We start from the raw sequence: 82,380 nt of genomic DNA on the forward strand, positions 1-82,380 counted from the left end.
TCCAGATAAACCGGTTTATTTTCATTAAAATGGGTAGCCGGATCATCCGGGTCATAAGCGTCTACCGCCTTGCCGTTAAACAGCAGGTTTCCATCCGCGTCCAGCGTAAATGGCGCCTCCCCGTTTGCCGAACCGGAAAACAGGAATTTATCTCCATATCTGGCATTCATGGTCTGTAGAATCTCTTCCTTCAGTCCTCCCAGCTCCTCGGCAATCGCATCCAGACTGTCCTGGCTGCTGGCGCCTCCCGCCCTGGTTGCCTTCTCGAAAACGGTCTCCAGTATTGAATTAATTGTTGCAATATTGGAATCCGCCGTGTCCAGCTCTCCCACTGCATTTTTTACTGTATTGATATGTTCCTCGCTCCTGGCGATCTGATCACGCACGGTAAATGCCTTGGCTGCGGCGGCCGGGTCCTCGGAAACGTGATTATACTGCCTCTGAGAAGTCAGCTTCAGGTTTGAGGACGCCAGATTCGCTACATTTCTCTGGAGGTTCCTGTTATACATTGCCGTCATCATATTTTCTGTAATTCTCATATGCCCCTCTTTACCTTCCTACCAACCCCATCTGGTTGATAATCATATCCAGCTGTTCATCCATGGTTGTCATCAGTCTTCCCAGTGCCGAGTATGCCTTGTTATAGGTCATCATGTTAATACCTTCTTCGTTCAGTGACACTCCCGACACGCCCATGCGGTCCGATTCCACGCTCTCCGCAATTGCGAGAGACGCCTTGAGCCTGGAGTCATTGGTCTTTTTATCGGTTCCCAGTGTATTGGTGTATCCCGTGATAAACTCACTGAAGGTCCCTGTAAATTTGTCACTGCCTTCCCCAAACTCAAAATCCTTCTCCAGAGCCGCTTTCATGGCGAGAATATCCTCATTATCGAGATCTCCATCCGGATTCTTTTTTCGGATAATATAGGCGGAATCCTTTGTCCACATATCACTGATCCGGATATTGCCGGCGCTGACCTTTCCATTAAAATCTCCCTGGATAAGAGTCTTAAACGGTCCCGGCTTATTCGGATCATCCTCGTGAACCATGCTGTTAAATACATTTGCCATGGTCTGCGCAAAATCGTCCAGTTTGCGTTCATAGTAGGGAATTCCAGCGTTCAATGAATTATTGCCGGTCAGCATATCTTCGAATCCCTTGATCGCTCCGGCCCCCAGATTGGCCGTCGTCCCGTCTCCCCAGGAAAGCGTGGTTCCGTCCAGTCCAATTCTCACCGCATCGTTGCTGTAATTTCCGCCGTTGGCGTCGACCACCAGCTTCCCGCCCAGCTTCACCTGAATTCTTCCCTGATCCAGTGAAATGACTTCCAGCTTCCCGTATCGTGACAAATCGTCGAGAATGGTATTTCTCTGATCCAGAAGGTCATTCGGTCCGTAGTTCACGCCGTCGTAATCATCGTTGACAAATATCTCGTGGGCAATGGACTTATTCAAATCGCTGAGCTGTTTTAACTTCGTGTTAATATCATCCACAGCGATAGACAGATCATTCTTCGTCTGTTCCTCCAGACTCTTTAAGTTGGTATCGTATTCATTCAGCACCTGAGTAATGCCCTTAAATGCATTCAGCACAATATTGGCATTGGTCTCCTGGTACGGATGCTGGCTGAAATCCGCCAGTGCCTGAGAAAGCACGGTAAGCGCATCCTTGATACCGGTCCCTTCCACCTCGGGATCACTCAGGATACCTTCCATCTGCTCCATGATAGCTGCCTTCTGGTCGAAATAACCCACATCAGAATACTGCTCCCGGAATTTCGTATCCAGATAGGGATTTCTGATCTGGCTCACACCACTTGCGTCCACGCCCTGGCCAGCCAGCGGTATGGAGCTGTACTGGAACCTGTCGCTTCCGTAAACCTGTACGGAAACGGTATCGAGGCGCTGTCTCGTATAGCCCTTTGTATTGATATTGCTGATGTTGTTGCCGATGATATCGAGAGCCTTCTGGTTCACCATCAGCCCGCGTTTGGCCGTTTCCAGCCCCATAAATGTCGGTCTCAATTCTTCACTCTCCTATACCGGTCCCGCATCAGACCTTTTTCTCAAACCGCTGGCCTTTGGGTCCCACCGTCTTCCCGTAGATACCGGTTGGATTTCCCACCATCCGCGCGTCCAGTCCCATCTTTTCCAGTTCCGACTTTGCCAGGCTTTCCGCCTTTTCATTATAAAAACGGATATTACCAATCGCCCCATCCAAACGCCGGTATAAGTCTGTCAGCTGTTTCCGTTCCTCTCCGCCGCACGACTCCGCGACCTCCTGAAGCGTCTTTCCGGTAAGCCCCATTCTCCCAAACAGTTCCTGACGTCTCTGCTCCATATTCTGAAGCTGTTTATCCATGGCCTGCTGCATCATGATGGATTCCTCGATCTTGTCAAGTTCCTTTGTCATCAGAAGCCCCAGTTTTTCCACCTGCTTTTGTTCCATTTTTTCAAACATTTCTGTATATTCCGTCAGAAAACGAATTATCTCTTCCAATATTTTTCCCTCTCTATAAACCGCTCATCAGCCTTTTCGCAATCTGTTCCGCCGACACCTGGTACGTACCTTCAGACACCTGCTGTTTTAACGCCGCGATCTTATCCGCCGGGGCGCCCTCGTCCATGGACTTCCTAAGCGTCGCCGCAAATGACGATGCCTCGCTCTTTTTCGCGCCGTCACTGCTGATGCAGATGGCGTCACCACGCATTTTTTTATCGGCCGATGCCGGGACAGAAACGGATTTTTCTGCATGCCTGCCACTGTTTACCGCGTTTTGATAAACGGAATAATTCCTCGTAACCTTCACATCCATATCCCCGACTTCCTTTCTCTTACTGATTGTTCTGCTAACTCTATAATATTTATCGGACAGTATCCCGGAAACTTTATAGTTTGAGGGATATTTTTTTAGTTTTTTTGAATTTATTGGCGGGTTGACATACTTTTATGAATTAAAAAACGAACCTGCTGCTGCGGGAGGGCTCAGAGAATGAATTCTGAGGCCGGCGCCGCTTGACTGGTTCGTTTTTGAGATGGTTTGGTTTAGTAAGATTTTATCGGATAGTTTGCTTTAAAGTAGTTCAGTGGCGAGGTTCCTTTTTTACCATCAGGATCGCCTGAATCAGTGCGCTGGTCACCTCTGAGGCGAACATCTCCTCATTCTTTCTTCTGCGTTCGTCATCCTGTTCATTCATAACCACATAGTGCGGTTTCAGGCGGTTCAATGCCAGAGCAGCAATATCTTTTTTGCACTTATCGCATTTACAGCAGTTAAAGCGGTCGAGTGTCGCATCCAGCTTCGATATAACCAGTTCCTCCATCAGGTTGACCAGAACCATATTCTGTTCTTCCTTCACCGGCATGGAAACCGCCGGCCGGCGAATAGCCTTCACCATACTGGCGGCAGTCGGAACAGGAGATATATTTCCCATAAGTCCGGCAGCTCCCGCTTCCATGGTGACGGCACTTTCATCTGCCCCGGGAACGACATTTCCTCCCTTTTTCGCGGCAGAAGGCATAATCTTCCGGTACATCATCTCTTTATCTATTTCTGATCTGCTCTTAGCCATTTGCTTCAAGCCCCCTTTGGAAGAGTTCGTCCGCCAGTTTCTCATAGTCCTTTACTGCATTGCAGGCAGGAGCATATTCCAGCACTGATTTCTGCAGCGACTGGGCTTCACGAAGTGCCACGCTTTCCCGGATGTAGGCGTTCATGACCGGGAAATCCAAATCAGCAGCCACCATATTAAGCGTGCCTTCCACTTCTCTGCTGAACCGGGTTCTCGGGTTATGCTTCGTTAAAAAAGCCCCCAAAACCTTTATATCGGGATTACAGTAGCTTCTCACCCGTTCTATTGTCTCATTTAACTGCATAATTCCCTGCAGGCTGAAAATGTCCGACAGCATCGGCATCAGAATATAATCAGCCGCTGTAAATGCATTTACCGTCAGAATTCCCAATGCCGGAGGAGAATCAATAAATATGTAATCGTAATAGGGCTTCAGCGAATCCAGGGCCATTTTCAATAGGAACTCTCTTCTTGCCCCTGTAAATTCAAGTTCTATACTGCTGAGCAAAATATTAGAAGGAATCAAATCTACCAAAGACGATTTCTGAACCGCATACTTAGGCTTTAATTCTCCCTTCAAAACATCGTAAATCGTTGCACAGCCATCTGTTTCAGCGCCCATGCTGAAACTTAAATTCCCCTGTGGATCCATATCCATCGCCAGTACCCGGTAGCCTTTTGACTTAAATACCGAGGCCAGCACATATGCCGATGTCGTCTTTCCGACACCGCCCTTTTGATTTGACAACGCAATGGTAGCTGCCATGAGAATTCCCCCATAACTTACAATTTTCCACACAAAATGACATTATTGTTATTATAGCAAGAAACAGGAAAACATACAATTGGATTTTTCTTCCGGCTAAAGGCATTTACCTCTTGTTTTGGCACACTTATACTTCCTTCAGGTGTTTCTCCAGCATTTCGCACAGCCTCGGAATCTGAGACTCAAACTCCACGCCATACCATCTGGAGCTGCAGGAAGCAGAGGTTGCCTCAATACAGAGAACGACAAAATCCGCAGACAGTGCCAACGCGCTCGCAAGGCTCAATCCACGCATTACACCGCCCAATACCACCGAGGAGTAGAGATCACCAGTTCCATGGTAACTTTGAGGACAACGATGAGTAAAGTAGGAAAAGCTCTCTCCGTCACGATTCAGATAGGCCACTCCCAATTTTTCAGGTTCAAAGCTGACACCGGTCAGAACAGCAGTTTTACATCCCAGCTCCAACAGCCGCTCCAGCATTTCCCGAATATAAGCCTCATCATAATCCGTACGGTAAGGCATACCAGTAAGCAGACTGGCCTCCGTAATATTGGGCAGAATCACTTCCGCCTTCGCGCAAACCTTCGCCATAGCCGCTGGAAAATTTTCATCAAATGCAGGATATAGCTTCCCATTGTCCGCCATAGCCGGATCAACCAACACCAGATTATCCCCAATGGCAAACTGATCAAAGAAATCGCAAATCTGCCCGCACTGTTCCGCCGATGCAAGGTAGCCTGTATAAATACCATCAAATGAAATCTGTTCCGCCTTCCATGCCTCGGAGATCGGCGCAATCTGATCGGATAAGTCCTTACAGGTAAAATTCTTAAACATCGTATGTGTGGACAACACCGCCGTTGGAAGGATACCGCATTCCACTCCCATAGCAGAAATAACAGGAAGCGCAACGGTAATAGAACAGCAGCCAACACAGGATATATCCTGTAGAGTAACAATTCGTTTCATTTATCAAATCCTCCTTATATGTATTCTTATTACAGTGAAGTATAACAAATATTGGACTGGTCATAAATACCCAGAGTGTATGAAAATGACCAGTCCAGTTATAGCGGCGGCGGCCTGCAGGAATAGAAAAATTAAATGTTGAGAGGAGAGATGCGCAGATGGCAGATAGGCAGATGAGAAATGATAGATAATTCCGGAAATTTGAAATATAGCATGATAATTTTTTCACTCTAAATATAGGTAAAAAATAAAATGTCCTATAAAATTACGTTTAAAATAATAACAAAAGTTATTGCATTTTACTTTTATTTATAGTATAATCTACTTATATTTACATTATCTTTGGCATTTCATCTGCCAAATACGCAAATCATGATATTTCATATACCGGTAGTATCGCCGGGTATTTTCAAAAATGGTTACTGGGAAAAGGCCCGCTGACAGCTGCATTTTACGGTATTTTATAAAACAAAACCAGAAAATGTTCCTATTTTACCTGCCATGTGCCAGGAGTCTGCCGATCTTTTTCCCTGCCAAGCAGAAAAGGGGAATTCTATGGGGCAAAAGGATATTTCTCTGGTTCGTTACTTTGAAGACGAGGACCGCTATGCGGATTTAATTAATGGCTTTATATTTGACGGAGAACGGGTTGTTTCGGGCGATGATATCCAGGAGCTGGATTCCCGTATAACAGGATTTTTATCAAAAATCAAAGACGGATTTAAGATTCAGAAATACCGGGATTCTGTAAGAAAAGTAGTATTGGGTCTGGGATTCGCCATCATTGGCCTTGAAAATCAGGATCGAGTGCATCACGCCATGCCCATTCGGATTATGCTGGAAGACGCAGCCGGTTACGATAAACAGATGCGTCGAATCCAGAAGCATCACCGGAACAGAAAAGATTTACAGGGCGATGAATTTCTGGGCGGCTTCTCTATCCGCGATAAGGTTTACCCAGTCATTACCATCTGCATTTATTACGGTGATAAACCTTATAATGGAGCGAAAGAACTCTATCAAATACTGGAATACGAAACCTTACCGGATAAACTGAAAGTTTTCTTAAACAATTACAAAATACACGTCCTCGAAATCAGAAGTTTTCATGATATCGATCGTTTTAAAACCGATTTACGTGAAGTATTCGGATTTATTCAACGCTCCGGCAACCCTGCTGAAGAACAAAAATTTACATTTGAGAACAAAGAACGATTTCAGAAAATGGACGAGGATGCCTTTGACGTCATAACAACGGTAACCGGTTCGAAAGAACTGGAACTTATAAAGGACGATTATAGGGATGAAAGGGGGAAAATCAATATGTGTGAGGCAATACTGGGAATGATTGAGGCGGGAAGAGTGGAGGGACGGACTCACGGAGAAGCTAAGATTGTAGCTATAATCAGGAAAAAATATATTAAGAAGAAAAATTTACAAATTATCTCTGATGAACTGGAACTGGATTACTCCTATGTAAAAGAAGTGGTAGACTTGATTCATGAGCATCCGGACTGGACAGACTTGCAGATAGGGGAAACGCTGATAATGCGGGATAATTTTTAAATAGACTGGATAACCCAAATATATCATAGGAATATCAATTAACTTTGACATGTAATATTTAAACATATAGTATATCAGAAAAACAGCATTTATGTTTATCTCACTCTGATGCAAAAGTATTTAAACAATAATAATCCTCAAAACGGGAGCTGCCTGTTTTAAACAAACCACTCCCGTTTTAAGGATTATAATAACACGATTAAACTATAGTTCACATTCCTGTTACATTAGCAATTACAATATAGAATTTCATTTATTACTGTAATAACTGTAATACAGACTGTGGCTGCTGATTTGCCTGTGCAAGCATCGCCTGTGCAGACTGAACCAGCACGCTGTTCTTGGTATAATTCATCATTTCCTTTGCCATGTCTACGTCACGAATACGGGACTCTGCAGAAGTGATGTTCTCTGTGGTTACTCCTAAGTTGTTGATGGTATGCTCAAGACGGTTCTGAATAGCTCCAAGTTTACCACGGCTGGTAGATACAGTGTTGATGGCTGTTTTTATTTTGGCCATGGCATCTGAAGCACCATCTCTAGTACTAATATTTACTGATGTTAAATCTAAGGCATCAACATGCATGTCACCTATGCTAAGCTCCAACTGGTTATAAATTTCATTCGTGTCGCCAATTTGCAGAGTAAGTCCACCGCCTGCAGATAATCCCGTTCCTGCCGTTCCATTTTGACCAAGCTGTAATTGATGTGCTGTTCCAGAATCTACAGCAAATATATCTGCTCCAGTTTTATTACCATCAAAACTTATCCTCATTTCTGCGCCAGCATCTGATAACATCTTGTTAATTTCACTTGCAGAATATGATTTAGATGCATCAAGATTAAGTTTTACATTACCGTTTGCAGCAGCCGTAGCTCCCACTGGATCGCCTGCAGTATTCGTAACTGCCAAAACACTGTTATTAACTCCCGCTTTCGTAGCTGTAAGAACAATACCACTTCCGGCAGTTTTATCCACAGATGTTGCAAGTGATGCTTTTGCTGAAGTCTGGCTTGTAATACTTGCCTTCAATGCAGAGTTACCTGTCATAGTAATATCGTTATCAAGCGCAATTTTTAAATCTTTTCCGCTTTCTGGCGCCGCAACTTTTGCTAATGCCGCATTAATATCTTCCTGTGTAATTTTATCACCAGCAGCTGCATCAATAGTTAATGTTAAGTTTCCATCTGCCCCCCAACCTGCTACCACGCTCTTAGTACCAGTACTAGCTACAGACCCAATTGTAACTTTTACACCTTCTCCGCCAGAAATAGTCCAGCCAAAGTTACTTAAACTATCAGCAGCTGTAAAGTTCTGGTGAGCACCTGTGGTCCCAACACCCATCGTACCATCCAGCAACTTTATTCCATTAAAGTCGGTACCATCGGCAATACGATTAATCTCATCTTTTAATGCGGAAATCTCATCCTGTAAAGCTTTACGGTCAACATCATCAGTATATGTACCATTTGCGGACTTAGTAGCTAATTCAGTCATACGATTAAGCATAGAATGAACTTCCTGTAATCCACCTTCTGCTGTCTGAACTAAAGAAATAGCATCCTGAGAGTTATCGCTTGCTGCTTCCAGTCCCTTAATCTGCGCTCTCATCTTCTCCGAGATTGCCAGACCTGCTGCATCATCACCTGCACGGTTAATTCTGTAACCGGAAGATAATTTCTCCAGTGATCTTGCTACTGCGCTGTTGTTTACACCCAACTGTCTGTTGGAATTGAGTGCCATAATGTTGTGCTGAATCCTCATAATATTACCTCCATGTAATTTTATATTGGGACTTCCCTGTCCCTCATAATAAATAAGTATCTCCAATGTCGGACGGGCCCTGTCTGACACCGGACCGAGCTTCCAAAACATACCATCTTTTCCACTCTGTAATATATATCGGACGATTTCACCTTTTCCTTCATCGTAAAAGTGCACAAAAATCAATTTGATTTTTGTGCACTCTATCCATAAAGGCTCTCTTCAATATAAAATTCTTCCAGTGACAGATTATGCTCCTTCAAATAACGAGCCACATCAACTCCCACATAGCGGAAATGCCACGGTTCATATTCAATCCCTGTTATTTCTTCTTTTCCCTCATCATATCGCAGAGTAAACCCATAATCCTGTGCATGTTCCCGAAGCCATTTTCCTTCCGGAGTTTTCTCAAATGCCCGTTCCAACTGGTGATAGGACCGGGTATAGAAGTCAACTGCCAACCCGAGACAGTGTTCTCCAGATCCGGGTATTGACAGGGTCTGGCGTGCCAACGCATACGATTCTTCCTTCGAACGGCCCTTTTTCACATAAGCGGAAACTTTCCTGTTAAACAGCTTCTCCTGTTTATCCAGCGTCCGGTAACCAGAACATACCACGGGTGACAGGCCTTCTGCCTTCATGGCCTCTAACATATTTATCAGCGGTTCATAAATCCTTTCATCTACCTTCTGATCCGTTCCCGGCACATCTCTCAGTGTTACCGCATAATCCTCCGGAACCGGGTATTCAGCATTTGTCAGGATCAGACACCACATATCTTCCGGTTTAATTACCAATTCTTCCTGCTGTTCCATTTCATAATCTGCCGTTTTCTCAGATTCCTCTATCTCGTTAACTCTGGTACCATCTTCCCTGATATCATTTCTTACGGCATTATCTCCGGTAACAACCTCTTCAGGACGCGCCGCCAGCATTTTATCACCATTAACCACCGTTGCTTCAGCCACAATTTCTGTACTCTTTTTCGCCTCCGCTGCCTTCCGCTCCTGCAAAGTAAAATGAGCAGAAATATACAGAAGCATAAAAATCAGTAAAAATGTATATATCATAACCCGCCGGTTTCTAACCACCTTCCGGTCCTCCGGCTTCTTCTTTCCCATCTACTACGCTTCCTCCTGCCTGCCAGACTAACGCCCATTTATCATAGCCGCCACACCTTTTTAACAGGTCCGTAATCAGCCAGCCCTATCGTTCCCCGCACTGCGTCCTTTTTCTATCGAATCCGTCTCAGCTGATCACTCTGCCGTTTCAAAATATACCGGTAAAGCAAATCCTCCTGCTTCGTGGCCATCTCCATAAACTCACAGCCGTACCCAAATTCCCCATCCGGACGGTCCACGCTTCTGCGCACCTCGCAGGTAAAGAGCATAGAGTCACCCATGGCAGGTATCACAATATTAAAACGGTCATTCACCTTAAACGCCTCCCGGCTGCGGAACATGAGTCCGCCCAGGCTGATGTCTACCAGATGTACTTTTAAACCGTTATAGTCTGTGGATTCCTCTTCCAAATCGAGGATATCATCCCCTCGCATGCAGTTATAGATGACACCCGTGTCCCTGGTACTGATACGGAAATACTCCCGGCGCTCATCATTTGTCGCCTCGTTCAAATCGATCACACGGGCCAGCTTTGGAGATGATAAATAAACACGCCCAATCAGAACTTTAAAACCGATCTGTGTGTTATAAATCTCGATCTTGACCAGTAGATTATACGGTATGGAAGGAAGTTCATTTCTCGAACTGCCGATATCAATAAAATTCTTTCCAATCCGGTGCATGACCCCCATGGTGATTAAATCATTGTTTTTGGCCTTTATCACACAGGAAGATCCTACATATCCGTCTGACAAGTCAACCATGTCGCGTACCCCCGTTTTTCTGTCATTTCATTCTTATCGTTACCATTCTGTCTTACTATTGCACTATTTTGCGGGTTCCTCTTTTTTCTTTCCAGAGGCCAGATTTCTTCGGATCCTTCCGCCCGCTGCGTTCTCCTTGCCGCGAGCCGGCATAGCCGCCGCGGCTGCGGCCGCTTCCACACCCCGGATTGACGCCGAGGTTTCAATCAGCTTGCAGTAAATAGCCGCCACCACCTCGTACAGCTCCACCGGTATGTTGCTCCCAACCTCCAGCATGCAGAGAAGTGAAGCAGCGCTGTCGTCCTTAAATACCGGAATCCCCTTTTTCTCTGCAATATCTATGATATGCTCCGCCACGGTTCCATAGCCAGAGGCGATGACAACCGGGGAAGCGTCTTCTTCCGCGTTATATTTTAAGGCAACCGCCTTGTTTTTCTTATATTTTGACATCGACGCCTGTCCTCCTGTACGGAAGATTTTTAAATACATCCATCAGTGAACGCACATGGTCCAGTCCGCTGACTTCCACTTCCGCCGCATGGTATCCATACTCCTCCATAATCTTTCTGAAATCAGGCGTAAGCCGCCCAAACACAGCTGCGTATGATTCCGGACAGTACAGATAAAACTCCATTTCCCTGCCGGCCACCTGAAATTCCGCCTCCATCTGGCCGATTCCCGGAATATCGAAAGTAATCAGCACATGAACGTGGTCCTCTCCATCGCGTCCCTGCCCGCTGCCGCCTTCATCTTTTGGATCGATCCAAAGTTCTGAAAATGCCTTCATCCCCTGGTATTCCACTGGTATGACAAAATGAAGCAGCGGCGTATAGTTACATGGTGAAGACAGAAGGCTTGTGATAATTTTCTCGATCTTCTCACCGTTTAAGCTGTTCATGGGAGTCTCCCTGTCCTGCTTCCTGATGATCTCCGCCAACGTATCCATGATTCGGGAACGGTTCTCCCGGTATTCCGGACTGTCAAACTGGTTTACATAATCTTTCAGAAGGCTTTTCAGCTGGTCCTTGTCCTCCCGGCTGTTTACATGAATCAGGAGATTCAGTAACGCCTCCTGCAAATAGGACTCATTATCCTGATACCGTGACATATTATAGAGAAGATTCGGTATCATTCGTTCCGTCTGAGGGGAGAATAAAACGCTGTTCTCCAACTCCTTCAGTGCATCTAAAATATCCGCTTTGACTGCTTCCCATTCCGTCAGACTATTTTCTATCTCTGAACCACGTCCATACACGCCGCTGCTCTGCCACATTCCGCCGGCCGGCCGCGCCCCGGCCTCGCCAGTCTCACTGCCTTCCATATCCCGTTGTCCTCCGGCCCCCTCGATCATGGTGCGGACCCGGTCCGACAGCATTCCAAAAATTCCGGATAAATTCCGGCTTCCCGCCAGCTGACTGGATAAGTACTCCAAACTGTTGGCCACGGAATCGAGAACATCATTTCTCGACACACTTCCATTTACCGCCTTCAGGAAATCGGCCATCTCCAGCCGCAGTTCCGGCTTTTCATACAACAGGTTTCTCAGGAAATCGAACAGCGGTCCCTTAAACAGTGTGGACGCATATTCCTGATCCACCAGTTCTCCAACGATATCATCGGGGTTAATGAGCAGCGAATGAAACAGCTGCCTGATTTCCTGCGTCATAGTGTTGTTGTTCACTGGAAGGAGGCTGATAATCTCCTCCAGCATATAGATATTCTTTAAATAGTTGACAGTCACAGCCGGATCCTTCAAAAGGTTCATGAGCGTCGCCGCTCCAGCCTCCTTCTGGAACACGTTGTGCTGGCCCAGCAGTGCACTTCCCGACGGGTTCTTCGTGATATGCCGGATTTCCTGCATATCGAATGGCACGGATGGGTCTTTCTGCGCCCTGTCGGGCTGAATGATATTCTTGTTAATCACAGGGGACGTCACCCGTAAAATATCTGCCATTACCTGATTCCTTTCCTGATTTCTCCGTCAAGATAATAGAAGGAACAGCTCTCTTCCCGCTTTACAATGGTCATCTTACAGTCCCCGATATTGATCACGGTTCCCGGATGGACCTCGGCCGCTGTCAGCCGGCATTTGCCCACCTCACGGAGCTGGCGTGCCAGATCGGCAGCCTGCGTCTTTAAGCGTTTTTCCTTTAAATTATGGATCGGCGCCTCTAACTTGAGCTTTGCCAGGCGCTCCTTCTGTCTCGGTGTAATGCTGCCATCCTTCAGCTTTCCGTTCAGGTAGCTGATGTCCTTAGCCGTCTCCGCCTGTTTCCTGGAGACAGCCACCAGATCGACGCTGATCTTCTCCACTTCCTCCATCAGCTGCGGAGTTACGCCCAGCGTTACTATCGTGGATACATGGCTGGAAGCGCCCACAGTCTTCACATTCATGCAGTTATGAACCGCACAGCTTCCGGCTATAAATGCCCCCCGCTTTCCAATCAAAGTCAGATCATGGCCGCAGGATACTTCCGAGCTGATGATATACTCAGCCTGAATATTATGCTGCGCATAAATGGTACAATCCTCCAGGAACTTAGCAGTAATGTCCGCTCCGGCTTCCAGAACGCCGCTCTTCATTCCCCGCATCCCCTTATGGAGTAAGATACTTCCGCCCGCCTGCAGAACCGCGCCTTCCACGATTCCCATGACCGTGATGTCACCCTTAGCCTTAACGGTATATCCTTCAAAGACGTCACCGTGAATGGTGACACTCCCTGTAAAATCAATATTTCCTATGGAATTATCCACATTTCCCGACACAACGAAGACGTTTTCCACCTGAAACCTGCCGTTGCGAAAGGTTAAGTTGCCTTCACAGGCGGTCAGGAGCTTATCGCGCTCCGGGGAGTAGACAACATTTTTTCCCTGTGGAATCGGGGGCATGGTACCGTTCTTCCCCCTGACCGGCTGTCCGAAGACATCCATTCCATCCTGCGGCTCGGTGGGCATGGTCAGTTCGCAGACCAGTTCTCCCTTCTGCACATTATGGATCAGGTTCATGCTCTTAAAATCGATGCCGCCGTTTCCTTTTGAGGCATACTTTATTTTCGCTTCACGGGGAAAATAGTCTTTAATGCGGCCGTCATTTCCATCGATTGCCGGGGTTCCCCTGGCTATGAGAAACATCTGGCGGTACAATTTCTCCGCCGCTATGGTGTTTACCTTTTCTACGTCGATTCCATGTATGATTCGGTGTGCTTCCAGCTCCTGTTCGATCTGTTCCCGGGTAATATCGCTGCCGCCGCCTGAAGGTTCTATAAGCATCAGAGACACCGCCATACGGTCGTCTGACACCGTCAGCTCGACGCCGGCGTCGCGATATTCTTCCTCGCCGGAGGCTTTCCGGCTCTCAGCCGTACTCTCATTTTCCAGACTACTGCGGCTCATTCTGCTGCCCTGGCTGCCAGAGCTTCCATAGTCCGAACCGATGTAATCCGAACCGCCAGAATCCTTTACGCCCAAACCATCTGCTTCCGCCTCTGTGCCTGCCGTATACTCCGTCTCCTCAGAGCCGTTTTCGCCTGTCAGTTCTCTTTCCAGCCGTTCTCTGCGCGTTCGTTCGGCGTCATTCCAGTCTTCGACTGTCTCTATGCGCTGATCTCTGCCCTCCGTCATTTTACTGTCTTCGGTCTGGGGCCGGACTTCGCTCTCGTCCTGTTCATCTTCCCCTCCATTGTCGAGGAATTTCGAAAACATGCTAAAAATCAGGCTCTTATCGCTCATGGGATTCCCCCTTTTTATGTAGATACTTCAAGTTTCGATTAGCGAAGATTGTTGATCATTTCCTCCATCTGATCCGCCGCGCTGACAATCCGGCTGTTTAACTGGAATGCCCTCTGGGCCTGGAGCAGATTAATCATTTCCGTGGGGACATACGTACTAGAAAGCTCCAGTGTACCGCTTAACAGACGGCTTCCCGCCTCATTCTCGTCCATGTCATCTATCGGGACCCATTCTCCCGAAACGGCGCCTGTCCCGTATAAGTTCTTTCCCACTGGAATCAGTCCATCCGGATTCTCACACGTATATAAGCCGATCACCTCGCTGAGCCCGCTCAAATCCAGCTCATTGGTGGACTGCTTCTTTCCGTTGCTGCCCTCCACCGTCTTGTATTCCAGCTCGATACGGTCTCCATCACGGCTGAGCACGTAATGGCCGTCCCGTGTCGTGAGATAATTTCCTTCATCTGTGGCCGATATCTGAAACGACCCGTCTCTTGTATAATATGGCTCCTCCGCGTCTTCATCCTCGGATTCCACCGCGAAATACGCTTTTCCGAGAATGGCAAAATCCAGATCCCGCTCCGTTTTCTCGAAGATTCCCTGCTCAAACACGGTCTCCGCGCCGTTGGTTTTCACGCCGTGGCCCACCTTCTGGTCTGCGTTTCTCGTATCCATCTGCGTATAGAGCAGGTCGTCAAAGGAGCTTCGCAGCACCTTGTAGCCCGGGGTGCTGACATTTGCCATGTTATTGGCAGTCACATCAAGCTCCGACTGAAACGCGTTCATGGCCGAAATCGCTGTATAGTATGATATATTCATCCGTTATTTCCTCCTACAGCTTCCCGATCTCTGAAGCTGATTTCTGGTTCATCTGATCCACGATCGTCAGAGCCCTGCTGCACGACTGGAATGCACGCTGAACCTCCATGGCCCGCGTCATCTCGGAATTTAAATTCACGCCCGATTCTTCCAGCTTCCCCTGATAGACCTCCGGATACACCTGTGTCAGAACCACACCATTTTCGGCGCCGTACGTACCGTTGTCGTAAAATGCCAGGTTATCGTAATTATCCGGGACCATGATCTGGATCTGCTCCAGCTCACCGTCCTCGTTATCGTAGATGATTCCGTTTTCACCCACGCGGAAACCGCCCTCTTCCACCTGAATCGGACCGCCGTCTCCCATGACACGGCCGACTCCTTTTAGAACGAGATAACCGTCCTCATCCTGGGTAAAGTGGCCGTTGCGTGTCAGATACTGCCGGTCTTCGCCCTGAATAACGAAGAGACCGTCGCCGCTAATCGCCATGTCAAAGTTCTTACCTGTATCCACCAGCGCGCCCTGTCTGTGAGTCGTCATCTCGCGCTCCGCCACGGATATGGTGGAACCGCCGCCGATACCTGTGGTCTGTCCGTTCATCTGACGCACCAGCTGCTCGTCAAAGGTGGTCTTTACCAGACGTTTGCTCTGGTATCCGCTGGTCTTCACATTTGCAATATTGTTGGCCGAAATGTTAAGCGCCCTCTGGTTCATCAGCACGCCTGAGGCGGCTGTATAAAATCCTGAAAACATATGGTTTCCTATCCTCTCACATATTCTTCCAGACTGTTCTTTAGTTTTTTTATTGCCTTCGTGTGAATCTGGCACACCCGGGACTGGCCGATGCCCATGACCTCGGCAATCTCCGAATATTTCAGTTCCTCATAGTAGTACAGCGACACGACGAGCCGTTCCTTATCGCCCAGCGCCTCTACCGCCTCCGCCAGCGTTCTCTGAAGCTCTTTATAAAACAGGCTTTCCTCCGGCTTCGTATCGACGTCTGTCGCTTCCAGTTCCCCTTTTGCAATTACGCCTGTCATGTCCTGCAGCACCGCTTCAAAAGAAAGAATCGCTGCGTGGTTCATGTACTTTAAGTGGTTCTCCACCTTTTCCACCGGAATATCCAGAAAACCCGCGACTTCATCCGCGTCCGGTTCCCGCATCTTCTCATGGGACAGCATGGAATACGCCTCATCCACCTTTTTCTGGAAACTGCGGGCCCTGTGAGGCACCCAGTCCTGGCTCCTGATATAGTCGATCATGGCCCCCCGCACGCGGATAAATGCGTACGTTTCAAACTGGGCTCCTTTTGACGCATCATACCGGTCGAGACACTCCATCAGCGCCAGCACTCCCTGGTCAATCAAATCCTCTTCCTCCGTGGAACTGCCTGACATCCCGCGAAGCTGTGCCGCCGCGGAACGGACGATGGGGAGGAAGTGGACGATAAGCTTATTCCGCAGCTCCTGGCTTCCGTTCTTTAAGTATACCGAAAGCACCGCCTTCCCTTCTTCTCTGCTCATCTGTTCCATCTGCATAAACCGTTACCTCTGGCCCAGGGCGATATTCCCCAAAGCCTGTATCTGTATGTTATTATCAATCTCGCTGAACGACACCACCGTCACATTGGGATAAAACTGGTCGATCAGTTTCTTAAAATAAATCCGCACAACCGGAGACGTAAGCACGATCGGCACATTGACCAGATCCTTGATCTTATTGATCTCTCCGGTGGCCGACGCCACGATATTCTGAATAGCTGATGGCTCCAACGCCAGATAAGACCCCGTGTCCACCTTCTTTACGGATGACATGATCATGTTCTCGATCTTGTCGTCCAGGCTTAAGACCTTCATCTGCCCCGCTTCGGAGAAACGATGGGAAATGGTCCTCTTCAGAGCCTGACGCACATATTCCGTCAGCATATCCGTATCCTTTATCTGGGTTCCATAGTCTCCCAGCGTCTCCACGATCGTCTCCATGTCGCGGATCGGTATTCCTTCGCGCAGCAGATTGGAAAGCACCTTCTGAAGCTCTCCCACCGTAATCACAGCAGGAATCGTGTCCTCGATAATGCTGGCGTTTGTTTTTTTCAGTGTTTCCAGCAGATTGTTGACTTCCTGGCGGTTTAAAAGCTCATGTAAATGCTCCTTCACCACCTCGGATAAATGGGTGATAACCACCGAAGTGGGATCAATCAGCGTATAGCCCGCCAGTTCCGCCTGAATCTTCTTATCTTCGCTGATCCATTTGGCCGGAATGTGAAATGCGGGGTCAATAGTGTCGATGCCCGGAATGTCATCCGCATCCCCTCCCGGCGGCAGCGCCAGATAGTGATCCATCAGGATATCCCCTCTGGCCACCTCCTCGCCCTTCAGCAGGATGCTGTACTGGTTGGGATTGAGCTGCCCGCTGTCCTTAATCCGGACCGACGGGATTACGAAGCCCATATCCAGAGCCATCTGCTTACGGAACATGACGACACGGTCAATGAAGTTGCCGCCGTTGCTCTCATCCGCCAGCGGTATCAGGCTGTACCCGAATTCCATCTCAATCTGTTCCACGGTCAGAAGACCGTATACATTTTCAATATTCTTATAAAAAGAAGCTTCACTGGTAACTTCCGCTTCCACATATCCTTCCGCCGCTTCTGCCACGATGGTCTTCTGCCGTTTCAAAAGCACGTATCCGCCTCCGATCATCATTGCTGATATCATGAGAATCTGGGGCACCGGAAATCCCGGAATCAGACACAGGCAGGCTGCCGCGCCGCCGGCCGTCATAAGCACCTTGGGCTGTGCCAGAAACTGGCTCGTCAAGTCCTCGCTTAAGCTGTTCTCCGATGCGGATCGCGTCACCACCATACCGGTTGCCACAGAGATCAGAAGCGCCGGGATCTGGGATACCAGGCCGTCTCCGATTGTTGACGTGGTGTAGATCTGCATGATCTCGGAGATACTCCCCTGGCCGTTCATCATACCGACGACAATACCGCCCACGAAGTTGATCAGTGTGATGATGATGGATATGATCGCATCACCTTTTACGAATTTGGTAGCACCATCCATGGAACCGAAGAAATCGGCTTCCCTCTGGATTTTCGAGCGCCGCTCCCTGGCCTGCTGTTCATCAATCAGACCGCTGTTTAGATCGGCATCGATAGCCATCTGCTTGCCCGGCATGGCGTCCAGCGTGAATCTGGCCGCAACCTCGGCCACACGTTCCGAACCCTTGGTGATAACGATAAACTGTACCAGCACGATGATCAGGAATATGATAAAACCGATGACCGCATTCCCCCGGATTACGAACTGTCCGAAGGTTTTAACCACCTGTCCCGCATAGCCGTTATCAAACAGGATCTTTCTCGTCGAAGAGATGTTGAGCCCCAGCCGGAACAGCGTTGTGATCAGCAAAAGGGACGGGAACACAGAGAACTCCAGCGTTTCCCGGATATACATCGTCATAACAAGGATCAGCAGCGAAAACGTGATATTCAGTATAAATAAAAAATCCAGTATGGGCGTCGGCAGGGGGATCAGAATCAGAAAAATGATTCCGATGATTCCCGCTGTCACAAGGATATTAAACCGTTTCAAATTTATTCACCATTTCCAATAATACTTCTTGTATTTACGATTTCACTGATGCGGACCCCGAAATTATCGTCGATCACGACGACCTCCCCGCGGGCGATCAGCTGTCCATTTACGATGATATCCACCGGGGCATCCGCCTGCTTGTCAAGCTCCACCACCGTGCCGTTGTTAAAGTTCAGCACGTCCTTCAGTCTTCTTCTTGTCTTTCCGATCTCAACGGAGACGTTTAAGGGGACATCCATGATGAGGCCCAGATTACCGTTTATCGGCGGAGAAGCCTGGAAGACGGTCCGCCCGCCGTCCACCGCCGTAGAATTCACCTTGCGGCTCTCAGCCACGGATTGTAAGTGCTCTCTCCCGGCTGATGCTGGAACAGCGCCCGGCTGTACCGGCTTCACAAGAAGACTTTCCTCCATGGCTTTCGCCTCGGCCTCCGCCTTCTTATCCGCTTCCCTCCTGGCCTCTATCTCCTGATACATACAGTCTGCCGCCGTGGTGGATATGCATTCCATAAACTCAGATTCCACCATGTCCTTGATCTTCACACGGTAATGAATCACGATCGTCTTTGATTCGGGAGCTTCGCCGATGGCCGGGGACAGGTTCTGCCTGCCGTCCGATAAAATCAACTGGCAGTCCGATGACTCCATGGTATTGCCCAGGTATTCAGCCATGACCTCCACGGACGCGTGAACCATCTGGTTCATCAGCTCCGTGGCCGCGCTCATGGCGACCTCGTCGAACTCGAAATCCGGGTCGGGCAGATCATCGATTCCCATCAGCTCATTTAGGAACGCCTGCATATCCCGCTGGCGCAGGATAATGACCATATTGCCGGCAGCTCCGGAGGTCAGACAGCTCTTCACGAAAATGGCCGGTTCCAGAATCCCGTATTCCACTTCCTTCACCGTTATCTCCGTAATCTCCGGACCGCTGATCTCTATATCCGCCTTCAGAATCGATGACAGGGACTCCCCCGCCGCCTTCGCGTGCAGATTAATCAGTTCATCAAACACCTGCTGGTCCGTCATATTTATGATCCCCTGGTTTTCTACTTCCTTCGCCATCGCCATAAGCTCCTTTTATTCCTCATTCTTTCTGTTCTTCCGTCTGCTCTTTTTCTTCTGCTTTCCCTCTTCCTTCGCAGGATCCTTTTCCTCGTCCGTCTTCTTGCGGCTGGCCGGAAGCAGTTTATAAAGTTTTTCTTCTATGAATTTCGGATTTTCCCCTTCCTGGATTGCCAGAACGCCTTCCAGGACCAGTTGTTTACATAAAAACTCTTCATCATGTCTCGCCTTCAGCTTGCTCGCCACCGGCAGACACACAATATTGGCAAGAAGAGAGCCATAAAGGGTGGTGATCAGTGCAGTCGCCATGCCCTTTGCCAGGGCGTTGACGTCCTGCATGTTGCCCAGCATCAGGATTAAGCCGACCAGCGTACCGATCATACCGAACGCCGGCGCAAAGCTGGCCGCTTTCTCATAAAATCCCCGGTCCAGCGCATGGCGCTCATCTAACTGATCCAGCTCCGTCTCCATGACCTGGCGGACCTTTTCCGAATCCACGGAGTCCACCACCAGTAAGAGGCTGTTGTGCATAAATGGCTCGTCAATCTCATTTAATTTGTCCTCCAGGGAGAGGAGTCCCTTCATTCGGGCCTCTGTCGCCAGCTCCACGATCTGTTCAATGGACTGCTCCGGATCGAACTTATACGGTTTTATAATGATCTTTAAATGTTTCCCTATCTTTTTAAACGCCCCAGAGGGGAAGGACAGCATCATAACTCCGATGGTGCCTCCTAAGGTAATGGCCATACTTGGAATATCGATAAACGCCCTTAAATTGTGTAAGACCAGTTTCATGGCCTCCTGATCAAAGGTCATACCGAACAGTACCAGCACTACCGCCAAAATAAAACCCAGAATTGACATGATATCCATATCTGCTACATCCTTTTCTAAACTTTTCTTGTTGTATTTCCGCCGCGGCTATCCTTTTATCTGTTCAATCAGATCGCTGAACGTCTTTCTCCGGAATGCCGCTACCCGTTCGACTACCTCTTCCTTTGATTCCCGCACAATCAAGTGTTTGCCGTTAGTCAGAAGAATCGTGGTATCGGGGTTTTCCATAATCATCTCGATTAAATCACAGTTGAGGATGAACTCCTCTCCATTTAACTTACTTAAGGGAATCACCGATACCACCTCCTGTTATCGTTTCAGATTTACAAGTTCCTCCAGAATCGAGTCCGACACCGTAATGATACGCGAGTTGGCCTGGAAACCTCTCTGTGTTACGATCATATCGGAAAACTCTGTGGAGATGTCCACGTTGGACATCTCCAGTGAAGACGTCTTTAATGCTCCTGTTCCGTCCTCACCAGCCTGGCAGGCCTTGGCCTCGCCGGAGTTGGAGGTTGCCCGGAAATAAGAGTTGCCGTTCTCTTCCAGGCCGTACGGATTTTCAAAGGTAACGAGATCGATACGTCCGATCTGAATTTTTCCCTTGTCCGGATGGGTCGCTTCGATGATGCCGTTTCCAAGAATGGCGATCGATGCGCCGGAGAGGGAGATCGCGCCGCCTTCCGTACCGTTTTCCAGCGTAAAGGTACCGCTTCCGAGGCCTACATCGTTGGACTGTGTCGCCGCCGTGATGGTACCCGCATTGTCCTTGGGTATGAAAGAAGCGTATGTTTTATCCGCCTCATCCGCATTTAAAAATGCGGTATTAATGCCTGAATAGCCCTTGTGGTCGATTGTCAGGGTGGCGCCGCCCTCTTCCGTAAGCACCAGATCTCCGGCAGCGTCACCTTCGCTGATATCACCGGAGTACGTCTTGCCGCCGCTTACTGCGGTCACATGCCATTTTGCCTTGTTGCCTGCGCTGGCAGGAATCTTTACCGCGCTGTATTCGATGTTGTCGCCAGGGTTGATTCCCGAAGTACCATAGTCCTTGAGACTCATGCTCTTATTGAAGAATCCGGTTCCCGCTGCCGCAGGCATCGTCACATTGTGAAAGGACTGAGCCGTGTTTCCTGAACCGCCGTTAAAAGAAGATGTAATTGCGGTGTAACCCGGATGGCTCATCTCGATGTACTGTCCCGTACCGGATTCCTTCAGCCACATCTTGCCTGCGGTTGTGGTGTTCTCATTTATTTCGCCGACAAACTCCCGTCCGCCTACCGTCGCCGTCACTACCCAGGCCATCTTACCGCCGGTGCCCGGCTTCAATTCTGATTTAAAGTCCACCGGTCCCGCTGCGTCAAAGGCCGGGCTCGTGCTCATGCCGGAAAACTTCAGTCCGCCGAAGATACCATCCGCCGCATCCGTGGAGGTGGCAAATTCGAAGGTTCCTTCATTGATTCCAAAATGGTCGCCCAGCAGCTCCGCGCCGGTCAGCGGCTTCTGGAACACATTCTCCGCCGGTGTCGCGGTGATGGTAAAGTTTCCGCCCGGATGGGCCTTTCCGCCGCATCCACGGGTGATGGCGCTGTTCATCTTGCTGTTAAAGTCTGAAAGACTTGTAAATATGGCATTTTTATTCACATGCACGGTAATGCTGGAATCGTTGATATCGGAAGAATTTACGACGATATCGGAACCGGAAGGCAGATTATCCTCCGCCTTGAAGGTAATGGATACGTTAGCGTCCGTCGTCGCCTTCTCCGAAGTGATCGTAAACTGGGTTCCGTTGATATTCAGCGTCTTGGATGCCAGTCCGCTGGACTTGGTCGGAATGTTCAAATGGATCTTGTCGGAGGATGGCGCCTTTCCCAGCGGATCACCGGACACACCGAGAACCGTGTAACCGTTGGAGTCCACCAGGTTGCCGCTGTTGGAATCCAGCATTAAGTTTCCCGCTCTCGTGTAAAAGATATTTCCGTCCGCATCCATAACCTGGAAGAAGCCCTCGCCTGTGATCGCCACGTCCATAGGTCTGCCGGTGGACTGCAGCGCCGAACGGCTCATATCCAGATCGATGCCGCCTAACTGGGAACCGTAGCCAACCTGGCTGGCATTGGTTCCGCCTTTATTGTTGTCGCCGCCTGCGGCGCTCTGTAATGTCTGATAAAATACATCCTGGAAACGCGCACGGCTGGATTTAAATCCGTACGTGTTTACGTTGGCAATATTATTGCCGATAACATCCAGCTTCGTCTGGTGTGCTTTCATACCGGACACTGCGGAATATAATGATCTTAACATAGTTTATATCTCCTTTTCTAACCGCCTTACCCGTCCGTCAATCGGGGTAAGAATAGCCTCCAAAAGGACCGGCTATACCATAACGGTTCCGTCAATGTTTGTGAAGACAGTGCCTTTTAAGCTCTCCTCGTTCACAACTGTCACTACTCTGTTATTCTTTACATTTACAACAAATGCCGTGGAATCCATCAGGATTAACGGAGCCTTAAGCCCCTTTTCTCCGGCCAGTTTCACGCCCTCATTCAATCGTTCCAGCTTATCAGAAGACACATCCACGCTCCGCTCCATCACCCGCTCTACCGCGTGTCTGGAGAACGTCACCTGGCTTTCTTCCTTTAATTTCTGTTCCAGCAGTTCCTTGAATGCACTGCTTTCCTCCGTGCCCTCCGCCGGCCTGTTTCTCGCGGCTTCCCACGGTTTTCCTGTACATATGGGGGTATGAAGCATTTTGTTGTATATCATGGAATCCATTCTCTTACCTCCTTACTTCACAGTCTCTCATACCTTCGGATCCTTGTCTCCCGGATCGCTTCCGTCCTTGTCCCCGTCGCTGCCTGCATCCGGGTCCTTACCGTCATCCTTCTTTGCTTCCTCTGTCCTGATCTCCATAATCTCATCCATGCTGTAGGATTCTCCCTCCACATAGATCACGAATTTCCCGTCCAGAAGAGAAACCTTGTTTACGACGCCCTCCGTCTTCTTTAAGTCCCCGGCCACCGTGAATTTTGCAGCCGTAACCGTCTTGCCGACAAGCGAGGTCACATAGGTACTCTTGGCGTTATACGCCATCTCCTCCATCTGCTGCATGGTCGATATCTGGGCCAGCTGCGTTACATACTGGGTATCGTCCACCGGATTCATAAAATCCTGGTTTTTCAGCTGGGCTACCATCAGCGTCAGGAAATCGTCCATACTGACGGCCTTATCGGATGCGTCTCCAAACACTGCGTCTATGACATCATTGCTCCCAGAAGTACCATCGGTGCCTTCCGTGTCTTTATCGCTGTCATTCGATGCCTTTGCCGGTGTGTTGTCACCCAATGCTCCTGGTCCGCTGCTGCCGGAAGATGCAGTCCTTAAGTACGGATTCGTATAGTCTGGTATCTGTACTGACATGTCTCTCCTTTTCTTATCGTTCCTGTCCTTAGCATTTCTGCCCTTAGCATTTCTGTCCTTATCGTCCCTATCCTCATGGAGTATTTACACGTATGCATACAGTCTGCGTACCAGGCTTTCCGCCGCCATCCGCTCTGTCTCCTGTGCAAACACGCTGTCATCGGCCGTCAGTCCCCGATTCATACCGTGGTGGTAATGTCCCCGGGCCTGCTGCCCCTGATTCTGGTAAAGCTCCTGGCCAAATCCTGCAAAATCCATTCCGCCCTGGCTGTTGTGATATACCTCTTCCACCTCCGCGTGAAGCGGCTGCAGCATCTCTTTTAAGCTCATCATCTGGCTGTTCACCAGCTTCTCAGTCTCCGGGTTGGAGACTCCGATGCTGACTGACGTTCTGCCGTTTGCACTGGCCATATGTACGATGATCTCTCCCAACCCCTCGGGCTTCAGCTTGATGGTAAATTCCGACAGTTCCCGTTTCATGCCCTGCTCCACGCCTGCTTTCAGCTGTTCCGCCACAGGTGTGTGGATATCGGAAGCAGTATTGTCCACCGCCGGCACACCCCGGAATCCGCCCTGTCTCGGCGCGTTTATCTTATCCAGGTACGTCACGCCTTTTGCGTCTGAATTCTTCTTCAGCTCCTCCAGCATCTGGTTGTCCAGTGCCTCATCACCACCGGTCTCTTCTTCTGTCAGAACTCGTTTTCCAGCTCCCATGGTCTTCATCTGGTTCGACTGGTCCTTCAGCAGATCGGAAAATGTTCCCTCATCTCTGCCTGTGCCGTTCTTCTCCTGCACCGCCATATCATCGGCAGTAACCTGGGTTTCCGCTGCTGTGGGCTCCATAGCTTCTGTCTTTCGGCTGTTTCCTGTTTCTCCCGGTTTCTGGGCCGCTGTCCGGTAAATCGCCTGCTGATTCTTAAGCGCTTCCGATGTGTCCGCATTTACAGCTGCTGCCTGCTGAATCTCCGCATTTCCGGTGCGCTGTCCCGCTCCGGCCTCTGTTGTGGATGCTGTTTGATCCAGTATCCCTCCAGCCTCTGTTACCGCCAGCAGTCCGCCATCCTCTGCTTCCATGGCGTGCACCGTTGCCTCGGCCGGGTCTTCCGCCATAACTGCCGGCTGCTCTGCCATACCTTCCAGAACGGCTGCTGCTGCCGCGGCTTCAGCCTGCGCGGTTCTGTCATCGGCTTTTTCCGGCTCCTGCTTCTTTTCCGGCGTTTTCTTTACTGCCGTGTCATCCTGTCCGGAGTTTTCCGCCTTCACCGCATCATTTCCGGTGTCGGCCGCCTTCTGATCCGCCTGCGCATCTGTGATCTTCTGAGCGTCTGTGATCTTCTGCGCCTCCGCTGCCTTCTGCGTATTCTGTGTCTGTTTTCTGCTCTCTGACGCCTTTTTCCCCGCCTTTAACATCTCGGTGAAGGTATCGGCAAAATCGGCTTTCCCTGCATCTCTGCCTTTTCCATTGTCTGTAGTTCCAGACTGCTTCCAGCCAGTCCCCACAGCCTTCATGGCTGTTCCCATATTCATTCTCTTCTCACCGCCTTTCTCTCTGTGACATATTTATTGGGAAGCACCACGCCGCACGAAATTACCCGCAACATGTTCCGCTATGGTCTCCTGCTGCTCCTTCGCTTCGCCGCGGTGGTATTCCTCTAACTGTTTTTCCTTCAGCTTTTCCAGCTTCTTTACCTCTCTGGATGCCTCTGTCACGATCTGACGCTGCCGTTCCAGCCCTGCCTGTAAAAGCTTCAGTTCCTCCTCCATCTCCTCCAGTTGGTTCCTTGCACTTTCCAGTATAGAGAAACAGGCCTTCAGCATAAATATCGTCGTTCCCTCCGCCTCCCGCCTGGTTATATCCGCCTGCACGCCGGCGGCCTTATCGGCCATATCCCGTTTTTGGGCTTCCAGTGCATCCCGCTCTGCGGTCATCCTGCCTAAGATTCCCATCTCTTTTTCCAGATTCTGACTCTGGAAATTCAGCATACGCTCCAGTGAAAATGCAAACTTTTTCATAAGAACCTCACTATTCGGTCAGTTGGATCATACGGATGACGGCCTCATCAAGGGAGAAGCTCTCATCCGTCTTCTGCTGCAAAAACTCATATATTTTATCAATTCTCATAAGCGCGTCATCCAGTTCCTTATTGGTCCCCTTCTTATACGCTCCGATGGAAACGAGATCGATGTTGCTTTCATAGACCGAGAGAAGCTTTCGGATCTTTCCGGCCGCCGCTTTGTGCTCCGGCATCACAATGTCGCTCATCAGACGGCTGACGCTGGATAAGATGTCAATGGCCGGATACCGGTTCTGCGTCGCCACCTTTCTCGACAGCATGATATGGCCGTCGATAATGCCACGCACTGTATCGGACACCGGTTCATTGGCGTCGTCGCCTTCCACCAGAACCGTATAGATTCCAGTAATGGAGCCTGTCTCAAAATTACCTGAGCGCTCCAGCAGCTTCGGAAGCTCCGAGTAAATGGAAGGCGTGTAGCCCCTCGCTACCGGCGGTTCTCCGATACTTAGTCCTACTTCCCGCTGCGCCATGGCGAATCGGGTGAGGGAATCCATCATCAGAAGCACATCCATGCCCTGATCCTTGAAATACTCCGCGATTGTAGTAGCTGTCATGGTACATTTGGAACGCATCATCGCGGACTGGTTGGAGGTGGCCACTACCAGAACCGAGCGCTTTAAGCCTTCTTCTCCCAGATCCCGGTTGATGAATTCCACAACCTCGCGGCTTCTCTCACCAACCAGCGCGATGACATTGACATCCGCCTTCACATTCTTGGCGATCATGCCCATCAATGTACTCTTTCCCACGCCGCTTCCGGCGAAGATTCCCATTCTCTGCCCCTTGCCGATGGTTAAGAGGCCGTCGATGGCCTTGACTCCCATCTGGATCACGGTGTCGATTCTGGGCCGCTCCATGGGGTTGGAACGTTTTCCCGTTATGGGATAATAAGCGACTTCTCTCAAAGGCCCCTGCCCGTCGATGGGTATTCCCATGGCATCCACGGTACGGCCGATCAGCTCATTGGAGACCGGTATGAGAAGACGCTCCCCCGTATTGCGGACCGCGCTTCCGTATCCAATGCCTTCTGTCTCCTCGTAGGGCATCAGGAGTACCCTGTTTTCACGAAATCCCACGACCTCCGCCTTCACCGGAGGATTGTCTCCCGGGACATCGATGGTACAGACATCCCCGATCTTACAGGCAGGCCCCATGGCTTCCACCGTGGTTCCTACGATCTTGTCTATTTTCCCCAGATATGTATACAAATTGGCGTTCTGAACCGCCTGTCTCACATTCTCTATCATCTTATGCGCCGCCTGTCACACTATTTCAACAATTCCGCCAGCTGCCGCTTTAAATTCTCCAATTGCACAAACACGGAGGCGTCCACGATTCCTTCCTCCGTCTCAATCTGCACATAGCCAGGCTGCTGCTGCTCCGGTCTGATGCGGACGTATCCGCCGTTTCTGTCTCTTAATGGTTCCAGACGTCTCTCCAGTTCCTCCACCAGAGCGATGGAGTCGTCCGATAAATGCACGGTGATCTCATTCTTATCCCGCTCCGACATCACGGCCTGCTCCACTAAATCTGCCAGTCCCTCTGCACCGGCACCTACTTCTCTCTGCAGAATTTTTTCCGCGATTATAAGGGCCATCTCTGTAATTCTGGCTTTTATCTCCTCCGAGTACTCTTCCAGCTGGCGTCCCGCCTGTTCCACGGACCGTCCAATCTTTTTTAGCCCATCGGATATGTCCGCTTCGGCCCGGTTTATTCCGTCTTCATAGCCGTGTTCCTCTGCCTGCTGCTTCAGCCGCTCCGCTTCCGTCAGGGCCGTATTCACAATCTTATCCCGCTGGGCGTAAGCGTCCTCTAAAATCCGGGCGGCAGACTGTTCTGCCTGGTTTCTGGCATGTTCCAGAATCTTTCTCTTTTCTTCGGATATCAGTGCATAACGGGGCACCGCTCCATCCGCAGCTTCTCTGGCCGCGTTCCCCGGTTCCCCGCTTATCTCCTCCGCCTGGGCGGTCTCGGGGCCGGTCATCTGATAGGCCGGAACTCTTCCTTCCCCCAGCACCGTCTGTCCGGACTTGATTACCCTATACAATGATCTCATCCTTTCCATCCTTGGAGATTACGATCTCGCCCTCTTCCTCCAGACGGCGGATCACAGCCACGATTCTCTGCTGCGCCTCTTCCACGTCGCTCATACGAATATTATGCAGGTACTCCATATCGCTCTGTATGGATTCTCTCATACGGTTGGACATATTGGCAAAAATTGCACTCATTACATCCTTGTTGGACACCTTTAACGCAACCGCCAGATCCTTGGAATCTGTCTCTCTTAAGAAGCGCTGGATAGACAGCGGATCCAGGTATGCAATATCTTCAAATACAAACATCAGCTTGCGCACATCCTCGGCAAGCTGGGGATTCTTTAAGTTCAGTTCGTCAAAAATATCTCTCTCCGTGCTGCGGTCCACATGGTTCATAATGTCGGCGATGTAGTTGAGTCCGCCCACCTCCATGGTCTCCTCCGAAGATGAGGAGCCGATCTTCTTCTCCAGCACCTCTTCCGCGATCTTGATTGCCATCGGCAGAGCCCGGTCCATAGCTGCGATGCGCTCCACCACATCCACCCGTGTCTCCTGGGGCAGATTGGCGATAATCTTGGACGCCTGCTCCGGCGTGGCGTATGAAAGTATAAGCGCCAGCGTCTGCGGATGCTCGTTCTGTATAGCAGTCATCAGAGTCTTATAATCCACTTTTCTGATAAAACTGAATGCCTTGGTCTTAAGCGCCTTGCTGACCCGGTCCATCAAATTTCTGGCCTGCTGTTGGCCAAATGCCTTTTCCAGCACTTCCTTGGCGTAATCTTTTCCGCCCTCGGTAATCACCTTTTCCGTCACACAGCAATTATAAAAGTCCTTGGCTATGTCCTCCATCTCATCCGCTGCAAGGTGAGGGAGTCTCGTAATCTCCATGGACAGCTGCTCCACTTCATTCTCTGTCAGATACCGGAACACCTCGGAGGCCCGTTCCGTACCGAGCATGGATATGACGGCCGCAGCTTTTTCTGCTGGTCTTCTTTCTTCTGCCGGCATATTACTTCTTCTCCTCCTTCAGCCAGGTACTTATCATGGATGCGATAATCTCGGGATTGTCCTCTGCGAAGGAACGAACCTGATTCACCGGATCCTGGGGTTTTACCGGAACGTCGGCAATCTGATTCTCCACTGCGCGCTCTTCGGCACGTTCTGCAATGTCGCTGTCCAGATCAAAGGCATCTCCCTCAAACGGTCCGAAAAGCTCCTGGTCTTCTTTTCTCTGTTTCTTTCTTCTGTGGCGTAAAATGAGGAACAGAAGCACGAGGAATAAGAAAACACCGGCCGCGGCTCCCGCCACCAGCACGCGCGGATCGATTCCCCCGACGCCCGGAGCCGTCACCGGGATCACCGGCTTTTCCGGTTCCGAAGTTTTCTCCGACGCAATCTGCTGGAAGCTGGATACCACAATGTCTTCCTGTGCGATATTGGCAGCCTTCGACGCCGCGTCGATCAGCTGCTGCTTCTTCGACTCCGTCAGGTTATTGTCATTCACTGCGATGGCCACAGTGGCCTTCTGCAGCTTCACATTGTCTTTCTCGATCTGTTTCTTAATATAGCCAACCAGATAATCTACATCGCGGTAGTAATCGCCGTTAGCCCCATTGGCTCCGCCGGTTCCTGCCGCACCATACGTCGGAATATCTGTGTTATTCTCTTCCCCGGCCACACCGCCGGCGCCTCCGCCCTGGCCATTTACCGACTGGCCGGACTTATAGTGATCCACCACGCCCTGACCGTTGTCCTGTGGCTCATACTGCAGATCCTCGGTGATCATCTTATCGTAATCGATGACTACGGTAGCAGATACGCGGATCTGTCCCGGAGGATACGCCAGAGTCAGAACGTTCATAATCTTATCCTGAAGCCGCTTCTCCACCTTTGCCTCAAAATCCAGACGGCCCAGACCGTAGCTGGTCAGACCTCCCACATCGTCGGATACCATCTCCTGCATGGTCTCGGCGTTGACTACAGTCACGTTCTCCGGCAGAAGCCTGGGAACACTGTTGGCAATCAGGTTCTTGATCGCGCCCACCTTCTCCGGTGACAGCTCACAGGAGGGCATCAGCGTCAGGGAAACGGCGCCTGTACTGTCAGCCCCCTGATCGTCCCACACGTAGTTGCTGTCGTCGGATACATTTAATGTCACTATGGCGTTCTTAATGCCGTTCATGTCCTTCAGTGTCCGCTCAATTCTGTCCTGAAGGCTTAACAGAAGGTACTGGCGCTTTTCAAACTCTGTCGTTGTAAAGCCCATATTATCCGAAAAAATGTCAAAAGGAAGTGCCGTTTTCGGATATCCCAGTTCTGACATATCAAGCATAATGTCACCGACCTGGTTCTCCGGAACCGTCACTTCTCCTTCTGCATTTCTCTTCGCGCCGACTCCACGACCGTTCAGCACTGCGAGTATCTCGTTATTCTCTTCTCTTGAAATACCGGGGAAGAGCACCACGTATTCCCCATCTTTATTCGTATTTAACAGGATTGCCGCTGCCAGTGCGATAACAACCGCTGCCAGTATCCCAGCTGCCGCAGCTTTCTTTTTTTTGCTACCCAAAAGACGGCCGACCGTACCATTGCCGTCGACTGCCGTTTTTACTTTTTCTTTCATACCCATAGTTCCACCACTGCTATCTTTCTGTTATTTTAGATCTGCATTCCCATAATCTGAGTGTACGCACTGACTGCCTTACTGGTCAGCTGGGTCGTAAACTCAATTGCAGCAGCGAATTGTTCTGCCTGAATCAGGGCTGTATGTAAATTATCGATCTGTCCGGCAGCAAGCTTCACGTCCATTTCTCTGGTGTCTTTTACTGCCTGATCCGCTTCCTTTACCGCGTCCGTCAATATATTCTGAAAACTTTTATTCACCTGTTTCTGCGGGGTCTTGTCAAGTTTTTTCATCTCCTCCAAAGATGAAACTCCTTCCAGCCTCGTAATTGGTACTATAAACATATTTCCCCTCCAAGCCCCCCTCTTATTTTGCTTTTGGTTACAAAATTTGGTTATTTTTAGTATAACTTTTTAAAATCGTTACGTCAACTTAAAACTTAAGAAATTAGTCGGTTTTTGTAATAATTCTTACGTTTTTCCATAACTTTCCACCTGCTGACAAATTGAAAATGCAAATTTTTACCCCAAAAAAATATTGTCAGGCATCTATTGCAGCCATATAAACAAACAAAAATACCACCATATTTTATGGCTGTTTCCTGTTTCAGCCATAAAATACAGTGGTTTGTAATCATTTCTTAATGAACCCAGACTCCGTCAGAGTTCAGATAGTAGCCGCCGACGCTCGTCCCGCGCACCATCATTCCGGTATCCGGTGCAAAGTAATACCATTTTCCGTTATCCAGAAGCCACCCGGTGTGCATACTTCCGTCGCTGTCGAAGTAGTAAGTATTGCCGCCCAGCGTCATCCAGCCGGTCTGCATGCTTCCGTCCGCCGCCAGGTAATACCACTTCCGGTTATCCTGAAACCATCCGGTCTGCATCGCCCCGTTGCTGTCCAGGTAATAATATTTGCCGTTTTTCATCTGCCATCCGGTTAAAATGTAACCATCGTAATCAAACAGATACCATAAGCCGCCGATGTTCTGCCACGTATTAGCAGGATAGCTTCCGTCCGCGTTGCGGTACCACCAGCCATCGGAATTCTTCACCCATCCGATGTTAGCCGGTGTCAGATTTGCATTCTGCCTGCCCGCTCCCAGGCTGTATGTCTGGTCGTCATCGATATCCTGTTCATCAGAATATACCCAGTCACCGCTGGTTATGTACCCCTGTTCCTCCGTATCCTTCGGGATTGCACGGACACGGAACTGGTAGCGGCCCGCCTGGGTCATAAAGGGATAAAAATCATAGGTAGTGGCGTTAACCTTTGCCACGCCCTGAATCATCTGGCCATCGCGGTACAGCTTCAGTTCATACGCTCCTGCGTAGGGAACCTCTTCCCATGTGCCTTTTCCCAGCGGATAGCCTACCCACTCCGCGGAATTCGTAATATCCAGCGTGCCGGAGGCCGGTGTCAGTTTTACGGTCAGAAGGAGTGTCTCATTATTATTCTGGCGTTTTACCGAGCCATAGGTCGCTCCCGATATCTGGAACTTCCCCGCTCCTGTGGTCTTCTCGAAATAACAGCCGCTTCTGGCATGGATCTCGATCTGTACCTTTGGCACGTCGCCCGGTTCCCAGTATTCCTTATTGCCGCTGACCCACGTGTAAGCTCCGATGGTATAGAGATTGCTGTCAGTCGTCACATAGACCGTAGCCGCATCCAGATCGTAGTCGGCCTTCACATCGGAACGCACCTTGATCGACACGGAAGTGATCGGTGTTCTCGTCTCATTTTTCACCGCTGCCAGAGCTGTGCCTGAAGCGCCCGGCATCACTGCCGTCAGCAAGCCACACGCCAGAACAGCTGCGGCAGCCCGTCTTAACCTGCGTAACATATCTTGTCCTCCTGTCTGCTACGGTATCCAGATACCATCCGGATTAATGTAATACTTTTCAACGACTCTGTCCTTCACCATCCGTCCGCTGTCCGGATCCAGATAGTACCAGTTGTCCTTATAGCGGATCCAGCCAACTGCCATGCTGCCGTCCGGATTCATGTAATACCAGTCGTCGCCCTGCTGAAGCCATCCGCCGGACACTTTCCCCACCTGCGGGTCCAGATAATACCATACCCGGTTGTACTGGAACCATCCGGTCACCATGTCGCCGTTGGTCGTCAGGTAATATTCCCGGCCGTTCTTCGTCTGCCATCCGGTCAGCATGTAGCCGCCCATGTCAAATAAATACCATTTATCATTGATTAACTGCCAGCTGTTTACCGGGTACGTTCCGTCCGCATTCCGGTACCACCAGCCATTCCTGTCCTGTTCCCATCCGGGATTCTGTGAACCGGGACCGTCTCCCTGCCCGGGCCCCTGGCTGCCGCTGCCCGAGCTGCCGCCGGAACTGCCGTTTCCTGAGGACTTCCGTGTCTCCGCCGCCTCGGCATCCCGTTTTGTAATCTCCTGATTATCGGATTCTGTCCACTCTCCGGCTTTTAAATAATCCGCTTCCGACTCCGTCTTCGCCACGGCTCTCACTTTGAAATAGTAATCGCCACGCGTCGTCATATGAGAGAAGAAATCATAATTGGTGGAGGACGTCTTTTCCACCCGGTACACCATGCGGTCTCCGCAGTAAAGCTTTACTTCATAGGCCGGGGCGTTTTCCACCTTACTCCATCTCGCCTTACCCAGTGGTGTCGACTCCCAGTAAGCGCTCTCCACGGTTCCCAGCGTCCCTTTCACGCCCTTCAGTTTTACGGACAGTATCAGGGAATGGTTGTCCGTCCCCTTCTTTGCTGAAGAATAGACAGCCCCCTTTACGGTGGCCTTTCCGGCGTTAATGGAGTTGAAATAGTATCCTTCCTCTGCCTCCAGCATGATGTTTACCTTCGGAGTCTCCCCTGCCTTCCAACTTCCCCTGGAATTTGCGAAATCACACGATACCACCCGGTATTTTGAGCTGTTTGATGTGGCCGAGACTGTTCCCTCATCGGCTTCCGCTTCCACCGAAGAAGTGACTGTGACCGACACGGTCCTGATTGCCTCTTCTGCGTATGTAACCATGGAAAAACCGGCTGCCATGATTGTTATAGCGGCAAGAAGCAGCCACAGTCTGCCGGATTTGTTCTTGTATCTCATCTTGTCTTCCCCCTGCTCATTTCATTTGTTTAAATCTTCTCTTTTTTATGCTCTCCGTTAATCCGCTCTCCGCGGGCCGCCTACCATGGCCTCCGTATCGACACGATCGTGCGGTACGCCGGATTGTCATCCACCCGGATTCCCGCTTTTGCCGAGCGCGCGTGGACAATTCTGCCGCCTCCGATATACATGGCTACATGGCCCGGATAACAGACCAGATCTCCCGGTTCCATCTCTTCATATGCAATTTCCCTGCCAAAACTGGCCTGCTCGGCGGACGTTCTCGGAATCGATACACCGAAGTGGCGGTAGACCGACTGAACGAACCCGGAGCAGTCCGCTCCTGAGGTCAGGCTGGTGCCGCCCCACACATAGGGGTTCCCGATAAACTGCAGTGCGTAGTCCGCGACATTCCGTCCGAATTCCGAACCACCCGTGCTCTTGATCCTTCCAGGGCCGCTGTTCTGCTCTTTTGCCCCGCGTTCCTCTTCCGCCCTGCGTTTCTCTTCCGCCCTGCGTTCCTCTTCCCGCTTTCTTTCCTCTTCCTTCTGAAGAAGCCGGATCTCCTCCGTCCTCTTCCTTATAATCTCGGCCTGGCTGCCGGCTTCCGCCTTTGCCGCCCTGAGTCTGCGGTCGAAATCAGACTCTTCCGCCCTTTTTTTCGTAATCATGTTCCGAAGCGTCTTTTCCCGGACTCCATATTCCTGTTTTAAGCTCTGAAGCTCCGACTGCCGCTCCTCCAGAACTTCCTTCCGGCCCAGCGCATCGTCCTTCGTCTTCTCATACTCTGAAATCAGCTTCCTGTCATACTCATAGAGCTGCTGAAAATACTCATTCCCATTGATTACATCGCCGATAGTTTTCGCCTTCAGAAGGATGTCCAGATAGGTGACATCGCCTTCTTCATAAATATACTGGATCCGCTTCTTCAGTATCTCGTACTGACGCTTCCGCTTTTCCTCCGCCTTCTGGTATTCCTCTTCCTCTTTCTCAATCTGCCGCGTCATATCGGACATATCTGTCTCCAGCAGGTCCATATCAGTCAGCAAATCTGTCAGTTCCTGATCCAGCTGGCCCGCCTGCACCGCGGCTTCCCCTTTTTTCTTCTCCAGTTCCTCCGCTTCCCCGTTTACCGCCTCGTACCTCTCCTCCGCTTCCTTTTTCTGACGCTCCGCTTCGGATATGGGAGAGGCCGCCGAAGCAAACGAAAGCATCTGCCCCAGGCAGACCACTGCGGCTGCATAAAAAAGAAAACGGCAGTACTGAACCGGTTTCTGATACCCCATCATTTGTAATCCCCTGACTCATATCATAATTATAAACGGTGTAACCGTTTGCTGATATCAGTGTACCATAGCTGGGGAATAATTTCAAATTAAGAATAAATTACTAAAATATTCCAAATTCTGTAACCTGCAGCAGTAAAATAAAAAGACCGGCATCCGACACATCACGTATCGGACACCAGTCCATTCGCATCAATCCTATTTTCTGAGCGAAAGCCTTACAAGCGCTCTTCTCAGCGCCAGTTCCGCCCTCATGGTATCAATTTCGCCGCTCTCTTCTTTCAGGCGGCGCTCCGCACGGATTCTCGCTTCCTCCGCACGGTTACCATCGATCTCGTCCGGCCACTCGGCCACTTCGGCCATAATGGTGATTCTCTCCGGGAGAATCTCAATAAATCCGGACATCAGAGCCGCCTCCTTAACCTCGCCCTCCTCATGAATCTTTAAGACTCCGGGAGCCACGATAGCTGTCAGCGGGATATGATTTCTGTATACACCGATGTCCCCCTCCGTTGTCGTAAGTTCCACCATGGAAGCTTCTCCATCGTAAAATCTCCGCTCGGGAGTAATCACATGCAGTTTGAATAAATCAGCCATATTCCCACCCCCTATTTCACACGGGCAAGAACATCATCCATACTACCTGCATTTAAGAAATAGCTTTCAGGAATATCGTCATGTTTGCCTTCCAGAATCTCCTTGAAGCCCTGAATCGTATCAGCAAGCGGAACGTAACGGCCTTCCAGACCGGTAAACTGTCCTGCCACGAAGAACGGCTGGGATAAGAATCTCTGAATCTTTCTCGCACGGGAAACGGTAAGCTTATCCTCTTCTGAAAGCTCATCCATACCCAGCATGGCGATGATATCCTGTAACTCTTTATACTTCTGAAGTACTTCCTGCACGCCGCGGGCTACCTTGTAGTGTTCTTCACCCACGATACGCGGGTCTAAGATACGGGAGGTGGACTCCAGCGGATCTACAGCCGGATAGATACCAAGCTCTACGATCGCACGGCTTAAAACGGTGGTCGCATCCAGATGGGCAAATGTGTTTGCCGGAGCCGGGTCAGTCAAGTCATCGGCCGGCACGTAAACAGCCTGTACGGATGTGATGGAACCGTTCTTTGTCGATGTAATACGCTCCTGGAGAGCGCCCATCTCCGTCTGCAGGGTCGGCTGGTATCCAACCGCGGATGGCATACGGCCAAGCAGAGCGGAAACCTCGGAACCTGCCTGTGTGAAACGGAAGATGTTGTCGATGAACAGAAGGACGTCCTTTCCTGCCTGGTCACGGAAATACTCTGCCATGGTCAGTCCGGTCAGTCCGACTCTCATTCGGGCTCCCGGCGGCTCGTTCATCTGTCCGAACACCATGGTCGTCTTATTGATAACGCCTGATTCCTGCATCTCATAGTATAAGTCGTTGCCCTCACGGGTACGCTCACCAACGCCGGTGAATACGGAATATCCGCCGTGCTCTGTAGCGATGTTACGAATCAGCTCCTGAATTAATACGGTTTTACCTACACCGGCGCCGCCGAACAGACCGATCTTACCGCCCTTCTGATAGGGGCAGAGAAGGTCGACTACCTTGATACCTGTCTCCAGGATCTCGGTCTCTGTGGACTGCTCTTCAAATGTAGGAGCCGGTCTGTGGATCGGTAAGTACTCTTTCACTACCGGCTTTGGTTTATTATCGATGGGATCACCCAGTACGTTAAAGATACGTCCCAGGGTCTCTTCACCGACCGGTATCGTGATCGGCGCACCCGTTGCGACGGCTTCCATACCACGCACCAGTCCATCGGTCGAACCCATGGCGATACATCTTACGGTATCATCGCCAAGGTGCTGGGATACTTCCACAACCAGGCGGTTTCCGTTTTTCATCGTGATGTCGATCGCATCATTGATGCTCGGAAGCCTGCCCTGGCTGAACTTGATATCCAGTACGGCACCGATGATCTGGGTGATCTTACCAATATTTTGTTCTGCCATCTTGTTTCTCCTTTATTTTATAATGAAATTCGATTCAGCTGCATGCCTATGATATCGCATTGGCACCTGCAATGATCTCGGTAAGCTCCTGAGTAATGGAGCCCTGTCTTGCACGGTTGTACGCCAAACCAAGTTCTTCAATCATCTCTTCCGCGTTATTCGTCGCAGAATCCATGGCTGTCATTCGAGCGCCGTTCTCACTTGCCACAGCCTCTAAAAGCGCGCCATAAATCAAGCTGCTCATATATTTCGGAATGATGGAATCCAGCACCTGATCTTCATTCGGTTCGTAGTTCATGAGCACCAGGTCCGTCTTTTCGCTGTCTTTGCCGGCTTCCACGGGAAGCAGCTTTTTCAGCGTCGGAATATGGGTCACCGTATTTTTGAATGAAGTGTAAGCCAGATAGATTTCACCGATCTGGTTCTGACCAAACGAATCCAGAAGTTCCGCAGTCACATCCGCCGCGTCGCGGTAGATCGGCTCATTGATAACCTCGGAATAGTCCTCGGCGATCGCATAGCCTTTTCTCACAAAGGAATCCTTTCCCTTACGGCCGATTGCATAGATGACGGTGTTCTCCGGAGTAAGTCCCTCCGTGCCCGTTACCAGCTTGACGATGTTGTTGTTATAACCGCCCGCCAGTCCACGGTTGGAAGTGATGGCGATTACCGCCTTCTTCTTCGAGTCTCCCGCCTTTAAATACTTGTGCTCAATACTGCCGGATTTGCGCAGCATGGAACAGATGGTATCGTACATCAGGTCGTAATACGGTTTTGATTCTTCCGCCTTCGCTCTGGACTTCTGCAGCTTCACGGTGGATACAAGCTTCATGGCTTTCGTAATCTGCTCGGTGCTTTGAATACTTTCTTTTCTATGTTTGATATCCCTCATGGATGCCATGATTCTTCACCTGCCTTTAATAAGCCTCCGCTTTACACTCGTTAATCGCCTTCGTCAGCAGTGCATCCGTCTCCTCGGTAATCTGCTTCGTCTCACGGATGGATGCCGGAATCTGCGGATATTTGCTGTCGATAAAGCTGAATAATGCCCTTTCAAAATCAAGAATGCGGTGAGTTGGAATGTCAAGCAGCAGTTTTCTGGTTGCCGCGAAAATAATCATGACCTGATATTCTACCGGCATCGGCTGATACTGGCCCTGCTTTAACACTTCCTTGATTCTCTCGCCCTGTGCCAGCTGTTCCGTGGTCTCCTTGTCAAGCTCTGAGCCGAACTGGGCAAAGCTTGCAAGCTCGCGGTACTGAGCCAGCTCCACACGGATGGGAGCGGCAATCTTCTTCATCGCCTTGATCTGAGCCGCACCGCCTACACGGGATACGGACAGACCTGCGTTGATAGCCGGACGGAAGCCGGAGTTGAACATCTCTGTCTCCAGATAAATCTGGCCGTCAGTAATAGAGATAACGTTTGTCGGAATATAGGCCGAAACGTCACCTGCCTGAGTCTCAATAATCGGAAGAGCCGTTAAGGAGCCGCCGCCTAAAGCGTCGGATAACTTACTTGCTCTCTCTAAAAGTCTTGAATGGAGATAGAATACATCGCCCGGATATGCCTCACGTCCCGGTGGTCTCTTGAGCAGTAAGGACAGGGTACGGTAAGCCGCGGCATGTTTACTTAAGTCATCGTAAACAACCAGCACGTCCTCGCCGTTCTCCATCCACTCCTCGCCGATGGCGCATCCGGAGTATGGAGCAATATACTGAAGAGGAGCCAGGTCGGAAGCCGTGGATACCACGATGGTGGTGTAATCCATAGCGCCGTACTCCTCAAGAGTCTTAACAATGGTAGCAACCGTAGAAGCCTTCTGGCCGATGGCCACATAGATACAGTGAACGCCCTGGCCCCTCTGGTTGATGATGGTATCGATGGCAATCGCCGTCTTACCTGTCTGACGGTCGCCGATAATTAATTCACGCTGTCCTCTTCCGATGGGGATCATGGCGTCGATCGCCTTGATACCGGTCTGAAGCGGCGTGTCCACTGATTTTCTGTCAATTACGCCGTGAGCAACTCGCTCGATCTGACGGAATTTATCTGTCTGGACCGGTCCCTTGCCATCTACCGGCTGTCCCAGCGCGTTCACCACGCGGCCGGTCATCGCATCGCCGACAGGAACTTCCACCACGCGGCCGGTCGTCTTAACGGTATCGCCCTCGCTGATGTCTCCGGCACCGAGTAAAACGGCGCCCACGTTATCCTCTTCCAGGTTGAGTACCATGCCGTAGATCTCTCCCGGGAACTCTAAAAGTTCACCCTGCATGGCGTTCTCAAGACCGTGGATACGTGCAATTCCGTCCGCTACCTGAATGACTGTACCAACATCAGAGACTTCCAGCTTTGTAGAATATCTTTCAATCTGTTCCTTGATGACAGAACTGATCTCTTCTGGTCTTAAATTCATTAAGGTTTGCACCTTCCTTCTATCTTTCTATTTGTTACGATAACTGCAGTTTTGACAAGCTGCGGTGCAGCTCGTTAATCTGCGTTTTAATGCTGGAGTCCACGACGCGGTCTCCAATCCGGATAACCAGACCGCCGATTAAGGACGGGTCCACCGAATACTCCATCTCAAACTCCACGTACTCCGTGGTTTCTAAAAGCCTCTGTTCGATCATGGCTTTCTGTTCACTCTTTAATTCCACGGCGCTTGCCACATGGGCCACGCCGATTTTCTTATATTCTTTGACCGTATCGATAAAATACGTGCAGATTGCAGGAATGTCCTTCTGTCTGCCCTTGTCGACAATGACTGCCAGAAAACCCATCAGATCGTCTGACACCCGGCCGGCGAAGATATTCGTTATGATACCGATCTTCTCTTCCTTCACAATCTTTGGATTATCCAGAAGTTCCGCCAGTTCCCGGTTCTCCCGCCAAATGGCAAGCAGCGCCTTCACCTCATGAAACAGGGTGTCGACACTCTGCTTTTCGATGGACTCTTCAAACAATGCATCGCCGTATACTTTTGATACTAGCTTTGCCATGTGCTCTCACCCATCTCTTTCAAAGTTTCCTCAATCAGGGCATCCGATACCGTTGTATCAATGGACGCAGCCACAACCTTGCCGGCCATGACAGAAGCGATGGATATGATCTGTTCCTTCATATCGTCAAGCGCTTTCTTTCTCTCCAGCTCTACTTCGCGGTTACCCCTCTCAATAATGCGGTTCGCTTCTTCCCTGGCTTCTGTAAGTATTTCTGCTTCGCGCTGTTTTGCTCTCTTTCTCGCATCCTCTAATATCTGTTCCGCCTCTTTATTGACGCTGGTAAGCCGTGTCTGGTACTCTTCCTTCATGGCTCTTGCAGCTTCTTTGTCATCAGCAGCGGACTTCAGTTCTCCGGCGATCTTCTGTCTTCTTCTCTCCAGGACGTCACGCACGGTGTTGAACAGCAGATAGGATAACGCGAAAAACAGGATAAAGACGTTAATGCCCGTCACAAACGCATCGAAAAGCAGCTGTGGGTCAAATCCCAATAATCGTTCCAAGGTTTCGCCTCCTCTCGCTCTCTATTCTTATCCGTTCTTCTCTTTAGCTGAATGGCTTTAAGAACATAAGGATAGCAGCGACAGCGAAACCGTAAAGACCTGTTGTCTCGGCAACGGCCTGGCCTAAAAGCATGGTAGATGTGATATCAGACTTCGCGCCCGGATTGCGGCCTACTGCTGCTGCTGCGTGTCCTGCTGCGATACCCTGTCCAATACCAGGTCCGATACCTGCGATCATCGCAAGGCCCGCACCGATTGCTGAACAACCTAAGATAAAATCCTGTCCTGAAATTCCGTTCATAGATAACTTCCTCCTGAAATCAATTTTGTATTACGCGCTCCTGCGCTTTTTGATTGTGAAAACAATCCTTGTTAATCCATCTTATCATTGACATATACCATGGTCAGCATACAGAATACATATGTCTGTATACATCCCGAGAACAGGTCACAATATACATGTAAAAATGACGGGATACCAATTTTTACAAAGATTGGCATCATGCCGTACCACAATCCCATGATTACAACGCCTGACATCATATTACCGAACAGACGAAGCGCCTGAGACAGTGGATTTGTAATCTCTCCGATCAAGTTAATCGGGAATAGGATCGGAAACGGTTTGAACATGCTCGTCAAATGACCGATTCCGTGGTTTTTAATACCCTGATACTGTGTAATGCAGAATGTGAAGATACCCAGCATAAACGTTACACCAAAGTCTCCTGTTGGTGTTCTGAGTCCAAATAAGCCGCCAATATTGCAGAACAATATGAAAATAAATATAGTTCCGATATAGTTAACGAACTTTTTCGCATTATGACCCATTGTGCCGTTTACCATGTTATCAAGCGTCTCTACTGCGAATTCCATGATATTCTGGAATGTGCCCGGTACTTCCGTCGCTTTTTTCATCTTAACATTGGTTACAATTGCGATCAGCAATATGACAATGGTCACGATACTTAAACCGATCTCAGTCGTTGTTACCCAGAGTTCCTGGCCGAATGCCTGAAACTTGAAAACGCCCTTGATCATAAAGTCCACATTATTGGCACTAGCTATGCCCATACGCTTAAGCCTCCTTTCTTACTTGATCACACCGGCTCCTGTCCACGAAAATTACTCCTCTTTTTTCCCACGTGACACGATCCTGTGTATAACCGGCTGCAGATATGCACCAGCCTTGAGTCCAAGGACTCCGATTACTAGGGCAACCGCATTGACCTGATCCGGAAACCAGACCACGACGATAACCAGAACAGCAAAAAGCACGACATAGCGGATGACCGAACTGATCACCGTCCTTTTCTGGACAGTCTTCGAATCTTCCGTCTTCATGGAGCGGTCCAGCACCTCCGCCATGGAAAAAAACATGGCAAGAGCCAGGACCATCCCCAGCAGGAGCCCGGCAAAAACCGACGGCTTCGGATACACAATAAGCGCAACCAGCATGGCTGCCACGGTAAAAATCACGATTCCGGATGAAACCTCAAGCACCAGATTCTTTGTTTCCTTCCCCAATTCACAAATCCTCCTGTTTTCTAAAGCTTTTCATCATCCTCATGTCTCCTTACGCGGCTCTTCTGCTTCGGCTTATGCACCGGCGGACGCGGCTCTCCCATTTGCTCCCGACGTGCCTCCTGATCCTCTTTTTTCTCTTCCTGTTCATTCATCCGAAGCGTTGTCATGGCTACCTTGTAGCCGTTCCATCCGCCTGCCAGAAATCCCAGAAACATCAGAAAAATCGTCAGGTTCGTCCCGGCATGCCGGTCAATCCAGCTGCCGGCAAGAATACAGACAAACACAGGCACCATGACGCTGAGACCCAGTTGGGTAACCATCATCATATTCCTCATTACGCTCTTTTTATGGCGCATGAATCCACCTGCTTTCTGCATTTTGCACATATACATGGTATTATACCTAAAAATTTTGATTTTGTCTATTATGTACGTAAATTTTACTGGATAATATTGGATGGTATACAAATTGCGGGGTTTTGTACATTTTTTAGTACAAAAAAAGGGGAGCCGGTTTGCTATATCTTACCCCGATTCCCACTTTTTTATTCAAATTCTAAAAAATTTTTAGGCTTTTTCCGCTATTTCTCTTCTTTTTTATCTGCCGTATGATAGAAATCCTTCTTACTGCATCCGGCTCTTCCGCCTCCCGCGCAGGCGCAGGCACACGCGCAGCCCGCACAGGCACAGGCGCACGCACAGCCGCCTCCGCTTCGTGGCCCGTGATAGCCGTGATAGCCGCGGCCTCCGTTGTAATGGCTCTGGTCGGAATCCCCCAGGAAGCCGAATACAGCGCACAACACACCGAAAACCAGGACGATGGTAATGGCTCCGACGATGGGGCTGTCCCCCTCCACGCCATTGCGGTACTCCCTCCAGACAACCAGCTCCGGCCGCCGGAAGCCCTCCAGGGCGCAGGTCAGCTTCATCTGTCTGCTCTCCCCTTTTTTCAGGGCCCCCTCCCACACCAGATCTCCGTCTTCCGTCCGGTCTGCGTTATGAGTCAGGATATTCCGCCTCTGCTCCCAGGTAAACTCGTAATGCTTTACACGCATTTCATCAAACCAGCCCGGTGTGAAATCGTAAAATGGCTCTTCCGGGTCGGCGCTGTTCTCACACAGCATGTTTCTCTGATGTACCGTAAACCAGAAGCGGGCCGTCTCCCCCTTGTAATAGGACCGGTCCAGATTCAGCTCCAGCATGGGATTCTCAGAAGATTCTGACGGCTGGTAACGGATTCCACCGGCCGCTCCGCCAAACTCCTTTACCACATAGTTGGGATTCGCCATGCCCAGCTTCACCCAGCTGAGAGGTCCCTCCCTTGAATCATTTAAGACCTTCCACTCATAGCTGTATGTAATCTCCAGGCTTCCATCGTCCTGGGGCGTCACGTGAACGCGGTAGTCCGTCATCTCATCTAACGGCATACAGGCGATAATCAGATACACGATCAGTACGGCCAGACCGATGGCCGCCAGAATCAGGGCCTTCCGGATTCTCTCTTTTTTCAGTTTTTTCTTTTCCTCTTCCTTGGCTTTTGCCCTGGATTTGCCCATTACGTATCACCACCCTTTTCGGATTTCCCGGTTCTGAGCGGGCAGAACAGGCTTTCCTCTTCTCCCATGGCCCGGATTTTCTTGCACATCGCATGGTTCCAGATGCTTTTCCAGGAATCCTTTTTCATATCCCCCAGAACCACACCGCCCAGCCAGCTCTGACACGGAACCGCCAGCCCGTCGGGCGTCACGGCCATGTTGGACAGACAGGCGCCGCACATGGGCACCGGTATTCCCAGCCGCTTTAAGAGCTTCACCTCCGCCCGGCCGGGTGACGTAAAACCGATCTCCATCCCCGTTTCCCGGCAGATGTCCGCCGCCGCTGTCAGGATTTCTCCCATCTCCCTGACGGACAGCTGGCTGGAGACTGAGCCGCCGGAGGAGGCGTTGCCCGTCTCGATCAGTCCGGAGCAGGTGACATACCGGACCCCCAGTCCGTTTAAAAATGCCAGAGTCTTCCCATAATCCTGGTTGTCCCTGCACAGCGGCGTATTCACGCTGACATTAAGCCCTGCGTTTAATGCGTTCCGGATGCCTTCTGTGGTTCCGTGAAAGCCGCCTTTCCGGCCGACAAGGGAATCGTGAATCCCGCTGTCCCAGGAATAAAGCGTGATCTGTACGCTGTCCAGGCTGGCCTCGTAAAGCTCCCGGCATAAATCCGGCGTAAGCAGGATTCCATTGGTATTGAGGCGCGTCACAAACCACCGGGAGTACTCCACCAGCTCCACTAAGTCCCTGCGCAGCGTCGGTTCCCCACCCGTAAAGGTAACCTGCGGCACACCGGCACTTTTCAGCCTGTCGATAATTTTCTTCCATTGCTCCGTATTAAGCTCTTTTCCCTCTGCCTCCGGCTGTCCGGCGGCGTAACAGTGGCGGCACTGCAAATTACAGTTCCAGCCTCCGTCCGCCTTCGTCATGGCGCTCACCATCAGATCCATCCGGTGGGGCGCCGTCATATGGGGCGCATACTCCCGCAGGGACAGCGGTTCGATCTCCCCGGAGGGTTCCTCTCCGCAGGCGACGCCGTAGAGCATGACCAGCATTTCCTCCAGATCGCCGCGCAGCTGTTCCTCAGGCACCCGGTACGACTTACCCGTCCTATCCACGGCCGCCGTCACGACCTTTTCCATATCTTTTTCGTCCATGGGACGGCCGTCAAACCGGTTCACCTCACGGATAAAATTCCCCAGGAGAACCGCCCAGGAGTATCCCAGAGGAAGAATGTAATATCCATTTAGAATCATCGCATAAGGATTTTTTCCAAAGGGGCGATATTTCGGGGGAATCAGATGAATCCGCACCGCGCCCGGCCCTTTCGGGTTCAGAGTCGTGTGTACCACGCCCTCCTTCCAGGCCCTGTATGCTGCCGCCTCCCGTTTTAACACCATGACGCCTCCTCCTTTCCTGCAGCTGCCTCACTTCGGCTTTCTGTATGTATACTGAAAATTTTACCACAGTGTCTGCCGGAAATCCATATGTTTAAAAGTACAAAAAACCGCCGGATAAGCGCCCGGCCCGGAATCTCTTCCGAACCGGACACTCAACCGGCGGTCCATAATCCATATTCTTAACGCAGTCCATTTTCGGCTATCTGGCCTTTTCCACCATATCCAGAACGGCCTTCTTGCTCTGCACGCCAACGCTGGTCGCTACAACCTTGCCGCCCTTGAATACAAGCAGGGTCGGGATACTCATAACGCGGTACTGTCCGGCTAAATCCGGCTGCTCATCGACATTTACCTTGCCAACCTTCAGTCCCGGATGATTCTCCTCCGCGATCTCATCAATAATCGGTGAAAACATCTTGCACGGTCCGCACCAGGTCGCCCAGAAATCGACGATCGCGATGTCACTGCTCTTTAATACTTCCTGATCAAAATTTTCCTGTGTAAATGTTACTACTGCCATAATATGGTTCCTCCTTATTCTGCGCTTTCTGAAAGCGCCTGTGTAATTATATTTTTCATAATGTCTTTTGTCAGCGCGCCGCTTGCATAGCCGATGACGCGTCCTTCACGGTCAATCATGAACGTGGTTGGAAATGCTGTTATATAGTATTGTAACAGAACATCACCCGTTGTGTCCATAAGTGCAGGATAAGAATATCCGTTATCCTCCATAAACTTTGTCACTTCTTCTATAGTTTTGTCATTATTGTTCGGATTATCCTTCGTTTTTGGATTTGCCACGCTTAAAATGACAAGATCCTCTGAATTCTCTCCGTATTCCTTATAAAGAGCCTCGATATCAGGCATCTCCTCGCGGCATGGCGGACACCAGGTCGCCCAGAAATTTAAAAATACGACTTTTCCCTTATAATCCGAGAGCTTATGTTCTTCTCCGTACTGATCCACCAGAGTGAAATCAGGCGCTTCCACACGGTCCGATGTATCCGGAAGACTGCTCTCTGTCTCGCCGGCAGCCGCGCTTTCAGTATTCTGTCCGTTATCCCCGCTCTGTCCCGCGCTCTGATCCGGATTCTGTCCGTTATCAGCCGGATTCTGCGTCTCGGTCTGCGGCGCCGTCTCTCTGCTATCAGGAGTACCGTCTCCGCTGCCGGAAGGCGCCTGGGACTCGGTCACGGTCTGGCCGCCCACGCCAAAGCTTGATAAGTATCCGGTAATTCCGTTCATCCAGCCGGTAAACATCATAACGCCCATGGCGATCATCAGCACGCCGCCGGCCTTTGTCGTGTACTTCACCACATTCTGATGCTTCTTAAAGAAATCGAGCACCGATCCGGTAAACAGTCCCACGGCCAGAAACGGAATGACGAAGCCCAACGTATAGACGCCGATCAGCAAAAATCCGGTCCCCTGGGAGGTTGCCGAGGAAGCCATCAAAAGAACGCTTGCAAGCGCAGGTCCCACACAGGGAGTCCATGCGAAGCTGAAGGTAAAGCCGAGCACTAATGCCAGGAGCGGGTTCATCGCCAGCTGATTCAGCCGGAAAGGAAGCCGGTGTTCCTGCCCCAGCACGGAGCTTCCGAACACACCCAGCTGGAATAATCCGAACAGGACGACGATAATGCCGCCGATCCGTGCGAACAGGGTTCTGTTGCTGCCAAAGAACCGGCCCGCTGCCGTAAATCCAAAGCCCAGCAGGAAAAATGCAAAGCTGACGCCGATTACGAAAAACAGCGTATTGATCATAACTTTTTTTCTCGAATACCGGACGCGTCCCTCTTCATCGACGGTCCTCGTTCCTCCTGCCAGATATCCGATGTAAAGCGGTACAAGTGGCAGCACGCAGGGTGAGAAAAAGCTTAAAAGTCCCTGAATAAATACTGTAATTGCCGGTATTCCGACTTCAACTGAAAATCCCATATCGCCTCCTGAAAGTGTTATTAACTGTAATTTTATTTGTTTCAGTTTGTACTGTTATTATAAAAGTTACAGTTAATATTGTCAAGTACTTTCGGAAACTTTTTTAATTATTTTTATATTTTTACAACGGCTCCCTAAGTCATGAGCGGCAGTGATTTACTCGGCCGGATCATCCGGAACGTATTCCAGAATGTCTCCCGGCTGGCAGTCCAGCGCCCTGCAGATCGCCTCCAGCGTGGTAAAACGGACGGCTTTCGCCTTATTATTCTTCAGAATGGATAAGTTGGCCATGGTGATATCCACTTCGCCCGCAAGCTCCGTCAATCCCTTTTTCCTCTTTGCCATCATGACATCAAGATTTACTACAATCGCCATTCTATCCCTCCTATATTGTCAAGTCGTTTTCCAGCTTGTACTGCACCGCCTTCTCAAACACCTGGCAGAGCACGATGGAAAAGAGTCCGGCAATGGCAAACACGATAATGATGACAGCCGTCGCCGGAGTGAGCGATACCGGCAGGCGGATGATGGAGAGAAGCGCAATCATGAAACTGCATTTGCCCATCTTTTTAAGCGAACCGGCATTTTCCATGACAAACGGATTATCCGTCAGGACAGTGAGAAACATCCTCCGCAGCTCCTTTATGATGAACAACGCCATCACGCCGGAAGCCATATAGATCACGCATTGAAACACATAGTATTTCCGGAAGCTCTCGATGTAATTCCCGAAAAAATAAAACAGCACCGGGATGGCCGCAGTCAGCACAATCCCGATATAAAACATGGCATCCAGCATATATTTTGTAAAACGAACCAGTTTCGTATTCATAACAGGCACTCCTTCTTTCCGTTTCCGCTGCCGCTTTGGCGACGGCTGTTTATGAGGAAAGTTTATCACAGGGCAGAGGGGAATTGCAACAGGAAATGCGGCAGGGAGTGTTTCATAGGACAAGCTTTCTTCGTAGAAATCAGAAATCAAAAAAATCAGGAAGAAATCCGTCAAACAAGATTTCTTCCTGATTCTCATCACTGTCCGTCAGCCGGGCAGAGATAAAATCCCATCCCTTCCCTGATATACGGTAGGTATTTTCTGTCCTTTACGGCCACCTGTCCGATCACATTCACGCGCGGATCGGAAGGCATGTCAACCCTGCAAATTTCAAGCTCTCCCATGTACCGCAAATACGCTTCATTGGCAATACATATCTTTCCCGCCAGCCTCTGGCCGGAAGGCTCTCCCGCTGTGTCTCCCGCAATGACCCGGTCCCTGCAGTTAAAACGGGATTCCTGGGATCGGATCACATATTCGCTGGAATCCGGCCGGTCATGATGGATTACCGCTCTCTCGAATTCATAACCAGGCAGTATATCCGCATGCAGGGCCACGTATCCTTTGCTCAGCGCAGCCAGCTGCGTCCATACCTCCTCCGTCACATCGTTGTCGCCCACCAGAACAATATCGGAATCCGCCTGGTACAGCTCCAGCATATGGAGAAGCACCTCATCCCTGGAAAACCGGTGTTCCTCCACCGTGGGAAGCCCTTCACAGAGAGGGCCGCGCAGCTCGGAATTCCCCGGAACAAATGCCATCGTGGTAAAGCCAAGGATTTTGAGCCTTTGATTCATCTCCTTTACACGGTCAAGTGACAAACCGGTATATGGTTTCGGGTAGTAATTGTGGCAGGCGGCAAAGCGGGTAAAATCTGCCCCTGCCGCCGCCCAGTTCTGAATATCTTCCTGTGAAATCGTAGAGGCGTTGAAAACGATATGAAATTTTTCCGAAAGCGCAACCGTTTCCTCTGCTGTAAATCCGAAGTCGAGACGGATATAGGTAATCCCCAGTGACAGCAGTTCATCGAAGGAGGCGCAGCCCAGCTTTTCTAAAGTAACCGGGCTGACATCGACAATCAGATTGATGCCTGCATCTCTGCACTGCTCCAAAAGCTTTCTGGCATCTCCTCTATAATCGATGCCCGTCTCCTCCGGGATGTGCATGGAGGTAAACGCGTATCTGATGCCGGCTTTCCGGGCTTTCCTGATTATCGCCTCGTTCTTTTCCACGCCATTGCTGAAATAGAGCGATATTCCTGTTTTCATAAATTTATTCCCCATAGACTTCGTTGATCCGCTTCTCATCCACACCAAAGAACCAGGTCAAAATGAAACCGCCGGCGTAAGCCGCAGCCATAGCGATAATATATGGAATCTGCTGTCCCGGCTTTACGATCAGCAGGCCGAACAGCCCCGATACCCCCTGGGATACGGTTCCCAAATGAAACAGCGCAGAGAGAACACCGCCGACACCGGCGCCTAAACAGGCGGTAATAAAGGACTTACCAAGCGGAAGCGTTACTGCATACATGAGCGGCTCGCCCACGCCCAGAATACCTACCGGGATCGAATCGCGGATATAGCCTTTCAGCTTTTTGTTCTTTGTCTTAAAGTAGAGAGCCAGACCTGCGCCTACCTGTCCGCCGCCCGCCATCATCAGGATAGGAAGAAGATAGTTGATGCCCTGCGTTGCGCCGGCCGGGTCATTTAACATGGCATGGATGGGCGTCAGCGCCTGATGAAGCCCGACTGCAACCAGCGGAAGGAAGCCTGCCGAAAGGATATATCCGCCCACAACACCGAGTTTTTCATATACAAATGTCAGCACAGTATAAATACCAGATGTCAGAGCCGCGCCGACCGGCTGTATGATCAGAAGGATCACAAGGCCGCCGATAATTAATACGAGCAGAGGACTGATAAACGTATCGATCAGATCAGGCATAATCTTACGGATGTGCTTCTCTAAGAATGCGAAAAATACGCCTGCGATCAGAGCGGCCAGCATACCGCCTGCTGCCGGGTTGAACACATTACCGGTGATCGGCAGAAGAATCTGCGCGTCGTTATATTTGGCTAAAAGCGGCATCGCAGTATTGGCGATACACATAGCGCCCGCAATTCCTCCCAGAGATGCGGAACCGCCGAATTCTCTTGCGGCGTTGTAGCCGACCAGGATTGGCAAATAGGCAAACAGAGCCCATCCCATGGTGCGGATGCATTCGTACCACCAAATTCCGCTGAGCGCGCCGCCTGTGGAAACATTAACAACATTGCTGATTCCGTTAATTAAACCTGCTGCGATGATGCCCGGAAGAAGCGCTACGAAAATATTGGCAATCTTCTTCAAAAAATTCTGGAGCGGTTTATCGTATTTGGCCTTCTGCGCGGCTTTATTTTCCTTAGCCAGATCCTCCACATTTCCGCCGGCGGAAGCCGGGGCGTCTGAGACTGCACCCTTGGGCAGCCCTGTCAGCTTGGAGAACTCCTCCAGCGCCTTATTAACCTTTCCCGGCCCCAGGATAATCTGAAGCGTTTCCGATTCCACGACGCCGAGCACGCCTTCCACTTTTTTAATTGCTTCGATATCTACAATGCTTAAATCTCTCACGCTGATGCGCAGACGGGTCATGCACGCGGCATTGCCCAGAATATTGTCTTTTCCGCCAAGCAGCGAGAGGAGCTTTTCACTCAATTCCCTGTAGTTCATATGGTCCCTCCTGTTTTAAAGATCAGACGTTCTGTCCGATCGTCAATTATGTGTTATAAAGCATTCCTTACATGACCGCCGGCCGCCTCCAGATGCGTCTTCGCTTCCTTTGCACCGCAGCCCAGCAGGATCATGACTATGGCCGTTTTAACATGACCGTCAGCCTCTGAAAGAGCGGCTTTCGCCTCTTCTCTCGTACAACCGGTGGCAGTCATGGTGATATTTTGAGCCCTTACAACCAGCTTCTCGTTAGTCTGCTGAACGTCCACCATGAGATTCTGATATACCTTTCCGAATCCCACCATACTGCCGGTTGATATCATATTCAGAATCATTTTCTGGGCGGTACCGGCCTTCAGTCTTGTAGAACCGGTCAGGACTTCCGGGCCTGTTACCGGCTCGATAGCAAGCTTCGCGGCCTTTCCTACTTCTGACTGCCGGTTGCATGCGATTGCGACCGTTTTGCATCCAACGGAATCAGCGTATGCGAGACCATGGATCACATAGGGGGTCCTTCCGCTTGCGGCGAGACCGATCACGATGTCATTTTTGTTGAGAGCCAAATCCCTTAACTCCTGTACACCCAGGGTCTCACTGTCCTCCGCGCCTTCCACCGCCTTTACGAACGCCCCTTCACCGCCGGCAATCAGACCAACTACCAGATCGGGAGACACTCCAAAGGTGGGCGGGCACTCAACGGCATCCAGAACTCCCAGCCTGCCGCTGGTTCCTGCTCCCATGTAAATGATTCTTCCGCCGCGATTTAAGCTTTCGGTCGCCCATTCGATCGCTGTGGCAATCTCCGGGATAACCTCTTTTACAGCTTTGACGACATTGCCGTCTTCCTCATTCATCACGGCCGCCAGTTCAGCAGGAGTCATCTGATCTAAATTCATGGTTCTATCATTTCTTGTCTCTGTTGTCAGCTTTGTCAAATCAAGCATTCTAATATTCCTCCAATGGTTTTTGAATGTGTGTTTTCGGAAAACTCCTCATGCAGCTCTCATAATGTTTATTTACATAGGCAACATAGAGGATATCTACCATGTTTAATTGTGAAATTCTGGACGACATGGCTCCGCTGCGCAGAATCAGTTCCGTAGCGGCCACGGCCAGCACGCAGTCCGCCTCGGCTGCCAGCTTGGAATCAGCGGCCCTCGTGAGCACGATAACTCTGGCGCCATTGGCTTTTGCAGCCTTGGCACAGGTGATCATCTCCTCCGTCAGTCCGGAATAGCTGATCACGATACCGAGATCGCCCCTTTTCATGGTTCTTGCGGCCAGCAGCTGAGCGTGCCAGTCGTCGCAGATATTACACAGTTTCTCCACACGTATCAATTTTAAATACAGGTCTCGTGCAACAAGTAAGGAGGAACCGAGTCCAAACAGCTGGATAATCCTGCTCTCTTCGATCATTTTGACGCAGGTGTCAATAATCTCCGGTTCTACCAGCTTTCTTGACGTCTCAAGAGACTCGATGTTTTTTCGTGTAACCTTTTGAATAATGTCCTCTGTCGACGGCGTGGGGATGATCTCCTGAACAGATATCTCCCTGCTGTCCTTAAACAGAGCATTTTCGTATACAAGCGCATGCTGGAAATCGCGGTATCCCGCGCAGCCCAGCTTTCTGCAGAGTCTGATAATGGTCGCCGGCGACGCATAGGCCAAATCTGCAAACTCGTGTATACTCTTTCCAATCACCATATCCGGATGATTTAAGATGATTGTTACTGCATTCTTTTCCGCTGCGCTTGCCTTGACCTGATAGTCTTTCAGACGCAGCAGCAATCCTTTTGCTGCCATATTTCCTACCTCTCCTTCATCATAGCATATGAAATAATTGTGTCAATTATACGGGGTTGTTATGAAATTTTATTGCATATTATGATTGGTTTTATGTGAGATTTCAATGGAAAGTTTCGGATTTTTAAGAAATGTAAAAGAGAATCCTGCTGGCAGACCACGCCTGCCGGGAGGACTTTTCGATATCACAGGAGGACTTTTTGATATCACAGACGACTTACTTATAAAACAAAAAGACCGGACTCCTGCAAAACTGCAGGCCTCCGGCCACCAAATAAAAAGAGCGCGAGACGGGGATCGAACCCGCGACCCCAACCTTGGCAAGGTTGTACTCCACCACTGAGCCACTCGCGCATAAACAATGAAACAAAGTATGAACTTTTTCGTAAAAGCATTATAACATACATCTCATGAAAATGCAACAGAAATTTTCTAAAGCGGGTGATGGGAATCGAACCCACGTATCTAGCTTGGAAGGCTAGTGTTCTACCATTGAACTACACCCGCAAAGGAAATTCCAAAAGCATTTCAAATGTACTCTCGCGAGCACAATGCCCAAAGTCGGAATCGAACCAACGACACGAGGATTTTCAGTCCTCTGCTCTACCAACTGAGCTATCTGGGCAGACATGCGATGTCCTGTGCGTAATCGGAATCAGTTTGAAGCAGCTGCTCCTCTCACTCACAACACGAATAAGTTTACAAGATTTCCCTGCATTTGTCAATATAAATTTCATTTATTTTCTCGAAATCATTTTCACGAAACCGCATATCACTGTTCTCCGTCGAGCACCTTTTCAAACTGATCCATCGGCATCGGCCTATAGAATGCGAAGCCCTGAATCAGATCACAGCCTACGGATTTTAAGAATTCGATCTGCTCCTGACGCTCCACGCCCTCGGCTACGGTGCTGATATTCAGCTCTTTCACCATGTCGATAATATATTTCAGGATCGTATGTTCCCGGTTCACATCCACGCTTACACGGAAAAATACTCCATCCAGCTTCAGCACATCGATAGGAAGATCTTTTAGAAGCCCCAGAGACGAGTAGCCGGTGCCAAAATCGTCGAGGGAGCACAGAAATCCGTAGTCGTGCAGCTCTCTCACCACCTGCAGCAGATACTCCTCGTGCTCAAAAGCGGCCGACTCCGTCAGTTCAATCTCCAGCAGCCCGTCAGGAATCCCGTACTGCTTCTTGATGCTGGCGTAGACCGGGATGAAATCCGGGTTATAAAACTGTATTTTAGACACATTGACGGAGACCGGCACCACAGCCAGCCCTTTCTCCATGCGTTCATGCAGCCATATACACACCTTTTCGAAGACGAAACGGTCCACTTTTCCAATAAAATGATTCTTTTCGAGCACCGGAATAAAGAGCCCAGGGGAGAGCAGGCCATTGCCCGGAACCGCCCATCTCACCAGCGCCTCCGCGCCTCTCACGGCACCATCCTCCACGCCCACCTTGGGCTGCATATAGACGACGAACTCCTCATTATCCAGACCTTCCTGCATGCGGTCCTTCACCTTCATCTCCGCGATCAGCTTCTGCCGGATCTCATCGCCGTAGAACGCATAGTGCTTTCCCGGTTTGTTCTTGACTTCCTTCTGGGCGAAATTGGCCCGGTTGACCATCATCACCGCCTCCGGCTCCTCAACCAGATCCTCCACGCAGCAGATTCCGCATGCAATGGTCATCATGTGGCGGTTCGACATGACAAGGGCAGAATTTAAGAACTCTTCATCCACCTGTTTCTGTGTCTCGAGCAGCTCCTCCCGGCTCTCATAGCGGCGCAGGAGTACAAACCGGTCCGCCACGTCGCGGCCCAGCAGTTCCTCTTCCTTCAGACGGCTCATGATGAGCCGCGCGTAGTCTTTCAGCAGCTCGTCCCCGTACGAGTAGCCGAATACGTCGTTTACATACTTGAAATTTTCGAAATCAATATAGAGAACCGCGAATCTGGCATCGGTTTTCCGTTCCAGTATACGGTTTACCTCGGAGTAAAACTTCTCCGTATGGTACGCCCCGGTCAGCTCATCTCTGGACGCCAAATCCTCCAGCTTTTCGTTTGTATCCTTTAATTGAAAGAATTTTCTTATGTAAAAATACATGGCAAAAGCAAAAGCGATGGCGCTGACCAGCGCAGTTGCCGAAATCATGCGCACTGTCCTTCCCGCCATATCGCTGGAATACTGCTCTATGGCAAAAACCGTGTTGTTAGCTATCTCAAACAGCCTCTCGCTGGAATCGATCAAAAGATCTGCACTCTCCCCCTGCCTCACAGCGTCGATCTCTTCCCTCACGGTCTCCCACTGCCCCTTCAGCAGATTTAAATTCACCTGGTACAGCTTGCAGTCGGTGGAGACCAGGCCATACACACCGCGGCCGGTCACCAGCTCGTCTAAGATATCATCCACATACCCGATCAGTTCATCGTCGGGGCGGCCGTTCGTCTCCAGCTTCACCACCCGCTGGGAAGCTCCCCTCACGATTCCCACATAATTTATCAGCTTCCCGTAGTCCCGAATATCCGAAATCCGCTCGATCGAGACCGCGCTGATCGCCACAAGCAGACCTAAAAGCAGCGGAAACAGTATTCTTAAATGTTTTTTCATTGGTATCCCCCTGATCAGGTTTTATTCTCCGGTCAGAATCCGGCTCGTCCTGCGCACCGTGATCCGGTCCCCTTCTTCCACCCTGCCGCAGAGCAGCGGTGAATCCACATCATACTCTTCCCTCCGCCTCATGACAGCGCCCTCACTGTCATTGGCGTAGCAGTATTTGCAGCCGCAAAGGCAGGTATCATACGCCCCCGTTTCCACGCTCTCCACACACCCGCATTCCGGCCTCTGGTTTTTATCTTTCTTCATACGAACCGGAACGCCCAGAATGCGTTCAATCATCGCCGGATCGACACAGCTTCCATGGCGGACTCCCACTTCGCTTAAATCCACGGTCTCCGCACAGCTTTCCACCGTCATGCCGTACTTCTCCGCCGTCTTTACGAACCTCTCACCCGTTCGTTTCATGGTCTCTTCATCCGGCAGCTCCAAAGGGATGCCCCTCATGTTGCGTTTCGTCTTCCCATAGCAGTCCAGGAAGCTGATGACCACCTTATCCGTACAGCCGCAGATTCCTTCTGCAATCGCTTCAAACGCACGGAAATGGTACTCCGCCGGGTATCTTTCATTAAAAAGCACCGGATCGTACCGCCACACCATGCGGTCCCGTCCGGCCGTTTCCGCAGTTTCGCGGAAGATACGGATCAGCTCGTGTTTGTCCGGAAGCCCCGGTTCTATGTCACGGCCGTATCCGGTCAGTGTAAACTGTATGTAATACGGGATTTCTCCCAATTCTCCGATCCTTCTCATCATAGGAGCAGGATTCTTCGTCCAGAACACCACTAAATCCACCAGGTCGGGAGAAAGCATGATCTTACTGACCTGGTGGCTGTTCATCGGATTCTTCACATAGAGAAATCCCTCTTTCATTCTATTGAAAAACCAGTCGGAATAATACTGTGGAATATCCGTCCTTCTGCTCACACTCAGTATCATGGCTGCACTCCGTTTCTCACAGGATAAAGCCATTATACCCCATCAGAGAGCCTCCTTCAACCGTTCCACATTATTCTCCTCAAATTTAAGAAGCCGCTTCATCAGAGCCGTCACTTCCTTTTCCGCCTCTTTCTCATACTGATTGATCCGTTTGACCGCATCAATAATCCCCATATTACTGCCCTGAATCAGCATTTCCGCAATGTGGGAGGAAGACTTATCCATCAGGGTCTTCATATCGATCATCAGGTAGGCCATAATTTTTTCCAGGGCGCCGATTCCCTTCTCATCATAGCCATGGCGGTTCAAAAGCTTTTTCGCTTCCTCATGAATCTGCTCGTACTCCTTAAGCTGCGCCTCAATCCGTTTCTTAAACGCCTCATTGTCAATCATAGGAATCAGCTGATTTAAGGTTTCGACACCCATCTGGGAATTTTGATAAATAAAATTAAGCATTTCCGCGTCTGCGCTCATATCCAATACCTCTTTTCATATTATTATAGATTTCCATCATAGTATTGGGTAAAATGCGGCAATTCATTCTCCGGACAGCGCCATAGAACAGAAAAAGCTTTTCAGCTTCATGTATAAAAGGAAGGCAAATCAGGGAAAATAATGGAGTATCCGCAGCAGACAACCTTATGAAATCATCATTATGACAGGAGGATTCTATGAATAAACAGCCTGTATTTTTAACGGACAGAGACCGCCTCGTGGTACTGGAGGCCATCGCGGGAATGCCTAACGCGGCAGTCCCGGACAGCTTAAAACCATTTGAGGTACTGGAGCCCAACACCTCGGAAGGCGCTTCCGAAAAGCACCTCCCCATCATTGAAACCGACGGAAACCACGTGACCGTAAAGGTCGGAAGCATCTTCCATCCCATGAGCGAGGAACACAACATCGGATGGGTCTGCTTACAGACGAAGGCCGGGGTCACCATGCGGGTGCCCTTAGATTCCGCTTGTGAGCCGGTCGCCCACTTTACGCTGGAGGACGGCGATACACCGAAGGCGGCCTACGCCTGGTGCAACCTTCACGGTTTCTGGAAGACCGAGGCATAAAACCCAAGGTTCTCACCTGTACAGAGAAGCATCCCAAACCATTTTCAGGTCGCGGGATGCTTCTTTTCTTTCTTCCATTCAAGTAATTTCTCTGTAAGCTCCGGATCGAACTGGCGGCCCTTGCACCGCTCAAATTCTTCCAGGATCATCATCTCATCTTTGTACCTCGTCCCTCTTCCATTCAAACCGTACTTCATACGGTCATAGGCGTCTGCGATTGCCAGGACGCGCGCTTCAAACGGGATCAGTTCACCGGCCAAGCCGCGTGGATAGCCCGTACCATCCCAGTTTTCATGGTGGTAGAGCACTGCCTCCGCGTACATGGCGGTATCTCCGTTAGCATGGAGTATGCGGCCGCCCACCTCCGGATGGCGCAGAACTTCTCTCTGTTCTGTCTCCGTCAGCATGCTGTTTTTATTGAGTATTTCGTCGGAAATGGAGGCCATCCCAATATCATGCAGAAGTCCGGCGCTGCATAAGCAGGCCACCTCCTCTTCACCGAGTCCCATCCAAGTCCCAAAGTCATTGATAAACTGCCTGATTCTCAGGCTGTGGTCTCTCACCTGACGGTTGCGTTCAAACAGCGATTCCAGAATCATATGTACGGCCCCGTTAAACCGGCTGCCGCCTCTGACCTGTTTCCGGCTGTACATCATATCCTCGGCCGCGGCCACGATGAAGGACAGCTGCTCCTCCGGCGTATTTTTTGTGGCGGCGCCCCAGGAGAAGCTGAGAGGAATTCCTGAGATGGACTTCTCTTCCATGGCCATTTTCGCTGACTGCATATAGCGGCGCACCGTTTCCAGGTTCGTCCTCGGAAACAGGATTACAATCTCGTCGCCGCCGACCCGCATCAGCGTATACTCCGGTCTGGCGTTTCGTTTCAGCTCATCCACAATGACCTTGATCGCCTGGTCGCCAAACTCGTGGCCCAGCGTATCATTGATAATTTTCAGGCCGTCGATATCCACCATGGACACGGACAGCGGAAGATTCTCCAGCACGTCCATGTCATGCATCTCTTCTTTATAAAACTGGCGGTTGTAGATTCCGGTCAGCGGATCATGCACACTTCGGTTCCAGAAGTCTCTCTGTCTCTTCTTCAGTTCCGTAATATCCGTGATCACACTCCGGAGCAGATCGCTGCTCACCAGTTCCTCTAAGCCCGGGATCTCCACCTCTTCCCGATAACAGTTGGTGGTTACCATGACATCCCGGACCTCATCCGCACCCCGGATCTGGACTTCAATGGATTCCGGCGTTTTCTTCTTCAGCACCCTTTGGATCATTAAGTACAATTCATCCTGAAATTCAGGCAAAACATACCGGGGAAAGCGGTGCAGCTGGCATTCCTGCAGAGGAAAGCCCAGAAGACGGCAGAGCGTATTGTTGGCCGCTATGATCTGGCCGTTGTGGTTGTATACTACGTATCCTGCAGGCGCATCCTCATAGAGCCGCTGGTATCTCTGCTTCAGCAGCTCATTTTCCTGCATAATCCGTTTCATCTCTTCATTCTGGAACAGGAGTTCCTGGTAATAGATACTTAAGTCGCTGATGTCGACTTTTTCCTTTTCTTCCATTTCTACACCTCTTAATACTCATTTTCCTCTCCTTACGGAGCAGAGTTTTTACAGCCCCCCAGCCTTACTCTGCCTGTTCTTCACGCTTATGAAAACCGGTTATCTCCACAAAGGTCATAATCACGCCTTCCACCGCCCGGTACGCGGTGCGGTATGGACGAACTCTGACGATCCAGTATCTGCCGCTGTCATCTCCAATTTCCCGTTCCACCGGATAAAGGGTTTCCCTGACATAGCTGATATCTTCATACCATTCCGGATACCCTTCCATCAATGCCAGATGGCTGATCGGCCTGCCGACATCCACCTCGCGTATATTCGTAATTTCACTGACACGCGGTGTCACCTTTCTGATCTTTAGATCATTATCCAGGTACAGCGCGCCCACATCCGTGTTCTTAAGTAAATTATCAAGATCACTGTTCAGACTGACGAGTTCATTGATCTTCGTCTGGTATTCGGAGTTGACCGTGTACAGTTCCTCGTTCACGGACTGCAGCTCTTCATTCGTACTCTGAAGCTCTTCGTTGGCCGCCACCAGTTCCTCATTGGAGGACTGCAGCTCCTCGTTTGAGGTCTCCAGTTCCTCCACGGTGGCCTGAAGGCTCTCCTTTGCCAGCTGGAGCTCCTGTTCCAGCTCACGGCACCGTCTGCTCAACTCACTCTGGCCGTCCAGCACCGTGCTGACGATGGCTTCTCCCTCTTCTGTTCTCTCCTCTGCCAGAAATGACAGCAGATAGAAATGGGACTGTCTCACATTAAAATGGTAGCCTTTGATCAGAACTTCCCGGTTTTGAAAGCCTTCCAGTCCGGTCGCCCTGATAGATGAGAAATCGCTCCCGTTCCGCAGCCTGCGCAGAAGCCCATTGACCACCAGTCCCACATCATTGGGGAGATTGGAAAACAGGTTGTTCGTAAACCGGCCTGCGTGAAACACCAGAATCTGATTAATCTCGTTGGCCATATGTAAAATATTATCCATCTCGTCCACGATGACAGAGGGCGGCATGGCTACCGAAAACGCCTGCTCGATGATTCGCTCCAGACGCATGGTATCTCCTCCAATTCCTCTGGTATTCTTATAAGAAGTGCTGCTTCTCACCCGTCCGCCCACAATGACGCCGTTTTGCAGCAAAGGGGTGTAGCTCTCACTGCGCTGATAGATCTTCCAGCGGTTGTTTACCACCTGAAATGCCCCACTCATCTCTCCCACCGATTCACTGGTTCCCATGAATAGATATCCGCCCGGATTGAGCGCATAGTAATACAGCTGGAGAAGATCCTGCTGAGTCTCCGGTTTCAGATAGATAAATAAATTCCGGCATGTGATTAAGTCCAGCCTGGAAAAAGGCGGGTTGCACAGCACGTTGTGCTCGGAAAAGATCAGCATCTTGCGCAGCTCCGCATTGACCCGGTATCCCCCGTCGCCTTTGATAAAATACCGGGAGAGAAGCTCCTGATCCACATCCGATACCACACTGTCCGGATAGTATCCCTGAGCAGCCACGGAAAGCGCGTTCTTATCGATATCCGTGGCAAATATCTTCACTTCCCAGGTCAGTTTTTTCTCCCTTATATACTCGGCGACCAGCATGGCCAGGGAATAGGCTTCCTCGCCGGTAGAACAGGCCGCCGACCAGACCCGCAGAACGCCTTCCCTGGGGTTCAGCTCCGGCAGGACATTCTTCCTGATATACTCAAACGCCTCTTCATCCCGGAAGAAGCTGGTAACGCCAATCAAAAGTTCTTTGTACAGGGTATTCTGCTCCTCTTCCGAATCAAGGAAGCAGTGCAGATACTCTTCCAGGGAAGCAAGGTGCTTTACACTGATTCTCCGCTCCAGCCGCCTTAAAATCGTATTTTCCTTATAGGAAGAAAAATCGATGCCCGAGGTAGTGCGCAGGGTCGCCAGAATCTTCGAAAGCGCCTTTCCCTCTCCGATCTCGGGATTGATTCGCGCCTGGTTGGTAATATAAGGATGCTTTAAAAATTCCACCAGCGCCTCCGCCATCTTCGCCGGCGGCAGTACGAAATCGACAAGTCCGGTTGCAATGGAGCTCTGAGGCATGCTGTCAAACTTAGCAGTCTCCACATCCTGGACCATCACCATGCCCCCGGCCTCCTTCACAGCCCGGATTCCAAGCGTTCCGTCGCTGCCCGCTCCCGATAGAACCACGGCAATCGCGTGTTTCCGCTTATCAGCCGCCAGAGAACGGAAGAACGAGTCAATGGCCAGGTTGATGTGATTCTTGCTGTTCTGTCCCTGTAAATACAGTTTCCCCTGATAAATGCTTAAGTCTTTTCCCGGCGGAATCAAGTAGACGTGGTCGGGTAATACCGCCTGTCCGTCCTGGGCCGCCTTCACTGTCATGGTGGTGCAGCGGCTCAACAGTTCCGCCATCAGGCTCTTATGATCCGGTGAAAGGTGCTGTACTACTACAAACGCAGCCCCTGTATCAGCGGGCATTGCTTTAAAGAAATCCTGGAGAGCCTCAAGGCCCCCCGCGGAGGCGCCAATGCCCACGACGCAGCACGGTTCTTCGGTCCCTTCTGTCTCTCTGGTAATTTCTTCCTCCGTATGACTCATAGACATCTCCCTTCACGCGGCACATTTGCCTTAAATACTCAAAATGTACCATTTGATAAAGTATAGTATAGCATATCATATTTCCAAAAAGAAGATATTTTTGAAATTTTCATTTATTGTCATTCCACATGGTCTGTGATAAAATATGTTCAGTATTTTACCAGCAGAAAGGATGCCCTATGGACAGAGATTCCCGGCTGTACCGTTACATCTACGAATTCTATGTTGCCCGGATTCAATCGGGCTACTATATAAAAGGAGACGCCATCCCTTCGATTCATGAAATATCCGAGACATTTGGCGTGTCCGACAAAACCACTCGGCGGATGCTCCGCCAGCTGAAGGAGGATGGATTTATCTCTTCCGGAAGCGGACGCTCCTCTGTCGTGATTAAGGACTTCAGCAACGAGGATCACGCCGATTTCTGCCGGACCTATTATCTGGCCCACAAGGATGCGGCCCTGGAGCTGCAGTGTCTGAGGCGCTCGTTTCTCTCTTCCATACTGTTCCCCGCGTTCTGCCGCCTGCCGGCCGACCGCAGAGAGCAGCTGTCACAGTACCTTTCCAAAGTGCGGCGCTGGGAATTCCGGGCCTTTATCGACTTTTTCTGCATTGTGCTGGACAGCCTGGGGAATCCTCTTCTTCCCAGCCTCTTTGCAGAAAGCACCATGTTCGGCCATCTCTCAGACTTATACATGATGACTGACGCCAGCTATTCTGATTTCTATTTTGACCGTCTGGCGAATTATATGGAAAATCTTCTGACAAGCCATGCCGCGGAAGATTTCGACGGGATCAAACGGCAGCTGGATCAGATCAGCCAGCTCCGGGCGGAGAAGCTGCGAAAGAACCTGGAAGCTTCCTACGCAGGATCCGGTCAGTCGGATCTGGTTCCAGTTCCGTTCCGATGGTACATCACCAAGGGCAGAATCGAGCACCGATCCTTTACCGCACAGATTCTCCTTCACCGAATCCTATGCCGTCAGTACCAGCCTGGGGAGTTCCTGCCGTCTGTCTCGCAGCTGGCGGAGGAATTTTCCGTGGCGGAGATCACCATACGCCGGAGTCTTACGCTGCTGGTCAGTTTTAACGCGGTCAAAACACTGAACGGCAAGGGCACGATGGTCCTGGATATCGTGAACCAGCAGGCCATGCAGTTTCCTCAGTCCGAGGAGTGCCAGAAAGAGCTGCTTCTCTCCCTGGAGGCCTTTCAGGTGCTGGCACTGACAGCAGGGAGCATCTCCAGCGTATTTTTTCCCGATATTCCCGCTGACACTCTGACATTTTACGCGGAGCAGATGAAGGAATGTGTACGCCGGGAGGACTGCTACAGGTACTATAAGACGTGTTTTGACCTGTTCTATGCCATGGGCAACAGCGCGCTCTCGGAAGTATGCAGCCAGCTCATGTGGCAGACACTCTGGCCCATCTCCTGCCGCAGTCTATGGCTCACTCCCGGGGAAACGGCATCCATCATGAAGGTCCTGTTACGCTCTCTGGAAGAGCGGGACGCGAAGCTGTTTTCCCGGGCATCCGGCCGGTTGTTTCTCCGAACCTTTCAGACCGTTCGCAAAGGATTGATCGAAGGCGGCGTAAAGGAAGCCGCTCATGTGGCCTGGATCGAGGAGGCGGAGGAATGGCCGCCGGAATGACGCGGTTCGTGTGATATGGAGGAAGGCCCTGAAAGTTTGCATTTGCAGCTTCCAGAGCCTTCTTTTATGTTCTTATTCGTTTTATATACTTATTTGTTTTATATTCTTATTCCTTCAATATTTTTATAACCTCTGGCGGATGCTTTTCACATCTCCGTTCTTTGACAGCTTCTTTACTTCCAGCACGTTTCCGTCCAGCCCGGTAATCACCTTGATGCCCGGTCCGGCTTCAAATACCTTTCTTCCATTCATAAAGCCTTCCGCCCCATTTCCATTCTGAACCAGTTTAAAGGAACGGTCTCCCCAGACCTGTTCATAAACACTCTCATGGCCGCCCACGGTTCCCCAGAAGACCGTATCATGCTCGATATGGACGCCGTACATGCGCGCCGCATACTCCAGAACCGACAGAAGGGCCGGCCCGTAACAATCCTGTTCTCCATCCAGGCAGACAAGGGACGGCTCCGCCGTAAACGGGTCATACTGCTGGACAAAGACGCAGTCCCTGCCGATAGCCTGAAACAGCTTTTCGCCCAGTTCCGGGATCAGACTGTCGTACCCGTAATTTTCCAGCGCCCGGATGGCCCGCTGGTACGTCAGCGCCTCCGCCTGGCCGCTCCAGTCGTTGGTCGTCACATTCCGAAACAGCGGATCGTTTACCGCGACCGATGGAAGCGGCATATGCGTCCAGAATTCCTTCGGATTCAGCAGATGTTCCTTTACGAAACGGTCGGCCATCGGCTGGGTAAAGCTGTTCCAGTACATGGCCCGCAGATTGTTATGGGTCAACGTGCGCAGCACCCGGTGATTCTTGTCCCGGTCGAAGCAGGCGCCCGCGGCGTCATCCCACAGATAGGACCGGATTTTATCCTGTACACAGGCTGCCTTCTCCTTCCAGATCTCTTCCCGCCTGATGTCTTTTTGTATTCTGCTGATCTTCGCCAGAGTTTCCCTCGATGCGTAGGAAAAACTCATAATATCCATGGAAGCCATGGGTACCACGCTGCAGCCTTCCGGGGGCACTTCCTCGCTCCAGTCGTTGGGGGCGTCCCCGTACCGGAGTGCGTGATCTTCTCCCGTGTCGTACTTGCACCAGGTCTCCAGACAGCCGTCACCGTCGGAATCCCGCACGCGCCATAAGTAGCTGTCAAAGCGTTCCAGCGTGGTGTAAAGCAGATCGAGATATCCCGGATCCTTTCCCATTAAGTAGTATACATTCAGTGCAGCGGAGGGGAAACAGAAGCCCTGAAACTTGTTGAACTGCGGAGTAATTCTGCCGTTTTCACAGGCTACGCTTCCGGGAATTCTGCCGTCCTCCCTCTGATTTTCCATAAAGAGCAGCTGATTGTTGATTCCCGCCTCCAGATTGCGTTTGGCGTACATCTCACCGCCCATGGGCTGCGTTTCCAGCCATATTTTCTCGTAACCGCCGCCTTCGATCAGCACCAGTCTGTTTTCAAACCGTTTCAGATTCTCTCTGGACTTTTCTTCAGCCGTGTCCACCAGCTTTTGAAGCAGGTCGTCGGAGGTCTGAAAGGATACACTCGTTTGATTTTTCACACTCATTTCCTCTCTGTGTCATAGTATCGCTGTGGCAGTGTTTTTGTTTGGCAGTATTGCTGTGATCAGCCCTTGATACCGCTCGTGCTGATTCCCTCTACCAGATACCGGTTGAAAAACAGGAAAATCAGGAATACCGGAATCAGGGACAGGGTGGACATGGCGAACATGGCGCCGTAGTCGGTCGTGGAAGTGGAATCCGCAAAATTCTTGATCGCCACGGAGGCGGTATACATCTTCGGCTTGCTCAAGTAGATCATCGGTGACATGAAATCGTCCCATTTCCAGTAAAACTGAATGATAATCGTGGTTACGATGGATGGCTTTAAAAGCGGCAGAAATATCTTTGTGAATATCGTATATTTACTGCATCCGTCTATGATGGCTGCTTCGTCTAAATCTCTCGGAATACCGGATCCGAACTGCATCATCTGGTAGATGAAGAAGGCCTGGCCGAAAAAATGCGGCAGGATTAACGGAAGATACGTTCCGACGAAGCCGAGTTTGTTGTAGATGATGTACTGCGGCACCAGAATGATCTGTGTCGGAATCATCATGGTACAGATCATGGCCGTGAACCAGATATTTCTTCCTTTATATTTTACCCTCGAAAATGCATAAGCCACGCAGGCCGATGACAGTACCGTTGCAATGGTCGAAACAGAGGCTACGAAAAATGAGTTGGAAAAGAAGGTGGCAAAACTGATTCCGCCGAATCCCTTCCATCCGTTGGCAAAGTTCTCCACTCTCCAGGCCGGGGGAATCAAATTCATTCCTCCGTTTAATATCTCTGTGTTATTTTTGAGTGAGCCGCTGATCATCCAGAGCACCGGATATATCATGAGGAGTCCGAACAGGCACACAAACAAATGGTAAAGGACTGCTTCGATTTTGTGTTTTTTCGTCATAATCTTTTTCCCCCTCCTTATTGATCCGCCTCAGAAAATACCCAGAACTTCGAGGATTTAAACAGGATCAGTGTAATTACGCTGATTAAAACCAGCATGAGCCAGCTCATCGCACTCGCATATCCCATGTTGGACCACTTGAATGCGTGGTTGTAAACATAGAGGGCATAGAAGTTGGTCGCGTCGTTGGGGCCTCCCTGTGTGATGACAAACGCCTGCGTAAATGCCATAAATGCCGTGATGGTCTGCATCACCAGGTTATAGAGAATGATGGGGGAAAGGCATGGAAGCGTGATGCTTAAGAAACGCTGCCATTTGTTCGCGCCGTCAATCTCCGCCGCCTCGTAATAGCTTCCCGGTATCTCCTTCAGACCTGCTGCAAAAATAATCATGGAGGAGCCGAACTGCCATGCCGACATTAAGACCAGGATTCCCATGGACAGCTTCGGATCACCAAGCCATGACAGCTTTTGGAGTCCCAAAGAAGCCAGAATCGTGTTGGCAAGGCCCTTTCTGGAAAAGATGGTCTTCCACACGAGGGCTACCGCGATACTTCCGCCGATCAAGGACGGTACGTAATACAGGGAACGATAAAATGTCACGCCGCGCCTTCCCTGTGTCAGCAAATACGCCACAAACAGCGCGAAGATCAGCTTTGTCGGCACGGATGTAACGACGTAAATCAGGGTTACTTTTACGGAATTTATAAATCGCTCATCTTTTAAGAGTTCCAGATAGTTTTTAATTCCGATAAATGCCGGTGTCTGGCCCAGTTTATAGTCGGTTACCGAATAGTACATGGAAACCGCAATTGGTATCAGGGTGAATGCCAGAAAACCGATTATAAACGGGAGCGAAAATATATAGCCCACCGTATTGTCGTTATACCAGAACTTTTTTCTGCTGGTTTTCCTTTCTTCCATTGGTCATTTCCTCCATTTTTTTGCGCAGAAAAGGCAGGTGAGGTGATTTTTATATAGGGGCTGGTCCCACCTGCCTTTAGTATTGGATTTGAATTGGGATTGCATCCCGTTAGTCCGCCATGCACCTCGATTCCGCTTCGCTTCATACCCGGTAAAGCGGGGCACGCTGTCTCGGTCACGGGCTTCGCCCTATGAAAAAGGACAAACCCAGATATGCTTATGTGCGAGCACAACGCATATCTGCATTTGCCCTTTTTCGCATGGCTCATTGCTGGCGTGAAAATTTACTCTCCGCAAATTCGACTAATTGTTTTGCCGCATCCTCTGGGGTTACATCTCCGTATTGTACTTTTTCAATCAGAAGCTTATACTGATCTTCTATCTCTGTCTTGGGGTCCGGGCTGATGACGTTGCAGTCTTCTTTGGGGAAGTTGCCGATTTTGTCTACGAAATCGTAGATCATCTTGCTGCTGTCGTCTGCCTGCTCCATGACTACATCTCTTACTTTTGACATAATCGGTACACCGCGTTCACCGTTTAATACCTTGTTGGCTTCTATGTCGTTGACAAAGTAATTGATGAACTTAGCTGCTTCTTCTTTGTTTTTGGAACTCTTGGCCATGCATAACTGCTGGGAGGACTGTACGCCCATTCCATAGGAGCCGTCCTTCGTGATACGCGGTACAGGCGCAATCTTGATTTCTCTGCCGGCTGCGTTGACGATGGAGGCGATCTGGTTGGAGGATACCCAGGTCATGGCTGCATCTTCTGTTACCAGATAGTCGCCTTCAATGTCCTTGATCTCCTTAACCGCACCTGCATCAGGATACGATCCAGCGTCCGTTAAATCCTTGATCATCTGCATATACGATGCAAAGGTTGCAGTATCCGTAAATTCCAGGCCGTCGTTGGTCTTTTTGAAGAAGTTGCCGTCTTTCTCTGCCTGTGAGGCTCTCTGCGTTACACCGGCGATGAAGTTGTCCATCTTTGAGCTTCCGTAGATTCCCAGTTTCCCGGTGATCGCCAGGCAGTCAGCCTTCCACTCATCCCATGTCCAGTTGTCGGACGGTTCTTCCAGTCCTGCTTCAGCAAACATGGCCGGATCATAAGCGATTCCGTAGGTGTTGGTCCCGATGGAGATTCCCACCTGGGTACCGTCGTTGTCTCTTGTGGTCGCCAGGAAGTTTTCTGTAGTGTCGCTAACATCAATGGTTCCCGCTTCGATGTAGGCGTCCATCGGTTCAATGCTGTTTATATATTTCGGGAAGTTTCCGCCCATCTGGAAAATATCCCATACATCATCTGCTGCCACCAGGGTGTCCAGCTTTGTGAAGTAGCTGTCAAAATCATAAAACTCCGCCTCAATATGTACGTTTGGATTCTGTTCCTCATACATTTCGATTACTTTGTTGGTGGCGTCATGTCTCGTCTGTGATCCCCACCACGCCATGCGAAGTGTGACCTGCTCTCCGGCCGCCGCTGATTCTTTTCCGCTCTCCGCTGCCTGTGTATTTGTCTCAGCTTTCTGCCCGCCGCATGCGGTCAGTGACGCTGCCATAATAGCTGCTGTTGTCAGTGCCATAAGTCTTCTTAATTTCATAATTGATCCCCTTTTACACCTTTCGCTGTCTTTGTTCTCACGGGTTACCTGCTTAAGCTTTTCCGGATCCGATACGTTTCTGTAAACACATCTTACTATTTAAGACTTATTTTTTCAACCAATTTGGGCACTTTCACCAATCCATCAAAAAATCAACGGTTTTTGCACTATATTGACTGGTTTTCTTCATCTTCATTCCTTTTTCGCTTGGATTTACGGTACTGCAGCGGAGACATCCCCACATATTTCTTAAAAACACGGTCAAAATAGGATAATCTTTCATAGCCCAGCTTTTGAGAAATTTCCTCCATGGACAGCGACTCATCCAGCAGCATATCCCTGGCATGGCCGATTCTCTGGCAGTTAATAAATTCATTTACGGTAAAATTCGTCACCTCTTTGAAGATCCGGCTTAAATAGCTTTTGTCCATGTAAAAGATTCCAGCCAGATCCTCCAGTCCGTAGACCTCCGAGTAATGCTCCATGATATACTGGATTATCTCCCTTGCCTTGGCGTAACGGAGCATCTTTCCGTTTGGCATGTTGTACTCCTCACACCTCGTGCCCGCTCCATACAGCATGGATATTATAACGGAAATCAGAAGATTTTTCACCTCCGCGGGCGCACAGGGTCTCTTCTGTGCCATCACCTCTTCCATCTTTTTGAGCTTTTTCTCCACTGCTGCCAGATGCTTTCCCTCCAGCCGGTAAACGCCGTGATAATTTGTGAAAAAACCGATCAGGTCCAGCTCCATGGCCTTTCCCATACTGACCAGCCATTTCTCATCCACCTCAATCAATATTCTCTCGTGGTATTTTCCCCCGATCACATTGGTAAAAGGGATCTGCCGTTTGTCGATGAAGGTCAGCGTTCCCCTGTCCATCCGGTAGCTTTTGCTCCCCTGATAGAAAAAACGTTCCCCATCCAGAATATAATAAATCTGGTATTCATTTTTATAAAATCCGATCGTCTCCGTTAAATCACAGTCCCTGGCGACGTGGCTGATTCCGATTCCGTCGCATTTTCCCGTGAAAAATACTTCTTTCATGATAATTCCGCTACGCGCAGCGTGTCCTCCTCCTCAATCAGACGGTAAAATACCGGATGCTCCTTCAGATGCTCGTTCGGCGTATGCAGGGTCAGATACAGTTCCCCGGAAATGCTCTCAAATATCATGCCGTGGCCGCCGTCCTTTAAAAACAGCAGGCGGTCATCCTGTGTCCATTTCCCCGTAATATCCCCGTTATCCGAGTAAGCCAGCGCTTCTGTATACCCCTCTTTTCCAAAGCTGGACCAGAGCATAATCAGGCGCCCACCGCCTGTCCGGTAAAGATACGGGCCGTCTGTCACGTAATGAAGTCCCGGCCGGTTTTTATTGGTAATCGTCTGCACCCAGCCCACTGCCTCCGAAGCATGGAACAGGGTCACCGGTTCGGACACGGCTTCCTTTAAGTCGCGGCTCAGCTCCACGGCGCAGATACTGCCATCCGATATCTGCACCCACTCATGGACAAACACCATATACGGCGTCCCGTCGGGCGACACATAGAATGTGCCGTCGATACACTCCCAGTCCTTCGGCGTGATCTGGCGGTCACTGTACATGACGAACGGCCCCAGCGGACTCTCCGACGTCAAGATCGCAGTTCCCCCATGAACGCTGCTGTCCTTAAAGGTTGCAAACATATAATAAAATCCCCGGTACTTGTGCACTTCCGGAGCCCAGCAGTTCCGGTCTGCCCAGAAGTCCTCCGGTTTATGGAACACTTCGAAAGGTCCGTCCCAATCCTCCATGTCTTTACTGACATAACAGTCGAAGCCGTCTGCCGCCCCCCAGCAGGTAGCGGCCCTCGTTCCGTACATATAATACGTTCCGTCCTCCACAAGTACAAATGGATCCCTGATGTTAATTTCTGTGTTTTTCATGATGTTCTTCTCCTTCCGGCAGAGCCGTTATCCTTATTTTTTTTCATCATATCACAAAACTTCAGGAATGAACATACCCGGTATTTTAAGAAAAGATATTGGAAAATTAACAACAAAAAGGTGCGGCTATAACAGCCGCACCCCAGACTGTAGACAAAATGGTTCCTGGTGCGATGCACCCGGAACCATTTTGAATTTTATATAGAGATATATTGGTTCGAATATACAGACAAAAGAACAGGGTTTCCTTAGCCCGCCCTTTCTCCATTTCCAGATTGCCAGTTTCTTTAGATTCATACATGCAAATAAAAGGGTCAGCTCCATTGTCACTTTTGCCAATCCTCTGTACTGTGTATATCTCATTCCATGTTTTTCTTTTCCGTCTGCAAAGACTCGTTCGATGGTTTCTTTCCGTTTCTGATAGATTTCTTTCATCCCTGTCTGATGACGGATTTCCTCCACCTTTTCCATGTACCCCTCCCATACATGGCGGCTTACCACCTTTACATGGTCTTTGCTTCCTGTACATTGGTTTTGGTACGGACAATCCTTACACTTTTTTCCATCGCTTTTGTATTCTCGGTATCCATCACGGTTTGTTGTGCTGTATTTTAGGATCTGATTATTCGGGCATAAATAACAGTCAAAGTATTCATCATATACATAATCGCTTTTTCGAAAATACCCTTTCTTTGTCATTGGACGTTTATAGGGCATAACCGGAACCTTTCCTTCCTCGATTAGCGTTCTTGCGATTGCTGGTATCTTATAGCCTGCATCCATTACATAGTATTTAGGATATTTTACCCGTTCGCTTACTTTCCGGTACAGTTCCCAAAAGGATACGCTGTCGTGGACATTCCCTGCTGTCACTTCAAAATCTATGACATAATTATTTTTATCACAGCAGGTATTGGCTGCATAAGCAAACACCTGCTTGTGTTCCCCTTTGTGGAACCAGCCACTGTCGGGATCGGTAGTGCTGACCTTTTTGTTTATGGTCTCTGGCGTGGACTCTTTTTCTTTCAATGGCTTTTTCCCGTGTTCCAGCCTGTCCTTCTCTATTTCCTCCTGCAGCTCCTTTTCGTAACATCGGGCTTCTTTTTCCATGGTTTCATTCTGATATTTATGAGGGTTTGCACTGGCTTTGATGTGGGTACCATCAATAAAAAGACTTTCCGTATCCAGGAAACCACAGGCATCCACCTCCATTAGAATCCGGGAGAATATCTTTTGAAAAAGATCCGTATCCTTAAAGCGTCTGGTATAGTTCTTCCCAAAGGTAGAGAAATGAGGGATATCCTCATACAGGCCGTATCCCAGATACCAGCGGTAAGCAAGATTCACTTCAATCTCTTTGATTGTTTTGCGCATGGAAGGGATGCCAAACACGTATTGGAGGATCACGATTTTCATTAATACAACGGGATCAATGCTTTCCCTGCCATAAGGTTTGTAGAGATCTTTAACCTCGTCATAAATAAAGCTTAAATCAATGGCTTCCTCCAGCTTTCGAACCAGATGACCGGAAGGGACGAGGTCATCCAGGCTTGCAATCTGTACCTGAGAACGTTCTGAATAATCTTTTTTCCCCATCATAAGAAAAAACCTCACTTTCGTATAGTACTATTATACTACATCGAAATCCTGAGTGAAAGAAAAAAGACAACCGCCTCCTATTAGGAGGCTAGTTGTCTACAGTCTGAGGTGCGGCTATAACAGCCGCACCCAGTATTACACCTGGTTACATACATTTCCATCCAAATATGATTTTAAGTTATTGACCGCAATATCCATAAGCTTCTGCCTGGACTGTTTAGAGGCCCATGCAATATGCGGTGTAATAATTATATTAGGTGCTGTCAGCAGCGGATTATCTGCCTTAATCGGTTCTGTGGAAACCACATCCACGGCAGCGGCTGATACTTTGCCGGCTATTAATGCATCACGCAGGTCTTCTTCAACAATGAGCGGGCCTCTGGAGTCATTTAATATCATAACTCCATCCTTCATTTTTGCTATATTTTCCCGGTTAATAATGCCTTTTGTGGACTCAAAAAGCGGACAGTGAAGCGAAATAATATCCGCCTGGCTAAATAAATCGTCTAAAGCGACCTGCCGGCACCCATTTTGCAGGCTTTCCCGACCAAAGGGAAAAGCGTCATAGAAAACCACATGCATTCCAAATGCCAGCGCCAGACCAGCCACAGCCTGACCTATTTTTCCAAATCCGATAATTCCCATAGTCTTACCTGCAAGCTCCATCAGCGGATAGTTCCAAAAACACCAGTCCTCGCAGGAAGTCCACGCGCCCTTTTTTACACAATCTGAGTGATCTCCCACATGATGGCACAGTTCAAGCAAAAGAGCCATTGTATACTGTGCTACAGCATTTGTCCCATAAGACGGAACATTTGTAACCGTTATTCCTCTTTTAGCGGCTTCAGAAACGTCAATTACATTATAGCCGGTAGCCAATACTCCAATGTACTTAAGGGATGGACACTGCTCCATAATTTCTTTTGAAATGACTGTTTTATTACTAAATACAGCTTCCGCATCTCCAATTCTTTCAGCGCACAGTTCTTGCGGAGTCCTGTCGTAAACCTTCAAGTCTCCCAGATCCTCCAGCCCTTTCCAACTCAAATCACCGGGATTTTCCGTATATCCATCTAAGACAACAATTTTCACGTATGCTTCCTCTCCTTACTCTTTAACATCGTTACCAGATACTGTTTCCCTATTTCCAGCTGTTGTTCATACGACAGTCCCGAGGCTGTCATATAAAACTGTTTGCACACACCAAACGCACTGATATTACAGTCAGAAAGACGCTTGGCATATTCTGCTGCTTCCTCCATGACATCATTTTCTGCAATCCGGTTAATAATTCCCGCTCCCATGGCCTGATCTGCATGAAGTCTCGTTCCCAATCCGGCCATCTCCATGCATATTTTTCTGCTAAATGAATTTTGCACACTCATCAGAGAGATCATGGGGGCAAGATCGTTCTGCCGTTCAGGAAGCGAAAATTCAGCCCAGGGAACAGATACCGCCATATCAAAGGTTTCCAGAAAACTTAATCCCCCTCCTCCGGTATGCCCATTTACTGCAGCTACCGTAGGCTTTGGGAAACGGCTCATCTGCTTATGAAGCTCTGTCAGCATATCAGCAAATTGAATAATCTTCTCCGCCCCCTGATTTTTATAATCCCCAAGGTATCCGCCCATGCAAAAGCAATCATCCCAGCCGGTAAAAAGAAGAGCTCTGCAATCTTCATCATATCTGCATTCTTCAATTGCCCACAGTATTTCCTGCATTCCCTGAATGGTCAGAAGATTCTGCTCTTTATCAGAATGATAGGTTATACTTCTTATGGCACCCTTTTTTTCAAGTTTAACATATTGACAATCCATTGGAACTCTCCCTACAGAAGCGACCGGATATAATCCATTATTTCAAAAGTATCCAGTTCTTTCTGCATCTGTTTTAATTTGCCCTCGTCAATTTTTTCTGCCACATCGAAAATATAATCCATCCACTCAAATGTTTTCTCCATTATCCTTATGGGGTCGTGACGCTGGGGGAAGACATCGGCTGTAATCCAGCCTTCATAACCCACCTGTTTTAAGGCCAGAGCGAATTCAATATAGTCCCAAAGATTAACTGTACCAGGAACCATATCCCAGTCCCAGTTGCGGAAGTTATCATTTACATGGACATAGAATAATTTACCAGTCTGCCCCAGAAAACTGGCGGAGTCAGCCGGAACCTCCAGTGCCTGAAGTGCATGGCCAAAATCAAGTGTAACACCTACATTCTCCTGTTCCGTCATTTGAGCAAAATATGCCATCTTCCCGGCATTATTAAGCAGGCAGTGGACTCTTGGTTCAGACTGTTTATATTCCAGACTGATTTTTACATCCTTTCTGTATTCTGCCGCTTCTCTGATTCCCTCAAGCGCATGGGAAAATGCATCCATATAGTTAATTTCAAAAGGATAATCAACACCGTCGTTTAAAAGGGCGCAGGTTACGATTGGGCATTCCAGCTGTGCCGCTCTGTCCATGGCTTCTTTCATAGCATCCACCGCTTTTCTCCGCACAGAGGCTTCCGGATGGGTAAAGGAACCATAGCGCCAGATTTCGTCCCCCTTAACGTTTAAGTTTACAGTGGAAACACCCAGTCCATAAGCATCAAGCATTTTTTTGAGTTCTGCAGCATTGGTAAAATTTTGTGGATAGACAACCTCTAATCCTGAACAGCCCTTCACTTTTGATGCCATCTTTACCATTTCTTCCATGGATCGGGCAGGCTGATAATCAATAAATCTGTCTTTAACCGTCCCCATGAACCCTGTAATAATTGAATACTTTCTCTCCATTTTTTCTCCTCACTCAGTTTAACCGACAGATTTATATATGTAGATCCATAAGTTTTACTGTCTCCTGTCTCACATTTCCATCGTGCAAATAAATTCGTGCTGTAAACTCGCAGGCCTCTTCCGGTATCACATATGGATCCTGGTTCCATGTTGTTAAAGAATAAAGCATAAATGGCTCCGCAAATGAAGTGTACAACAGCTTATCATCTTGGTAAAACTCCACATAATCAATCTGTTCAGGGTAAAGGCTGGAAAGCCTCACATACCTCTTTCCCTCAATATGGTAATCTTTTTCAAAACCTTGCAGATAAAATTCATTTTCACCCATCTTTACACCTGAAATCATATTTTTCAGCCTTCTGGCGAAAAATGCATCCTCTCCTGAAGTAATTCCCCAGTCAGAAGGCGGCTCCTGCTTTGTAAAATCATTGTAGTATCCCCAGGAAGTATGTGTTGCATAGGAAACCTTAAGCTGGCCAAACATCTGTGAATCTTCATTACATACGATTGGCTTATCCGGTGCCTTTTCATGAACACTCATAATAAAATCATACATCTCCTGCCTTCGCAGCCCATTACCATGAATCAGTATCACATCACTGTTCTCAATCACTTCCTGTTTGCAGATTCCGCCTCCGCCACTGGACCCTACTGCAAATTTATTGCCGGACCATTCCCTTGCCAGCTTAATCAGGCTGGCGATTCCCTCTCCGCTGCTAATCATCGGATGCTTATTAAAATTTCCCACATCATGTTCGTTTGCAACCTCTATGATGACATTCTCATATCCGGAATCCCTTAAAAATACGCTGGCAGTGCGCACTGCTTCCATAATCGCCGTACCATCATGGAACAGATGCTCCTGAGCCTGATACAAAAAGCTGACAATCACCAGCATTCCCAGTTCATCACAAGCCTGCAGCACTTTTAACAGCCTGTTTTTATATGCTTCATTCAACTGTTTTCCATCTCTGGAAAAACTGCCTGTATCTATGACGCTCCAGTCATCGTAGGTATAAATAGGACCTCCGCCCTGCAGGCCGATTGTGATTGCCCTGACTCCGGCCTCATACCAGTCCTTCAGAGCCGCTATCATTCTTTCTGTATTCTCTTCAGCATTAAATTTAATGCCAAACCGGTCATATTTTCCTGAATTTTCAGGGTTTACATCATCAAAGATTCCCTGGATAAATCTTGTATTAAACAGAAGCCCATGAATCTTCTCATCACTTCCTTCAATATCTGTATATGTTTTAATTCCATTAATGTAGAAATCGCCGCCCAGGATTTTATAATTTGTCTTTCTCATATGTCCTCCAAACTCATTTTTCACGTATTATCTGCGTCTTTCTCACTACTGACGGATCGGTAAATGGGTCACTGCCGTCTTTAGCTGTTGTGGATATGGTATAAAAGACACAGCCTTCCTCCCCCGCTTGAAACCAGTGTTTCATCCCCGGATAAAGAGTCAGATTTTCGCATGGCTCCAACACAATCTGATGTCTGCATGTATAATATGCCTCTTTTCCCTCCGGGATTACGGATTCGCTGGTGTTTGGCTCGCCTTCAATGAAAACCCGAAGTGTTCCCGTTATGACCCGAAGCGTTTCTTCTTTCCCCGGTATCACACCAGGCTTCCCAATTTCTTTACTTTCCTCATGCCAGTGTTCCGGTTCTGTCTGCCCAGGAAACAGTGCGATAATTCTGCACGCCACCTTTTCCGTTTCTGCCAGCGGCAAAATTTCTGCCCCTTCTACATACAGGTTGGACAGGCCAAAATCAGCCACCTCCATACTGTCCAGCTCCTGATCTGAGCACCTGATTCCGGCTTTTCTTATCATATCTCCTGCTCTTCTTTTTGCCTGCCACATACTGGATTCTGTTATCATTTCATACTCCCCGTCCCATCATACAACGCGCCTCACTGCAAATCATCTCCCACGTTATTCCATTTTTTCTAAGCAGCTCCTCATAGGGTGCAGATTCTCCGAAATGGTCCCTGACCCCAATTCGTTTTACCATGCCTCTTCCCATCTCAGCTGCGACCTCGCAGACTGCAGATCCAAGGCCATTGATAATATTATGATCTTCTACAGTTATAATTCGCCCTGTTTCCCGGACTGCCCGCCTTACAGTCTCTGTATCCAGTGGTTTTATTGTATGCATATCGTACAAGCCGGCGTTGATTCCCTCTTCTTCCAAAGCTTTTATAGCCTTCATGGCAATAGAAACAGTGTCTCCATTTGCAAACACAGTAATATCTTTTCCAGTTTTCAGGCATTTGGCTTTACCTATCTCAAATGCCTCTTCTTCCCCATATATATTGTCTACCGCATCACGAGTAAATCTTAAATATACTGCGCCTTTATAATCTGCAGCCGCGCGAATCAGACGTCTCGCGGAATGGTAATCGGCAGGCATAATAACAGTCATCCCTGGTATAGTACGGAGAATCCCCATATCCTCTACACACTGATGAGAGGCGCCATCGTTAGCAGGTGTCAGACCGCCGTGGGAACAGAGTATTTTTACATTGAGTTCAGGATAACAGATTTCCTGTCGAATTTGCTCCAAAGCTCTCATGCTTCCGAACACAGCATAGGTAACCACCATAGGAATCTTCCCCGTAGTTGCCAATCCAGCCGCCATACCGACCGCATTCTGTTCTGATATCCCTGCATTGACATGGCGATCTGGAAATGCCGCTGCAAATGACTGGGTCTTACAGGATTTTGATACATCACAGTCAATCACATAGATCTTATCGCATTCTCCTCCAAGGCTTAAGACCTCATCCCCTAACGCCTCTCTGGTAGCCCTTTTACTCACAAAAACCGCCTCCCAACTCTTTCATTGCCTGTTTATACTGATTCGTATCCGGTGCCGTACCATGCCAGGATGCAATATTTTCCATAAATGACACACCTTTTCCCTTCACGGTATCGCATACGATGCATTTGGGTTTTCCATTTTTGCTGTCAAGCATTGACCTGGTGCCTGTCAGAATTTCCGACATGTCATGGCCATTTATCCGGATAGCTTCGAATCCAAATGCCTCAAATTTTACTCTTAAATCCATGGAAGGCATAATATCAGCCACAAATCCATCATTTTGAAGCCTGTTATTGTCTACAAATACTACAAGGTTATCCAAGTGATATTTATTGGCCGCCTGCGCCGCCTCCCAGACCTGTCCCTCGTCACATTCTCCATCGCCAAGCAGTACATAGGTCATATAACTTTTACCGTCTCGTTTAGCAGCGAGAGCCATACCAACAGCGCAGGATATTCCCTGTCCCAAAGAACCGGTGGATATATCAATTCCCGGACATTTTTTCATATCCGGATGTCCCTGCAGTCTTGAACCCTGCTTCCTTAATTGATAGATTTCTTCCTGTCCAATATAGCCCTTTAAAATTAATGCCGAGTATAGAACCGGGCAGACGTGCCCCTTCGAAAGGACAAACCGATCCCGATTCTCCCAGCCGGGGTTTTCAGGGTCTACATTCATCACATCAAAATAGAGCGCTGTAACAATATCTGCCGCGGACAAGGAACCTCCCGGATGGCCGGATTGCGCATGATAAATCATGGTAAGTGCCGTCTTTCTTATTTCATTTGCTTTTTTTTGTAAATAATCCGTTTTCTCTTCTCTCATCTCTTTTACCTGTATGTATATTATCAATAGTCAAAACAAATTAGTAGAACGTCCTACCTTTTTTTGAGAACAGGGATACCTGTTCTCAGTATGTTACTTAATTATACACTAGACCCTGTTTCTCCATGTTTTAAGAGAATCTTCTACTGCCGCATGAATATCATCATAATTCTTATCTTTAATACAGTTTAAAATTCTTTGGTGATAGACTGCCGCCAGAGAGTCGATTTTCTCAGTACGGACATTTTCACCGATGGAATTTTCAAATATACTATAGACCCCTTTCATAATTCTGATAAAAAAAACATTTTTACAGCTTTCTATCAGTGTCATATGAAATTCCATGTCATATTTTTGCATGCGTTCAATATCCTGAGCCTGAATCGCAGCCTTCATCTGATCAATATTCTCCTGAAGTTTTTCCATCTCAGAATAGGTTATCTTCTGTACTGCCAGCTGAACTGTTGCTTCATCCAGGATCTGCCTCAATTCCAAAAGCTCAGTACTTGTGCTGACATCATAAATCATACTGTAGACCACTCTGTCAAATACGGAAGGATTGACCTGAGAGCACACATAGGTTCCATCTCCCCGCTTAATTTCCACAATTCCCATGGTAGACAGTATTTTCATAGCCTCTCTTAGTGAATTCCGGCTCACCTGCATTTCTTCTATCAGCTCGTATTCACTGGGCAGTTTTGTACCAGCTTTGTAGTTCCCCTTAATAATAGAGTCGATGATTGTGTTGATAATCTGATCCACAATTGTTTTCTGCCCGATTGGTTTTAACTTTCTTTTATCGTATTCCGCCATAAATGGTACCATCCTCTTCATCAACTTATTTTTAATATAACACAATTTTATACAAATAGGGGCAACAAACTGGACTAATTGGATTTTTTTACCACATTTACTGTTTCAGTCCGGAAAAAGCAATACTCTGTACAATATACTTTTGTACAAATATAAAAACAATTGCCAGAGGAATTACACTTAAAATTGACAGCGCCAGGGCAATTCCGGCATGAACCTGGCCATTGGCACTTGCATTATACAATACCAGTCCAATCTGGATAGTATAGTTCTGACTCTTATTTAACACGATCATTGGCCACAATAGGTCGTTCCATACATTGACCACATCAAGAATAACGATAGTTGCTATAATGGGCTGCATCAACGGCAGAAACAGCTGCGCATATATTCTGAACTTGCTGGCTCCGTCAATTACTCCCGCCTCATATAAATCATCCGGAAGATCATCGCAGAATTTCTTAACAAAGAACATAAACATGGCATTTGTCATAACTCCCGGAAGAATGACCCCCATAAACTGATTAGAAAGCCCTAATCTTTTGATGATCTGATACATGGGCATCAGCTTAGTCTCAAATGGCACCATCATATTAGACAGTATAAATATCATAATTAAGTTTTTACCTGGGAATTTTCCTTTTGAAATACAAAATCCCGTAAGAGTGGCAATAAACACATTAAATATGACATCCAAAACAGCAATTATGACGGTATTAAATAAATATCTTACAATTGGCACATTGGTCAGGGCCATCTCGTAATTAAATGTACTTAGTTTTTTCGGCAGCATTCTGGGCGGATATGGCAAAGTATATGATTTAAAATAATCAAAACTTGTAGAGACCAGCCATATGAATGGCAGTAAAATGACCAGCGCCATAATGGAAAGTACGCTATAATAAATAATATCTGCAATTCCTAATTTCTTTTTCACCTGCCTGCCCTCCTTCTGCTTCTTCTCTTTTTCCCGGTCCCGTCATCATTATCATTGGTAACCAGATAGTTAATCAAGGTTACACCAAGAATAATAACAAACAGCATGATGGAGGCGGCAGCGGCCTGCCCTTCATCTTTATAATTCAGTGTTGAAAAAGAATTTTTATAGATAAAAAGCATAATAGTTCCAAGTGCTCCCGCTGGATTTCCTGTCTCACCACTTACCGCATATACTTCTGTAAAACGTTTGAGCGCGGAAATAGAGGAAGTAATCAGCACAAAAACGAATGTATTTTTTATACATGGAATTGTAATATAAATCCATTTATTCCACTCATTGGCCCCATCAATCTCTGATGCTTCATAAAGTTCTCTTGATACACTTTGCAGACCGGCAAAAAACAGTATAATATTATAACCGATTCCTTTCCATATCGCCATAGCAACAAGCGATTCCCTTGCCGTAGCCGCACCATTGAGCCAAAGTTTTGGACTGATTCCTAAAAATCCTAATAAGTAATTGACAATACCTGATTCATTCGGCATAAGAAGATATTTAAATAATGTGGCTACTGTCACCATTGACATGATCATTGGCAATAAGAAAATTACCTTAAAAACATTTTTTCCCCTTCGTACATGGTTAAGCATATTAGCAATAATAAATGCGATAGGCACATTGAAACCGACGCCGAGCACTGCCATATACAGTGTGTTTACTACATCTTTCTTGAATTCGTCATTTCCAAACAGTATTTTATAATTTGTAAATCCGATAAAAGTACCTTTTATGTTTTCAAGGCTTGTTCCAAGCGTGCGAAGCAATGGGTACACGTTAAAAACTACCGTTCCTGTCAGCGGAATTAACAATAATAGGTACCAGCTCAGTATTTTTTTAGTCTTTGACCATCTCACACCGTTTCCTCCTAACGACATTTCACGGGATACTGCACCCGCAGTATCCCGTGGATACAGGTGCTATTGCCCTAACTGTGCTTTTGTATTATTAACCCAGTCAGATACTCCTTTATAGAACTCCTCACGGGCGGCTTCTGCCGTCAGCTGCTTTGACAAAATCTGATTATTCACTGCCTGAAGCGGAGTTCTCCAGAACCAGTAATCATCTGTCTTAAACATAGCATTAATCTGATAATCGTGTCGCTTCTTGTTAATTTCATAATCCATCATAGTGACTTTGCTGGTGTCTGCAAGTGCGGTAACCTTATCCTGAGCATAATTTGTTAAATAGAAGTCTACGATCTCAGGTGTCGTGGTCAGCTTCTTGATAACTTCCCATGCAGCGTCTGGATTCTTGGCTGATTTAGTTATAGAGAAGCGGAAAAATTCAGGGAAACCTTCCATTCCATTTTTGCCCGTCGGTATAAGCAAAGGAATATATCTGTCACAGATCGCGCTGTCGTTAGCATACACATACTTCATATAATTGGTTCCAACATTATTGGTATCGAAATTAATTGCAATGTCATTTTCGTCAGTAAAGAATTTTTCGCTGCCGTTTCCGGTTGCCACACCTTCCGGACAACAGTTAACCAGCCTTATCATATCGGTAAAATAATTAAGAACCTCCGGAGAATTCTTTACATACTCCACATATTCATTTGTATCCATATCTGACAGCATCATAGTATCACTTTTATAGGTCTTTACCGCATCATAGCTGATCGCATACCACTCCATCCAGGTTGAGAATAAATATCCGCCGTAGTTGGTGGACCCAGTTGCAGGATTTTTACCGGTCATCTTTTCTGCCATGTCTACCAGTTCCGTAAAAGTTGTACTTTCAGTAGGTGCCTCTACTCCCCAATCCTCAAAAAGCTGCTTGTCATATACAATAATATTGCTTGCCATAGTCATTGGAAGACCGAATACCTGTCCTGTGTTTTCGGGATAGTTAAAGGAATTATACTTCGTATAAAAAACGGCCGGATCGATAAACAAGTGATTCAGACTGTCGAAATTAACTTCCGTATCCTTCTTTAAATAATCTGTCAGATCAATATACCACCCGGGAACTGCTTCCTGATTTGTATAAAATCCAACATCGACCTCACCAGAAGTTACAAGAGTCTCCATTTTCTGAATCCAGCCGTCCCACGGAATAGATACTAAATCAATGTCATAATCCGGAATCTGCTCTTCTAAAAATGCTTCAAATTCTCCCAGTCCCTTCTTTTTAATCCCTGATATAGGATCTACGGTTGTCTCCTCACTGATACCGGGAACCACAACTCTAACCACTTCTTTCCCGGAGGCCGCTGCATCTTTAGCACCTTCAGTTTTTCTTTCTGAAGCCTTATCCCCTCCGTCTCTCTCTGCTGTCTGTGTTCCTGATCCGCCACATCCTGTCATTAGCGCAGACACACCTAATGCGATTGATAACATAATGCTTAAAGTTTTCTTCTTCATTTCTTCTCCCTTTCCCCGGATGCGGCTCCACCGCCTCCTCAATACCGGTTAATAGTTTCACTCATCTTTTAAATCTCCTCGCGTTTTTACCTCCTGTTCTCATATATAGAACGTACTACCTTTGTTTGTCTATATATTATATTTTATTTATGTATATGTCAATAGTCTTTGGGCAATTATATTATAATTGGTAGGATGTTCTATGTTTATAGCTATATATTTGTTTATTTTAACCATATTATCACTGTTTTTCACTCGTTAATTATTAAACATTCATTGACTTCATGTCATCTATTTGCTAAAATACAAACTAATGATGCTAATGAGACGAAGAGTAAGGCATGTGTTTACACGACAGCCTTGCTCTTTTTTTACTTTCTAGGAAACTTCGCAAATCGGCCAAGATAGTGTATAATGGACTT

Annotated in this window: 79 protein-coding genes and 3 tRNA genes; 3 read left to right on the plus strand and 79 right to left on the minus strand. The window is 48.9% G+C overall.

The features are described 5' to 3' along the window. From ACLTD4_RS06925 to ACLTD4_RS06955, 7 genes are all read right to left on the minus strand, one after another. Positions 1-539, minus strand: a 539-nt coding sequence (locus ACLTD4_RS06925) for a flagellin (RefSeq protein ID WP_412331210.1), incomplete at its 3' end; no start/stop codon positions are given. Positions 540-549: 10 nt separating this feature from the next. Continuing rightward, entirely contained in the window at positions 550-2,025 is a 1,476-nt protein-coding gene (gene flgK, locus ACLTD4_RS06930) for a flagellar hook-associated protein FlgK (RefSeq protein ID WP_117623035.1), read from the minus strand. Between the two features lie 28 nt (positions 2,026-2,053). Further along, positions 2,054-2,500, minus strand: coding sequence for a flagellar export chaperone FlgN (gene flgN / locus ACLTD4_RS06935; protein WP_117623034.1), 447 nt, complete (start codon positions 2,498-2,500; stop codon positions 2,054-2,056). 13 nt (positions 2,501-2,513) lie between these two features. After that, positions 2,514-2,816, minus strand: a complete 303-nt coding sequence (locus ACLTD4_RS06940) for a flagellar biosynthesis anti-sigma factor FlgM (protein ID WP_002605091.1) — start codon at positions 2,814-2,816, stop codon at positions 2,514-2,516. A gap of 268 nt (positions 2,817-3,084) precedes the next feature. Next, complete coding sequence (locus tag ACLTD4_RS06945; protein ID WP_117623033.1) at positions 3,085-3,573, minus strand: late competence development ComFB family protein; 489 nt, start codon at positions 3,571-3,573, stop codon at positions 3,085-3,087. Then, positions 3,566-4,339, minus strand: a complete 774-nt coding sequence (locus ACLTD4_RS06950) for a ParA family protein (RefSeq protein ID WP_117623032.1) — start codon at positions 4,337-4,339, stop codon at positions 3,566-3,568. The genes ACLTD4_RS06945 and ACLTD4_RS06950 overlap by 8 nt, the downstream gene beginning before the upstream one ends. Positions 4,340-4,466: 127 nt before the next feature. Beyond that, entirely contained in the window at positions 4,467-5,312 is an 846-nt protein-coding gene (locus ACLTD4_RS06955; RefSeq protein WP_117623031.1) for a pyridoxamine kinase, read from the minus strand. 555 nt (positions 5,313-5,867) lie between these two features. Here ACLTD4_RS06955 and ACLTD4_RS06960 point away from each other — a divergent pair. Further along, on the plus strand, positions 5,868-6,878 hold the full coding sequence (locus ACLTD4_RS06960; protein WP_117623030.1) for a transposase: 1,011 nt from the start codon (positions 5,868-5,870) through the stop codon (positions 6,876-6,878). Positions 6,879-7,134: 256 nt separating this feature from the next. Here the strand turns inward: ACLTD4_RS06960 and ACLTD4_RS06965 are convergent, their stop codons facing one another. The 52 genes from ACLTD4_RS06965 to ACLTD4_RS07220 all read right to left on the minus strand — a co-directional run bounded on the left by ACLTD4_RS06965 (position 7,135) and on the right by ACLTD4_RS07220 (position 56,410). Further along, positions 7,135-8,643 carry a flagellin gene (locus ACLTD4_RS06965; RefSeq protein ID WP_117623052.1) on the minus strand — a complete coding sequence of 503 codons (1,509 nt, stop codon included), beginning with the start codon at positions 8,641-8,643 and terminating at the stop codon, positions 7,135-7,137. A gap of 203 nt (positions 8,644-8,846) precedes the next feature. Then, positions 8,847-9,764 (minus strand): M15 family metallopeptidase, encoded by a 918-nt coding sequence (locus ACLTD4_RS06970; protein ID WP_117623029.1) that lies wholly within the window; start codon positions 9,762-9,764, stop codon positions 8,847-8,849. Positions 9,765-9,877: 113 nt separating this feature from the next. Continuing rightward, positions 9,878-10,528, minus strand: coding sequence for a flagellar brake protein (locus ACLTD4_RS06975; RefSeq protein WP_055659090.1), 651 nt, complete (start codon positions 10,526-10,528; stop codon positions 9,878-9,880). A gap of 63 nt (positions 10,529-10,591) precedes the next feature. Beyond that, positions 10,592-10,978 (minus strand): EscU/YscU/HrcU family type III secretion system export apparatus switch protein, encoded by a 387-nt coding sequence (locus ACLTD4_RS06980; protein WP_002605099.1) that lies wholly within the window; start codon positions 10,976-10,978, stop codon positions 10,592-10,594. Beyond that, positions 10,965-12,482 (minus strand): hypothetical protein, encoded by a 1,518-nt coding sequence (locus tag ACLTD4_RS06985; RefSeq protein ID WP_055659092.1) that lies wholly within the window; start codon positions 12,480-12,482, stop codon positions 10,965-10,967. The genes ACLTD4_RS06980 and ACLTD4_RS06985 overlap by 14 nt, the downstream gene beginning before the upstream one ends. Beyond that, a complete protein-coding gene (locus ACLTD4_RS06990; RefSeq protein ID WP_117623028.1) occupies positions 12,482-14,257 on the minus strand; it encodes a DUF342 domain-containing protein in 1,776 nt (591 codons plus the stop codon). Before ACLTD4_RS06990 ends, ACLTD4_RS06985 begins: the two co-directional genes overlap by 1 nt. Before the next feature lie 38 nt (positions 14,258-14,295). Further along, on the minus strand, positions 14,296-15,075 hold the full coding sequence (locus ACLTD4_RS06995; protein WP_055659095.1) for a flagellar hook-basal body protein: 780 nt from the start codon (positions 15,073-15,075) through the stop codon (positions 14,296-14,298). A 13-nt stretch (positions 15,076-15,088) separates the two neighbouring features. Beyond that, on the minus strand, positions 15,089-15,829 hold the full coding sequence (locus ACLTD4_RS07000; RefSeq protein WP_055659096.1) for a flagellar hook-basal body protein: 741 nt from the start codon (positions 15,827-15,829) through the stop codon (positions 15,089-15,091). A gap of 8 nt (positions 15,830-15,837) precedes the next feature. Next, positions 15,838-16,614: a sigma-70 family RNA polymerase sigma factor gene (locus ACLTD4_RS07005; RefSeq protein ID WP_117623027.1), complete on the minus strand. Its 777-nt coding sequence runs from the start codon at positions 16,612-16,614 to the stop codon at positions 15,838-15,840. Positions 16,615-16,620: 6 nt separating this feature from the next. Continuing rightward, on the minus strand, positions 16,621-18,675 hold the full coding sequence (flhA, locus tag ACLTD4_RS07010; protein ID WP_117623026.1) for a flagellar biosynthesis protein FlhA: 2,055 nt from the start codon (positions 18,673-18,675) through the stop codon (positions 16,621-16,623). 2 nt (positions 18,676-18,677) lie between these two features. Next, complete coding sequence (gene fliN / locus ACLTD4_RS07015; RefSeq protein ID WP_117623025.1) at positions 18,678-19,742, minus strand: flagellar motor switch protein FliN; 1,065 nt, start codon at positions 19,740-19,742, stop codon at positions 18,678-18,680. A gap of 15 nt (positions 19,743-19,757) precedes the next feature. Continuing rightward, positions 19,758-20,615, minus strand: a complete 858-nt coding sequence (locus tag ACLTD4_RS07020; RefSeq protein ID WP_055659104.1) for a motility protein A — start codon at positions 20,613-20,615, stop codon at positions 19,758-19,760. 48 nt (positions 20,616-20,663) lie between these two features. Continuing rightward, positions 20,664-20,870 carry a flagellar FlbD family protein gene (locus ACLTD4_RS07025; protein WP_002605108.1) on the minus strand — a complete coding sequence of 69 codons (207 nt, stop codon included), beginning with the start codon at positions 20,868-20,870 and terminating at the stop codon, positions 20,664-20,666. Between the two features lie 15 nt (positions 20,871-20,885). Then, positions 20,886-22,880 carry a flagellar hook-basal body complex protein gene (locus ACLTD4_RS07030; protein WP_055659105.1) on the minus strand — a complete coding sequence of 665 codons (1,995 nt, stop codon included), beginning with the start codon at positions 22,878-22,880 and terminating at the stop codon, positions 20,886-20,888. A gap of 72 nt (positions 22,881-22,952) precedes the next feature. Then, positions 22,953-23,351 (minus strand): TIGR02530 family flagellar biosynthesis protein, encoded by a 399-nt coding sequence (locus tag ACLTD4_RS07035; protein WP_055659107.1) that lies wholly within the window; start codon positions 23,349-23,351, stop codon positions 22,953-22,955. 27 nt (positions 23,352-23,378) lie between these two features. Next, the gene (locus ACLTD4_RS07040; RefSeq protein WP_055659108.1) at positions 23,379-23,996 is read right to left on the minus strand and encodes a flagellar hook assembly protein FlgD; all 618 of its coding nucleotides are present in this window, start codon (positions 23,994-23,996) and stop codon (positions 23,379-23,381) included. A gap of 84 nt (positions 23,997-24,080) precedes the next feature. Beyond that, complete coding sequence (locus ACLTD4_RS07045) at positions 24,081-25,523, minus strand: flagellar hook-length control protein FliK (RefSeq protein WP_412331211.1); 1,443 nt, start codon at positions 25,521-25,523, stop codon at positions 24,081-24,083. Positions 25,524-25,556: 33 nt separating this feature from the next. Then, the gene (locus tag ACLTD4_RS07050) at positions 25,557-26,009 is read right to left on the minus strand and encodes a flagellar FliJ family protein (RefSeq protein WP_055659112.1); all 453 of its coding nucleotides are present in this window, start codon (positions 26,007-26,009) and stop codon (positions 25,557-25,559) included. A 10-nt stretch (positions 26,010-26,019) separates the two neighbouring features. After that, entirely contained in the window at positions 26,020-27,321 is a 1,302-nt protein-coding gene (locus ACLTD4_RS07055; protein ID WP_055659114.1) for a FliI/YscN family ATPase, read from the minus strand. Positions 27,322-27,341: 20 nt separating this feature from the next. Beyond that, entirely contained in the window at positions 27,342-28,130 is a 789-nt protein-coding gene (locus ACLTD4_RS07060; protein WP_081034355.1) for a FliH/SctL family protein, read from the minus strand. Further along, positions 28,114-29,121 (minus strand): flagellar motor switch protein FliG, encoded by a 1,008-nt coding sequence (fliG, locus tag ACLTD4_RS07065; protein ID WP_055659118.1) that lies wholly within the window; start codon positions 29,119-29,121, stop codon positions 28,114-28,116. Before fliG ends, ACLTD4_RS07060 begins: the two co-directional genes overlap by 17 nt. A 1-nt stretch (position 29,122) precedes the next feature. Beyond that, complete coding sequence (gene fliF, locus ACLTD4_RS07070) at positions 29,123-30,742, minus strand: flagellar basal-body MS-ring/collar protein FliF (RefSeq protein WP_055659120.1); 1,620 nt, start codon at positions 30,740-30,742, stop codon at positions 29,123-29,125. 29 nt (positions 30,743-30,771) lie between these two features. Further along, positions 30,772-31,080: a flagellar hook-basal body complex protein FliE gene (locus tag ACLTD4_RS07075; protein ID WP_117623023.1), complete on the minus strand. Its 309-nt coding sequence runs from the start codon at positions 31,078-31,080 to the stop codon at positions 30,772-30,774. A gap of 296 nt (positions 31,081-31,376) precedes the next feature. Beyond that, entirely contained in the window at positions 31,377-32,579 is a 1,203-nt protein-coding gene (locus ACLTD4_RS07080; RefSeq protein ID WP_117623022.1) for an N-acetylmuramoyl-L-alanine amidase family protein, read from the minus strand. Between the two features lie 18 nt (positions 32,580-32,597). After that, on the minus strand, positions 32,598-33,827 hold the full coding sequence (locus ACLTD4_RS07085) for an N-acetylmuramoyl-L-alanine amidase family protein (protein WP_117623021.1): 1,230 nt from the start codon (positions 33,825-33,827) through the stop codon (positions 32,598-32,600). An 80-nt stretch (positions 33,828-33,907) separates the two neighbouring features. Next, positions 33,908-35,116, minus strand: coding sequence for an NlpC/P60 family protein (locus ACLTD4_RS07090; protein ID WP_117623020.1), 1,209 nt, complete (start codon positions 35,114-35,116; stop codon positions 33,908-33,910). Positions 35,117-35,311: 195 nt separating this feature from the next. Then, positions 35,312-35,710: an ATP synthase F1 subunit epsilon gene (gene atpC, locus ACLTD4_RS07095; protein WP_055659129.1), complete on the minus strand. Its 399-nt coding sequence runs from the start codon at positions 35,708-35,710 to the stop codon at positions 35,312-35,314. Between the two features lie 11 nt (positions 35,711-35,721). Next, positions 35,722-37,113 (minus strand): F0F1 ATP synthase subunit beta, encoded by a 1,392-nt coding sequence (gene atpD, locus ACLTD4_RS07100; RefSeq protein ID WP_055659131.1) that lies wholly within the window; start codon positions 37,111-37,113, stop codon positions 35,722-35,724. 46 nt (positions 37,114-37,159) lie between these two features. Next, complete coding sequence (gene atpG / locus ACLTD4_RS07105; protein ID WP_117623019.1) at positions 37,160-38,014, minus strand: ATP synthase F1 subunit gamma; 855 nt, start codon at positions 38,012-38,014, stop codon at positions 37,160-37,162. Between the two features lie 16 nt (positions 38,015-38,030). Beyond that, complete coding sequence (atpA, locus tag ACLTD4_RS07110; protein WP_055659132.1) at positions 38,031-39,533, minus strand: F0F1 ATP synthase subunit alpha; 1,503 nt, start codon at positions 39,531-39,533, stop codon at positions 38,031-38,033. Positions 39,534-39,567: 34 nt separating this feature from the next. Further along, positions 39,568-40,116 (minus strand): ATP synthase F1 subunit delta, encoded by a 549-nt coding sequence (gene atpH, locus ACLTD4_RS07115; protein ID WP_055659134.1) that lies wholly within the window; start codon positions 40,114-40,116, stop codon positions 39,568-39,570. Continuing rightward, on the minus strand, positions 40,104-40,619 hold the full coding sequence (gene atpF / locus ACLTD4_RS07120) for a F0F1 ATP synthase subunit B (RefSeq protein WP_002605127.1): 516 nt from the start codon (positions 40,617-40,619) through the stop codon (positions 40,104-40,106). Before atpF ends, atpH begins: the two co-directional genes overlap by 13 nt. Positions 40,620-40,662: 43 nt before the next feature. Continuing rightward, positions 40,663-40,920, minus strand: a complete 258-nt coding sequence (atpE, locus tag ACLTD4_RS07125; protein WP_002605128.1) for an ATP synthase F0 subunit C — start codon at positions 40,918-40,920, stop codon at positions 40,663-40,665. Positions 40,921-40,991: 71 nt separating this feature from the next. Then, the gene (atpB, locus tag ACLTD4_RS07130; RefSeq protein WP_055659136.1) at positions 40,992-41,693 is read right to left on the minus strand and encodes a F0F1 ATP synthase subunit A; all 702 of its coding nucleotides are present in this window, start codon (positions 41,691-41,693) and stop codon (positions 40,992-40,994) included. A 51-nt stretch (positions 41,694-41,744) separates the two neighbouring features. After that, on the minus strand, positions 41,745-42,146 hold the full coding sequence (locus ACLTD4_RS07135; RefSeq protein WP_002605130.1) for an ATP synthase subunit I: 402 nt from the start codon (positions 42,144-42,146) through the stop codon (positions 41,745-41,747). A gap of 20 nt (positions 42,147-42,166) precedes the next feature. Then, positions 42,167-42,502, minus strand: coding sequence for an AtpZ/AtpI family protein (locus ACLTD4_RS07140; protein ID WP_055659138.1), 336 nt, complete (start codon positions 42,500-42,502; stop codon positions 42,167-42,169). A gap of 224 nt (positions 42,503-42,726) precedes the next feature. Continuing rightward, positions 42,727-43,701, minus strand: coding sequence for a hypothetical protein (locus ACLTD4_RS07145; RefSeq protein WP_117623018.1), 975 nt, complete (start codon positions 43,699-43,701; stop codon positions 42,727-42,729). After that, complete coding sequence (locus ACLTD4_RS07150) at positions 43,701-45,089, minus strand: radical SAM protein (protein WP_117623017.1); 1,389 nt, start codon at positions 45,087-45,089, stop codon at positions 43,701-43,703. The genes ACLTD4_RS07145 and ACLTD4_RS07150 overlap by 1 nt, the downstream gene beginning before the upstream one ends. A 199-nt stretch (positions 45,090-45,288) precedes the next feature. Then, positions 45,289-45,609 (minus strand): thioredoxin, encoded by a 321-nt coding sequence (gene trxA / locus ACLTD4_RS07155; protein WP_002605134.1) that lies wholly within the window; start codon positions 45,607-45,609, stop codon positions 45,289-45,291. A gap of 14 nt (positions 45,610-45,623) precedes the next feature. Then, entirely contained in the window at positions 45,624-47,027 is a 1,404-nt protein-coding gene (locus tag ACLTD4_RS07160) for a cytochrome c biogenesis protein CcdA (RefSeq protein ID WP_117623016.1), read from the minus strand. 156 nt (positions 47,028-47,183) lie between these two features. Continuing rightward, the gene (locus ACLTD4_RS07165) at positions 47,184-47,402 is read right to left on the minus strand and encodes a helix-turn-helix domain-containing protein (protein ID WP_025530931.1); all 219 of its coding nucleotides are present in this window, start codon (positions 47,400-47,402) and stop codon (positions 47,184-47,186) included. Between the two features lie 10 nt (positions 47,403-47,412). Further along, positions 47,413-47,859 carry a DUF2975 domain-containing protein gene (locus ACLTD4_RS07170; protein WP_055659218.1) on the minus strand — a complete coding sequence of 149 codons (447 nt, stop codon included), beginning with the start codon at positions 47,857-47,859 and terminating at the stop codon, positions 47,413-47,415. A gap of 197 nt (positions 47,860-48,056) precedes the next feature. Next, positions 48,057-49,127, minus strand: a complete 1,071-nt coding sequence (locus tag ACLTD4_RS07175) for a MupG family TIM beta-alpha barrel fold protein (RefSeq protein ID WP_055659220.1) — start codon at positions 49,125-49,127, stop codon at positions 48,057-48,059. 4 nt (positions 49,128-49,131) lie between these two features. Further along, positions 49,132-50,571, minus strand: a complete 1,440-nt coding sequence (locus ACLTD4_RS07180; protein ID WP_055659146.1) for a PTS transporter subunit EIIC — start codon at positions 50,569-50,571, stop codon at positions 49,132-49,134. Between the two features lie 53 nt (positions 50,572-50,624). Then, positions 50,625-51,515: an N-acetylmuramic acid 6-phosphate etherase gene (gene murQ / locus ACLTD4_RS07185; RefSeq protein WP_117623015.1), complete on the minus strand. Its 891-nt coding sequence runs from the start codon at positions 51,513-51,515 to the stop codon at positions 50,625-50,627. Position 51,516: 1 nt separating this feature from the next. Then, entirely contained in the window at positions 51,517-52,374 is an 858-nt protein-coding gene (locus tag ACLTD4_RS07190; RefSeq protein WP_055659149.1) for a MurR/RpiR family transcriptional regulator, read from the minus strand. 282 nt (positions 52,375-52,656) lie between these two features. Continuing rightward, a tRNA-Gly gene (locus tag ACLTD4_RS07195) sits at positions 52,657-52,728 on the minus strand. An 82-nt stretch (positions 52,729-52,810) separates the two neighbouring features. Then, a tRNA-Gly gene (locus tag ACLTD4_RS07200) sits at positions 52,811-52,881 on the minus strand. A gap of 45 nt (positions 52,882-52,926) precedes the next feature. Continuing rightward, a tRNA-Phe gene (locus ACLTD4_RS07205) sits at positions 52,927-52,999 on the minus strand. Between the two features lie 147 nt (positions 53,000-53,146). Then, positions 53,147-54,994 (minus strand): putative bifunctional diguanylate cyclase/phosphodiesterase, encoded by a 1,848-nt coding sequence (locus tag ACLTD4_RS07210; RefSeq protein ID WP_117623014.1) that lies wholly within the window; start codon positions 54,992-54,994, stop codon positions 53,147-53,149. A gap of 21 nt (positions 54,995-55,015) precedes the next feature. Next, on the minus strand, positions 55,016-55,936 hold the full coding sequence (locus ACLTD4_RS07215) for a DUF1848 domain-containing protein (protein ID WP_117623051.1): 921 nt from the start codon (positions 55,934-55,936) through the stop codon (positions 55,016-55,018). Positions 55,937-55,978: 42 nt separating this feature from the next. Continuing rightward, on the minus strand, positions 55,979-56,410 hold the full coding sequence (locus ACLTD4_RS07220) for a hypothetical protein (protein ID WP_002605144.1): 432 nt from the start codon (positions 56,408-56,410) through the stop codon (positions 55,979-55,981). Between the two features lie 197 nt (positions 56,411-56,607). Between ACLTD4_RS07220 and ACLTD4_RS07225 the strand changes: the two genes are divergently transcribed. Then, the gene (locus ACLTD4_RS07225) at positions 56,608-57,000 is read left to right on the plus strand and encodes a desulfoferrodoxin family protein (protein WP_055659154.1); all 393 of its coding nucleotides are present in this window, start codon (positions 56,608-56,610) and stop codon (positions 56,998-57,000) included. 44 nt (positions 57,001-57,044) lie between these two features. On the opposite strand, the gene ACLTD4_RS07230 is transcribed toward ACLTD4_RS07225, so the two are convergent. Together ACLTD4_RS07230 and ACLTD4_RS07235 are read right to left on the minus strand one after the other, a co-directional pair. Next, positions 57,045-58,580, minus strand: coding sequence for a diguanylate cyclase (locus ACLTD4_RS07230; protein ID WP_055659156.1), 1,536 nt, complete (start codon positions 58,578-58,580; stop codon positions 57,045-57,047). A gap of 64 nt (positions 58,581-58,644) precedes the next feature. Further along, positions 58,645-61,167, minus strand: coding sequence for a chemotaxis protein CheB (locus ACLTD4_RS07235; RefSeq protein ID WP_181988649.1), 2,523 nt, complete (start codon positions 61,165-61,167; stop codon positions 58,645-58,647). Between the two features lie 179 nt (positions 61,168-61,346). Between ACLTD4_RS07235 and ACLTD4_RS07240 the strand changes: the two genes are divergently transcribed. Next, positions 61,347-62,819 (plus strand): GntR family transcriptional regulator, encoded by a 1,473-nt coding sequence (locus ACLTD4_RS07240; RefSeq protein ID WP_181988648.1) that lies wholly within the window; start codon positions 61,347-61,349, stop codon positions 62,817-62,819. 123 nt (positions 62,820-62,942) lie between these two features. On the opposite strand, the gene ACLTD4_RS07245 is transcribed toward ACLTD4_RS07240, so the two are convergent. From ACLTD4_RS07245 to ACLTD4_RS07330, 18 genes are all read right to left on the minus strand, one after another. After that, the gene (locus ACLTD4_RS07245; protein WP_117623011.1) at positions 62,943-64,385 is read right to left on the minus strand and encodes an MGH1-like glycoside hydrolase domain-containing protein; all 1,443 of its coding nucleotides are present in this window, start codon (positions 64,383-64,385) and stop codon (positions 62,943-62,945) included. 59 nt (positions 64,386-64,444) lie between these two features. Then, a complete protein-coding gene (locus tag ACLTD4_RS07250) occupies positions 64,445-65,287 on the minus strand; it encodes a carbohydrate ABC transporter permease (RefSeq protein ID WP_055659165.1) in 843 nt (280 codons plus the stop codon). Positions 65,288-65,304: 17 nt separating this feature from the next. Continuing rightward, positions 65,305-66,210, minus strand: a complete 906-nt coding sequence (locus ACLTD4_RS07255) for a carbohydrate ABC transporter permease (protein ID WP_002605152.1) — start codon at positions 66,208-66,210, stop codon at positions 65,305-65,307. 265 nt (positions 66,211-66,475) lie between these two features. After that, a complete protein-coding gene (locus tag ACLTD4_RS07260) occupies positions 66,476-67,810 on the minus strand; it encodes an ABC transporter substrate-binding protein (protein WP_117623010.1) in 1,335 nt (444 codons plus the stop codon). Between the two features lie 167 nt (positions 67,811-67,977). Further along, on the minus strand, positions 67,978-68,859 hold the full coding sequence (locus ACLTD4_RS07265; protein ID WP_055659168.1) for a helix-turn-helix domain-containing protein: 882 nt from the start codon (positions 68,857-68,859) through the stop codon (positions 67,978-67,980). Continuing rightward, complete coding sequence (locus ACLTD4_RS07270) at positions 68,856-69,737, minus strand: glycoside hydrolase family 43 protein (protein ID WP_117623009.1); 882 nt, start codon at positions 69,735-69,737, stop codon at positions 68,856-68,858. The genes ACLTD4_RS07265 and ACLTD4_RS07270 overlap by 4 nt, the downstream gene beginning before the upstream one ends. A 126-nt stretch (positions 69,738-69,863) precedes the next feature. Then, on the minus strand, positions 69,864-71,336 hold the full coding sequence (locus ACLTD4_RS07275; RefSeq protein ID WP_412331212.1) for an IS1182 family transposase: 1,473 nt from the start codon (positions 71,334-71,336) through the stop codon (positions 69,864-69,866). Positions 71,337-71,471: 135 nt separating this feature from the next. Further along, a complete protein-coding gene (locus tag ACLTD4_RS07280) occupies positions 71,472-72,428 on the minus strand; it encodes a D-2-hydroxyacid dehydrogenase (protein ID WP_117624515.1) in 957 nt (318 codons plus the stop codon). Beyond that, complete coding sequence (locus ACLTD4_RS07285) at positions 72,425-73,153, minus strand: enoyl-CoA hydratase/isomerase family protein (protein ID WP_117624516.1); 729 nt, start codon at positions 73,151-73,153, stop codon at positions 72,425-72,427. Before ACLTD4_RS07285 ends, ACLTD4_RS07280 begins: the two co-directional genes overlap by 4 nt. 11 nt (positions 73,154-73,164) lie before the next feature. After that, entirely contained in the window at positions 73,165-74,121 is a 957-nt protein-coding gene (locus tag ACLTD4_RS07290) for a sugar phosphate isomerase/epimerase family protein (RefSeq protein WP_117624517.1), read from the minus strand. Between the two features lie 31 nt (positions 74,122-74,152). Then, entirely contained in the window at positions 74,153-75,430 is a 1,278-nt protein-coding gene (locus ACLTD4_RS07295; protein WP_117624518.1) for a hypothetical protein, read from the minus strand. A 13-nt stretch (positions 75,431-75,443) separates the two neighbouring features. After that, positions 75,444-75,962 (minus strand): D-lyxose/D-mannose family sugar isomerase, encoded by a 519-nt coding sequence (locus ACLTD4_RS07300; RefSeq protein ID WP_147335941.1) that lies wholly within the window; start codon positions 75,960-75,962, stop codon positions 75,444-75,446. A gap of 49 nt (positions 75,963-76,011) precedes the next feature. After that, complete coding sequence (locus tag ACLTD4_RS07305; protein ID WP_117624520.1) at positions 76,012-76,950, minus strand: transketolase family protein; 939 nt, start codon at positions 76,948-76,950, stop codon at positions 76,012-76,014. Then, a complete protein-coding gene (locus tag ACLTD4_RS07310) occupies positions 76,943-77,779 on the minus strand; it encodes a transketolase (protein ID WP_117624521.1) in 837 nt (278 codons plus the stop codon). The genes ACLTD4_RS07305 and ACLTD4_RS07310 overlap by 8 nt, the downstream gene beginning before the upstream one ends. Positions 77,780-77,887: 108 nt before the next feature. Beyond that, a complete protein-coding gene (locus tag ACLTD4_RS07315; RefSeq protein ID WP_167437758.1) occupies positions 77,888-78,592 on the minus strand; it encodes a FadR/GntR family transcriptional regulator in 705 nt (234 codons plus the stop codon). Positions 78,593-78,689: 97 nt separating this feature from the next. Then, on the minus strand, positions 78,690-79,529 hold the full coding sequence (locus ACLTD4_RS07320) for a carbohydrate ABC transporter permease (RefSeq protein ID WP_117624523.1): 840 nt from the start codon (positions 79,527-79,529) through the stop codon (positions 78,690-78,692). Next, positions 79,526-80,446, minus strand: coding sequence for a carbohydrate ABC transporter permease (locus ACLTD4_RS07325; RefSeq protein ID WP_181988755.1), 921 nt, complete (start codon positions 80,444-80,446; stop codon positions 79,526-79,528). The genes ACLTD4_RS07320 and ACLTD4_RS07325 overlap by 4 nt, the downstream gene beginning before the upstream one ends. Before the next feature lie 63 nt (positions 80,447-80,509). Further along, positions 80,510-81,958: an ABC transporter substrate-binding protein gene (locus ACLTD4_RS07330; protein WP_117624525.1), complete on the minus strand. Its 1,449-nt coding sequence runs from the start codon at positions 81,956-81,958 to the stop codon at positions 80,510-80,512. Positions 81,959-82,380: the final 422 nt, after the last annotated feature.

It is taken from the genome of Hungatella sp., from assembly GCF_046966825.1.

Excerpts from the sequence above, each read along its gene's own strand:
- ACLTD4_RS06940 (WP_002605091.1), bottom strand. The coding sequence starts at position 2,816 with ATGGATGTGAAGGTTACGAGGAATTATTCCGTTTATCAAAACGCGGTA.
- ACLTD4_RS06945 (WP_117623033.1), bottom strand. The coding sequence starts at position 3,573 with ATGGCTAAGAGCAGATCAGAAATAGATAAAGAGATGATGTACCGGAAG.
- ACLTD4_RS06950 (WP_117623032.1), bottom strand. The coding sequence starts at position 4,339 with ATGGCAGCTACCATTGCGTTGTCAAATCAAAAGGGCGGTGTCGGAAAG.
- ACLTD4_RS06955 (WP_117623031.1), bottom strand. The coding sequence starts at position 5,312 with ATGAAACGAATTGTTACTCTACAGGATATATCCTGTGTTGGCTGCTGT.
- ACLTD4_RS06960 (WP_117623030.1), top strand. The coding sequence starts at position 5,868 with ATGGGGCAAAAGGATATTTCTCTGGTTCGTTACTTTGAAGACGAGGAC.
- ACLTD4_RS06965 (WP_117623052.1), bottom strand. The coding sequence starts at position 8,643 with ATGAGGATTCAGCACAACATTATGGCACTCAATTCCAACAGACAGTTG.
- ACLTD4_RS06970 (WP_117623029.1), bottom strand. The coding sequence starts at position 9,764 with ATGGGAAAGAAGAAGCCGGAGGACCGGAAGGTGGTTAGAAACCGGCGG.
- ACLTD4_RS06975 (WP_055659090.1), bottom strand. The coding sequence starts at position 10,528 with ATGGTTGACTTGTCAGACGGATATGTAGGATCTTCCTGTGTGATAAAG.
- ACLTD4_RS06980 (WP_002605099.1), bottom strand. The coding sequence starts at position 10,978 with ATGTCAAAATATAAGAAAAACAAGGCGGTTGCCTTAAAATATAACGCG.
- ACLTD4_RS06985 (WP_055659092.1), bottom strand. The coding sequence starts at position 12,482 with ATGGCAGATATTTTACGGGTGACGTCCCCTGTGATTAACAAGAATATC.
- ACLTD4_RS06990 (WP_117623028.1), bottom strand. The coding sequence starts at position 14,257 with ATGAGCGATAAGAGCCTGATTTTTAGCATGTTTTCGAAATTCCTCGAC.
- ACLTD4_RS06995 (WP_055659095.1), bottom strand. The coding sequence starts at position 15,075 with ATGAATATATCATACTATACAGCGATTTCGGCCATGAACGCGTTTCAG.
- ACLTD4_RS07000 (WP_055659096.1), bottom strand. The coding sequence starts at position 15,829 with ATGTTTTCAGGATTTTATACAGCCGCCTCAGGCGTGCTGATGAACCAG.
- ACLTD4_RS07005 (WP_117623027.1), bottom strand. The coding sequence starts at position 16,614 with ATGCAGATGGAACAGATGAGCAGAGAAGAAGGGAAGGCGGTGCTTTCG.
- fliN (WP_117623025.1), bottom strand. The coding sequence starts at position 19,742 with ATGGCGAAGGAAGTAGAAAACCAGGGGATCATAAATATGACGGACCAG.
- ACLTD4_RS07020 (WP_055659104.1), bottom strand. The coding sequence starts at position 20,615 with ATGGATATCATGTCAATTCTGGGTTTTATTTTGGCGGTAGTGCTGGTA.
- ACLTD4_RS07030 (WP_055659105.1), bottom strand. The coding sequence starts at position 22,880 with ATGTTAAGATCATTATATTCCGCAGTGTCCGGTATGAAAGCACACCAG.
- ACLTD4_RS07035 (WP_055659107.1), bottom strand. The coding sequence starts at position 23,351 with ATGGATTCCATGATATACAACAAAATGCTTCATACCCCCATATGTACA.
- ACLTD4_RS07040 (WP_055659108.1), bottom strand. The coding sequence starts at position 23,996 with ATGTCAGTACAGATACCAGACTATACGAATCCGTACTTAAGGACTGCA.
- ACLTD4_RS07045 (WP_412331211.1), bottom strand. The coding sequence starts at position 25,523 with ATGAATATGGGAACAGCCATGAAGGCTGTGGGGACTGGCTGGAAGCAG.
- ACLTD4_RS07050 (WP_055659112.1), bottom strand. The coding sequence starts at position 26,009 with ATGAAAAAGTTTGCATTTTCACTGGAGCGTATGCTGAATTTCCAGAGT.
- ACLTD4_RS07055 (WP_055659114.1), bottom strand. The coding sequence starts at position 27,321 with ATGATAGAGAATGTGAGACAGGCGGTTCAGAACGCCAATTTGTATACA.
- ACLTD4_RS07060 (WP_081034355.1), bottom strand. The coding sequence starts at position 28,130 with ATGAGATCATTGTATAGGGTAATCAAGTCCGGACAGACGGTGCTGGGG.
- fliG (WP_055659118.1), bottom strand. The coding sequence starts at position 29,121 with ATGCCGGCAGAAGAAAGAAGACCAGCAGAAAAAGCTGCGGCCGTCATA.
- fliF (WP_055659120.1), bottom strand. The coding sequence starts at position 30,742 with ATGGGTATGAAAGAAAAAGTAAAAACGGCAGTCGACGGCAATGGTACG.
- ACLTD4_RS07075 (WP_117623023.1), bottom strand. The coding sequence starts at position 31,080 with ATGTTTATAGTACCAATTACGAGGCTGGAAGGAGTTTCATCTTTGGAG.
- ACLTD4_RS07080 (WP_117623022.1), bottom strand. The coding sequence starts at position 32,579 with ATGTTACGCAGGTTAAGACGGGCTGCCGCAGCTGTTCTGGCGTGTGGC.
- ACLTD4_RS07085 (WP_117623021.1), bottom strand. The coding sequence starts at position 33,827 with ATGAGATACAAGAACAAATCCGGCAGACTGTGGCTGCTTCTTGCCGCT.
- ACLTD4_RS07090 (WP_117623020.1), bottom strand. The coding sequence starts at position 35,116 with ATGATGGGGTATCAGAAACCGGTTCAGTACTGCCGTTTTCTTTTTTAT.
- atpC (WP_055659129.1), bottom strand. The coding sequence starts at position 35,710 with ATGGCTGATTTATTCAAACTGCATGTGATTACTCCCGAGCGGAGATTT.
- atpD (WP_055659131.1), bottom strand. The coding sequence starts at position 37,113 with ATGGCAGAACAAAATATTGGTAAGATCACCCAGATCATCGGTGCCGTA.
- atpG (WP_117623019.1), bottom strand. The coding sequence starts at position 38,014 with ATGGCATCCATGAGGGATATCAAACATAGAAAAGAAAGTATTCAAAGC.
- atpA (WP_055659132.1), bottom strand. The coding sequence starts at position 39,533 with ATGAATTTAAGACCAGAAGAGATCAGTTCTGTCATCAAGGAACAGATT.
- atpH (WP_055659134.1), bottom strand. The coding sequence starts at position 40,116 with ATGGCAAAGCTAGTATCAAAAGTATACGGCGATGCATTGTTTGAAGAG.
- atpE (WP_002605128.1), bottom strand. The coding sequence starts at position 40,920 with ATGAACGGAATTTCAGGACAGGATTTTATCTTAGGTTGTTCAGCAATC.
- atpB (WP_055659136.1), bottom strand. The coding sequence starts at position 41,693 with ATGGGCATAGCTAGTGCCAATAATGTGGACTTTATGATCAAGGGCGTT.
- ACLTD4_RS07140 (WP_055659138.1), bottom strand. The coding sequence starts at position 42,502 with ATGCGCCATAAAAAGAGCGTAATGAGGAATATGATGATGGTTACCCAA.
- ACLTD4_RS07145 (WP_117623018.1), bottom strand. The coding sequence starts at position 43,701 with ATGGGCAAATCCAGGGCAAAAGCCAAGGAAGAGGAAAAGAAAAAACTG.
- ACLTD4_RS07150 (WP_117623017.1), bottom strand. The coding sequence starts at position 45,089 with ATGGTGTTAAAACGGGAGGCGGCAGCATACAGGGCCTGGAAGGAGGGC.
- trxA (WP_002605134.1), bottom strand. The coding sequence starts at position 45,609 with ATGGCAGTAGTAACATTTACACAGGAAAATTTTGATCAGGAAGTATTA.
- ACLTD4_RS07160 (WP_117623016.1), bottom strand. The coding sequence starts at position 47,027 with ATGGGATTTTCAGTTGAAGTCGGAATACCGGCAATTACAGTATTTATT.
- ACLTD4_RS07165 (WP_025530931.1), bottom strand. The coding sequence starts at position 47,402 with ATGGCGATTGTAGTAAATCTTGATGTCATGATGGCAAAGAGGAAAAAG.
- ACLTD4_RS07170 (WP_055659218.1), bottom strand. The coding sequence starts at position 47,859 with ATGAATACGAAACTGGTTCGTTTTACAAAATATATGCTGGATGCCATG.
- ACLTD4_RS07175 (WP_055659220.1), bottom strand. The coding sequence starts at position 49,127 with ATGAAAACAGGAATATCGCTCTATTTCAGCAATGGCGTGGAAAAGAAC.
- ACLTD4_RS07180 (WP_055659146.1), bottom strand. The coding sequence starts at position 50,571 with ATGAACTACAGGGAATTGAGTGAAAAGCTCCTCTCGCTGCTTGGCGGA.
- murQ (WP_117623015.1), bottom strand. The coding sequence starts at position 51,515 with ATGCTTGATTTGACAAAGCTGACAACAGAGACAAGAAATGATAGAACC.
- ACLTD4_RS07190 (WP_055659149.1), bottom strand. The coding sequence starts at position 52,374 with ATGGCAGCAAAAGGATTGCTGCTGCGTCTGAAAGACTATCAGGTCAAG.
- ACLTD4_RS07210 (WP_117623014.1), bottom strand. The coding sequence starts at position 54,994 with ATGAAAAAACATTTAAGAATACTGTTTCCGCTGCTTTTAGGTCTGCTT.
- ACLTD4_RS07215 (WP_117623051.1), bottom strand. The coding sequence starts at position 55,936 with ATGATACTGAGTGTGAGCAGAAGGACGGATATTCCACAGTATTATTCC.
- ACLTD4_RS07220 (WP_002605144.1), bottom strand. The coding sequence starts at position 56,410 with ATGAGCGCAGACGCGGAAATGCTTAATTTTATTTATCAAAATTCCCAG.
- ACLTD4_RS07225 (WP_055659154.1), top strand. The coding sequence starts at position 56,608 with ATGAATAAACAGCCTGTATTTTTAACGGACAGAGACCGCCTCGTGGTA.
- ACLTD4_RS07230 (WP_055659156.1), bottom strand. The coding sequence starts at position 58,580 with ATGGAAGAAAAGGAAAAAGTCGACATCAGCGACTTAAGTATCTATTAC.
- ACLTD4_RS07235 (WP_181988649.1), bottom strand. The coding sequence starts at position 61,167 with ATGAGTCATACGGAGGAAGAAATTACCAGAGAGACAGAAGGGACCGAA.
- ACLTD4_RS07240 (WP_181988648.1), top strand. The coding sequence starts at position 61,347 with ATGGACAGAGATTCCCGGCTGTACCGTTACATCTACGAATTCTATGTT.
- ACLTD4_RS07245 (WP_117623011.1), bottom strand. The coding sequence starts at position 64,385 with ATGAGTGTGAAAAATCAAACGAGTGTATCCTTTCAGACCTCCGACGAC.
- ACLTD4_RS07250 (WP_055659165.1), bottom strand. The coding sequence starts at position 65,287 with ATGACGAAAAAACACAAAATCGAAGCAGTCCTTTACCATTTGTTTGTG.
- ACLTD4_RS07255 (WP_002605152.1), bottom strand. The coding sequence starts at position 66,210 with ATGGAAGAAAGGAAAACCAGCAGAAAAAAGTTCTGGTATAACGACAAT.
- ACLTD4_RS07260 (WP_117623010.1), bottom strand. The coding sequence starts at position 67,810 with ATGAAATTAAGAAGACTTATGGCACTGACAACAGCAGCTATTATGGCA.
- ACLTD4_RS07265 (WP_055659168.1), bottom strand. The coding sequence starts at position 68,859 with ATGAAAGAAGTATTTTTCACGGGAAAATGCGACGGAATCGGAATCAGC.
- ACLTD4_RS07270 (WP_117623009.1), bottom strand. The coding sequence starts at position 69,737 with ATGAAAAACACAGAAATTAACATCAGGGATCCATTTGTACTTGTGGAG.
- ACLTD4_RS07275 (WP_412331212.1), bottom strand. The coding sequence starts at position 71,336 with ATGATGGGGAAAAAAGATTATTCAGAACGTTCTCAGGTACAGATTGCA.
- ACLTD4_RS07285 (WP_117624516.1), bottom strand. The coding sequence starts at position 73,153 with ATGGATTGTCAATATGTTAAACTTGAAAAAAAGGGTGCCATAAGAAGT.
- ACLTD4_RS07290 (WP_117624517.1), bottom strand. The coding sequence starts at position 74,121 with ATGGAGAGAAAGTATTCAATTATTACAGGGTTCATGGGGACGGTTAAA.
- ACLTD4_RS07295 (WP_117624518.1), bottom strand. The coding sequence starts at position 75,430 with ATGAGAAAGACAAATTATAAAATCCTGGGCGGCGATTTCTACATTAAT.
- ACLTD4_RS07300 (WP_147335941.1), bottom strand. The coding sequence starts at position 75,962 with ATGATAAGAAAAGCCGGAATCAGGTGCTCAGATCAGGAGCTGGACAGT.
- ACLTD4_RS07310 (WP_117624521.1), bottom strand. The coding sequence starts at position 77,779 with ATGAGAGAAGAGAAAACGGATTATTTACAAAAAAAAGCAAATGAAATA.
- ACLTD4_RS07315 (WP_167437758.1), bottom strand. The coding sequence starts at position 78,592 with ATGGCGGAATACGATAAAAGAAAGTTAAAACCAATCGGGCAGAAAACA.
- ACLTD4_RS07330 (WP_117624525.1), bottom strand. The coding sequence starts at position 81,958 with ATGAAGAAGAAAACTTTAAGCATTATGTTATCAATCGCATTAGGTGTG.